General features: G+C 74.7%; 94 protein-coding genes and 5 tRNA genes (1 of these 99 cut by a window edge). 48 read left to right on the top strand and 51 right to left on the bottom strand.

The window, feature by feature from the left end; genetic code table 11:
• Positions 1-264: 264 nt before the first annotated feature.
• The 5 genes from ACGF5G_RS21215 to ACGF5G_RS21235 all read left to right on the top strand — a co-directional run bounded on the left by ACGF5G_RS21215 (position 265) and on the right by ACGF5G_RS21235 (position 7346).
• Positions 265-1092: a universal stress protein gene (locus ACGF5G_RS21215; RefSeq protein ID WP_393265144.1), complete on the top strand. Its 828-nt coding sequence runs from the start codon at positions 265-267 to the stop codon at positions 1090-1092.
• A 127-nt stretch (positions 1093-1219) separates the two neighbouring features.
• The gene (locus ACGF5G_RS21220; protein WP_393265145.1) at positions 1220-3622 is read left to right on the top strand and encodes a phosphoketolase; all 2403 of its coding nucleotides are present in this window, start codon (positions 1220-1222) and stop codon (positions 3620-3622) included.
• Positions 3619-4491 (top strand): universal stress protein, encoded by an 873-nt coding sequence (locus tag ACGF5G_RS21225; protein ID WP_393265147.1) that lies wholly within the window; start codon positions 3619-3621, stop codon positions 4489-4491. Before ACGF5G_RS21220 ends, ACGF5G_RS21225 begins: the two co-directional genes overlap by 4 nt.
• A 68-nt stretch (positions 4492-4559) precedes the next feature.
• Positions 4560-5570: an Acg family FMN-binding oxidoreductase gene (locus ACGF5G_RS21230; RefSeq protein WP_393265150.1), complete on the top strand. Its 1011-nt coding sequence runs from the start codon at positions 4560-4562 to the stop codon at positions 5568-5570.
• Between the two features lie 99 nt (positions 5571-5669).
• On the top strand, positions 5670-7346 hold the full coding sequence (locus ACGF5G_RS21235) for a GAF domain-containing protein (RefSeq protein ID WP_393265594.1): 1677 nt from the start codon (positions 5670-5672) through the stop codon (positions 7344-7346).
• 99 nt (positions 7347-7445) lie between these two features.
• Here ACGF5G_RS21235 and ACGF5G_RS21240 read toward each other — a convergent pair whose 3' ends face one another.
• Positions 7446-8084: a response regulator transcription factor gene (locus ACGF5G_RS21240; protein ID WP_357464030.1), complete on the bottom strand. Its 639-nt coding sequence runs from the start codon at positions 8082-8084 to the stop codon at positions 7446-7448.
• Positions 8085-8387: 303 nt separating this feature from the next.
• Here ACGF5G_RS21240 and ACGF5G_RS21245 point away from each other — a divergent pair, with 303 nt between their 5' ends.
• From ACGF5G_RS21245 to ACGF5G_RS21255, 3 genes are all read left to right on the top strand, one after another.
• Positions 8388-9362 carry an Acg family FMN-binding oxidoreductase gene (locus tag ACGF5G_RS21245; RefSeq protein ID WP_393265153.1) on the top strand — a complete coding sequence of 325 codons (975 nt, stop codon included), beginning with the start codon at positions 8388-8390 and terminating at the stop codon, positions 9360-9362.
• 304 nt (positions 9363-9666) lie between these two features.
• Positions 9667-10683 carry a pentapeptide repeat-containing protein gene (locus tag ACGF5G_RS21250; RefSeq protein WP_393265154.1) on the top strand — a complete coding sequence of 339 codons (1017 nt, stop codon included), beginning with the start codon at positions 9667-9669 and terminating at the stop codon, positions 10681-10683.
• Positions 10628-11929, top strand: coding sequence for a hypothetical protein (locus ACGF5G_RS21255; protein ID WP_393265157.1), 1302 nt, complete (start codon positions 10628-10630; stop codon positions 11927-11929). The genes ACGF5G_RS21250 and ACGF5G_RS21255 overlap by 56 nt, the downstream gene beginning before the upstream one ends.
• Positions 11930-12345: 416 nt before the next feature.
• Here ACGF5G_RS21255 and ACGF5G_RS21260 read toward each other — a convergent pair whose 3' ends face one another.
• From ACGF5G_RS21260 to ACGF5G_RS21275, 4 genes are all read right to left on the bottom strand, one after another.
• Positions 12346-12492, bottom strand: coding sequence for a hypothetical protein (locus tag ACGF5G_RS21260; RefSeq protein ID WP_393265160.1), 147 nt, complete (start codon positions 12490-12492; stop codon positions 12346-12348).
• A gap of 183 nt (positions 12493-12675) precedes the next feature.
• Positions 12676-13500 carry a hypothetical protein gene (locus tag ACGF5G_RS21265; RefSeq protein ID WP_393265161.1) on the bottom strand — a complete coding sequence of 275 codons (825 nt, stop codon included), beginning with the start codon at positions 13498-13500 and terminating at the stop codon, positions 12676-12678.
• Positions 13501-13607: 107 nt separating this feature from the next.
• Entirely contained in the window at positions 13608-20186 is a 6579-nt protein-coding gene (locus ACGF5G_RS21270; protein ID WP_393265163.1) for a putative adhesin, read from the bottom strand.
• Between the two features lie 59 nt (positions 20187-20245).
• On the bottom strand, positions 20246-23461 hold the full coding sequence (locus ACGF5G_RS21275) for a LamG-like jellyroll fold domain-containing protein (protein ID WP_393265165.1): 3216 nt from the start codon (positions 23459-23461) through the stop codon (positions 20246-20248).
• On the opposite strand from ACGF5G_RS21275, the gene ACGF5G_RS21280 reads away from it, so the two are divergent.
• A complete protein-coding gene (locus tag ACGF5G_RS21280; RefSeq protein ID WP_393265167.1) occupies positions 23433-24041 on the top strand; it encodes a hypothetical protein in 609 nt (202 codons plus the stop codon). The genes ACGF5G_RS21275 and ACGF5G_RS21280 overlap by 29 nt on opposite strands.
• Positions 24042-24076: 35 nt before the next feature.
• Here ACGF5G_RS21280 and ACGF5G_RS21285 read toward each other — a convergent pair whose 3' ends face one another.
• The 4 genes from ACGF5G_RS21285 to ACGF5G_RS21300 all read right to left on the bottom strand — a co-directional run bounded on the left by ACGF5G_RS21285 (position 24077) and on the right by ACGF5G_RS21300 (position 25928).
• Positions 24077-24394, bottom strand: coding sequence for a hypothetical protein (locus ACGF5G_RS21285; protein ID WP_393265169.1), 318 nt, complete (start codon positions 24392-24394; stop codon positions 24077-24079).
• Between the two features lie 141 nt (positions 24395-24535).
• Entirely contained in the window at positions 24536-25546 is a 1011-nt protein-coding gene (locus ACGF5G_RS21290) for an NAD-dependent epimerase/dehydratase family protein (RefSeq protein WP_393265171.1), read from the bottom strand.
• Between the two features lie 185 nt (positions 25547-25731).
• Positions 25732-25806 (bottom strand) — tRNA-Val (locus tag ACGF5G_RS21295).
• A gap of 49 nt (positions 25807-25855) precedes the next feature.
• Positions 25856-25928, bottom strand: a tRNA-Gly gene (locus ACGF5G_RS21300).
• 176 nt (positions 25929-26104) lie between these two features.
• Between ACGF5G_RS21300 and ACGF5G_RS21305 the strand changes: the two genes are divergently transcribed.
• Together ACGF5G_RS21305 and ACGF5G_RS21310 are read left to right on the top strand one after the other, a co-directional pair.
• Positions 26105-26344, top strand: coding sequence for a DUF6458 family protein (locus ACGF5G_RS21305; protein WP_350711694.1), 240 nt, complete (start codon positions 26105-26107; stop codon positions 26342-26344).
• A 197-nt stretch (positions 26345-26541) separates the two neighbouring features.
• Positions 26542-28212 carry a helix-turn-helix domain-containing protein gene (locus tag ACGF5G_RS21310; protein WP_393265173.1) on the top strand — a complete coding sequence of 557 codons (1671 nt, stop codon included), beginning with the start codon at positions 26542-26544 and terminating at the stop codon, positions 28210-28212.
• Between the two features lie 445 nt (positions 28213-28657).
• On the opposite strand, the gene ACGF5G_RS21315 is transcribed toward ACGF5G_RS21310, so the two are convergent.
• The 3 genes from ACGF5G_RS21315 to ACGF5G_RS21325 form a co-directional block, all read right to left on the bottom strand.
• Positions 28658-28732, bottom strand: a tRNA-Val gene (locus tag ACGF5G_RS21315).
• Positions 28733-28745: 13 nt separating this feature from the next.
• Positions 28746-28816 (bottom strand) — tRNA-Cys (locus ACGF5G_RS21320).
• 34 nt (positions 28817-28850) lie between these two features.
• Positions 28851-28923: transfer RNA gene (locus ACGF5G_RS21325), tRNA-Gly, on the bottom strand.
• Between the two features lie 280 nt (positions 28924-29203).
• Here ACGF5G_RS21325 and ACGF5G_RS21330 point away from each other — a divergent pair.
• The 5 genes from ACGF5G_RS21330 to ACGF5G_RS21350 all read left to right on the top strand — a co-directional run bounded on the left by ACGF5G_RS21330 (position 29204) and on the right by ACGF5G_RS21350 (position 35769).
• A complete protein-coding gene (locus tag ACGF5G_RS21330; protein ID WP_350711691.1) occupies positions 29204-29806 on the top strand; it encodes a TetR/AcrR family transcriptional regulator in 603 nt (200 codons plus the stop codon).
• A 152-nt stretch (positions 29807-29958) separates the two neighbouring features.
• Positions 29959-30534 carry a TIGR03086 family metal-binding protein gene (locus ACGF5G_RS21335; RefSeq protein WP_393265175.1) on the top strand — a complete coding sequence of 192 codons (576 nt, stop codon included), beginning with the start codon at positions 29959-29961 and terminating at the stop codon, positions 30532-30534.
• Positions 30535-30820: 286 nt separating this feature from the next.
• Entirely contained in the window at positions 30821-33748 is a 2928-nt protein-coding gene (locus tag ACGF5G_RS21340; RefSeq protein WP_393265178.1) for a M36 family metallopeptidase, read from the top strand.
• 179 nt (positions 33749-33927) lie between these two features.
• Positions 33928-34596, top strand: a complete 669-nt coding sequence (locus ACGF5G_RS21345) for a 50S ribosomal protein L11 methyltransferase (RefSeq protein ID WP_350684270.1) — start codon at positions 33928-33930, stop codon at positions 34594-34596.
• Between the two features lie 9 nt (positions 34597-34605).
• Positions 34606-35769, top strand: a complete 1164-nt coding sequence (locus ACGF5G_RS21350; protein WP_393265181.1) for a cytochrome P450 — start codon at positions 34606-34608, stop codon at positions 35767-35769.
• 72 nt (positions 35770-35841) lie between these two features.
• On the opposite strand, the gene ACGF5G_RS21355 is transcribed toward ACGF5G_RS21350, so the two are convergent.
• The 4 genes from ACGF5G_RS21355 to ACGF5G_RS21370 form a co-directional block, all read right to left on the bottom strand.
• Positions 35842-36519 carry a response regulator transcription factor gene (locus ACGF5G_RS21355; RefSeq protein WP_350711683.1) on the bottom strand — a complete coding sequence of 226 codons (678 nt, stop codon included), beginning with the start codon at positions 36517-36519 and terminating at the stop codon, positions 35842-35844.
• A complete protein-coding gene (locus ACGF5G_RS21360) occupies positions 36509-38176 on the bottom strand; it encodes a sensor histidine kinase (protein ID WP_393265183.1) in 1668 nt (555 codons plus the stop codon). Before ACGF5G_RS21360 ends, ACGF5G_RS21355 begins: the two co-directional genes overlap by 11 nt.
• Positions 38177-38230: 54 nt before the next feature.
• On the bottom strand, positions 38231-38932 hold the full coding sequence (bioD, locus tag ACGF5G_RS21365) for a dethiobiotin synthase (protein WP_393265597.1): 702 nt from the start codon (positions 38930-38932) through the stop codon (positions 38231-38233).
• 199 nt (positions 38933-39131) lie between these two features.
• Positions 39132-40268 carry an 8-amino-7-oxononanoate synthase gene (locus ACGF5G_RS21370; protein ID WP_393265186.1) on the bottom strand — a complete coding sequence of 379 codons (1137 nt, stop codon included), beginning with the start codon at positions 40266-40268 and terminating at the stop codon, positions 39132-39134.
• A gap of 155 nt (positions 40269-40423) precedes the next feature.
• On the opposite strand from ACGF5G_RS21370, the gene bioB reads away from it, so the two are divergent.
• The 3 genes from bioB to ACGF5G_RS21385 all read left to right on the top strand — a co-directional run bounded on the left by bioB (position 40424) and on the right by ACGF5G_RS21385 (position 42279).
• Positions 40424-41419: a biotin synthase BioB gene (gene bioB / locus ACGF5G_RS21375; RefSeq protein WP_350711677.1), complete on the top strand. Its 996-nt coding sequence runs from the start codon at positions 40424-40426 to the stop codon at positions 41417-41419.
• Positions 41420-41537: 118 nt separating this feature from the next.
• The gene (locus tag ACGF5G_RS21380) at positions 41538-41768 is read left to right on the top strand and encodes a hypothetical protein (RefSeq protein WP_393265599.1); all 231 of its coding nucleotides are present in this window, start codon (positions 41538-41540) and stop codon (positions 41766-41768) included.
• A 4-nt stretch (positions 41769-41772) separates the two neighbouring features.
• Positions 41773-42279: a GNAT family N-acetyltransferase gene (locus ACGF5G_RS21385; protein ID WP_393265189.1), complete on the top strand. Its 507-nt coding sequence runs from the start codon at positions 41773-41775 to the stop codon at positions 42277-42279.
• On the opposite strand, the gene ACGF5G_RS21390 is transcribed toward ACGF5G_RS21385, so the two are convergent.
• From ACGF5G_RS21390 to ACGF5G_RS21400, 3 genes are all read right to left on the bottom strand, one after another.
• Complete coding sequence (locus ACGF5G_RS21390) at positions 42269-43684, bottom strand: WD40 repeat domain-containing protein (RefSeq protein WP_393265192.1); 1416 nt, start codon at positions 43682-43684, stop codon at positions 42269-42271. The genes ACGF5G_RS21385 and ACGF5G_RS21390 overlap by 11 nt on opposite strands.
• A complete protein-coding gene (locus tag ACGF5G_RS21395; protein ID WP_393265194.1) occupies positions 43684-44208 on the bottom strand; it encodes a SigE family RNA polymerase sigma factor in 525 nt (174 codons plus the stop codon). The genes ACGF5G_RS21390 and ACGF5G_RS21395 overlap by 1 nt, the downstream gene beginning before the upstream one ends.
• Before the next feature lie 66 nt (positions 44209-44274).
• Positions 44275-44799, bottom strand: a complete 525-nt coding sequence (locus tag ACGF5G_RS21400; RefSeq protein WP_393265197.1) for a DUF488 family protein — start codon at positions 44797-44799, stop codon at positions 44275-44277.
• Between the two features lie 126 nt (positions 44800-44925).
• Here ACGF5G_RS21400 and ACGF5G_RS21405 point away from each other — a divergent pair, with 126 nt between their 5' ends.
• From ACGF5G_RS21405 to ACGF5G_RS21415, 3 genes are all read left to right on the top strand, one after another.
• A complete protein-coding gene (locus ACGF5G_RS21405) occupies positions 44926-45885 on the top strand; it encodes a hypothetical protein (protein WP_393265200.1) in 960 nt (319 codons plus the stop codon).
• A 372-nt stretch (positions 45886-46257) separates the two neighbouring features.
• A complete protein-coding gene (locus ACGF5G_RS21410; RefSeq protein WP_393265202.1) occupies positions 46258-47028 on the top strand; it encodes an LPXTG cell wall anchor domain-containing protein in 771 nt (256 codons plus the stop codon).
• Between the two features lie 549 nt (positions 47029-47577).
• On the top strand, positions 47578-49143 hold the full coding sequence (locus ACGF5G_RS21415; RefSeq protein ID WP_393265205.1) for an aldehyde dehydrogenase family protein: 1566 nt from the start codon (positions 47578-47580) through the stop codon (positions 49141-49143).
• A 127-nt stretch (positions 49144-49270) separates the two neighbouring features.
• On the opposite strand, the gene ACGF5G_RS21420 is transcribed toward ACGF5G_RS21415, so the two are convergent.
• Both ACGF5G_RS21420 and ACGF5G_RS21425 read right to left on the bottom strand, forming a co-directional pair.
• A complete protein-coding gene (locus tag ACGF5G_RS21420) occupies positions 49271-50317 on the bottom strand; it encodes a GNAT family N-acetyltransferase (RefSeq protein ID WP_393265207.1) in 1047 nt (348 codons plus the stop codon).
• Positions 50318-50435: 118 nt separating this feature from the next.
• The gene (locus tag ACGF5G_RS21425) at positions 50436-51140 is read right to left on the bottom strand and encodes an amino acid-binding protein (protein WP_393265209.1); all 705 of its coding nucleotides are present in this window, start codon (positions 51138-51140) and stop codon (positions 50436-50438) included.
• Positions 51141-51290: 150 nt separating this feature from the next.
• Here ACGF5G_RS21425 and ACGF5G_RS21430 point away from each other — a divergent pair, with 150 nt between their 5' ends.
• On the top strand, positions 51291-52373 hold the full coding sequence (locus tag ACGF5G_RS21430) for a phosphotransferase family protein (RefSeq protein ID WP_393265211.1): 1083 nt from the start codon (positions 51291-51293) through the stop codon (positions 52371-52373).
• Entirely contained in the window at positions 52373-53596 is a 1224-nt protein-coding gene (locus tag ACGF5G_RS21435) for an acyl-CoA dehydrogenase family protein (protein ID WP_393265214.1), read from the top strand. Before ACGF5G_RS21430 ends, ACGF5G_RS21435 begins: the two co-directional genes overlap by 1 nt.
• A gap of 129 nt (positions 53597-53725) precedes the next feature.
• Here the strand turns inward: ACGF5G_RS21435 and ACGF5G_RS21440 are convergent, their stop codons facing one another.
• From ACGF5G_RS21440 to ACGF5G_RS21450, 3 genes are all read right to left on the bottom strand, one after another.
• The gene (locus ACGF5G_RS21440) at positions 53726-54772 is read right to left on the bottom strand and encodes a LacI family DNA-binding transcriptional regulator (protein WP_393265216.1); all 1047 of its coding nucleotides are present in this window, start codon (positions 54770-54772) and stop codon (positions 53726-53728) included.
• Between the two features lie 85 nt (positions 54773-54857).
• On the bottom strand, positions 54858-56291 hold the full coding sequence (locus tag ACGF5G_RS21445) for a GH1 family beta-glucosidase (RefSeq protein ID WP_393265219.1): 1434 nt from the start codon (positions 56289-56291) through the stop codon (positions 54858-54860).
• A 182-nt stretch (positions 56292-56473) separates the two neighbouring features.
• Positions 56474-57019, bottom strand: coding sequence for a plasmid pRiA4b ORF-3 family protein (locus ACGF5G_RS21450; protein WP_393265221.1), 546 nt, complete (start codon positions 57017-57019; stop codon positions 56474-56476).
• A gap of 150 nt (positions 57020-57169) precedes the next feature.
• On the opposite strand from ACGF5G_RS21450, the gene ACGF5G_RS21455 reads away from it, so the two are divergent.
• From ACGF5G_RS21455 to ACGF5G_RS21485, 7 genes are all read left to right on the top strand, one after another.
• Complete coding sequence (locus ACGF5G_RS21455) at positions 57170-57916, top strand: pyrimidine reductase family protein (protein ID WP_393265224.1); 747 nt, start codon at positions 57170-57172, stop codon at positions 57914-57916.
• A gap of 143 nt (positions 57917-58059) precedes the next feature.
• Positions 58060-59814: an ATP-binding protein gene (locus tag ACGF5G_RS21460; protein WP_393265226.1), complete on the top strand. Its 1755-nt coding sequence runs from the start codon at positions 58060-58062 to the stop codon at positions 59812-59814.
• Between the two features lie 12 nt (positions 59815-59826).
• The gene (locus tag ACGF5G_RS21465; RefSeq protein ID WP_393265228.1) at positions 59827-60975 is read left to right on the top strand and encodes an exonuclease SbcCD subunit D; all 1149 of its coding nucleotides are present in this window, start codon (positions 59827-59829) and stop codon (positions 60973-60975) included.
• The gene (locus tag ACGF5G_RS21470) at positions 60975-63449 is read left to right on the top strand and encodes an AAA family ATPase (protein WP_393265230.1); all 2475 of its coding nucleotides are present in this window, start codon (positions 60975-60977) and stop codon (positions 63447-63449) included. Before ACGF5G_RS21465 ends, ACGF5G_RS21470 begins: the two co-directional genes overlap by 1 nt.
• Before the next feature lie 49 nt (positions 63450-63498).
• Complete coding sequence (locus tag ACGF5G_RS21475; RefSeq protein ID WP_393265231.1) at positions 63499-64458, top strand: hypothetical protein; 960 nt, start codon at positions 63499-63501, stop codon at positions 64456-64458.
• Positions 64458-65315, top strand: coding sequence for a spermidine synthase (locus tag ACGF5G_RS21480; protein WP_393265234.1), 858 nt, complete (start codon positions 64458-64460; stop codon positions 65313-65315). Before ACGF5G_RS21475 ends, ACGF5G_RS21480 begins: the two co-directional genes overlap by 1 nt.
• A gap of 109 nt (positions 65316-65424) precedes the next feature.
• Complete coding sequence (locus tag ACGF5G_RS21485) at positions 65425-66345, top strand: DNA-3-methyladenine glycosylase family protein (RefSeq protein ID WP_393265237.1); 921 nt, start codon at positions 65425-65427, stop codon at positions 66343-66345.
• A 51-nt stretch (positions 66346-66396) separates the two neighbouring features.
• Here ACGF5G_RS21485 and ACGF5G_RS21490 read toward each other — a convergent pair whose 3' ends face one another.
• Complete coding sequence (locus ACGF5G_RS21490; RefSeq protein WP_393265239.1) at positions 66397-66930, bottom strand: DUF1990 family protein; 534 nt, start codon at positions 66928-66930, stop codon at positions 66397-66399.
• Positions 66931-66977: 47 nt separating this feature from the next.
• Here ACGF5G_RS21490 and ACGF5G_RS21495 point away from each other — a divergent pair, with 47 nt between their 5' ends.
• On the top strand, positions 66978-67469 hold the full coding sequence (locus ACGF5G_RS21495) for a GNAT family N-acetyltransferase (protein ID WP_393265241.1): 492 nt from the start codon (positions 66978-66980) through the stop codon (positions 67467-67469).
• On the opposite strand, the gene ACGF5G_RS21500 is transcribed toward ACGF5G_RS21495, so the two are convergent.
• Both ACGF5G_RS21500 and ACGF5G_RS21505 read right to left on the bottom strand, forming a co-directional pair.
• Positions 67444-67866, bottom strand: a complete 423-nt coding sequence (locus ACGF5G_RS21500) for an SRPBCC family protein (RefSeq protein ID WP_357696483.1) — start codon at positions 67864-67866, stop codon at positions 67444-67446. The genes ACGF5G_RS21495 and ACGF5G_RS21500 overlap by 26 nt on opposite strands.
• Positions 67867-68001: 135 nt before the next feature.
• A complete protein-coding gene (locus tag ACGF5G_RS21505; RefSeq protein ID WP_393265245.1) occupies positions 68002-68214 on the bottom strand; it encodes a hypothetical protein in 213 nt (70 codons plus the stop codon).
• A 135-nt stretch (positions 68215-68349) separates the two neighbouring features.
• On the opposite strand from ACGF5G_RS21505, the gene ACGF5G_RS21510 reads away from it, so the two are divergent.
• On the top strand, positions 68350-69465 hold the full coding sequence (locus ACGF5G_RS21510; RefSeq protein WP_393265247.1) for an ATP-dependent DNA ligase: 1116 nt from the start codon (positions 68350-68352) through the stop codon (positions 69463-69465).
• A gap of 34 nt (positions 69466-69499) precedes the next feature.
• Complete coding sequence (locus tag ACGF5G_RS21515) at positions 69500-71083, top strand: alpha/beta hydrolase (RefSeq protein WP_393265250.1); 1584 nt, start codon at positions 69500-69502, stop codon at positions 71081-71083.
• On the opposite strand, the gene ACGF5G_RS21520 is transcribed toward ACGF5G_RS21515, so the two are convergent.
• Positions 71010-71522 (bottom strand): potassium channel family protein, encoded by a 513-nt coding sequence (locus tag ACGF5G_RS21520; protein WP_393265252.1) that lies wholly within the window; start codon positions 71520-71522, stop codon positions 71010-71012. The two genes, ACGF5G_RS21515 and ACGF5G_RS21520, sit on opposite strands and share 74 nt — an antisense overlap.
• Before the next feature lie 73 nt (positions 71523-71595).
• Here ACGF5G_RS21520 and ACGF5G_RS21525 point away from each other — a divergent pair, with 73 nt between their 5' ends.
• Positions 71596-72048, top strand: coding sequence for a GNAT family N-acetyltransferase (locus tag ACGF5G_RS21525; protein ID WP_393265254.1), 453 nt, complete (start codon positions 71596-71598; stop codon positions 72046-72048).
• A 155-nt stretch (positions 72049-72203) separates the two neighbouring features.
• Positions 72204-72740 (top strand): hypothetical protein, encoded by a 537-nt coding sequence (locus ACGF5G_RS21530; RefSeq protein ID WP_393265257.1) that lies wholly within the window; start codon positions 72204-72206, stop codon positions 72738-72740.
• 170 nt (positions 72741-72910) lie between these two features.
• On the opposite strand, the gene ACGF5G_RS21535 is transcribed toward ACGF5G_RS21530, so the two are convergent.
• The 5 genes from ACGF5G_RS21535 to ligD form a co-directional block, all read right to left on the bottom strand.
• Positions 72911-73753, bottom strand: coding sequence for an ABC transporter ATP-binding protein (locus ACGF5G_RS21535; RefSeq protein WP_393265260.1), 843 nt, complete (start codon positions 73751-73753; stop codon positions 72911-72913).
• A gap of 70 nt (positions 73754-73823) precedes the next feature.
• Complete coding sequence (locus tag ACGF5G_RS21540) at positions 73824-74822, bottom strand: ABC transporter ATP-binding protein (protein WP_393265262.1); 999 nt, start codon at positions 74820-74822, stop codon at positions 73824-73826.
• Position 74823: 1 nt separating this feature from the next.
• Positions 74824-77574, bottom strand: a complete 2751-nt coding sequence (locus ACGF5G_RS21545; protein ID WP_393265265.1) for an FtsX-like permease family protein — start codon at positions 77572-77574, stop codon at positions 74824-74826.
• A gap of 4 nt (positions 77575-77578) precedes the next feature.
• A complete protein-coding gene (locus ACGF5G_RS21550) occupies positions 77579-80773 on the bottom strand; it encodes an FtsX-like permease family protein (protein ID WP_393265268.1) in 3195 nt (1064 codons plus the stop codon).
• 305 nt (positions 80774-81078) lie between these two features.
• Positions 81079-82104 carry a non-homologous end-joining DNA ligase gene (gene ligD / locus ACGF5G_RS21555; RefSeq protein WP_393265271.1) on the bottom strand — a complete coding sequence of 342 codons (1026 nt, stop codon included), beginning with the start codon at positions 82102-82104 and terminating at the stop codon, positions 81079-81081.
• Positions 82105-82151: 47 nt separating this feature from the next.
• On the opposite strand from ligD, the gene msrB reads away from it, so the two are divergent.
• Positions 82152-82565 (top strand): peptide-methionine (R)-S-oxide reductase MsrB, encoded by a 414-nt coding sequence (msrB, locus tag ACGF5G_RS21560; RefSeq protein ID WP_393265274.1) that lies wholly within the window; start codon positions 82152-82154, stop codon positions 82563-82565.
• 53 nt (positions 82566-82618) lie between these two features.
• Here msrB and ACGF5G_RS21565 read toward each other — a convergent pair whose 3' ends face one another.
• The 3 genes from ACGF5G_RS21565 to ACGF5G_RS21575 all read right to left on the bottom strand — a co-directional run bounded on the left by ACGF5G_RS21565 (position 82619) and on the right by ACGF5G_RS21575 (position 84396).
• The gene (locus tag ACGF5G_RS21565) at positions 82619-83191 is read right to left on the bottom strand and encodes a DUF305 domain-containing protein (RefSeq protein WP_393265275.1); all 573 of its coding nucleotides are present in this window, start codon (positions 83189-83191) and stop codon (positions 82619-82621) included.
• Positions 83192-83257: 66 nt separating this feature from the next.
• Positions 83258-84004 carry a lytic polysaccharide monooxygenase gene (locus tag ACGF5G_RS21570; RefSeq protein ID WP_393265278.1) on the bottom strand — a complete coding sequence of 249 codons (747 nt, stop codon included), beginning with the start codon at positions 84002-84004 and terminating at the stop codon, positions 83258-83260.
• A gap of 116 nt (positions 84005-84120) precedes the next feature.
• Positions 84121-84396 (bottom strand): isoamylase early set domain-containing protein, encoded by a 276-nt coding sequence (locus tag ACGF5G_RS21575; protein ID WP_393265281.1) that lies wholly within the window; start codon positions 84394-84396, stop codon positions 84121-84123.
• Positions 84397-84554: 158 nt separating this feature from the next.
• Between ACGF5G_RS21575 and ACGF5G_RS21580 the strand changes: the two genes are divergently transcribed.
• Complete coding sequence (locus ACGF5G_RS21580; RefSeq protein ID WP_393265283.1) at positions 84555-84815, top strand: Prokaryotic metallothionein; 261 nt, start codon at positions 84555-84557, stop codon at positions 84813-84815.
• An 8-nt stretch (positions 84816-84823) separates the two neighbouring features.
• Here ACGF5G_RS21580 and ACGF5G_RS21585 read toward each other — a convergent pair whose 3' ends face one another.
• The gene (locus ACGF5G_RS21585; protein ID WP_393265285.1) at positions 84824-85729 is read right to left on the bottom strand and encodes an EamA family transporter; all 906 of its coding nucleotides are present in this window, start codon (positions 85727-85729) and stop codon (positions 84824-84826) included.
• Positions 85730-85818: 89 nt separating this feature from the next.
• Between ACGF5G_RS21585 and ACGF5G_RS21590 the strand changes: the two genes are divergently transcribed.
• Together ACGF5G_RS21590 and ACGF5G_RS21595 are read left to right on the top strand one after the other, a co-directional pair.
• Positions 85819-86319: a MarR family winged helix-turn-helix transcriptional regulator gene (locus tag ACGF5G_RS21590; protein ID WP_393265288.1), complete on the top strand. Its 501-nt coding sequence runs from the start codon at positions 85819-85821 to the stop codon at positions 86317-86319.
• Between the two features lie 19 nt (positions 86320-86338).
• Positions 86339-86800, top strand: coding sequence for a GNAT family N-acetyltransferase (locus ACGF5G_RS21595; RefSeq protein WP_393265291.1), 462 nt, complete (start codon positions 86339-86341; stop codon positions 86798-86800).
• Between the two features lie 163 nt (positions 86801-86963).
• On the opposite strand, the gene hemQ is transcribed toward ACGF5G_RS21595, so the two are convergent.
• Genes hemQ through hemE form a run of 3 tightly spaced genes read right to left on the bottom strand, consistent with a single transcriptional unit; the run spans position 86964 to position 90174 of the window.
• On the bottom strand, positions 86964-87665 hold the full coding sequence (hemQ, locus tag ACGF5G_RS21600) for a hydrogen peroxide-dependent heme synthase (protein WP_357696520.1): 702 nt from the start codon (positions 87663-87665) through the stop codon (positions 86964-86966).
• Positions 87662-89071 carry a protoporphyrinogen oxidase gene (hemG, locus tag ACGF5G_RS21605; RefSeq protein WP_393265294.1) on the bottom strand — a complete coding sequence of 470 codons (1410 nt, stop codon included), beginning with the start codon at positions 89069-89071 and terminating at the stop codon, positions 87662-87664. Before hemG ends, hemQ begins: the two co-directional genes overlap by 4 nt.
• 5 nt (positions 89072-89076) lie before the next feature.
• On the bottom strand, positions 89077-90174 hold the full coding sequence (hemE, locus tag ACGF5G_RS21610; RefSeq protein WP_393265297.1) for a uroporphyrinogen decarboxylase: 1098 nt from the start codon (positions 90172-90174) through the stop codon (positions 89077-89079).
• 197 nt (positions 90175-90371) lie between these two features.
• On the opposite strand from hemE, the gene ACGF5G_RS21615 reads away from it, so the two are divergent.
• Positions 90372-90944 (top strand): DUF3000 domain-containing protein, encoded by a 573-nt coding sequence (locus ACGF5G_RS21615; RefSeq protein ID WP_357696526.1) that lies wholly within the window; start codon positions 90372-90374, stop codon positions 90942-90944.
• Between the two features lie 17 nt (positions 90945-90961).
• Here the strand turns inward: ACGF5G_RS21615 and ACGF5G_RS21620 are convergent, their stop codons facing one another.
• Together ACGF5G_RS21620 and ACGF5G_RS21625 are read right to left on the bottom strand one after the other, a co-directional pair.
• Complete coding sequence (locus ACGF5G_RS21620; protein WP_393265300.1) at positions 90962-91762, bottom strand: hypothetical protein; 801 nt, start codon at positions 91760-91762, stop codon at positions 90962-90964.
• Between the two features lie 79 nt (positions 91763-91841).
• Positions 91842-93044, bottom strand: coding sequence for a trypsin-like peptidase domain-containing protein (locus ACGF5G_RS21625; RefSeq protein ID WP_393265302.1), 1203 nt, complete (start codon positions 93042-93044; stop codon positions 91842-91844).
• A gap of 208 nt (positions 93045-93252) precedes the next feature.
• Between ACGF5G_RS21625 and ACGF5G_RS21630 the strand changes: the two genes are divergently transcribed.
• From ACGF5G_RS21630 to ACGF5G_RS21645, 4 genes are all read left to right on the top strand, one after another.
• Entirely contained in the window at positions 93253-94581 is a 1329-nt protein-coding gene (locus tag ACGF5G_RS21630; protein ID WP_393265305.1) for a ribonuclease D, read from the top strand.
• Positions 94582-94915: 334 nt separating this feature from the next.
• Positions 94916-96112: a thiolase family protein gene (locus ACGF5G_RS21635; RefSeq protein WP_393265307.1), complete on the top strand. Its 1197-nt coding sequence runs from the start codon at positions 94916-94918 to the stop codon at positions 96110-96112.
• Positions 96113-96167: 55 nt separating this feature from the next.
• On the top strand, positions 96168-98234 hold the full coding sequence (locus ACGF5G_RS21640) for a 3-hydroxyacyl-CoA dehydrogenase NAD-binding domain-containing protein (protein ID WP_393265309.1): 2067 nt from the start codon (positions 96168-96170) through the stop codon (positions 98232-98234).
• Between the two features lie 161 nt (positions 98235-98395).
• Positions 98396-99361, top strand: coding sequence for a hypothetical protein (locus ACGF5G_RS21645; RefSeq protein WP_393265311.1), 966 nt, complete (start codon positions 98396-98398; stop codon positions 99359-99361).
• Positions 99362-99409: 48 nt separating this feature from the next.
• Here ACGF5G_RS21645 and ACGF5G_RS21650 read toward each other — a convergent pair whose 3' ends face one another.
• From ACGF5G_RS21650 to ACGF5G_RS21665, 4 genes are all read right to left on the bottom strand, one after another.
• Positions 99410-99796: a VOC family protein gene (locus ACGF5G_RS21650; RefSeq protein WP_393265314.1), complete on the bottom strand. Its 387-nt coding sequence runs from the start codon at positions 99794-99796 to the stop codon at positions 99410-99412.
• A complete protein-coding gene (locus tag ACGF5G_RS21655) occupies positions 99793-100203 on the bottom strand; it encodes a VOC family protein (RefSeq protein ID WP_393265317.1) in 411 nt (136 codons plus the stop codon). Before ACGF5G_RS21655 ends, ACGF5G_RS21650 begins: the two co-directional genes overlap by 4 nt.
• Positions 100204-100370: 167 nt before the next feature.
• Positions 100371-101552 carry a HAMP domain-containing sensor histidine kinase gene (locus tag ACGF5G_RS21660; RefSeq protein ID WP_350711021.1) on the bottom strand — a complete coding sequence of 394 codons (1182 nt, stop codon included), beginning with the start codon at positions 101550-101552 and terminating at the stop codon, positions 100371-100373.
• 115 nt (positions 101553-101667) lie between these two features.
• Entirely contained in the window at positions 101668-102336 is a 669-nt protein-coding gene (locus tag ACGF5G_RS21665; RefSeq protein WP_350711019.1) for a response regulator transcription factor, read from the bottom strand.
• Positions 102337-102485: 149 nt separating this feature from the next.
• On the opposite strand from ACGF5G_RS21665, the gene ACGF5G_RS21670 reads away from it, so the two are divergent.
• Positions 102486-103781: a peptidase C39 family protein gene (locus ACGF5G_RS21670; RefSeq protein WP_393265320.1), complete on the top strand. Its 1296-nt coding sequence runs from the start codon at positions 102486-102488 to the stop codon at positions 103779-103781.
• A gap of 70 nt (positions 103782-103851) precedes the next feature.
• Here the strand turns inward: ACGF5G_RS21670 and ACGF5G_RS21675 are convergent, their stop codons facing one another.
• Positions 103852-105129, bottom strand: coding sequence for a PQQ-binding-like beta-propeller repeat protein (locus ACGF5G_RS21675; protein ID WP_393265322.1), 1278 nt, complete (start codon positions 105127-105129; stop codon positions 103852-103854).
• A 19-nt stretch (positions 105130-105148) separates the two neighbouring features.
• Positions 105149-106432, bottom strand: a complete 1284-nt coding sequence (locus tag ACGF5G_RS21680) for a PQQ-binding-like beta-propeller repeat protein (protein WP_393265324.1) — start codon at positions 106430-106432, stop codon at positions 105149-105151.
• Between the two features lie 107 nt (positions 106433-106539).
• On the opposite strand from ACGF5G_RS21680, the gene ACGF5G_RS21685 reads away from it, so the two are divergent.
• A complete protein-coding gene (locus ACGF5G_RS21685; protein WP_393265602.1) occupies positions 106540-108387 on the top strand; it encodes a hypothetical protein in 1848 nt (615 codons plus the stop codon).
• Between the two features lie 25 nt (positions 108388-108412).
• On the opposite strand, the gene ACGF5G_RS21690 is transcribed toward ACGF5G_RS21685, so the two are convergent.
• Both ACGF5G_RS21690 and ACGF5G_RS21695 read right to left on the bottom strand, forming a co-directional pair.
• Positions 108413-110203, bottom strand: a complete 1791-nt coding sequence (locus ACGF5G_RS21690) for a hypothetical protein (protein ID WP_393265326.1) — start codon at positions 110201-110203, stop codon at positions 108413-108415.
• Positions 110203-112218 carry a hypothetical protein gene (locus tag ACGF5G_RS21695; protein ID WP_393265328.1) on the bottom strand — a complete coding sequence of 672 codons (2016 nt, stop codon included), beginning with the start codon at positions 112216-112218 and terminating at the stop codon, positions 110203-110205. Before ACGF5G_RS21695 ends, ACGF5G_RS21690 begins: the two co-directional genes overlap by 1 nt.
• A 198-nt stretch (positions 112219-112416) precedes the next feature.
• Here ACGF5G_RS21695 and ACGF5G_RS21700 point away from each other — a divergent pair, with 198 nt between their 5' ends.
• Positions 112417-113610: a hypothetical protein gene (locus ACGF5G_RS21700; protein WP_393265330.1), complete on the top strand. Its 1194-nt coding sequence runs from the start codon at positions 112417-112419 to the stop codon at positions 113608-113610.
• A gap of 228 nt (positions 113611-113838) precedes the next feature.
• Here ACGF5G_RS21700 and dxs read toward each other — a convergent pair whose 3' ends face one another.
• Positions 113839-115343: the 3' portion of a 1-deoxy-D-xylulose-5-phosphate synthase gene (gene dxs / locus ACGF5G_RS21705; protein WP_393265332.1), read on the bottom strand. The gene runs 448 nt beyond the window's last position; only the last 1505 of its 1953 coding nucleotides appear in the window; its start codon lies off the right edge, out of view — the gene reads right to left on this strand; the stop codon is at positions 113839-113841.

Genomic DNA, 115343 nt, shown 5'->3' on the forward strand with positions numbered 1-115343 from the left:
GGGGGGGCCCCCCGTGGCCGGGCGCCGGTATCACGCGCCCCCCCGGCGCCCCGGGCACGGCGGGCCACACCCCCACCACCACGCACCACAACCCACCACCACGCACCGCAACCCACACCCCCACCAAGACCGCACAGCAAGCCACAACGCCACCAAGCCGGCGAGCCACGACGCAGAGCAACCGCCGATCACACCCCGCGGCCCCACCGCCGGTACTAGCCTCGACAACAGGGCCGGGCGCGACGCCTGCGGAGGTGATGCCGGATGGCCGCAGCCACCGAGGCGGCCGTGCTGGTCGGGCTCGGCTCCGAGCGCAACCTGCCGGTGGTCAGGCTGGCCGCGCAGGAGGCCGCCGCGCACGGCCACCCGCTGTGCCTGCTGCACGCGTTCAACTGGACGGCCGCGCTGGAGGCCCCGTCGATCGCGGGGCCGCGCGCCGAGGCCGAGAATCTGATCTCCAGGGCCGCCGAGATCGCCGCCCAGGTCGACCCGGCGCTGCCGGTCAGCGGCGAGATCGTCGAGGGTGCCGTCGTCGCCACCCTGGTCCGCCGGTCGGAGTCGGCGTTCCTGCTCGCCATCGGAGACGCCGGCATGGCGGCCTGCGGCGACTGCGTGCCGGCCGACGTGCCGGCGGTGCAGCTCGCCGCCCGGGCCGGATGCCCGGTGCTGGTGGCCCGCCGGGATCCGCCGCCGCAGGGCCCGGTGCTGGTCGGGGTGGACGGCTCCGCCAGTTCCCGGGGAGCGCTGGAGTGGGCGTTCGAGTGCGCGGCCCGGCGGGAGGCGCGACTGCTGGCCGTCCGGGTCGTCGAGCCGGAGGACGGCACGGAGGACCCCGGCCTGCTCGTCGAGTTGGTGGCGCGGTACGCGCGCCGGTTTTCGTCGGTGCCGGCGGAGTGCCACACGATCCGCGGCGACCCTGGCACTGTCCTGGTCGAGCAGTCCCGCTCGGCGCAGGTGGCACTGGTCGCCGCCCGGGGCGACGAGCCGTGGCGGGGCATGCTCGGCGCGGTGAGCCAGGCGCTGCTCTACCACTCCCCCGCGCCGGTGATCGTGGTGCGCGGGCTGACGGGGGTGCCGGTGGACGGGGCGTAACGCCCGCCCGGCGCGGGACCAACGGCCCTGATCCACATCGGCGCCGACCGGCGAAGCTGGAACCGGCCCGGACGAATCCGCGCTCCGAGGATGCAGGATTCCCCTATCCGCGAGAGGCTCATGCAGTATGGACACCGCTCTCGACCTGCACAGCCCCCTGACCGAAGACGAGCTGCGCCGGCTGGACGCCTACTGGCGGGCGGCGAACTACCTGACCGTCGGGCAGATCTACCTGCTGGACAATCCGCTGCTCCGCGAGCCGCTGGCGCCCGAGCACGTCAAGCCGCGGCTGCTCGGCCACTGGGGCACCAGCCCCGGGCTGAACCTGCTCTATGCCCACCTCAACCGGGTGATCGTCGCCCGTGACCTGCGGGCCATGTTCGTGACCGGTCCCGGCCACGGCGGCCCGGCGATCGTCGCGAACACCTGGCTGGAGGGCACCTGGAGCGAGCGGTACCACCACATCGGCCGCGACGAGGCCGGCATGGCCGGGCTGTTCCGCCAGTTCTCCTTCCCCGGCGGCGTCCCGAGCCACGTGGCGGCGGAGGTGCCGGGTTCGATCCACGAGGGCGGCGAGCTGGGGTACGCGCTGAGCCACGCCTACGGCGCGGCGTTCGACAACCCCGACCTGCTGGTCGCCTGCGTCATCGGGGACGGGGAGGCGGAGACCGGCCCGCTCGCGGGGAGCTGGCTCTCCAACGTGTTCCTCAACCCGGCCCGCGACGGGGTGGTGCTGCCCGTCCTGCACCTCAACGGCTACAAGATCGCCGGTCCGACCGTGCTGGACCGGATTCCCGAGGACGACCTGCTGGACATGATGCGCGGCTTCGGCTACCAGCCGTACGTGGTGGCCGGTGACGACCCGGCGACCGTGCACCAGACGCTCGCCGCCACGCTGGACCGGGCGCTCGACGAGATCGCCGACATCCAGCGGCGGGCCCGCTCCGGCGGCACCGTCGAGCGGCCCCGCTGGCCGATGATCGTCCTGCGTACGCCGAAGGGCTGGACCGGGCCGCGAGACGTCGACGGCAAGCAGGTGGAGGGCACCTACCGCGCGCACCAGGTGCCCCTGGCGGAGGTACGGAAGAACCCGAAGCACCTGGCCGAGTTGGAGCGCTGGCTACGCAGCTACCGTCCGGAGGAACTCTTCGACGCGACCGGCGCGCCGGTGGCCGAGCTGGCCGAGCTGCCCCCGACGGGCGAGCGGCGGATGAGCGCCAACCCGGTCACCAACGGCGGGCTGGTGCTGCGCGACCTGAGGCTGCCGGACTTCCGCGGCTACGCCGTCGACGTGCAGCGGCCCGGCGAGACCGTGGCCGGGGCGACGGGCGCGCTGGGCCCGTGGATACGCGACGTGATCACCGCCAACCCGGAGACGTTCCGCCTCTTCGGCCCGGACGAGGTCGCCTCGAACCGGCTGGGCGCGGCGTTCGAGGTCACCGACCGGGCGTGGATGGCCGGGACGGTGCCCGGCGACGAGCACCTCTCGCCGGACGGGCGGGTGATGGAGGTCCTCTCCGAGCACCTGTGCCAGGGTTGGCTGGAGGGCTACCTGCTCACCGGCAGGCACGGCATCTTCACCAGCTACGAGGCGTTCATCCACATCGTCGACTCGATGGTCAACCAGCACGCCAAGTGGCTGAAGGTCACCCGGGACATCCCGTGGCGCACGCCGGTGGCGTCGCTGAACTACCTGCTGTCGAGCCACGTGTGGCGGCAGGACCACAACGGCTTCTCCCACCAGGACCCGGGCTTCATCGACCACGTGATGAACAAGAAGGCCGAGGTGGTACGGGTCTACCTGCCGCCGGACGCGAACACCCTGCTCTCGACGATGGACCACTGCCTGCGCAGCCGGCACTACATCAACGTGGTGGTGGCCGGCAAGCAGCCCGCACCGAACTGGCTGTCGATGGACGAGGCGGTCATGCACTGCCGGCGGGGCATCGGCATCTGGGACTGGGCCAGCACCGACGGCGGCGAGGAGCCGGACGTCGTGCTCGCCTGCGCCGGCGACGTGCCGACGCTGGAGACGCTGGCCGCCGCCGACCTGTTGCACAAGCACCTGCCGGAGCTGAAGGTGCGGGTGGTCAACGTGGTCGACCTGATGCGCCTGCAACCCCCGACGGAGCACCCGCACGGGCTGTCGGACAAGGAGTTCGACACGATCTTCACGCGGGACAGGCAGGTCATCTTCGCCTACCACGGCTACCCGTGGCTGATCCACCGGCTGACCTACCGTCGGACAAACCACGACAACCTGCACGTGCGCGGCTACAAGGAGGAAGGCACCACCACCACGCCGTTCGACATGGTGATGCTCAACGACCTGGACCGCTTCCACCTGGTCATCGACGTGATCGACCGGGTGCCGGGGCTGGCGGCCCGGGCCGCCCACCTGCGGCAGGACATGGTCGACGCGCGCCAGTCCTGCCGGGACCACACCCGCCGGTACGGCGAGGACGACCCTCGGGTGGCGGAATGGCGCTGGGTCCGCGAGACGGAAGCCGGTCTGAGAGGTGAGGCATGAGCGGCAACGAGATCCTGGTCGGCTACGACGGCTCCCCCGACGCCTCGGTCGCGCTGGAGTGGGCGCTGGAGGAGGCCGGCCGCAGCGGACGCCCCGTCCGGCTGGCGTACGTCTTCGAGTGGGTCACCGTGGCCGGCTGGGTCGGCCCCGGCATCGCCCCGGGCATCTGGCCGGACGAGGCGGCCCGCCGGCAGGTCGAGGAGCTGGTACGCAAGGCGGCGGCGGACGCGGTCGCCGCGCACCCGGAACTGACCGTCACCGGTGAGGTGTTCGACGGGCCGCCCACGGTGGTGCTCCAGGAGCGTTCGGCCCGGGCCGGCCTGCTGGTGCTGGGCACGCGGGGGCACGGCGGTTTCGGCGGGCTGCTCATCGGTTCGACGGCGGTGGCGGTCACGGCCCACGCGCACTGCCCGGTCGTGGTGGTCCGCCAGGAGGCAGCCGCGGGCGGGCGGACGGGGCCCGTGGTGGTCGGCGTGGACGGCTCGGAGTGCTCGCTGGTGGCGCTCGGCTTCGCGTACGAGCAGGCGGCCGCCCGGGGGCTGCCGCTGCACGTGCTGCGGGCCTGGCATCCGGGGGCCGGCCAGCGCCCGCCGTCGGGCCCCGAGGCGCGGGAGGCGGCGGCCGCCGACCGGGCCGAGCTGGACGAGCCGCTGGCCCGCTGGAGCCGGACCTTCCCGGACGTGGAGGTCGAGGTGCAGGTGGCGGCGGGCGGCCCGGCGTCCCTGCTGGTCGACGCCAGCCGCAACGCGTCCCTGGTCGTGGTCGGCACCCGCGGCCGCGGCGGCCTGAAGGGGATGCTGCTCGGCTCGGTCAGCCAGCAGCTCATCCAGCACGCCCACTGCCCGGTGGCGGTCGTCCGCGAGCGGTGAGAGGAGGGGACCTGGTCCGGGCAGCGTCGGGCTGGGGCACGATGGGGAGAAACGGAAGGGTCGAGACGATGAGCCACGAAACGCCGGCCAGGGACCGCCCCCTGACCACCGCCCTCGCGGAGGCCGCCGCGACGGCCGGGCACGCGCCGTCGGTGCACAACAGCCAGCCGTGGCGGTGGCGGGTGCTGCCGGACGCGCTGGAGCTGCGCGTGGTCCGGGATCCCCGGCTGACCGCCACGGACCCGGAGGGCCGGCTGGTGGCGTACAGCTGCGGGGCGGCGCTGCACCACGCGCGGGTGGCGCTGACCGCGGAGGGCTGGACGGCCGTGGTGGAGCGGATGCCTGACCCGGACGCCCCTGATCTGCTCGCCCGGCTGACCGGGCTGGGCCGCGTGGAGGCCGACCCGGAGGCCATGCGCCTGGTGCAGTGCATGCAGGTCCGGCACACGGACCGGCGCCCGGTCAGCGACGAGCCGGTGCCGACCGACGCCCTGGGGCGGATCGCGGCGGCGGTCGCCGCCGAGGGGTGCCAGCTCCAGTTCCTCGACCGCGACAACATCCTGGAGCTGGCCGCCGTCGCCAGCCACGCCGCGACGGTCGAGGCGGAGGACTCGCAGCTGCGCGAGGAGTTGGAGTACTGGACCAGCCGGGGCGGCTCCGGCACCGGCCTGCCGCCGGAGGTGCTGCCCGAGGAGGCGCCGCAGACCACCGTGCCGGCCCGGGACTTCGGCCGCCCCGGCACCCTGCCGGTCGGTCCGGGGCACGACCGGGCCGCCGTGTACGGGCTCCTCTACGGCGACGAGGACGAGCCGGACAGCTGGCTGCGCGCCGGCGAGGCGCTCTCGGCCGCCTGGCTGACCGCCACCCGGCTCGGGGTGTCGGTGGTGCCGCTGAGCGGCGTGGTGGAGGTGGCGGGCACCCGGCAGACGCTGCGTGGGCTGCTGGCCGGCCTCGGCTACCCGTACCTCGTGCTGCGGCTGGGGATCGCGGACCCGGCGCACGCCGGACCGCCGCACACCCCGCGGCTCGAGGTGCGGCAGGTGGTGGACACGTCGGCGGTCCGCGCCGGGGGCGCGTAGCGCGCGCCTTGGGCCACGGCCACCGGGAGATACCATCGCCCGGTGGCCGCCAGCGCACCGAACCCGCCGTACGAACCGCACGTGACCCCCTCCCTGGGGCTGAGCCCGCTGTCCCGGATCCGGCTCGACGAGCTGCTCCAGGAGATGCTGGACCGGGTCGGCGAGGTGGTGACCAGCCGGGAGCGGCTGCGGGCCCTGCTCGACGCGGTGGTCGGCATCAGCACCGACCTGGATCTGCGCAGCACCCTGCAACGCATCGTGGAGGCGGCCTGCGAGCTGGTTGGCGCCCGCTACGGCGCGCTCGGCGTGATCGGCCAGGACCGGATGCTGCACGACTTCATCACCTACGGCATCGACGCGGAGCTGCACGCGAAGATCGGCGACCTGCCCCACGGGCGGGGCGTGCTCGGCCTGCTCATCGACGATCCGCGCCCGCTGCGGATGCCCGACATCACCCAGCACCCGAAGTCCTACGGGTTCCCGCCGCACCACCCGCCGATGCACAGCTTCCTCGGCGTGCCCGTGCGCATCCGCGACCACGTCTTCGGCAACCTCTACCTGGCCGAGAAGCAGGGCGGCGCGGAGTTCACCGAGGATGACGAGGAGATCGTGGTCGCGCTCGCCGCGGCGGCCGGCGTGGCGATCGAGAACGCCCGCCTCTACGCGCTGGCCCACCGGCGGGAGCGCTGGCTCGCCGCGACCGCCGAGATCACCGGCGTGCTGCTGGGCGAGGTGCGCCGCACCGACGCGCTGGAGCTGGTGGCGCGGCGCGCCCGCGAGGTCGCCGAGGCGGAGGTGGCGCTGGTCCTGCTCTACGACCCCGACGCCGAGGAGTTCACCGTCGAGGTGGTGGACGGGGCGGACGAGCAGGCCGGCGCGCTGGTCGGCACGGTGCTGCCCGCGGCCGAGACGAGCTTCGCCGCCGCCGTCGCCGAGGGCCGGCACGACCAGGTGGCGGACCTGGCCCACGCCGCGCCCTGGCCGGCGTTGCTGAGCACCGGGCCGGCGGTGGTCTCCCCGCTGGCCACCGCCGACACCCTGCACGGCGTGCTGGTGATCGCGCACCGCCCCGACCGGTTGCCCGTGGCCACCGACGACGACATGGCCCTGTTGGGCAGCTTCGCGGGGCAGGCCGCGCTGGCCATGGAACGGGCCCGCGGGCAGGAGGAACGGGAGCTGCTGGTGGTCCTGGAGGACCGCGAGCGGATCGCCCGGGACCTGCACGACGTGGTCATCCAGCGGCTCTTCGCCACGGGCCTGCAGTTGCAGAGCGCCGCCCCGATGGCCACCCGGCCGGAGCTGGCCAAGCGGATCAACGCGGCGGTCGACGACCTGGACGCCACCATCAAGGACATCCGCCGCACCATCTTCGAGCTGCGTACCCCGATGAGCGCGGCGCTGCGCACCGAGATCCGCGAGGCGGTCGAGGTGGCCGCCGAGTCACTCGGCTACCGGCCCCACCTGGAGCTGACCGGGCCGATCGACAGCGCCGTCCCCGACGAGGTCCGTCCCGACGTCACCGCCGTGCTGCGGGAGGCGCTCTCCAACGCCGTACGCCACGCCCAGGCCACCCGGATGACCGTGGCGGTGCGCGTCGACGCCGGCAGGGTGACGCTGACCGTCACCGACGACGGGGTGGGCTGCGACCCGGCCGCCGCGCGCGGCGGGCTGGTCAACCTGCGCGAGCGCGCCGAACGGCACGGTGGCGAGTTCGAGGTACGCCGGGCCGAGCCCCGCGGCACCGAACTCCACTGGTCCGTCCCCCTGCCCGCCTGACGCCGCGACCCGGCGCCCGCTCGTGCGGGCTTCCTCGCGCACGCTGTCGAGCTGCCCCACGGGACGGGGCAGGACGACGGACGCGACGGTCGGTGGCGGTCAGCGGGCCTTGCCGAGGAGCCGGGTGGCGAGGACGGCGGCCTGGGTGCGGCGCTCCAGGCCGAGCTTGGCCAGCACGCTGGAGACGTAGTTCTTCACCGTCTTCTCGGCCAGGAACATCTTCCCGGCGATCTCCCGGTTGGTGAGGCCCTCGGCCACGTACTCCAGGATCCGCCGCTCCTGCTCGGTGAGCGACTTCAGCTCGCGGGGCTGCTCGACGCCGCTGCGGATGCGCTCCAGCACGCGGGTGGTGATCGCCGGGTCGAGCAGCGACTGGCCGGCCGCCACCCGACGCACGGCGTCGACCAGGTCGGTGCCGCGGATCTGCTTGAGCACGTAGCCGGCGGCGCCGGCCATGATCGCCGCGAAGAGCGCCTCGTCGTCCTCGTACGAGGTGAGGATCAGGCCCTTGATCGACGAGTCCACGGCCCGGACGTCCCGACACACGTCGATGCCGTTGCCGTCGGGCAGCCGCGCGTCGAGAATCGCCACGTCCGGCCGCAGGGCCGGGATGCGGCGGGCCGCCTCCTGGGCCAGGCCGGACTCGCCCACCACCTCGATGTCACCGCTGCTCTGCAGCAGGTCGGCCAGGCCACGACGGACGACCTCGTGGTCGTCGAGCAGGAACACGCGGATCATCCCTCGTTTCTACCCCGTTCCCACCGGTTTTCGCACGGGCCGAAGGTCCCGAACCGGCCCGTCCGGGCCGTCGTCCGGCCCCACCCCGCCGGGATGCCCGTCGGCAGGTGGGCGGAGCCAGCCGGGCCGAAGGCCCCTGACCTGCGACGGAGCCAGCCCGGCCGAACGTCCCTGACCTGGGGCGGGGCCGGTCGGGCCCAGCGGGACGGGACGTCCGGCCCTGCCCGCGCCCCGCCCCGCTGACGCACCGTGGAGGTGTACCGGACGGGGACGGCACGACCTGCCACGGGAAGGAGCACAATCATGGACACCGGCTTCACCGTCGAGCAGCTACGGGCCGCCGCGACCGACGCCGTACGGGCACCGTCGCTGCACAACACCCAGCCGTGGCGGTTCCGGCTGCGCGACGGCGGCATCGAGGTGCTGGTCGACCCGGCCCGGCGCCTGCCGGCCACCGACCCGAACGGCTGGGGCGTCCGGATCGCCTGCGGCGCGGCGCTGTTCAACCTGCGGCTCTCCCTCGCCGCGGCCGGCGCCCCGGCGACCGTACGGCTGCGTCCCTACCCGGCGGAGCCGGACGTGGTGGCCCGGCTGGTCCCGGACGTGCCGCGCCACCCCACCCCCGCCGAGCAGGCCCTGCACGCGGCGATCCCCCGCCGGTTCAGCAACCGGACGCCGTTCTGGCCCGACCCGGTGCCCGCCGACGCCCGCTGGCGGCTGGCCGAGGCGGCCCGCGCCGAGCACTGCTGGCTGGAGTTGCTGATCGGGGTCAGCGCCGTCAACGCGTTCGCCGAGATCGCCCGCAGCGCCCACCGGGTCCTCGAACGCGACCCGGCGTACGTGGCCGAACGCCAGGAGTGGGTGCGCTCGGCCCCCGCCCCCGACGGGGTGCCGGTCGCGTCCGGCGGCCCGCTCGGCGAGCCGCAGGACCTGCTGCCCTCCCGGGGCTTCGGCGGCCTGGACCGGGCACCGGGGCGGGACTTCGAGCCGGAGCCGCTGGTCGTCGTGCTCGGTTCGCCCGGCAACACCGCCGTCGACCAGGTCGTCGCCGGGCAGGCGTTGCAGCGGGTGCTGCTGACCGCGACCGATTCGGGGCTGGCGGTGTCGATGCTGTCCCAGCCGATCGAGGTGCCGAGCGCGCGGGAGCGGTTGCGGCTGTCGCTGGGGCGGTTCGGCACGCCGCAGATGGTGATGCGCATCGGGTACGGCCAGCCGGGCTGGCCCACCCCGCGCCGGGCTGTGGACGAGGTGCTGGACGTGCCGGTCAGGCGGTCATGACCAGCCCCCACCCGCCCTACGGCTGTGGCGGGGGCAGGACCTGCGGCCACGGTCGAACTGGAGAGGTGTCCGGCCGCCTCGTCGACGAGCAGGGTCCGTCTGGTCGGTGATGCCTGGGTGTGACTGTGGGTTCTTCTCATTGGTCGCGGTCGGCTGCAATGGACGTATGTCGTTTCGTGGTCAGCCGGGTACTGGAAACCGTCAACGTGTGTCCGCTTCGAGGCGGCGTTTAAGAGCTGCAGGCCAATACACGGACGGGCTGCGGGTGCCACGTTCCCCGCGGCCCGCGGCGGCTCGGCTGGAGGTGGGGCCGATCGACGTCAAGCCTGACCCGTGGCAGCGTTTGGTGGCCATCGGCAGCATCCTGTCGGTGTTGTTCGTGGCCATCGGCCTGTACATCACCAATGAGGCCAACCGTGAGACCAGCGAGGCCAACCGCGAGCAGCATCGTCTCGCCGCTCAGGGGCAGATCACTGATCGGTTCACCAAGGCGGTGGAGCAGCTCGGCCAGCCCGGCGCGGAGAAGGTGGACGTGCGTCTGGGTGCGATCTACGCCTTGGAGCGCATCATGCGCGACTCAGCCGTGGACCAGCCTGCCGTCGTCGACATCCTCGCCGCGTTCATCCGGGTTCACGCCCCCGCACTCAAGCGGACCAGCACTCCGGCTTCTTCAGCTCCTCGCCCACCGGTCGATATCCAGGCCGCCGTGACCGTGCTGGGCCGCCGCGATATCACCCGCGACGGCACCATCGGAAACGAGGCACTGCCTATCCGCCGTCTCGACCTCTCCAACATCAACCTGGCCCGCGCGAACCTGGCCTACGCGAACCTGAACGGCGCGAGCCTGGGCGGCACGGACCTGGCCGGCGCGACCCTGATCGAAGCGAGCCTGACCGGCACGAACCTGAACGACGCGAACCTGACCCGCACGGTTCTGCACAACACGAAGCTGGCCGGCGCGATCCTGACCGACGCGGACCTGACCCAGGCGTTCCTGTATGGCGCGGACCTAACCCGCGCGAACCTGACCCGCGCAAACCTGAACCAAGCGTTCCTGAACGGCACGAACCTGAAGGGCCGGGTCAGCGCGAGAACCGCGAATGTGGTCGCGAACTTGACCGCGAACCTGGCCTACGCGGACTTGACCGACGCGATCCTGACCGGCGCGGACCTGACCGGCGCGAACTTGACCGGGGCGAACTTGACCGGCGCGGACCTGACCGGCGCGGACCTGACCGACGCGAACCTGGCGTGCGCCAAGACCGATGACCGCACGCGATGGCCTGCGGGGGTGCCGCGGCCGGCGCCGTGTGATGAGTGACCTCCACAGGGGATACACCCCGCTACATCCAAAGGATCATCATGGTGCGTCGCGAAAGCCACAATCCGGGCGCGGATTCGTTCGGCAACCGGGCCTGCGGTCGGGTGCGGTCATGCTCGACCGTTCACGTCATGCTGACAGCGTGACCACCAACGGCGAACCCGACGCGCCACGCACCCGATTGGACTGGCGGAGCCGACTGTCCGTGGTGCTGCTCAGCGCGGCCGGCGGCATGGGCATCAACGTCCTGAGCAACGACGTCGGCTACCGAGGCGTGGCCGCCGCGACCGCCGCCGGCGCGGTCCTGTCCGCCGCCGCCTCACTACGCCGGCTTCCCCCACGGGCGCCCCTGGTCCGCCACACCGCCCGAACCCTGCTCGCCCTGGCCCTGCTCGCCGCGATCGCCGCCGCCGTCGGTCCGGCATCCTGGGCCGCCTACACCACCCTGATCGCAGCCGCCCTGACGATCGCCGCCGTCCTCACCACCAACACCACCGACACCGCCGTCACCCTGCTGCTCAACGCAGCGGTCATCGGCGGCGGGGTGGCGCTCATCGGCGCCGGCATCGCGATCCTGACCGACAGCAACATCCTGCTCGGCGTAGCGGTCATTGGCGGCGGGGTGGCGGGCATCGGCCTCGGCATCGCGATCCTGACCGACAGCAACATCCTGCTCGGCGTAGCGGTCATTGGCGGCGGGGTGGCGCTCATCGGCGCCGGCATCGCGGCCCTGACCGACAGCAACATCCTGCTCGGCGTAGCGGTCATCGGCACCGGGGTGGCGCTCATCGGCATCGGCATCGCGCGCCTGACCGACAGCAACATCCTGCTCGACTCAGCGGTCATCGGCGTCGGGGTGGCGCTCATCGGCGGCGGCATCGCGGCCCTGACCGACGGCGACACCCTGCTCGGCGTAGCGGGCATCGGCGTTGGGGTGGCGCTCATCGGCATCGGCATCGCGTTCCTGACCGACAGCCGCATCCTGCTCGGCGTAGCGGTCATCGGCACCGGGGTGGCGCTCATCGGCGGCGGCATCGCGATCCTGACCGGCAGCAACATCCTGTTCGGCGTAGCGGTCATCGGCTTCGGGGCAGCGGGAATCGGTCTCGGCATCGCGGTCCTGGTTCGGGATACCGGTCTCACGACACAGTTACGGGAACGGGTCGCGGCCCTAACGCGGGATCCGGCGGGTGAAAAGTCCACAGCAGAGAACCCGGGCCGGGTTGGGAAGTCGTCCGGCACCTAACCCCGTGCCGTGCCGTGCCAGCCGATGACGGCCGTAGGCCGCCAGCAGGCCGGACGCGGCAACGCCCGGACATGTTCCCGCGATGTTTCGGCAACTGCGGCGCATCCTCTACCGGCCCGCCGCCTGGGTGGGCGCTGCCGGCGTAGCGAATCTCGCCGCACCGTGCTGTGCCGGCCTGGCTGCCGCTGAGATGGTCGGCGGGGTAGCGACAACGACGGACTTGGTCGACGTCGGAAACGCACGCGCCGCGATCTGAGCGGCGCGTGCGTCATGCTCGGCCTCTCCCGCAACGGCATGATCGACTACGGCATGCTCGCCCTGGGCTCGAACCTCCGCCACCCCAGGAGTGGCGGTGGTCCCCTGGACCTCTCGCCACTCACCTTCGATGGTGGCCGTGCCGCGTTCATCGGCGAGGTCTACATCAGCGTCAGCTCGTTCCCCGGCAGCCTGACGGCGTAGTCGTCGACCACCCGGAACGCGTACGCGGCGGGGGTGTGGGCCCGGTCGACGAAGCCGGGCACCTGCCGTAGGAGTTCGCGGACGTCGTGCCCGGCGCGCTGCAACTGGTCGAGCTCGTACGCCAGCGCTGGCCACGCCTCCGACCCGATGACCCGCTCCGCCCGGTCGGCGGTCCAGACCCCCGCACATGCGCCGCCATCGCCTCCTGGCGCTCCTGGGCGGTGCGGCGTCGCTCGCCGACGTCATCGGGCCGGGCATCCGCCGTCCGGTCGCCGTCCTTCGACGATCTAGCGGGACAGAATACGCCTGATCGCGGGGCCGAGGGCGACCACGCTGGCCGCGTCGTCGGGCTGATGCGTCGCCCATACCACGCCCCCCATCACCTCCGAAGGATCGGAAAGTCCGGGAAGAACGCGCTCCACCGTCGAGGAGCCCAGTTCCGCCAGAAGCCGGCGGGCGAGCTCTCCGTCACCCGCGATGGCTTCGGCTGGCCAGGTGGCAGTGCCCAACCAGGCGAGCAACGGGCGCACCACCGCGGCCGGATCGGCCTCCGACTGCGTCATCTTGGCGATCATCCGCGGGATCGACGACTGATCGATATTCGCCGCTTGGTCGCCCGACAGATCGCGCAGCTCATCGTGCAGGGCCTCGGGCACACGATGTCGCACCAACGCCGCATCGTCGCCGGCCGGCCTGAACTGGACGTCCCCCTCATCCAATTCCAGGGCGGTGATCATCTCACTCAACAGGCTCCTCGATCCGCCTTGAACACCCAACTCCGAAAGAAAGAGTTCCAGGTCGATCGAATTCGAGGTGGCGAGATCGACACCAAACCGGTCGCGTTGCCAGGCGATGGCACCCGGGTGCACCGACGCGGAGCCGATGAGAACGTCGTCGGCGTCGTACAGGGCCAGCGTGAGATCACCAGGACATCTGCAGATGTCTTCCAGCACCTCACCTGACGTGGTCAATGTCCGCAGCTTCTCCAACGCCGTGGAATCCGCGACTTCGGCGAGCACATCGCGATCCGGCAAAGGAGGGCCGCCCTCCCCTTCGGACAAAATTCGAGCAACGCGGACATGAGCCCATGCGTCTTCGAGCCATTGCCGCATCCGCTTAGCGTTCTTGCGTGAATTCAAGGGACGAACACCATCCTGGTCGTTCGGAACTACCGGAAACGGCTCGGCCGGCACCGAAAGGTGCCGGCCGAGCTGCCAAACTACCGCCTCACCACACTACAGGCCGCCCAGTGGCAGGTACCCATACCAGGTTTGACCAAATCGCTGAGCAGGGTGGGCTCGTCCACCCGCTTTGAGGCCTCACGAACTCTGAGACCACTCGCGGGCAGCAGAGTGAAGTTCGGCATGGATTCGCCGGATCGATAGATCTTCACCGCAGTAGGCGTCGACCGTCCGCTCTCCACCCGGAAGGCGTCCGTATCCAACAGCTTCTTGGAGTACGGCACGTAGACAGCAATCTCCGTTCCCTCCGGGACAGTGAAGTTGCCGTTCGCGACGTCGTGCTTTCCGTGCCCAGCGAACACCACTTCACCGTCCGGACGACCGCCTGGCATGATCGCCTTGGGCGGCGCGGGGGCGGCGCGGGTACGGGCTGCTTGCTCCGCGCGCGTGAGGATGTCATCGGCCCATTTCCTGTTCTCGGCCCAGGTCATCAGGGCAGAACCGGCCCGGCGGAGAGTGTCGACGATCGGGTCGATCTTCTTGATCAGCTTGAGGGCCTTGCCCCATGGCACCATGTCGATGAGCGCCCAGGCACACGCCTTCAGGTCACCACCGATGCAGCCCATGATGTCGTTGATGCCAAAGAACTCGAGCAGAAGCTGGCCGCCCGCCTTGACGATGATGTCGATGGCGTTCTGCTTCTTGACTTCCTTGGCGCGTTTGATCTGCTCGTCGGTGGGGCCGCCACCCTTGCCGCCGCCCTTGCCGCCGCCATTGCCGCCACCGGCCTCGTGGGCGGCGCGGGCCGCAGCCCAGTCGTCATCCCCACAACTGCCGCCGCAGCCGTCGTTGTCGCCCTTCGTCTCGACGACCTCACCGTTGGGCAACTCGTAGTCGGCCCCGCCGCTGCATGCGTCGTCCGAGCAGTGCTTCTGGCCGCTCGGGTCAGAGAACGTGATCGGGTTGTTGTTGCTGTAGGCGTAGGCGTTCCACTGCTGTGGGTCTTTCAGATCCTGGACCGGGTCCACCGAGATGAAACGTCCCAACCCGGGGTCGTACTGTCTGGCCCCGATGTTGGTCAGACCGGTCGGGTCCTTGTCGCCGCCGACGAAGCCCTTGTTGTTGGTCCACTGCGGCTGGCTGCCGCGCGGATCGCCGTACGGGGTCTGCCGTCGGACGCTGACCGCCTGGGTACCCGCGTCGATCGCGGTCTGCTGGGTGCCCTGGTGGTCGGTGTAGAGCCAGGTCAGCCCGTTGGACGTGCGGTTACCGACGGTCCTTCCGGCGAAGCTGTAGTAGCGGGTTCCGGTGACGACCGAGCTGTTCTCCCGCCGGATCTCCTGGCCGGGCAGGTAGAGGGTGGTGCCGGTGGCGTCGCGGCGGATGAGCCGAACACCGTTGGCGTCGTAGATGTTGGTTTCGACGGTCTGCCCACCCGCGCTCACCGAGGCGAGCTTGCCCTCGGAGTTCCAGTTCAGCGTCTGGGAGTTCGTTGGGCTGTCGCAGCTGTTCGCGGTGGTGCCGACCGGCCGACAGGTCATGTTGCCGGCGTCGTCGTAGGCGTACTTGGTGGTGACCGCCGACTGGCCCGGCGCCTGGGTGACGACCTGGGTGACGGCGTGCGGGCGGACGACGTCCTTGCCGCTGGTGGGCGTCGTGTAGGAGCGGTTGGTGTCGCCCGCGGCGGTGTGCACCTTCTCGGTGCTGCGGTTGCCGACGTCGTCGACGGTCCACTCGTGCCAGTACGGCGCCGGGCCGCCCAGGTTCGGAACGCTCGGGTCCGCGGCGCAGTCGATGCCCGACTTCGGCGTCCACGCGTTGGTCATCCGCCGCAACTCGTCGTAGCGGAAGCACTGGGTGTCGGCCGCGCCGACCTCCGGGGTGTCCGCGATCGACAGGATGTTGCCCGCCGCGTCGTGCGTGTAGCGGGTGTCGACCACAGTGCCGGCGGCGGTCTCCGGCTTGATCTTCATCCGGTCGACGCGCCGGGTGGTCAGGTCGTAGTAGCTGGTGTCCTGGACGTAGACCCCACCATCGGTCTTGCGGGTGGTCAGCGTCGGCTCACCGTACTGGGTGTAGTCCTGGCCGATGACGTAGCGGCCGACATTGATCAGGTTGGTGGCCAGCTCCGTCGGCAGGCCCGTGACGGAGTCGTACTTCGTCTCGACCTTCTCTGTGGTCAGGCCGCCGCCGGCCGGGTAGGTGATGGCGGTCGGGCTGCCGTCGTATGGCGAGTAGCCGTAGGCGTAGATCCACGTGCCGGCCAGGCTGGTGCCCTCGTTGGCCGGGATGACGTAGTTCGCGCCGGTCGGCTGGTAGCGGGTGTTGAAGCCGCGCGCCTGCCACTTGTAGGCGTTGGCAGAGCCCGCCGACTCGTACCGGATGCTCTGGGTGAGCTGACCGCGGACGGTCTCGCCGCTGTAGAGCTTGTCGTACTTCCACTCGGCGAGCTTGTTCGTCGCCGCGATGCTGCCCTGGTAGAGACCGGTCCGCCGGCCCAGCGAGTCGTACTGGTTGACCAGCACGTTCTCGTTGGCGTCGGTGGTCGTCTCCACCTGGTCGTACTCGGTGTACGTCGTGCTGACGGTGCCCTTGTCCGGGTCCTTGCCGCTGACCTGCCGGCCCTTGACGTCGTAGGTGTTCACCCACTCGTTGCCGCCGGTGTCCTTGACCAGCGTGAGCTGACCCTTGCGGTTGTACGTGTACGTGGTGACGTGGTCCGGCTTGGTGCCGGTCCGGTCGGCCTGCTGCCGCAGCTCAAGGGTCCGGCCCTCGATGTCGGTCTTCGTCGTGGTGACGGTGCCGCCCTGCGGCGGGGTCACGGTGGTGGTGTCACCCAGGTACCGGGTGGTGGTGCGCCACTTCTCGATCAGGTTGGTGATGCCGTCGGTGCCGAAGAAGACCGCGTCGGTGGGCCGGGAGGCGTTGTCGTAGACCATCTTCGTCAGCGCCGGCACCGACCACTCCGGCTCCCACCAGAGCGCCCCGCTCGGCGCGCCCGGCTCGGCGTGCGCCTGGTAGGTCGTCACGGCGCGCCCGGTCGCGTCGTACAGCGTGTCGGTGACCACCCGGTCGCCGCCCACGCCGGCCTTCTGCGTCTGGCGCGGCCTAAGGAAAGCGTCCTTGATGTCGTACGACGTCAGGTAGCCGCCGCCGGCGTGGAGCACCCGGCTCTTGGTGTACGGGTAGGCGTCCTTGTTCGGCGCGTAGTGGTAGGTGTACTCGACCGACGGGCTGGTCGGGTGGTCGGCCTTGGCCCAGCCGTTCTTCCAGCCCCGGGCGAGCCGGCCCATCGGGTCGTACTCCATGTCGGCGACCCGGCCGTTGTAGTCGGTGGTCCGGATCGGCTGGCCCCAGTAGGGCCGGGTCTCGATGGTGGTGGTCCAGTCGGTGGTGCTGCCGTTCGGGTCGGGCGTCTTCGTGACCACCTTGGTGACCGGCCCACCCGTGGCCGGGGTGTACTCCGTGGTCGCCGTCCGGCCGCGCACATCAGTGGCGGTCTTCGGCCGCCCGTACGCGTCGAAGGTGGCCTGGCTGACCGTCTGCCACACGGTGCCCCCGGCGAGCGACCAGTCCTTGAGCTTGTCGACCCGGGTCACCGCGCCGGTGGTCGGCGCGGTGTCGATGCTGGTGGCGCCGTCGTAGAACTTCCGCTCGTCGGCGACGATGTCGTCCTCGCTGGCCGGCGCGGTCGCGCAGGGCAGCACCTTGACGGTGAGCCGCTTGACCGTCTGCGTGATGTTCGCACCGGTGTTACGCGTGTACTCGTACGTGGTGCACTTCTCGTCGCCGGTCTTGGCGACGTCACCGTCGGCTTGGACGGTCTCGATGGTGCCGTACGTGTCGTGGAAGGTCGACACGTTGCGCGAGGTCCGCCACCCGGCGACACCGTCCACGCCGAGCGCGACGGCGCTGTAGGTGATCCGGGTGTTGGTCCAGCGGGCGGTGACCTCGTCGCCGTTGATGGTGCGGGTGGCGAGCGCCGGCGAGCGCCAGGGTACGTTGACGGTCTTGCTGACCGGCTTGGTGTCGACGCCGTTGTAGAGCACCTGCTCGCGCACCATGCCGGCGAACTGGTCCTCGTCGTACACCGTCTCGGTGCCCAGGGACGCGGCGACGGTGACCTCGCGGGTGCCGCCGGACTTGTTCAGCCGGTCGCCGTGCATGCCCCGCAGGAAGGTGGTGCGGGTCAGGGTCTGCGTCGGGGCGTCGCCCTTGCGGACCTCGACCTGGGCGTAGCCGCGGAACTGGTTCCACGTCTTGCGCTTCGGCTTGACCAGGCCGTTGTCGTCGGCGTAGTGCCACGCCGGCGTGCCCAGGTACTTGTAGTAGGTGTTCTGCACCGGCTGGCCGCGGTCGGAGCCGCTGGCCATGACCATGATGTCCGACTCGGACACCTGCTTCACGACGTACTTGTGCCAGTACTCGGTGAGTTCCTTGTCTGAGTCGTACGGGTCCGGGCCGACCACCGGGTAGCAAAGCCGGGTGTTGGTCTCCGGCGCCGACGGCAGGCTGCCGGAGGTGCAGTCGGGCAGGCTGTACGTAACCTGGATCTTGCCGCCGGTCTCGGTGACGATGTTGCCGATCCGCATCCGGTTGTTGCTGGTGTTGTTCTTGCTGAGGACCCGGTTCGGCATCGACACCGGCTCGAACGTCACCGGCGGCATCGCCTCCGTGCCGCCGACGAGGCCCTTGTACTGCAACGAGCTGAGCCACAGGCCGGCGTGGTCGCTGCCGTCACCGACCGAGGGGTAGGTGTGGCCGAGCGTCCACGAGTCGACGGGCTGCCAGGCCGGGGTGGTCTTGGTGGTGTCCCAGACCTGGGTGGTGACGGTCGACAGCCGCTTGGTGGTCCAGAACGTCGGACCGTAGTTCTCCTTGCAGTCCGCCGCCCCGGCCGTGCACTCCTGGTCCCACGGCACGTCCTTCCAGTGCGCCGCGTCCTTGATGTGGCAGTCCGACGCGCACCGGTCGACGCTGTTCAGGACGACCTGCGCGAGCGGGGTCACGGACCGGTCGGTGGCGCCGCGGTCCCAGGTGCCGTAGTCGATCCGCTTGAGCACGCCGCCCCGGGTGTACAGGGCCTTGTTGGTCGACGTGGCGTTCTTGCCGTAGTAGTTGGTCTCCTTGTCGTACCAGTACGACAGCGTGTTGCCCCGGGGATCGACGACGTAGTCGAGGTTCCACCGCCACGTCTGGTTGCAGAACGACGAGGCGAACGACGAGACGTTGCACGGCTCGTTGGTGTGGTTGCCGGCGACGGGGACGGTCCACGCCGAGTTCGTCGCGCTGCCCTGCCCCGGCAGGTTGTTCAGGCCGAAGAAGTACTGCACGCCGTCGGACGTGGTGACCTTCCAGTGCTCACCGTTGTCGTCGCCGTTGCCGGCGCCGGTCAGCTTCTCGATCTTCGAGCCGTCCTCGCTGCGGGTGTGCCAACCCTTGCCGGCCTCGTAGATCAGCTCGCCGCCGCGCCCGTTGAGCGACAGCGTGGCGTTGTCGGACCGCCAGCACTGGTCACCGGTGCGGTTGGTGCTGTTGTTGCCGCCGGTCATGTCGTCGGCGCACGGCACGTAGCTGCGCTCGATGTAGCCGGACCACAGGTCGAATCCCTCACCGACCCAGGACGGCTGGCTGTTCGACGCGTCCGACTGACCGTCGACCTTGTCCGAGGTGTAGGACAGGCCCAGGGTCGGCGCCGGGCCGCCGATGCCCGGCGGCATCCGCATCGGGTACGACCAGGTGAAGCCGCCCGTCGACGTGCCCGCCGACCAGGTCGCGCTGGCCGACATCGGGGTGGCGGAGAAGTCGCCCTCCGGCCCGGAGGAGCCGGCCGCCAACGCCAGCAGCGTTGCGGTTCCGGCGCTCCGCGCGTCCGCGCCGCTCGCCGTGACCGGCACCTCGGCGCTGACGGAGCTGCCGTCGTTGCGGGATTTCAGCGGCGTGGCCGCGCACTCGGCCTTCCCGGGGGTGCGCAGCCCGCACTCCGGCACCTGCCAGAGCGTGAGCCGCGACGACCAGTTGCCACCGAAGGCGTGCTTGAAGCCGCGGTAGTCCACCGAGACGGTGGCGGCGGCCGGCTGGGGCGCGGCCCCGTCCGGCGCGCTGGCCACGCCCGCCCTGGTCGCCGGCTGGTCGGCGGTGCCGCCGCCGACGCGCAGCAGCAGGCCGTCGCGCCAGCGCGCCGGCACCGCCGACCGGTCCAGCACCTCCACGGACACCGCTGACGCGCGGTCGCCCGCCGCGCCGGGGGCTCGGCTCACCGTCACCGGCAGTGCTCCCGCCTTGACCGGAGCAGCGGCGGCCCGCCGCGCGCCGGCCGGGGCGTCGGGCAGGGTCACGGACGCCTTGCCCGGCTTGGGCCACACGGGGGCGGCGAGCTTCGCGCTCTCGGCCCCCTTGACGGGGTACGCCCGCCCCTGCGCCGTGCCGCCGTGCTTGTCGAGCTTCTCCCGCTGGCCGGTGAGCTTCGTCGGGTCGGGCGCCGCCTGCGCGGGCACCGACAGGCCGGAGAGGGCGAGGGTGCCGGTGAGCGCCGCCGCGACGGCGACATGGATCCGGTTGGGCCGCTTTCGCGGCCTTTGCGGTGGTTCGAGGAGTGGTTTCGGGACGCGTTTCACTGTGCCTCCACAGGCTCGGTCGCAAGGATCGATGGAGAGGAAGAGGGGTGAGCGGGGGGTCAGTCGACCGGTTCGACGGTCTCGGCGGACTCGGAGTTGAAGAGGATCTTGACGGCGGTGTCCGTCAACGCGCCCTGGTAGAGACCGAGGTCGTCGATCTCACCGCGCCACCGGTCGGTCATGCCCGGCGCTCCCCCGGCCGGGGTCCACTGTGCGCCGCCCACGGCCAGCGGGCCGGTGGAGTCGAACGCTCCGGTGAAGGTGCCCGTACCGAAGGGGATGTTGGCCTCGAGGACGCCGTTCACGTAGAGGCGGATCTCCCGTCGGGAGGCGTCGTGGACCCCCACCAGGTGGGTCCACCGGGAGAGGTCGTCCTCCTCGTTCATCAACCGGGACATCATCTGCGCTTCCTTGCTGTTGCCGTTCAGGTCGCTGTCCGCTCCGAAGACGCTGAAACACCACCGGTTCTCCGTCACGCCGTTCACCACCTTCGCGCGCTGCCCGAGGTAGAAGGCGGACTGCTTCGCGCCCATCTGGGAGACGGCGGTCTGCGTACCGCCGAGCGCCGACGGGCGTACCCAGACCGCGACGGAGAAGGACTGGTCGGTGCGGAGGACCCGGCCGTTCTGCCAGACGGGGTTCTGGGGCTCGCCGAGGTTGTCCTGGGAGAGGCCGTACTCGCGGGTGGCCAGGCCGTAGTAGGGGTCGGTCGTGTCCTCCGTGAAGTGCACCGCGTCGAGCAGCAGCCCGTCGTCACGGTGACCGGCCCCGACGTTGCTGCCCTGGGTCAGGGCCAGCTGGCGACCGAACTGGCCGGCCTCGGGAGCGCTGCACAGCGTCGGGTCGAGGAACTCCTCGTAGCAGGGCTGGGCGCCGGAGAAGGTCCAGTCGCCGACCTTGACCGCGCTGAGCATGCCGGGCTCGTCGAAGCCGCCCGACTCCGGGTCCTCGGCGGACTGGCCGATGAAGTCGTGGTTGACGAGGATCCGGTCGTAGACCTGGACATCGGCCAGGTTGCCCTTGAACCAGTTCCCCGGCGTCCCGAAGCTGAAGCCGCGTCCGAGCACGAACTTGCCGTTCGCGCTCCAGGGCGTCCCGGTCCGATCGACCTCCGCGGCGATGGCACCGTTGACGTAGAGCCGCACCTTGCCGGCGGTCTTGTCGTACACGCCCGCGATGTGCGTCCACCGGCCCACGTCCGCCGAGGTCAACACGGTGCTGCTGTACGCCGCCCGGCTCGCGCTGGACTGCAGGTCGCTGTCCTTCATCAGGAACGACCAGCGCGGCGTCAGCGGGGAACCGACCAGCCGCGTGCCCAGGTGGAATCCGGCCGCGCTGGTGGCCTCCTGGGAGGCGACGACAGTGTCGTCCGTCGTGGGCAGTGCGTTCAGCCGCACCCAGCCGGCGACGCTGAACGACCTGGTGGTGTCGACGACCTTCGTCGTGGTGGTCAACGCCGAGGAGGTGCCGTTGAAGGACGCCGTCTCGCCCCGGATCAACCTGAGGTCACCGGTCCAGGAGACGCTGCCTTCGGTGAAGGAGTTGTCGCCGGCCAGCGTCGGCTGGCTGTCCGCCATTGGTCCCGGGTCGACGCCCGGGTAGTTCTCCAGCCCCCAGCGGGCGATCGCGGGCGTCGGTCGGGCGGCGGTGAACTCGTGCGAGCCGTAGCCGATGTTGCCGGCGCCGTCGACGGCGGAGACGGAGATGGTGTTCTGGCCGTACTTCGGCACCATGAGCGACACGGTGGCCTGCTTGCCCGTGACGGTGGCACCCGTCGACGGGTCGGTCCAGGTGCCGGTCGTAGCGGCGATCTCCGTGGTGGGCGGGTTGACCCAGCCGTACCGGAACTTCGTCACGGTGGTGTCGGTGGAGCGGACCGCGAAGGTGGCCACGGTGCCCGGCACCGGGTTCGCCGAGGTGAGCGTCGCGGTCACCGGGGGCACCTTCGTGTCGGCCATGAACCTGCACCAGTCGGACCAGACGCTGGTGCGGCTGTAGGGGGCGGGGTCGGTGGCCTTGGCGCGGAACGCGTACGTGACGGCCTCGGAGACGGTCACCGCCGCCGTGGTGGAGCGACCGCCGGCGGGCACGGACGCTCCGGCGGGTGGCGTCCGGCGCGGCGTCGACGCGTCGATGACCCCGTTGGCGGGCACCTGCACCCACTCGTACGCCGTGGTCAGCGCCTGGGTGCTGTCGGCGTCCGGGAAGATCGCCGAGAAGGTCGGCTTCAGGGTGCCGATGACCAGCGTGGTGTTGGTGGGGCAGGCCACGCCGGCTGCCTGGAGGCTGCTGGGCTTGCCCGGGATGTTGTCGTAGTCGACGATCAGCTTGGCGTTGTTGGGGAAGAACTTCTTCCACCGGTCGGTGGTCGACTCGCCCGAGCCGTCGGTGGCGCTGCACGCGCAGAAACCGAAGGTGATGTTCGTGGCGTTGCTGGTCGCGTGCGACTGGATGACGCTGGTCACCGCCGAGCCGGTGAAGTTGACCGTCATGTCCGGCTGCGGCGAGTCCGAGCAGCCCGAGCCCTCGTTGGCGTGCGAGCTGGCCGACGACTTGAGGCTGTTCAGCTTGGGGGACCAGCCGGTGCGCGGCGTCGAGGCGATGCCACCCGAGTGGTACATGTACGTGGGCGTGTTTCCGCAGGACCAGGAGTGGTCCAGCTTCATCTGCACGTACGCCGACTCGATGTGCTTGCCCTTCATGGCGGTGAGGGGGAAGTCGAAGAAGGAGCGGTACAGCCTGCCGCTCTCGGGGTCCTTGCCCACCCGGGCGACGGTCGTGTCGGTGTTGTTGCTGTTGTTGCTCGTCGCGTACGCCCACCGGGACTTGCCGGTCGACCACGCCGGGTCGATGTAGACGGGGAACGTCGCGTTCGCCGGGACGAGCAGCTTCGCGTCCGGCCGCAGCACCAGGTCACGGCCGGCCACCTCGACACCCACCGGCGCGGTCTTCGCCGCGTCACCCGGCACCGCCGCCGACGACCGCGACGGCAGCCCGCCACCGGTCGGGGCGTCGGCCGCCGACGCGCGGTCCGCTCCGGCCGACCGGGCCGTGGCGGCCGCCGAGGTGTCGTTCGAGTCCCACATGACGGCGGGTTCGGCGGAGGCGATCTGCTCCGCACCCGCCATGGCCGTCAGCCGCCCGTCGGCGCCGCGCACCACCCGGGCGTCCCCGCCCAGCTCGAACCGCAACTCCCGCAGCCTCGGGTTGGCCGCCGCCTGCGCCGACTTCACCACGAACACATGCGTGAACCCGGTGCGGGTCGCCCGCAACACCAGGTCAACGCCCGGCAACACCTCCCCGTACGTCGCCGCATCACCACTGACCGACGGCTTCGGCAACCCACCCGGCCACGACAGGCTCAACGACTTCCCCCGCCGCACCAACGTCACCGCCGCACCCGCACCACCATCCGAGAACCGCACATCCGCCACCGACGCCACCGGACGCCAACCATCCGACCCACGCCGCAACGACAGATCCACATCCACCCACGACCCGTCCGACCGCTTCACCCGCTGCGGCACCACCGCCGACTCCACCGTGAACCCACCCGACGGATTCGCGAACACCTGCGTCAACTCCGTCCGAGCCGACGCCACCTCCACCCGCCGACCCGACCGCACCGCCGCCACCGCCGCCGACCCCGTATCCGGCGCCACCGACGGATCAGTCCGCGGCGCCGCCGGAGCGGCCTGGGCCGCCGACGGCACCCCCAGGACCGAGGCGACGAGCGTTCCGGCCACGAGCGCGGCGACGGCCGCACGAGTACGGTTCATGGGCTTTGGTGGTTGTTTGCGTGCTGTATTCGGGACGCGTGTCACCGTGTGCCTCCAAGGCGTGATCGAAAAATAGCGGAACTTGGTGAGGTGGAAGGGAACCGGTGGTGCTCAGCCCACGGTGTCGGTGGAGGATCCCGTGCCGTACGCGACGGTCGGCTCCAGCCTGTTCATCATTCGGGGCGTCGTCATCGCGTCGGCCACCCGGCCGTTGAGCCCGCCGACGCCGACGCCGACGACGCTGAAGGACCGCCGGTGCTCGACCGTCCCGTTGACCGTCCTCTGCCGCTGCCCGAGGTGGAACGGGCACCTCTCGACCTGCGCGCAGGCAGCAGCCAGCGGCCAGTAGTCATCGCAATCCCCCGTGGAAGATGAGAACCAGTCGGCCGAACTGTAGGGGCGCCCCCGACCCTTGTCTATATCGATCACGGTCCGTGACCTCGGACCAGATTTCGCCGCTCACCGGGCACCGGGAAACCACCCACGGTGAACGCTTTCCCGCAGCACGAAGGCGGCCGTCCACTCAGGACAGTGGACGGCCGCCGTCGTGCCGGTGGTGTCGAAGCGGGATCAGGCCCAGGCCGGGCCCGTCGCGGACAACAGCGCCGCCTCCCGCTCCGGGGCCAGACCGACCGGGGCGCGCTGTGGCCGGCCCGCCCGCGGCGGCACCGTGCCCACCTGCCGCAGCCACGCCCAGGTGTCCGCGACCGTCTCCGCCACCGGGCGGCAGGTCAGCCCGGCCGCGTACGCCTTCTCGACGCCGCGCTCCTGCAACCAGCGGTACTCGTGCCCGGCCGGAATCCAGGCCGGCAGGTCGTTCCACGGCACCACCCCGGCGGCCAGGATCGGCTCCGGGTCGGTCCACCGCAGCCGGGCGTCGGCACCGGTGACGGCGACGCAGGCGTCGAGCAGCTCGCCCATGGTCGCGTGCCCGGTGCGGCTCACCACGTTGAACGCCCCGCCCAGCCCCTCCGCGCCCCGGTCCAACATCCAGCCCGCCAGGTCCCGCACGTCGACGTACTGCAACGGCAGGTCGACCGGGCCCGGCGCCAGCACCTCCCCGCCCCGGGCGATCCGCTCCAGCCACCAGGGCAGCCGGCCGATGTCCTCCCCCGGCCCGAGGATCAGCCCGGCCCGGGCGAGCAGCGCCCGGTCGCCGAACACCTCCCGCACGGCCCGCTCGCCGCCGGCCTTGTTGTGCGCGTAGTCGCCGTCGTCGGCGTCCGACTCGGCGTCCACCACGGGGGCCTCCTCGCCCACCCCGTCGACGACCGGCTGCGCGTAGACCGAGCCGCTGGAGACGTAGACGTAGCCGCCGACGCGGTCGACCAGCGCGCGGGCGGCGTCCCGCGCCGCCCGGGGCGCGCCGTCCCAGGTGTCGACCACCAGGTCCCACTCGCCGTCCGCCAGCGCCGCCAGGCCGCCGGGCGCGGTCCGGTCACCCCGCAACCGGCGTACGCCCTCCGGCGCCGCGCCGTGCAGGCCCCGGTTGAACACCGTCACCGACCAGCCCCGACGCACCCCCTCGGCGACCGTGGCGCCGCCCACGAAACCCGTCCCACCCAACACCAGCAGTCTCATGGGCTCCACTGTGCCGGCTCGGACCGGTCGTCCGGCCCCCTGTTCACGGTGAGCGGATCTGCCCAGGGCAGAAGATCCGGCGGGCGAGGGCGACGCGGGTGGAGGGAGACACGGGTGACGGAGCACCGCCCCTGGAGAGCACGAAGGCCCGCCACCGACGACGGTGACGGGCCTCGCGGATCATCTGGTGGGCGATACTGGGTTTGAACCAGTGACCTCTTCCGTGTCAAGGAAGCGCGCTCCCACTGCGCCAATCGCCCGTGGTGGCCACCCGGGCCCGGCAGACCGGGCCGGTAGTGGCGGGATGCGAGCGGACGACGGGATTCGAACCCGCGACCCTCACCTTGGCAAGGTGATGCGCTACCAGCTGCGCTACGTCCGCGTGTCGCCGGCGTTCCCCGGCGACGGGATGAACTCTACCCGACGGCAAGATCGCCCGGCACGCCGCCCCGCCGGCCACCGCGGGCGATTCCCGCGCAGCCGATGGTTGCGCTGGTCAGCCACCGGGTACTGACCTCCTTCGACAGCACACCACATCCCCTGACCAAGGAGGCTGTCGTGGGTATCGGCACCAGCATCTTCCTGATCGCGCTCGGCGCGATCCTCACCTTCGCGCTCGACGCGAGCCTCGGCGGCATCGACCTCGACATCGTCGGCTGGATCCTGATGGCGGCCGGCGTGCTCGGCCTGATCATGACCACGCTCATCTGGGGACGCCGCCGCCAGGTGGTCAGCACGACCGAGCCGGTGGAGTACCGGCGGGTCGAGGAACGCCGGGACGTCGCCCCGCCGCTCTGACCCGACCGCCCCGCGCGGCCGACGGAGTCGGACGGTCGCCGGACGCACCGCGACGCACGTGCCGGGCACCCCGCGAGGGTGGCCGGCACGTCGACGTCACCGGCCCCACCCGCCCGGGGCCTGCCGGCGTGCCGGGCGTCACCCCTCCGCCGCCTCTCCTCGTGACCCTCGCCACCCGGGTACTACCGTCTGCTGTCGTGCGGACGGAGCAGGACGGGTCGCGAACGCCCGGGCGACAGCCGTCGCGAGTCCGCTTCGAGCACGCCGAGGCCGTCGTCGCGATGACCCGCCTCGCCGCCGGCCCCGATCCCGTCCGGGCCGTCCTCGACACGCTCGCCCGTCGATCCACCGCGGCCGCCCTGATCGGCGTGGACGGCGCCCTGCTGGCGGTCCACCCGGGGCGGGACCCGCTGGACCGGGCCGTGCTGGGCGCCGCCGCCCGCGCCGTACCTGAGCTGCACGGACGCGGCACGCCGGCGGCCGTGCGGGGCGGCTCGGGCGCGCCCACCGTCCACCTGGTCGCCCTCGGCGCCGGGGAGCGCGACGACGGCGCGGATTGCGACCCCGACGGCGGGATCGAGCCCGCCCCCTGGCTCGCGGTGGTGGACCCGGTGGACCCACTCCCCGGCGACCTGCTCGCCGACGCGGCGCGCGTCCTCGGTCTCTGCTGGCGGCTGGAACGCTCGGAGCGGGCCCGGCGGCGGGTCGCCGCCGGCGACGTGCGCAGCCGGGAGGCGGTGCTGCACCTGCTCATGGTCGGCGACGTGGCACCGGCCCGGCGCATCGCCGCGGCACTGCGTCCCCACCTGCCCGACCTTGTCCGGGTGTGCGTCGTCGAGTGCGCGCCCCGGCGACGCGGCGAGGCGGCCGGGCAGGTGACCCGCGCGCTGGGCGGGCGGGCCTGGGTGGTGCCCTGCCCGGTCCGCTCCCGGCACCTCATCGCGCTGGTACCGGCCCCGGACCGCGCCGGGCCGCGAGGGGCCGGCGACGCGGACGCGCTGGGGAGACTCGTCACCGGACGGGTGCCCGGGACGCGGATCGGGGTGAGCGAGCCGGTCCCGCTGCGCCGCACCGCCGCCGGCTACGAGCAGGCGTTCCACGCCCTCGCGGTGGCCCGGAACGGACCGGACGGGCACTGCCGCTTCGACCGGGCGACGGAGCTGCGCGCCCTGCTCGGCGCCGCGGGGCAGGACTGGGCGCGGACGCTGCTGACGCCGTGCCTGTCGTACCGGCCGGCCCGACGGATCGATCCCGACGGGCAGGAACTGCTCGCCACCCTCGGCTCCTGGCTCGCCTTCGACGGCGCGGCCCACCGGCACCTGCGGATCCACCGCAACACCCTGGCGGCCCGGCTGGCGCTGCTGCGCGACCGCCTCGGGCTCGACCTGTCCCGGATCTCCGACCAGTCGGTCGCGTGGTTGGCCCTGCACCTGCTCGGTTCCGCCGCGACCCCGGAAGACGTGCCGGAGGCACCGCCCGTCGTCGGTGGTGGCGCGGACGGCGCGTTCGGGCAGGGGGCGGCGGCCGACAACCGGTGGATGGGCCTCGACCGGCTGCTGGCGACCCCCGCCCTGTGCCTCTGGGCGCGAGGCCAGCTCGCATCCCTGGAGGCCGGCGGGACGCCCGTCGGCCTGGTCACCGTACGCGCGTGGCTGCGCGCCGAGGCGCGACTGCCCGACACCGCCGCCGCGCTCGGCGTCTCGGTGTCCGCCGTACGCAAACGCCTCGGCCGGGCCGAGCAGGCGCTGGGGCGTTCCCTGCTGCGCGGGCCGAGCGCCCGGCACGAGCTCTGGCTCGCCCTGCGGACCCTCGACGCGACCGCCGACGCGGGCCTGGTCGACGACCCGGCCGGGTGGCCGCCCGCCTGACCGCCGGTGGCTTCCCGCCGTGCGCCCCCGAGCGGCGGCGCCGGTCGCGGTCGTTGTGCAGCCCGACACCGCCGGCGCCGTCGCTGTGCGGATCGGTCCTCGCGCCCGGCCGGCGCTGCTCCCTACCGTTGCTGGGAGACGGCGGCGAGGACGCCACCATGTGAGCCCGACCGGCGATCCGGTGAGCTGACGGCCGACGTCCGGACGCGCCGCAACGGGGGACGCGTCCGGCCGGCTCCGGGGGGTGCGGCCGCCCCGCCCGCGACGACACCGCGGGCGGGCGGCCGTGGTCGCCCATGACTCCGGGTCCAACCGGGGCGATCCGGGCGCGGCCTTCGAAACGGTGACGGTCCGAACGGCAGTGCCCTGTGCGCGGCGGAGGCTCGGCGCAGCGGCGTCCGGGAACGGCGAAGGCCCGTCACCGGATGGTGACGGGCCTTCGTTCTGGTGGGCGATACTGGGTTTGAACCAGTGACCTCTTCCGTGTCAAGGAAGCGCGCTCCCACTGCGCCAATCGCCCTCGCCTATTGCCGAGGTGGGGACGGGATTTGAACCCGCGTACACGGCTTTGCAGGCCGTTGCCTCGCCTCTCGGCCACCCCACCGAGGTTGCCCCCGTCATGCGTGGCGGCATCTCCGAGCGGACGACGGGATTCGAACCCGCGACCCTCACCTTGGCAAGGTGATGCGCTACCAGCTGCGCTACGTCCGCGTGCCCCCGGCGTTAACCGGTGACGGATGAGAACTTTAGCCGAGCCGGCGAGCGGTTGCCAAATCGGGGTGGTTCTCGGCGCGTCCGATGGTGACGGGTTGCCTCACCTCCAAGCTTCCTAGGAGCCTGCCCAGCTACTCCTCCCTCGGTCCGGGCGAAGCGGGTCGGCCGCGGCGCCGGTCGTGGCGTGGCCGAACTGTCCGGCTTCCGACTCTCGGGAGGGCGGACGGGCCGTTATCGGTGACGCCTCGTGTTCAAGCTGATGCGCTACGGTAACGGCGTGACGAGACGTGCGGCCGAGATCCGCCTGGATGCCCTGCTGCGCACGGCCTGTGACGTGATCGTGGAGCGGGGTCTGGCCAACACCCGCACGGCCGACGTGGCGCAGGCGGCCGGGGTGAGCCAGGCGTTGGTCTTCTACCACTTCGCCACGAAGGACCGGCTGCTCGCGCAGGCGTTCGCGTACGCGGTGGAGCAGGACCTGGCCCGGCTGGACGCGGTGATGCGGTCCAGCGCCCCGCCGCTGACCAAGCTGCGCCGGATCGTGAAGCTCTACACGCCGGCCGGCCGGGCGACGTCGTGGGCCATGTGGATCGACGGCTGGGCGGAGTCGCTGCGCACCCCGGAGCTGGAGAAGGTCTCCCGCCGGCTCGACCTGCGCTGGCGGGAGGACCTCGCGGCGGTGATCTCGGAAGGCGTTCGCGACGGCACCTTCGAGTGCGCCGACCCGGCCGGCGCCGCGTGGCGGATCAGCGCCGTGATGGACGGCCTGGCGGTGCAGCTCGCGGTGCACGACCGGGTCATCTCCCGCCGCCAGCTCGCCGAGTGGGTCCGCCTGGTCACCGCCCGCGAACTCGGGCTCGACCCGGACCAGCTCGACTGATCCCGACCGCCCGAGGCCGGCGGACCGGACCAGCTCGACCGATGCCCGTCACCGGAGGGCGGCGGAGCGGACGGGCTCGACCGATCCGGCCATCCCCGCCCGAAGCCGGCAAAACGGCTCGGCCCCCGAGGCCACCCGGAACAATCGTCGGCATGGACCCGCTGGAGACGTACCGCCGCAGCCTGGCCGAGTTCACCGACCGGGTGGAGCTGGTCGGCTCCGGGCAGTGGTCGGACCCGACCCCCTGCCCGGACTGGGACGTCCGGGCGCTGGTCAACCACGTCGTCGGCGAGGACCGGTGGTGCGTGCCGCTGCTCGCCGGCCGGACGATCGAGGAGGTCGGCGACCGCTACGACGGCGATGTGCTCGGCCCGGACCCGGTCGAGGCGGCCCGGGAGGCGGCGGCGCAGGCTGAGCTGGCCTTCACCCACCCCGGGGCGCTGGCACGCACCGTCGCGCTCTCCGCCGGCGAGACCCCGGCGGAGGAGTACCTGCACCAGCTCATCGCGGAACACCTGATCCACGGCTGGGACCTGGCCGTGGCGATCGGCGCGGACCCCCGGCTGGACGCCGATGCGGTCGCCGAGTGCGCCCGCTGGTTCGGCCGACGGATCGGCGACTACCAGCGGGACAGGCTGATCCGGTCGGGGGCCGACGTGCCGGCGGAGGCCGACCAGCAGGACCGCCTCGTCGCCGCCTTCGGCCGCGACCCCGACTGGGCGCCGTAGCCCCCTGCGTCGCGCCCGCCGCCACCGGGCGGCAGCAGCGCGGCGACCACCATCCTCTCCTGGCGGCGGCGGGCCGAGGCGCGTCGCCGACGAGCCCGTGGCGCTCCAGGTAGTCGACCGCCACCGGTCTCCACCCTCCGTGAAGCCGCCATCGCGGCCGGGCCCGCCTTGAGTAGGCGTGGCCCTTGTTCCCGCCGACCCGGGCTGATATCCACAGATGTGCATGTGTCACCGCACTGCGCGGCCGGCGTAGGGCCGGCCACCCCCGCTCCCACGAGGAGGTCCCGTGGCACAACCGGAGTGGACACCCTGGATGAGCCGGCGTCGACGCCGGCTCGTTCCCGTCCTGGCGGCGACCGCGGTGGTGGCCGCGCTGCTCCCCGCCGGCCCCACCGCCGCCGTCCCCACCGGTGGTGCCGCCACCGAACGGCGCTCCGGCCCGTTCGCCGAGGGGCACGAGCACGCCGACGTCGACAACCGCCCCGGCACCGCCGCTCCCGACGCCCGGCAGCGGGGCCTGGCCCGCAAGGCCGACCCGGACGTCCGCTGGAACCGGCTCGGCACCCCGCACGCGCTCGGCCCCGCCCGCGCCCCGCTCGCCACCGGCCTCCCCGGCGACCCGGAGGCGGCCGCCCGCGCGTACCTGACCGGCAACCAGGACCTCTTCGGCCTGGACGCCGCCGCGGTCGAGGCGATGGACCGGCTGCTGGTCCGGCCGATCGGCGACGGCGCGGTGGTCACCCTCCGGCAGCGCTTCGGCGCCCTGCCGGCCGGGCACGACGGCCTGGTCACCGTCGCGGTCGCCGCCGGCACGGTCCTCGCGGTCAGCTCCTCGCTCTCCCGGGACACCGCCGCGCCGGCGCCCGCCACCCTCACCGACGAGCAGGCGTACGACGCGGCGCTCGCCGACGCCGGCCTGGCCGCCGACGCGGTCCGCAGCCACAGCGTGCGGGCCGTCGCCGTGCCCACCCCGCTCGACGGGCCCCGGGCCGCGTACGAGGTGACCCTGATCGGCGCCGACGACGACCACCCGGAGTCGTTCACCACCTACGTCGACGGGATCACCGGGAAGGTGCTGGTCCGCGAGGACCTCGTGGACTTCGACTCCGACAACCCGAGCTGGGCCGTCTTCCCGGCCACCCCGCCGCGCGACCTCGGCCCCGGGCAGGACCCCCGGGTGCGCTGGTGCGGCGACCCCGCACCGGAGTGCCGGGAGGCGTTCCGCGACCCGGCCACCGGGCAGCCGTGGGACGTCGACACGGCCACCGGCACGCCGACCGGCACCGCGCGTGGCAACTCCGCCAACACCGTACGGTCCTGGGGCGGCGGCACGCCGGCCGTGCCGGTCGCGCCCAGCCCGCAGCGGCGCTACGAGTACCCGTTCACCGACCAGTGGCACCAGGCCCGCTGCAACCCCGCGGTGTTCACCTCGGCGCAGCGCAACGACGGCGACGCCGCCATCGCCAACCTCTTCGCCATGCACAACCGGATGCACGACTGGGCCTGGCACCTCGGCTTCACCGAGGCCACCTGGAACCTCCAGGCGGTGAACCTGACCCCGCAGGGCCGGGGCGGCGACGCCGAGCAGGGCCGCGCGCAGCAGGGCGCGCTCAGCGGCAACCGGAACAACGCCAACCAGGGCACGCCGCGCGACGGGCTGCCGCCGACCACCAACATGTACCTGTGGCAGCCGCAGGCCGGCGGGCCGTACCCGCCCTGCGTCGACGGCGACTACGACATGACGGTGATCGGGCACGAGTACACCCACGCCATCACCAACCGGATGATCGCCGGCCCGGACAGCGGCATCGGCGGGCACCAGGGCGGTTCGATGGGCGAGTCGTGGAGCGACCTGCTGGCCGCCGAGTACCTCTTCGAGCACGGGCTGCGCGCCCCCGGCGAGACGCCCTACGTCACCGGCGGGTACGTCACCGGCAACCTGGTCAGCGGCATCCGCAACCACGACTTCAGCCGCAGCCCGCTGAACTATTCCGACGTCGGCTACAACACCGGCGGGCCGGCGGTGCACGCCGACGGCGAGATCTGGAGCGCCACCAACTTCCGGGTCCGCGCCGCGCTGATGAAGCGGTACGGCGTCGGCACCCCGCAGCGCCAGCTCGAGTGCGCGCAGGGCAGGGTGGCGGTGGAGCAGTGCCCGGGCAACCGGCGCTGGGCGCAGCTCGTCTTCGACTCGTTCCTGCTCCAGGCCGCCAGCCAGGTCAGCATGCTCGACATGCGGGACAACATGCTCACCGCCGACCTGCTCCGTTTCGGCGGCGCCAACCAGGACCTGCTCTGGGCCGAGTTCGCCCGCTCCGGGATGGGCCAGGACGCCGCCAGCAACGGCGCCTCCGACACCGACCCGACGCCGAGCTTCGCCGCCCCCGACGCCGACAACGCCGTGCTCACCCTCCGCCCGAAGGGCGACAGCGCCGACGCGCCGATCCGGGTGTACGTCGGGGCGTACGAGGCGCGGGCGGTCCCGGTGGCCGACACCGACCCGGCGACGGCGCTGCCGGACCGGATCGAGCTGGTGCCCGGCACGTACCAACTGCTCGCCGTCGCGCCGGGCTTCGGCCACCAGCGGCTCACCGTGGTCGCCAAAGCCGGCAAGGAGGGGTACGTCGACCTGCGGATGAGCCGCAACCTCGCGTCCACCGCCTCCGGCGCGACGATCACCGGCGACGGGGTCAACCTGGACCGGATCGCCGACGACACCGAGGCGACCAACTGGGCCTCCCTCGACGGGGTGGCCGGCAAGCAGGTCACCGTGGCGCTGCCCGGCGACGCGCCGCAGGTCGTGAAGCGGGTCAACGTCAGCGCGATGCTGCGCCCGTCGATCACCGGCGACGCCGACCCGGGCAGCCAGAACTCGCTCAGCGCGCTGCGGTCGTTCGCGGTGTCGGCCTGCAACGCGAAGACCACCGACTGCGCGGATCCGGCGAACTGGCAGCGGATCCACACCAGCGCGGCGGACGCGTTCCCGGGCGGGGCGTACCGGGCGTACGTGCGGGACATCAACCTGCGCGAGTTCCCGGTGCCGACCACGCTGGCCACGCACCTGCGGCTGGAGGTCCTGGCCAGCCAGTGCACCGGCGGGCCGGACTACGCGGGCGAGCAGGACGACGACCCGGCGACCACCACCGACTGCGCGACCGCCAGCCCGGCGCGTACGCAGGTGCGGATCGCGGAGTTCCAGGCGTTCTCGAAGTGACCGTCCGTCGGGGCCGGCCGGCGCGCCGGCCGGCCCCGACGGAAGCGGGGCGGCCCGGCCGGTAGCCGGGAGTGTTCGCTCCGGTCGCCAAGCGCGGGAGCGGATTCCACCGACCGTGGTGGACCGGTCACCGCCGCCCCGCGACACACCGGACGGGGCGGCGGGAGAGAATCGGCGGCGTGTCCGACCTTTCCACCGCCTTCGTCCGGCTGCACGCCCGCCTCGCCCCGGTCGCCTTCGTCCCCGAGGTGCGGCTGCACCAGGCCGACGACGCCATCGGGCTGTGGGAGCTGACCGAGGGCGAGTTCCGCAGCGCCCAGCCGCCGCCGTTCTGGGCCTTCGCCTGGGCCGGCGGGCAGGCGCTGGCCAGGTACGTCAGCGACCATCCCGAGCTGGTCGCCGGCCGCCGGGTGCTCGACCTCGCCGCCGGCTCCGGCCTGGTCGCCATCGCCGCCGCGCGGGCCGGCGCCGCCGCCGTCCGTGCCGTGGAGATCGACGAGCTGGCCGTCGCGGCCGTGGCGGTCAACGCCGAGGCCAACGGGGTACGCGTCGACGCGGAGCTCGGCGACATCCTCGACGGCGACGCCGGCGGGGCCGAGGTGGTGTTCGCCGGGGACGTGTTCTACAGCGAGGCGATGGCCAACCGGGTGCTGCGCTTCCTGCTCCGGGCCGCCCGCGCCGGGGCGGACGTGCTGGTCGGCGATCCCGGCCGGGCGTTCCTGCCCCGCGACCGCTTCGACGAGCTGGCCGCCTACGACGTGCCGGTGCCCGAGACGCTGGAGAGCGTCCGGGTGAAGCGCACCACGGTGTGGCAGTTGCGGGCCGGGCTGCCGGGAGCCGCCCGATAGCGTGTCGACGTGCTGTTCCGGAGCTGGGCGCAGACCACCGACGCGCACTGGCCGGACGTGGCCCGGGTGGCCGACCACGTGGGTGTCGAACACCTGGTGGTGACCCGGCACGTGCTGGTGCGGGAGGTGCTGACCGACCCGGTCACGTACCGGCCGGACAACGCGCTGGACGCGGTGACCCCGATCCCGGTGGCCGCCCTGCGGGTGCTGGCCGGGCACCGGTTCCGGCTGCCGCCGACCCTGGCGAACAACGGCGGCGCCAGCCACCCGCAGATCCGGGCGATCGTCGCCGAGGCCCTGCACCCGACCCGGGTCGCCGCGCAGCGGCCCTGGCTGACCGGACTGGTCCGGGAGCGCCTCACCGCGATCGGCGCCGCCCTGGACGCGGGCGCGCCGGTCGACCTCTACGCCGAACTCGCCGCCGACCTGCCGCTGCTGGTGCTGGCCCGGCTGGTCGAGCTGCCCGACACGCCGGTCGGGGCCGTGAAGGCGTTCGCCCGCACGGCGCTGGAACTGTTCTGGGCGCCGCTGGACGCCGACCGCCAGGCGGCGCTCGCGGCCGAGGTGGGCCGGTTCCACCGGGTGCTGCGGGAGTTCGCCGAGACCGGGGGCGGGCTGGCGGGGTCGCTGCGGGCCGCCGGGCACCCGCCCGACGTGGTGGTCGGCGCGCTGTTCTTCCTGCTCGTCGCCGGCCAGGAGACCACGTCGCAGTTCCTCACCCTGCTGCTGCACCGGCTGGCCGGCGAGCCGGCCGTGCTGGCCGGCCTGCGGGCCGGCACCGTCGCGGTCGCCGACGTGGTCGAGGAGGGGCTCCGGCTGGAGCCGCCGATCGTCACCTGGCGACGGGTGGCCGCCGTGGACGCCACGCTGGGCGGGACGGCGGTGCCGGCGGGCACCAGCATCGTGCTCTGGCTGGCCCGCGCCGGCCGGGACCCGGCCACCGTGGAGGCGCCCGACGAGTTCCGGCCCGGGCAGCGCGGATCCCGCCGGCACCTGGCCTTCGGGGCAGGCGCGCACCGCTGCGTCGGCGACCAGCTCGCCCGGATGGAGGCGGCGGTGGTGGTCGGCGAGACGGCGCCGCTGCTGGACGGGGTCGCCGTCGTCCGCGAGCCGTGGTGCCCCGACAACCTCACGTTCCGGATGCCCGACGCCTTCGTCGTCCGACGCCACTGAGCCGCCGACGTGGCCGCCCGGTGGCGCCGCGCTGGGCGCGCGCGGGCCCGGGGCGGGTCAGCCCGGGGCGGGTCAGCCGCTGGGCTCGACCAGCCCCGCCTCGTACGCGAGGATCGCCGCCTGCACCCGGTTGCGCACCTCCAGCCGGGTGAAGATGCTGGTCAGGTAGCTCTTCACGGTGCCCTCGACCAGGTAGAGCCGGCGGGCGATCTCGGCGTTGGACAGTCCCGCCCCGACCAGTGCGAGCACCTCCCGCTCCCGCTCGGTCAGCCCGGCGAGCCGGTCCCGCGCCACCGGCCGGCGGGCCACCCGGTCCCCGCCCAGCTCGATCACCCGGCGGGCCACCCGCGGCGACAGGTACGCGCCGCCGTCGGCGACGGCGTGCACCCCGGCGATCAGCTCGCGCGGGTCGCCGGCCTTGAGCAGGAACCCGCTGGCCCCGTGCCCGAGCGCCCGGGCCACGTGGTCGTCCTCGCCGAAGGTGGTCAGCATGACCGTCGCCGTCTCCGGCACGAGGCGGCGGATCTCGGCGGCCGCGCTGAGCCCGTCCAGCCTCGGCATCCGGATGTCCAACAGCGCCACCCGGGGCCGGTGCGCCCGGACGAGGTCCACGGCGGCCCGGCCGTCGGCAGCCTCACCGATCACCTCGATCCCCGGATCGGTGGCCAGGATGGCCCGGACACCGGCCCGGATCATCGCCTCGTCGTCGGCGAGCACGACCCGCACCGGGCCGCCCGTGTCAGCGTTCATCCGTGATCCGCTCCTTGCTGACCAGCCGGCCGTCGGCGAAGCAGAGCCGCCAGGTCGGCTCGGCCAGGGGGAAGTTCCCGTCGGTGTAGTACTCGCAGCCGGGCCGCGCCGGCTCGGCGGGCGGGTCGAGCTGGCGCCGGGGCAGCCCGGTCAGCGCGGCGCGCTCCGCGCCGAGGGGCATCCGCGCGAAGGCGTCCGCGTGAAGCACCGTACCGGCGGTGGCGACCGGGTAGTAGACCAGCGACAGGACGAGGGCGAGGCCCACCGGGGCGCCGAGCGCCGTCAGCAGGCTACGCCGGACCCGTCGGCGGGCGGCGCGCAGCCGCCGCTCGGCCTCGGCCGGCCGAGGGCCGCCGGCGGAGCCTGGGGCGTCGGCGGGGCCTGAGCCGTCGGCGGGACCTGGGCCGCCGGCGGAGCCTGGGGCGCCGGCGGAGCCTGGGGCGCCGGCGGAGCCTGGGGCGCCGGCGGGCGGGAGGACGGCGTCGGCGCCGGGAAGGCCGTCCAGCGGCAGCCGGGCGCGGACGGCGAAGCCGCCACCGCCCAGGGGGCCGGCCGTCAGGGCACCGCCGGCGAGGCGGACCCGCTCGGCGAGGGCGAGCAGGCCGGATCCGCTGGACGGCGGGCCGGGCAGCGGCCCGGCCGGCGGCGGCGCGTTGACGACCGACACCTCGACCTGGTCGCCGTCGCCGGCCAGGGCGACGGTGACCGCCGCGCCGGGCGCGTACCGGGCGGCGTTGGTGAGCGCCTCCCGGACCACCCGGTGCAGGGTGCGCGCGGTGGCCGCCGGCAGGTCCGGCAGCCCGCCCGGCGGGTCCACGTCGACCGCCATGCCGGCCTCCCGGGCCCCGTCGACCAGGTCCGCGACGGTCTCGTCGGCCGGCCGGGTGGTGGCCGTTCCACCCTCGTCCCGGAGCACCCCGATGATCCCGTGCAACCGCTCGGTGGCGGCCGCGACGCTGGCCCGCAGTTCGCCGGCGGCGGCCCGGTGCGCCGGGGCGAGGTCGTCGGTGACCTCCAGGGTGGCCGCGCGCAGGGCGATCAGGCTCAGGTCGTGCCCGAGCGAGTCGTGCATCTCCTGCGCGATGCGGGCCCGTTCCCGCAGCCGGATCCGCTCCGCGGCGCCCCGCTGCTCGCGGTCCCGGGCCTCGGCGTGCCACCGGCCGGCGTCGGCCAGGGCGGCCTGCTGGCGCCGGTACCGCCCGACGAGCCACGGAAACACCCCGGCGAAGAGCAGCACCGAGGCGAGCAGGAACCAGGTGGCCACGCCGGTGCCGAGCAGCCCCAGGTTGAGCGCGGTGCCGCCGGCCGCGATCGCGGCGAAGGCGAGAGCAGCCGGCACGGCGGTGGCGCTGCGGCGGCCCGTCAGGTAGCTGAACACCGGGATCGCGAAGAGGAAGTTGCCGTCCAGCAACGAGCCGAGCACCGCCGCCACCAGGGCGGCCACCGGCCACCGCCGGCTCACCGCGACCGCCACGGCGAGCAGCAGCAGCGCGCCGACCGTCAGGGCGACGGCCCGCCCGGAGTGCGGCGGCGTGACGCCCGCGTACCCGATCGGGGCGGCGGTCACCAGCCACAGGAGCAGGTCACCGGTCCACCGCCGGACGCCCGCCCGGGCCACCCGTCCACCGCCCGCGAGCGCGGCCCACCAGCTCTCCACGGCGGCCAGGCTACCCACGCCCGACCCGGGCGGGCACCGACGAAAGTCAGGTGCTCATATCTCGTCGGCCCAGGCCCGCCAGTCGTCGAGCACCCCGTAGAGCGCCGGGGTGAGCCAGCCGGGCGCGGACCGCCGGAACACCCCCGGGTCCATCGCGCCGGCACCGGCCGGCAGGGCGCCCAGCAGGTGCGGCACCAGCTCGGTGAGGTTGGCCCAGTGCACCAGCTCCGGGTCGGCCGGCCACGCGCCGATCACCACGCCGGCCGGCACCGCCCGGCGTTCCAGTGCCTCCAGGGTGAGCGCCGTGTGGTTCAGGGTGCCCAGCCCGGCCCGGGCCACCACCACGGCCGGGGACCCCAGCGAGACCGCCAGGTCGGCCACCGTCCAGGGCTCGCCCGACGGCCGCAGCCCCATCGGTACGAGCAGCCCGCCGGCGCCCTCCACCAGCACCAGGTCGTGCTTCTCGGCCTCCTCGCGGACCGCGTCGACGGCGGTGTAGAGCTCCAGCGGCTCCAGCTCGGCGACCCGGGCCGCGGCCAGCGGGGCGAGCGGGTCCGGGAAGCTGGCCAGGGTGCGGCCGGTCAGCGGGGCGGCCAGCCGGGTGACGGAGTCGATGTCGCCGGGCTCGCCGGTGGCCGTACCCGTCTGGCCGGGCTTGACCACCGCGACGCGCAGGCCGGCGGCCTGCGCCGCGGCCGCGATCGCGGCGGTCACCACGGTCTTGCCGACCTCGGTGTCGGTGCCGGTCACCAGCACCGGCCCCCGCCACGGCTTGGTCACCGTGCCACCTCAGTTCGCGACTGCGGGGCTCGCAACACCGCCTCACTCCTCGCGCTCACGGGTGCCACCTCAGTTCGCGACTGCGGGGCTCGCAACACCGGCTCACTCCTCGCGCTCACGGGTGCCACCTCAGTTCGCGACTGCGGGGCTCGCAACACCGGCTCACTCCTCGCGCTCACGGTGCACACTCCACGATGACCTCCAGGGCCCGCTCGAAGTCCCGCCGGGGCACCCCCGCGCTGATGGTGAGCCGCAGCCGGGACCGGCTGTCCGGGGTGGACGGGGGGCGGAAGCAGCCGACGGCCACCCCCCGGTCGCGGCAGTCGGCCGCCCACGCGGTCGCCGCTTCGGGCCCCGGCGCGGTGACCGAGACGACCGCGCCGTCGGGGTCGGAGACGGCCAGGCCGGCGGCGGTCAGCCGGCGCACCGCGAGGGCGGCCCGCTCGGCCAACTCCGCGCGCAGGTCGTCGCCGGCGCGGGCCAGCCCGACGGCGGCGTGGACACCGGCGGCGACCGCCGGGGGCAGCGCGGTGTCGAAGATGAACGTCCGCCCGGTCTCGACCAGGTGCCGGACGAGCGCGGCCGGCCCGGCGACCACGCCGCCCGCGCCGCCGAGCGCCTTGGACAGGGTCGCGGTGACCACCACGTCGGGCTGGCCGGCGAGACCGGCGGCGGCGACGCCCCCGGCGCCCGCCGGGCCGGTCACCCCGAGGGCGTGCGCGTCGTCGACGAGCAGTATCGCGCCGTGCTCCCGGGCGACGGCGTGCAGCCGGGCCAGCGGGGCGAGGTCGCCGTCGACGGAGAAGACCGACTCGGTGACGACCACCGCCGGCCGGCCCGGCGCGGCGGCGAGCGCGGCGGCCACCGCCGCCACGTCGGCGTGCGGCGTCACCACGGTCTCCGCGCCGGAGATCCGGCAGCCGTCGATCAGCGACGCGTGGTTGTGGGCATCGGAGACCAGGAGCGTACGCGGCCGCACGAGCGCCCGGACCGCCCCGAGGTTGGCCAGGTAGCCGGACGAGAAGACCAGCGCCCGGTCGGTGCCGAGCCAGTCGGCGAGGGCGCCCTCGAGCGCGTGGTGGGCGTCGGTGGAGCCACGCACCAGCCGCGACCCGGTGGCCCCCAGCCCGTACGCGGACAGCGCCCGCGCCGCCGCGGCGGTGACGTCGGGGTGGGTGGCCAGGCCGAGGTAGTCGTTGCCGGCCAGGTCGACCACGGCGTCGCCGGCGTCCCGGGGCACCAGCGTGCGGGTCAGCCCCGCCTTCGCGCGCAGCTCGGCGCGGCGGTCGAGCGCCGCCAGCCAGTCCGCCACCGTCACCCCCACGCCGCCCGTGCCGCTCGTCGTCGGCTGCTTCCGCCGGGCGAAATTACCACCCGCCGGACCTGGCCCGGCGCGTCCACCCCGGCGCCGCCGGCCCGACACGCTGGCCGTTCTTCCCGGCCGGGCGGCCTTGTAGGGTACGAGCCATGCCAGAGATCCTCGACCAGGCCCGAACCCAGGTGCTGGAGAACGGCGTCGGTCTCGACGAGGCCGGCGTCCTCGCCGTGCTGAACCTGCCCGACGAACACCTGCCCGCCGCGCTCCAGCTCGCCCACGAGGTGCGGATGCGCTGGTGCGGCCCCGAGGTGGAGGTCGAGGGGATCGTCTCGCTGAAGACCGGCGGCTGCCCGGAGGACTGCCACTTCTGCTCGCAGTCCGGCCTGTTCACCTCGCCGGTGCGCTCGGTCTGGCTGGACATCCCGTCGCTGGTCGAGGCGGCCAGGCAGACGGCCGCGACCGGGGCGACGGAGTTCTGCATCGTGGCCGCCGTGCGCGGCCCGGACGCCCGGCTGATGAAGCAGATGCGCGAGGGCGTCGCCGCGATCAAGGCCGAGGTCGACATCCAGGTGGCCGCGTCCCTGGGCATGCTCAGCCAGGAGCAGGTCGACGAGCTGGTCGACATGGGCGTGCACCGCTACAACCACAACCTGGAGACCTGCCGCTCCTACTTCCCGAACGTGGTCACCACGCACTCGTGGGAGGAGCGCTGGGAGACGCTGCGGATGGTCCGCGAGTCCGGCATGGAGGTCTGCTGCGGCGGCATCCTCGGCCTCGGCGAGACGGTGGAGCAGCGGGCCGAGTTCGCCGCGCAGCTCGCCGAGCTGGACCCGCACGAGGTCCCGCTGAACTTCCTCAACCCCCGGCCCGGCACCCCGCTCGGCGACCGGCCGGTAGTGGAGGGCAAGGACGCGCTGCGCGCCATCGCCGCCTTCCGGCTCGCGATGCCGCGCACCATCCTGCGGTACGCGGGCGGCCGCGAGATCACCCTCGGTGACCTGGGCACGCGCGACGGCCTGCTGGGCGGCATCAACGCGGTGATCGTCGGCAACTACCTGACCACCCTGGGTCGGCCGGCGACGGCGGATCTCGAGCTGCTCGACGACCTGAAGATGCCGGTCAAGGCGCTCTCCGCGACGCTGTGAGCGCCCGGTGACGACGAGCGACACGGTGAGCGCCCCGGTGACGACGAGCGACGCGGTGCCGGCGTCGGGCGACGCGGTGCCGGCGGCGGGCGACGCGGTGCCGGCGGCGGGCGACGCGGTGCCGACTGCGGGCGGCGCGGTGCCGGCGGCGGGCGGCGGGGTGGCCGCCGACTCGTGGTGCGACCGGTGCGGCGAGCCGGCCGGCGCCGGTGCCCACGCGGCCTGCCGGGCGGCGCGCGAGCTGGAGCCCCCGCGGTACTGCGGGCGCTGCCGCCGCCGGATGAAGGTGCAGGTGCTGCCGGTCGGCTGGGCGGCGGTCTGCGTCGAGCACGGCGAGATCCGGGGCTGAGGGGATGCTGCGGGGCAAGGCGGTCACGCTGCGTCCGGCCACCGCGGCCGACGTGCCGGCGCTCGCCGCGATCCGCGCCACCCCGCAGGTCCGACGCTGGTGGCGCGGCGGCGACGACCTTGCCGCGGCCGTGCGGGCCGACCTGGCCGACGACGACCTGTCGGTGTACGCGATCGAGCACGACGGCCGGGTGGTCGGCGCCATCCAGTGGTACGCCGAGGACGACCCGGACTACCGGCACGCCAGCCTGGACGTCTTCCTCGACCCGTCGGTGCACGGCCGGGGGCTCGGGCCGGACGCGATCCGCACCCTGGTCCGGCACCTGGTCGAGGCGCACGGGCACCACCGGTTCACCATCGACCCGGCGGCGGCGAACACCCCGGCCGTGCGCAGCTACGCCAAGGTCGGCTTCCGTCCCGTGGGCGTGCTGCGCCGCTACGAGCGCGGCGAGGACGGCCGCTGGCACGACGGGCTGCTGATGGACCTGCTCGCCGACGAGCTCACCGACTGACCGCCCGGCGCCGGCGCCAGCGCCACCACAGCACCGACCCGGCGACCCCGCCGACCATCAGCAGCACCGGCACAGCCGGCAGCAGCAGGAGCGGCCGGGCCGGGAACGGACGCGGGTCGGGGGCCCTGCCGCCGAACCGGCCGGCCTCCATCAGGACGCGCGCCACGTCCATCGCCCGCACACCGTCGGGCGGGTCGAGCAGCACCTGGACGCGCCCCTCGGGGCGCAGCGACACCAGCTGGACGTGGCCGGTCTCCCGGTAGCCGGTGTCGTCCCACTCGTTGCCCTCCCCCATGGTCATGCCGGGCTCCGGGACGTACCGGAGCGCGACCATGGCACGGCCGTTGCTCCAGCCCAGCGCCCGCAGGGCCTGCCCCTGGACCGGGGGCACGGCGGGGCCGGTGCCGTCCCCGCCGGTCGCCGCGTCGACGTAGCCGGTCCGCCAGGTGCGGGCGGCCCGCTGGTCGGCGTCGCACCAGCTCCGGCAGCCGTCGAGACGGAAGACGGCGACCGCCGAGCCGTCGGGGGTGAACGCGCCGACCCCGGCGAGCCGCTCGTCCGGCCCCAGCTCGCGGGACCAGGCGACCGTGCCGGCGCGGTCCAGCATGGTCAGCTCGCCGCCGGCGGCGACGGCGATCCGAGTGCCGTCCGGAGAGAACGCGGCCAGCGACCCGGTGCGCAGGCTCCACCGGTCGCCGAGGTCGCCCCCCACCCGGCGGCTGGCACCGGTGGCCAGGTCCAGCAGGAGCAGCCGGCTGGGGCGTACCCCGTCGCCGTCCGGGTCGCCGTCGTGGTGGTGCAGCACGAGCAGGGCGTCGCCGCCCGGGGCCCAGGCGACCGGCGTGGTGCAGCAGGTGCTCTCCGCCCCGCCGGCGAAGGACCGCCGGTCGCCGGTGGTGAGGTCGGTGACGTGGACCCACCCGTCGGCGGAACCATCCGCGACGTACCGGCTGTCCGGAGAGAGCAGCACGTCGACCCCGGCGCTGCGCTCTGCGTCGCCGTAGAGCAGCATGCGGTACTTCCCACCCATGCCGAGCACCGCCACCTTGCCCTCGTGGTCGATCGGGTCGATGCCCCGCAGGCCGAGGTGGTCGCCGCCGCTGAACAGCAGCGACGCCCGGCCGGGCGGATCCTGCTCGACGGTCGCCTGCCACATGTACGGCAGCCCGATCCGGTGCGGCACGGCGTCGGGCACGGCGCCCGTCATCGACCGCTGCTCGACGGTGCCGAGCGTCACCGGCACGCCGAGGGCGCAGGCCAGCACCACCACCAGCGACGCCACGGCGGCCCGCCGCCGCGCCCGCCGCCGCAGCCGCCGTCCCGCCGTCCACGGGTCGTCGCCCAGCCGGACCGGTGGCATCCGCTCGCCCAGATCCCGCAGCACGTTCCGCAGCTCCTCGCCCATCACGCCTCCCCCGCCGTCGCGCCGACCAGCTCGGCCAGTTCGGCCAGTTCGGGAGCGTGCGTACGCAGCCGCGCCAGCGCGTCCCGGGTCTGGCTCTTGACGGTGGAGACCGAGCAGCCGAGCGTCTGGGCCGTCTCCACCTCGGTGAGGTCCTCGTAGAAGCGCAGCACCAGCACGGCCCGCTGCCGGGGCGCCAGCCGGGCCAGCGCGGCCCGCACCACCAGGGCGCGGGCGACGTCGGCGCTGCCGTCCGGCAGGGCCCGCTCCGGCGGCTCGGCCCGCAGGTCCACGCCCCGCCACCGGCGCCGCCACAGCGACACGTGCTGGCTGTACATGGTGCGCCGCACGTACGGGTCGGGGTCGCCGGCCGCGCTGATCCGCTCCCAGTGCCGGGCGACCCGCACCAGGGTGAGCTGGACGAGGTCCTCGGCCTGGTGGCGGTCTCCGGTCAGCAGCCACGCCGCGCGGGACAGCGCCGCGATGCGCCCCGACACGTACGCGCGGAACGACTCCTCAGGGTCCACACCCCACCTCCCGACCAGGACCACGCGCGGCGACGCCCCGACGGGTGGGTCCGGTGGGAGATTTTCTCAGCCGTCCCAGACGAGGTCGCCGCCGTCGAGCCGGCGGGCGCCGGCAGCGGGCCGGTGCGGGGCACGCCGCCCGTCAGGCATCAGGTGGACCACCGGCACGCCGCGCCCCAGCGCGGCCACGTCGGCGACCAGCCGCCGGTGGCAGCGCCACCAGACGCTCTCGCTGCACATCACCGCCGTGGTCCGGGCCGCCGCGTCGGCGAGCACCGCGTCCAGCGCCGCCCGGAAGTCGGCGGTACGGGTGTACGCCGCGTACGCCCGGAAGGCGGCAACGGTCCACCAGCTGTCCGGCTCGGCGGTGCCGGCCGGGGTGTGCCGCCGCCCGCCGAGGCGCTGCTCCCAGCGGTAGTCGATCCCGGCCGCCGGCAGCCAGCGTGCCAGCTCCTCCCGGCGGACATCGGGGTTGGTGCGGCTCGCGGGGAACCGCCGCACGTCCACGACGAGGGCGATCCCGGCGCCGGCGAGCAGTTCGCCCAGCCGCGTCCGGTCCGCCGCCCCGTGCCCCACCGTCAGCAACTCCACGTGGAGGGGATGCCCCGAATCCTGGACAGTTACCGTCCTCGGAAAACGGAAGCTGTCCAAGATCCGCGGGCCGGACGGTCGGGGATCCGGCGGCGCGGGGCCGGGCGGGCGGCGATGGTGGGACGGATGTGGCCCATCCTTCCCGCCGACGAGGCCGACGCGCTCGACTGGCTGGCGTTCGACCAGGCCGGCGTCGTCACCACCGCCCAGGCGACCCGGCTGCTGACCGAGGGCACCGTACGCGGACACGTCCGCTCCGGGCGCTGGCGCTCGATCTGCCGGGGCGTCCTGCTCACCGGCAACGGCCGGCTGACCCGGGACCAGCAGTTGTGGGTGGCCGTGCTCGCCACCGGTCCCGGGGCCGTGCTGGCCGGCGCGACGGCTGCCGCCGAGGCGGGCGTACGCGGGCTGCGGCCCAAGCCGCTGCACGTGCTCGTGCCGGCGCACCGGCGGGCGGGCCGCACGGTGTTGGGCCGGCTGCCGATCGACATGCCGGCGGTCGTCGTGCACCGCACGTCGGTGCTGCCGGCGGCGCATCTCCAGCGCGCCCGGCCGCCGCGGACCTGCACCGCCCGGGCATTGGTGGACGCCGCCGGCTGGGCCCGTACGGTCGACCAGGCGCAGGCGACGCTGGCGGCGGGCTGTCAGCAGCGACGGGTCACGCCGGAAGAGTTGTCGGCCGTGGTGGCGGCGCTGCCCCGAGCCCGTCGGCGGGCGTTGATCCGGCAGACCGTGGCCGACATCTCCGGCGGTGCGGAGGCGCTCTCGGAGCTCGACTTCGTCCGGCTCTGCCGCCGCCACGGCCTGCCCGCGCCCGGTCTCCAGCAGCGGCGCGCCGACGCCTCCGGGCGCACCCGGTGGCTCGACGCGTACTGGCGGGAGTGGGGGCTGCACGTGGAGATCGACGGGGCGCACCACATGGACGTCCGGCACTGGGCGGCCGACATGAAGCGCCAGAACGACGTCTGGACCTCCGGGGACCGCATCCTCCGCTTCCCGGCGTGGCTGGTCCGCGCCCGCCCCGACGAGGTCGCCGACTCCGTCCGCCGTGCCCTCATCGCCGCTGGCTGGCGACCCGCGAAGTAATCTTGGACACTTCCCGCACTCGGCGAACGGCAACTGTCCAAGATCCGCGCGACCGGCGAGCGTCAGGGGACGGTGAAGGGGTGGCGTGAGAGAGGCCGGCGGGCTGGGGCCCGGGGCGGTGTGGGTGCCGTGACGACCGGCCAGGATGAACCGGTCCCGACGCGGGCGCCCGAACGGGGCGTCCGCGGGGCCGATCGCGTTACGTCGACACGCCTGCCGACGGTGAGGAATTCCGACACCGAGCCGCTCGATCTCGCCGCGTCGCCGCTGCTCAGGCCGATCGACCGATGTCCACGACCGTCACGCATTGTGCGATCATGTGCTGTCCCCTCGATCAACTCCGGAGGAGTCCTCATGGCACACCGTCGGCGCGTGGCGCGCGCTGCCGTTTCCACAGCCGCCGCCACGGCCCTTCTCGCGCTCGCCACCCCGGCCTGGGCGTCGAGCACCACCCAGATCAACCCCGACCACAAGGGCAAGACCGCCGCCGGCTTCCCCACGCAGAAGTGCGAAGACGAGCGCTTCGACGACCTCGCGGCCGGTCAGGACGGTTGGCACTTCGTGCTTCCCGGCGGCGAGAAGGCCGGGAGCTTCGAGAGCATCACCCTGACCTTCGACAACGGCACCGGCCCGGTGACCGTGAAGGTGCCGGACGCCTCCGACGCCTACCCCGACTACCTCTACTCCGCGGGCGGCCGGGTCATGCACGCCTACGTGTTCACGCCGGCCGGATGGGAGCTGGTCGACGGCACCGCCACGATCAGCGGCAAGGCCAGCAAGTTCAACCTGAGCCACACCTGCGCCGGCACCGCCCCGACGCAGTCGCCGACCCCCAGCCCGTCGACGTCGACCTCCCCGTCGCCGTCCACCTCGGTGTCGCCCTCGACGTCGGTGTCCCCATCGGAGTCCACCTCCCCGAGCGGGTCCGTCTCGCCGTCGGAGTCGGTCTCGCCGTCGACGTCGGTCACGCCGTCGGAGAGCACGGGCGGCAGCGGCGGTGGCGACGACGACGAGAACGAGGGCGGCCTGCCGCTGACCGGCGTGGCGACGACCAGCATCGCGCTGGGCGGCCTCGCCCTGATCGGCGGCGGCGCGCTGCTGATGCTGCGCCGCCGGCGCGACAACGTCACCTTCACCAGCTGATCCGACCCAGCGCCCGACCGGCCGCCGGACACCTCGTCCGGCGGCCGGTCGCCGTTTCGGTCCGGCCAGCCGCCGTTGCGCCCGTCGGCCAGCGCCACTTCCGGCCCGACGACCAGCGCCACTTCCCGCCCGACGACCAGCGCCACTTCCCGCCCGACGACCAGCGCCACTTCCGGCCCGACGGCCAGCGCCACTTCCCGCCCGACGGCCAGCGCCACTTCCGGCTCGACGGCCGGCGCGTCGAGCCGCCGGAGCTGCTCGCGCCCGGTCTGGCGCCGGTCGGCTCCGACGAGCACTGACGGCAGGCCCGGTGGGCGCCGCCGGACGCTCATCACATCATCCAAGTCTATGGATACCTTGTCCGCGTACACCCTGCTCAGGGACGTGGTCGGCGGCCGGGAGGTCGCGCCACGGCCGGCCGGGCGCGGGCCGGGCGTTCCGGCATACGAACGTACGGTTGCCGCGCCGCTTTCCGGCGCGCGACAGTACCCGACACCAGCGGTGCCATCGACGCCGCCGCTCCCCCGGCCACACCCTGAGGAGATCGCGATGGCTCTACGACTTGCCGACGGCACCGCCTGGTCCGACACCCTCGCCCGCGCGGTGGCCGCCGCGCCGGAGGCGTTCGGCACCCCGGTCGACGGCGTCACCACGCTGCACAACCTCGTGCGCGGCGACTGGCACGCGGTGGGCACGCCCAGCCCGGTCCGCACCCCGGTCGACAACACGATCCTGGTCAACCTGCCCCGCCTCGACGCGGAGACCGCCCGCGCCGCGGTCGCGCACGCCGCCGCCGCGCACCGCGCCTGGGCCGACACCCCGCTCGCCGAACGCAAGGCCCGGGTCACCGACGCGCTGGACGCCCTCACCGCCCACCGCGACCTGCTCGCCCTGCTGCTGGTCTGGGAGATCGGCAAGCCGTGGCGGCTGGCCTGCGCCGACGTGGACCGGGCGCTGGACGGCGTCCGCTGGTACGTCGGCGAGATCGACCGGATGCTCGCCGACGGCCGGGAGCCGCTGCCCGGGCCGGTCAGCAACATCGCGTCGTGGAACTACCCGATGAGCGTGCTCGTGCACGCAGAGCTGGTGCAGCTGCTCGCCGGCAACGCGGTGATCGCCAAGACCCCGTCGCAGGGCGGCGCGGTCTGCCTCACCGTCGCGCACGCCCTGATGCGCCGGGCCGGGCTGCCCGCCACGCTGGTCTCCGGCGGCGGCGAGGAACTCTCCGAGGTGCTCGTCCGGGCCCCGGAGGTCGGCGCGGTGGCGTTCGTCGGCGGTCGTTCCAACGGCGGCAAGGTGGCCGCCGCGCTGCTCGACTCCGACAAGCGGCACTTCATCGAGCAGGAGGGCCTCAACGCCTGGGGCATCTGGGACTTCTCGCAGTGGGACCTACTCGCCGGGCACCTCAAGAAGGGCTTCGAGTACGGCAAGCAGCGCTGCACCGCGTACCCGCGCTTCGTGGTCCAGCGGGACCTCGTCGACGAGTTCCTCGACATGTACCTGCCGGTGGTGCGCTCGGTCCGGTTCGGACACCCGCTCGCCGTCGGCGACGACTGGACCGCCGGAGACCCGCTGCCCGAGCTGGACTTCGGCCCGCTGATCAGCGCCGCCAAGGCCGACGAGCTGCGCCGCAAGGTCGACGAGGCGGTACGCGGCGGCGCGGTGCCGCTGCACCGGGGCAAGCTCGCCGGCGCGCCGTTCCTGGACGGGCAGGACACGTCCGCGTACGTGGCGCCGTCGGTGCTGCTGGCCCCGCCCGGCCGGTCCCGGCTGATGCACGCCGAGCCGTTCGGCCCGGTCGACACCATCGTGGTGGTGGACACCACCGACGAGCTGCTGGCCGCGATGAACGCCTCCAACGGCGCGCTGGTCGCCTCGCTGGCCTGCGACGACGAGGAGCTGGCCGGGAAGCTGGCGGTCGACCTCCAGGCGTTCAAGGTGGGCATCAACAAGCCGCGTTCCCGGGGCGACCGGGAGGAGCCGTTCGGGGGCCGGGGCGCCTCCTGGAAGGGCGCCTTCGTGGGCGGCGACCTGCTGGTGCAGGCGGTCACCCAGGGCGGCGACGGTCGCCTCTACGGCAACTTCCCCGACTACAGCAGCTACCCGACCACCTGAGCGGCGCACCGGTGGCCGGACCCGTTGCTGCGGGCCCGGCCACCGGCGCGAGCCGCCCCCGGTGCGGGGCCGGCCCCCGGCGCGGAGCCGGTCGAGGCGTCCTGATCGGTGCCGGGTCGAGGCGTCCTCAGTGGACGGGCGCTGCCGTGGTCAGGGGGACGGTGAGGGTGAGCAGGGCCCCGTCGCGCTCGACCGGGGTCGGCCGGCCCAGCCGCCGCAGGGCGCGCAGCATCGGGGCGTTCTCCGCCTGGACGTGCAGCACCAGGGCCCCGTACCCGGCGTGCTCGGCGTACCGGACCAGCCGGCGCAGCAGGGCCGAGCCGAGTCCTCGCCGCTGCCAGTCGTCGCGGACCAGCAGCGCCGCCTCCGCCTCGTCGCCCTCGGCGAGCAGGTTCGCCATCGCCACCACCGACTCCCCCGACCCGGCGTCGCCGCCGGCCGTGGCGAGCAGGGTGAGGCCCCGGGCCGGCTCCAGCATCCGGCGCAACCGGGTGGGCGAGGGCAGCGCCGCCCCGCCCAGGTAGCGGCGGTGCCGGCTGCGCGCCGAGCAGCGCCGGTGCAGCTCGACCACGCCCGGCAGGTCGTCCGCGCCCGCCGGGCGTACGGCCGCCTCGGCACCGTCGGGCAGAACCAGGGTGACCTGCTCGGCGGCCCGGCGGGCGACGGTGGCCGACAGCTCCAGCAGCGCCTGGGCCCGGGCGTACTCGGCCGGGGTGAAGTCGGGGGCGGCGCGGCGCAGGGTGAACGCGCCGCCGCCCGGGTCGGCCAGCAGCATGGTGGTGCCGGTGATCCCGGCGCCCGCCCCGGCCGACGCGGGGCGCCAGGTGACGGTGTCCGCGCCGAGCAGGGCACGCAGCGCCTCCCCGGCCGCGTCCGGGTCCCGCACGAGGCGGTTGGCCAGGCCGAGCACCCGGGTGGGCTGGTCGGCCAGCCCGCGCGCCTCGCTGCGCGCGACCCAGCAGTCCCGGCCCCGCCCCCGCTCCACGGCGGCGACGAGGTCGGCCTCGTCGAGCGCGTCCGGCGCGTCGACCAGGAAGTCGTCGACCGCGCCCCGCTCGGTGGTGTGCACCTGCACGGCGAGGATGTTGACCCCGCGCAACGCCAGGCTGGCCGTGAGCACCGACAGGTAGCCCGGCCGGTCGTCCACGGTCGCCCGGATCCGCCACAACGTCATGGTTGCCTCCCTTCCCCGTACGACCCTCGCCGCTGGCTGTTGCGGGCCGGTTGCCCGGCGGTGACGGCTCCGGTCCGGCCGCCGCGACGTGCGCCACACCGCCCGCCGCGCGGCGGGCTCAGGGCTTCGCGACCACCGGCGGCGCGCCGACCAGGTCGAGCCGGTCGCCGAGGATCACCGCGCCGGCCCGGACGAGCTGCGCCAGCCGGTCCACCTCGGTGGCGTGGAACGCCGCCGGGGCCGGCGTCCCGGTACGCTCGCGGGCCACCACCAGCACCAGGCCGGCCCGGCCGAACGGCGCGACCGCGAAGTGTCCACCGTCGGGCGCGGTCATCGCCCGGGCGCGCAGCGGGGTCACCTCGGGCAGCCGCGTCGGTACGGGCGCGCGCCAGCTCGCGAAGCCGACGGTCGCCTCCCCCGTGGTGCCGGTCCGCGCGGCCCAGTCCACGGGCACCGCCGCGGCCACGGCCCAGTCGGCGGCGAGCAGCCCGGGCACGGCGTCGACCAGGGTGGCCACCCCCTCGGCGGGGTTCGCCGCGACCTGGGCCAGCAGTTCGGCGTCCTGCCCGGTGGTGGTGGGCGCGCCGATCGCCCGCCACACCCCGTCCACCCGGACCCCGGGGATGGCCGCCAGCCCGGCCAGCAACCGCTCCACCCGCGCCGCGCCCGGCCAGACCACGGTGAAGTCGTCCACCGCCCGCCCGCCGAGCCGCTCCAGGACGACCACCTGGACGATGTCCGCACCGGACACGCCCATGGTGCGCGCCACCTGACCGAGCGTGCCCGGACGGTCCGGCAGGGTGACCCGAACTCGCAGCAACATGTCTGAACCCTCCGCTCGGCGGGCCGGCACCGCTGGCCGGCAGGCTGGGCACCAGCCTGACCCGTGGTCGTTTCGCCCCTGTTGCCGCGGCATGTCCCGAGGGTCACATCCGACCTTGACAACCTGGCGGAGCTGCCATCAACTAGTCGGATGACCGAGCCGGCCGTCGAGGCGCACGGGCCGGGGAACGGCTCCGCCGCCTCGCCCCGCGGGTTGGACCTCGACCGACTCGCCGGCTACCTGGCGCGGCACCGGCCCGAGCTGGCCGACGGTCCGCTGCGGGCCCGGCTGATCGCCGGCGGCAAGTCCAACCTGACCTACCTGCTGCACGCCGGCGGGCAGGAGGTCGTGCTGCGCCGCCCGCCGCTCGGGCACGTGCTGGCCACCGCGCACGACATGGCCCGGGAGCACCGGGTGATCTCCGCGCTGGCGCCGACCGACGTGCCGGTGCCACGGGCGCTGCTGCTGTGCGGGGACCCCGAGGTGATCGGCGCGCCCTTCTACCTGATGGAGCGGGTGCGCGGCGAGGTGTTCCGCACCCGCGCCCAGACGGACCCGCTCACCGCCGGCCAGCGGCGGGAGCTGGCGATGGCGATGATGGACACCCTCGCCGCCCTGCACGCCGTCGAGCCGGCGTCGGTGGGGCTGGGCGACTTCGGTCGGCCGGAGGGCTACCTCGCCCGGCAGGTCCGCCGCTGGTCCGGCCAGCTCGACCGCTCCCGCAGCCGGCCACTGCCCGGCATCGAGGAGCTGCGCGACCGGCTCGCCGCCACCGCGCCGGAGGGCGCCAACGCGGGCCGGATCGTGCACGGCGACTACCGGCTGGACAACCTCCTCGCCACCGTCGACCCGGTGGCCGTCCGGGCGGTGCTCGACTGGGAGATGGCCACTCTCGGCGACCCGCTGGCCGACCTCGGGCTGCTGCTGACCTACTGGGACGTGCTCGGCGGCAGCGACTCGGCCGCCGGCAACCCGGTCGCCGACGGGCTCGGCCCGCGCGCCGGCTTCCCCACCGGCTCGGAGCTGATCGAGCGGTACGCCGGGCGCGGCGACGTCGACGTCGGGCCGCTGCACTGGCACGTCGCGCTCGGCTGCTTCAAGCTCGCGGTGATCTGCGAGGGCATCCACTACCGGCACACGCTCGGGCAGACGCTCGGCGAGGGCTTCGACCGGATCGGCGACATGGTGGCACCGCTGGTCGAGCACGGGCTGACCGCCGCCGGGGAGCGGTGATGGACTTCGCGTACGACGCCCGCACGGAGACGCTGCGGGCCGAGCTGACCGACTTCCTGGAGCAGCACGTCCATCCCGCCGAGCCGGTGCACGCCGCGCAGGTCGCCGCCGCCGGTGACCCGTGGGCACGGCCGCCGGTGCTGGCGGAGCTGAAGGCCGAGGCGCGCAGGCGCGGCCTGTGGAACCTCTTCCTCCCCGACCCGCGCCACGGCGCCGGGCTGACCAACCTCCAGTACGCCCCGCTGGCCGAGCTGACCGGGCGCAGCCCGCACCTCGCGCCCGAGGCGGTCAACTGCGCCGCGCCGGACACGGGCAACATGGAGCTGCTCGCCGAGTTCGGCTCGCCGGAGCAGCAGGAGCGCTGGCTGCGGCCGCTGCTGGAGGGCGAGATCCGTTCGGCGTTCTGCATGACCGAGCCGGAGGTCGCCTCCTCGGACGCGACCAACATCGCCACCCGGATCAGCCGCGACGGCGACCACTACGTGGTCAACGGGCGCAAGTGGTGGTCGTCGGGGGCGATGGATCCGCGCTGCGAGATCTTCGTCGTGATGGGCAAGACCGACCCGGGGGCCGACCGGCACCGGCAGCAGAGCATGGTCCTGGTGCCGCGGGACACGCCCGGCGTCACGGTGCGCCGGGGCATGACGGTGTTCGGCTACAGCGACGCCCCGCACGGCGGGCACGCCGAGATCGACTTCGTCGACGTCCGGGTGCCGGCGGAGAACCTGGTCGGGGCGGAGGGCGGCGGCTTCGCGATCGCCCAGGCCCGGCTCGGCCCCGGCCGGATCCACCACTGCATGCGGCTGGTCGGCATGGCGGAGCGGGCCCTGGAGCTGCTCTGCCGGCGGGTCACCGAACGGGTGGCGTTCGGCCGTCCCCTCGCCGAGCAGGGCGTCGTCCGCGAGTGGATCGCCGAGTCGCGGGTGCGCATCGAGCAGGCCCGCCTGCTGGTGCTCAAGACCGCCTGGCTGATGGACACCGTGGGAAACAAGGGCGCGCACACCGAGATCCAGGCCATCAAGATCGCCACGCCGGCGATGGCCGAGTGGGTGATCGACAAGGCCATCCAGGCGTACGGCGGTGCCGGCGTCAGCCAGGACACCCCGCTGGCCGCCCTCTGGGCCCAGGCCCGCACCCTGCGCCTGGCCGACGGCCCGGACGAGGTGCACCGAGCCAGCCTCGCCAAGCGCGAACTCCGCCGCCACCCCCCTCCCCAGCCCTAACCCCATCCACCCACCCCCACCCCTGCCCACCTCGTTGATCATGAAGTTGTTGCGCGACACGCCGATGTCGGCGCCAACAACTTCATGATCAACGGCATGGGCGGGGGGTGGGGGGTGGGGGTGGGGGGGTTAGGAGGTGGCGCGGTTGATGAGGGTGGGGTTTAGGAGGAGGTGGGGGGACGGGAGGTTCTCGCCGCGGATGCGGGAGACCAGCAGGCGGGCCATCTGCCGGCCCATCTCCTCCACCGGCTGGAAGACCGTGGTCAGCGGCGGGTCGCACTGCCGGGCGATCGGGGCGTCGTCGAAGCCGACCACCGCCACGTCCTCCGGCACCCGCCGGCCCGCCTCGCGCAGCGCCCGCAGCGCGCCGAACGCCATCAGGTCGGAGGCGACGAAGACGGCGTCGAGGTCGGGGCAGACCTCCAGCAGCCGGCGCATCCCGGCCGCCCCGCTGCCCTCGCTGAAGTCCCCGTACGCGATCAGGTCGGGGTCGACCCCGCCCCCGGCGGCCTGGACCGCCTCCCTGTAGCCGGTCAGGCGGCCCAGGCCGGCGCCCATGTCCTGCGGGCCGGCGATGGTGGCGATGCGCCGCCGCCCCCGGCCGGCCAGGTGTTCCACCGCCTGGCGGGCACCGCCGACGTTGTCCACGTCGACGTAGTACGCGGGCTGCGTGCCGGGCTGGAGCATCCGGGCCGGCCGCCCGCCCAGCACGGTGGGCAGGCCGCGCTCCTCCAGCAGGGTGGGCAGCGGGTCGGAGTCGTGCAGCGACAGCAGCAGGACCCCGTCGACGTGCTGGTTGGTCAGGTGGTGCTCGACCCGTTCCCGCTCGATCGGCGACTGCACCATGGCGAGCCAGAGCTGCAACGGGGTCTCCAGCAGCCCCGAGCTGACGCCCCGGACGATGCCGGCGAAGAACGGCTCGGCGAAGACCCGGTCGCCCGACTCGGAGACGACCAGGGCGATGGAGTCGGTGCGCTGGGTGACCAGGGCGCGGGCGGCGCGGTTCGGCACGTACCCCAGCTCGGCGATGGCCTGCTGCACCGCGGCGCGCGCCTCGGGGCTCACCTGCGGTGAGCCGTTGACCACCCGGGAGACCGTCCCGCGGCCGACGCCGGCTCGGGCGGCGACGGCGTCGAGGGTCGGGCGCCCGAGCGACCGGGTGCGCTGCGTTGTCATCGTCTGCTCCTCCGACGGCGGGCCGGCCCGGCCCCGGCCCCGGGCGGGTGGTTGCCGGGGCCACCCGTTGCTGGCTGGCCCTCGCCTATTGTGCGGCCAGGCCGTTGCGTCGGATCACCTCGGCGTACCACCTGGCGCTGGACTTGGGGATCCGGGCCTGGCTGTCGTAGTCGACGTAGACCATCCCGAACCGCTTGGTGTAGCCCCAGGCCCACTCGAAATTATCCATCAGCGACCAGGCGAAGTAGCCGCGCAGGGGAACGCCGGCCCCGATCGCCTCGTGCGCGGCGCGCAGGTGGGCGTCGAAGTACGCCACCCGGTCGACGTCGTCGACCCGCCCGTCGACCACCGCGTCGACGAAGGCGGAGCCGTTCTCGGTGACGTAGAGCGGGAGGTCCGGGTACTCCTCGTGGACCCGGCGCAGCGTCTCCACCAGGCCCGGGGCGTCGATCTCCCAGTCCATGTCGGTGACCGGGACGCCCCGCGTGACGAACCGGACGTCCTCGCTGCCCGGCCAGCAGGACGGCGCCCGCCAGTACGGCTCCGGCTCGGCGCCCGCCACCGGGGCGGCGACGACGTGCCGGCTGTAGTAGTTGACGCCGACCAGGTCCAGCGGGGTGGCGATGGTCGCCAGGTCGCCCTCGCGTACGTGCCCGAAGTCGGTGACCCGGGCGAGGTCGGCCATCAGGTCCACCGGGTACGACCCGCGCAGCAGCGGGTCGAGGAAGAACCGGTTGGCCAGACCGTCGATGCGCCGCGCGGCGTCGACGTCGGCGGGCGCGTCGCTGGCCGGGGTGACCGGGTAGAGGTTGACCGTCACCCCGACCTCGGCGGCCGGCCGGGCCGCGCGCAGCGCCCGCACGGCGAGGCCGTGGCCGAGCATCAGGTGGTGCCCGGCCCGGACGGCGTCCGCCCCGTCGGAGCGGCCCGGCGCGTGCGCCCCGGAGCCGTAGCCGAGGAACGCCGAGCACCACGGCTCGTTCAGCGTCGTCCAGTAGCGCACCCGGTCGCCGAGCGCGTCGGCGACCAGCGTGGCGTAGTCGGCGAACCGCGCGGCCGTGTCCCGGGCCGGCCAGCCGCCCGCGTCCTCCAGCGGCTGCGGCAGGTCCCAGTGGTAGAGGGTGAGCCAGGGCTCGATCCCGTGCGCCAGCAGCTCGTCGACGAGCCGCCGGTAGAAGTCCAGCCCCTCCGCGTTGGCCGGGCCGGAGCCGCCCGGCTGGACGCGGGGCCAGGAGACCGAGAACCGGTACGACCTCAGCCCCAGCTCGGCCATCAGCGCGACGTCCGGCTCCAGGCGGTGGTAGTGGTCGCAGGCCACGTCGCCGGTGTGCCCGGCGACCACCCGGCCGGGGGTGTGGCTGAAGGTGTCCCAGATCGACGGGGTCCGGCCGCCCTCGGCCGCCGCGCCCTCGATCTGGTACGCGGCGGTCGCCGCGCCCCAGAGGAAGCCGGGCGGGAAGGTCAGCGGCCGGCGGTCGGCGAGGACGCCGACGGCGGGTGGGGTGGCGGGGTTGCTCACGACGTGACGGCACCTTCCATGATCCCGCGCGGTCGGCGGGAGGACGACGGAAGCCAGGGGGCCTGCAGCGCTGCCACGAGCATGTCGGGGGCCGTCAGGGGTGTCAACGAACGCATGGGAGCGTTCCCAGATCGTTACCGCGGCCGTCGCCACACGATTCGGAGCCGGCCGGCGGTGGGCGTTCAGCAGAAGCGGCGCAGCAGGGTGGCGACCCGGCCGGCGTCGAAGGCGGCCGGGTCGAAGCGCTCGCCCACCCAGTCCCGCATCGACCGGTGCTCGGGGTGGCCCGGGTCGGCCACCGCCGCCAGCAGGGCCTGGTAGCCGACCGGCCCGCCCACGTCCTCCGGCGGGCACGCCCGCTCCCCGTCCAGACAGGACGGGTAGCGCTCGTCGGGATCGGCGGTGAAGGCGTCCTCCACCACCAGGTCGTGCTCCCACCAGTCGCCGAAGTCGTAGGTGTAGTGGAACCGGCTGCCCTTGCCGACCACCGCGTCGAGCCGGACGTCCAGCTCGTCGCGCAGGGCCAGCTCGCCGTCGGCGTCGGGCTCGCCGTACTGCCGGCCCTCGATCTCGAACGAGTGCAGGTGGCAGTCCCGCCAGCCCATGCCGTGCTGCACCACCCGGTGCACCCGGTCCAGCGTGTAGCCGCCCGGGACGAGCACCCGGCGCCAGACGGACGGCCGGACCCCGGCCAGGGAAATCTTCAGCTGGAAGATCTGACGCGGCATGCTGTCCCATCCTTCCTCGGCATAGGCTGCGAGCATGATCTGCCGAGCGTGCCGGGCGAGGCGGCACGACGACTGTCCGGGGCGGAACTGGTGCGACTGCCAGCACCGTACCCCCCGACCCACCCCTCCGGTCACCGGTCCGGCCGGCGAATGAGCGTCGGAATCCCGATTTCGGCGCTCTGGCCCGACCCGTCGGCGCAGCCGCTGGACGACGCCGCGCTCACGGCCCGCTACGGGCGCGCGGACCGCCCCCACCTGCGGGTGAACTTCGTGGCGAGCGTCGACGGCGCGGTCGCCGTCGACGGGTACTCCGCCGGGCTCTCCGGCGAGCCGGACAAGCGCGTCTTCGGCCTGCTGCGAATGCTCTGCGACGCCCTCGTCGTGGCCGCCGGCACGCTGCGGCACGAGGGCTACCGGGCGGTCCGGCTCGACGAGCGGCGCCGGGCGTGGCGCCGGGAGCACGGCCTGCCCGAGTACCCGACCCTGGTCGTCGTCTCCGGCTCGCTCGACCTCGACCCGGCGCAGGCCGCGTTCGCCGACGCGCCGGCGCGGCCCGTCGTGCTCACCCGGTCCGACGCGGCGGCGCCGCCCGGCCTGACCGACGTCGCCGACGTGGTGCGCTGCGGCGACGACCGGGTGGACCTCGCCGCGGGCCTGGCCGAGCTGCGCCGCCGCAGCTTCGACCAGGTGCTCTGCGAGGGCGGGCCGCGGCTGTTCGGCGCGCTCACCGCCGCCGACCTGGTGGACGAGGTCTGCCTCACCGTCGCCCCGCTGCTCGCCGGGGCGGGCCCGGGGCGGATCACCGCCGGGGACGCCAGCGAGGTGCGCCACCTGCCGCTGCGGCACGTGCTGGCCGCCGCCGACGGCGTCCTCATGCTCCGCTACGCCCGCGACTGAGCGTGGCCGGGCGGGCACCCTGCGGCGGGGCGGTCGGCCGGGTGCGTGGCGTCCGCCGCGTCGCGTGGCAACCTGTCGTACTCCTGCGGCAGGATGCACCACGTGTGCCCCGACCGCGACGACCAGCCGACCGGAGTTGCCCGATGACTGACGACGGGTTCGACGGCCCGGGCGAGGAGGTCGGCCGGGTGCTGGGCACGGCCGACGCCACCCCGCTGCAGTTCTGGACGGCGGTCTCCCCCGCCAGCTACCTCCAGCTCGACGACGTCGTGGTGACCCGCCGGGAGCTGCCCGACCGCGAGCCGGTGACGATCGCCGGGGTGGTCACCCAGGTGCGCGCCCGGCACGAGGGCGCCCAGTTCGACTCCGACGTCTTCGCCATCGCCGACGGCACGCTGCCGGCGCAGGTGCAGGAGGCCGCCGAGATCACCACCACCCGCGTCGACCCGGAGCTCTACGTGCCGCCGTCGCCCGGCGCCGTGGTGCACCGCGCCGAGGGCGACGCCCGGGCGCGGGCCCTGCACTTCGACCGGATGGAGCGGCGGATCCCGATGGGGATGGGCCGCGACGGGGTGCCGGTCTACCTCAACGCCGACTTCCTCGACGGCAGCCGGGGCGCGCACGTGTCGATCTCCGGCATCTCCGGCGTCGCCACGAAGACGAGCTTCGCCACCTTCCTGCTCTACTCGGTCTTCCGCTCCGGGGTGCTCGGCGGCGACGCCGTCAACGCCAAGGCGCTCATCTTCAACGTCAAGGGCGAGGACCTGCTCTTCCTCGACCATCCCAACACCCGGCTCGACGACGCCACCCGCGCCGCCTACGCGAAGCTCGGCCTGACCGCCGGCGCGTTCCCCGACGTGCGGGTCTACGCCCCGCCCCGGGTCGGCGACTCCTCCGGCACGCCCGACGTGAGCAGCCGGCTCACCGGGGTGGACAGCTTCTACTGGACGCTCGCCGAGTTCTGCGCCGACCGCCTGCTGCCCTACGTCTTCGCCGACGCCGACGACGAGCGCCAGCAGTACACGATGGTCGTCCACTCGGTCGCCGCCCACCTGGCCCGGCACGCCCAGCCCGCCGACGGCGGGGTGAGCATCGACGGGGTGCGGCTCGGCTCGTACGCCGACCTGGTCGACCACGTCGTCGAGCAGCTCAACGACGACGAGACCCGCTCCGACTGGGCCGGCAGCGCGGTCGGGCTGGGCACGGTCAACGCGTTCGCCCGCCGGCTGATCGGCAGCAAGAAGGACCTGTCCCGGCTGATCCGCGGCGACCTGGCCACCCGCCGCCCGCACTCGATCAACACCGCCGAGAGCGCCCAGGTCACCGTGGTCGACCTGCACAACCTGCCGGACCGCGCGCAGCGGTTCGTGGTCGGCGTGACGCTCAAGAGCGAGTTCGAGCGCAAGGAGAAGGCCGGCACCGCCAAGCCGCTGCTCTTCGTGGTGCTCGACGAGCTCAACAAGTACGCCCCCCGCGAGGGCTCCTCCCCCATCAAGGAGGTGCTGCTCGACATCGCCGAGCGGGGCCGCTCGCTCGGGGTGATCCTGGTCGGCGCCCAGCAGACGGCGAGCGAGGTGGAGCGGAGGATCGTCACCAACTCGGCGATCCGGGTGGTCGGCCGGCTCGACCCGGCCGAGGCGTCCCGCCCGGAATACGGCTTCCTGCCCCCCGCCCAGCGGCAGCGCGCGCTGCTGGCCAAGCCCGGCACGATGTTCGTCAACCAGCCCGACATCCCGGTGCCGCTCTGCCTGGAGTTCCCGTTCCCGGCCTGGGCCACCCGGGTCTCCGAGGCCGGCCGGGCGCCGTCGGAGACGCTCCGGTCGATCACCCAGTCCGCCGACCCGTTCGCGGTGGTGGGCTCCGGCGGCGGCGCCAGCGACGACGACATCCCGTTCTAGGGGGAGAGACCCGTGAAGATCCTGCACACCTCCGACTGGCACGTCGGCAAGGTCCTCAAGGGCCAGTCGCGGGCCGAGGAGCACAAGCAGGTCCTCGCCGGGGTGATCGACGTCGCCCGGGCCGAGCGGCCCGACCTGGTCATCGTCGCTGGTGACCTCTACGACACCGCCGCGCCGACGCCCGAGGCCACCCGCCTGGTCACCCGGGCCCTGACCGCGCTGCGCCGCACCGGCGCCGACGTGGTGGCGATCGGCGGCAACCACGACAACGGCCAGGCCCTCGACGCGCTGCGCCCCTGGGCCGAGGCGGCCGGGATCACGCTGCGCGGCGGCGTCCGGGAGAACCCGGACGAGCACGTCGTCGACGGCACCACGGCCGGCGGCGAGCGCTGGCGGCTCGCCGCGCTGCCGTTCCTCTCCCAGCGCTACGCCATCCGGGCCGTGGAGATGTACGAGCTGACCGCCGCCGAGGCCACCCAGACGTACGCCGACCACCTGGGCCGGGTGCTGGGCCGGCTGACCGAGAGCTTCACCGAGCCGGACCGGGTGCACCTGGTCACCGCCCACCTGACCGTGGTCGGCGCGGCGACCGGCGGCGGCGAGCGGGACGCCCACACCGTGCTCGGCTACGCGGTGCCGGCGACCGTCTTCCCGGGCACCGCGCACTACGTGGCGCTCGGCCACCTGCACCGCTCGCAGCGGGTCCAGGGCCCCTGCCCGATCCGCTACAGCGGCAGCCCGCTCGCCGTCGACTTCGGCGAGCAGGAGAACGTGCCGTCGGTGACGCTCGTCGAGGTCACCGCGACCACGGCGGCGCAGGTCCGCGAGGTGCCGGTCGTCGCGGCGGCCACGCTGCGCACGGTCCGGGGCACCCTGGCCCAGCTCGCCGAGATGGACGTGCCGGACGCCTGGCTGCGGGTGTACGTGCGGGAGCAGCCCCGTGCCGGGCTGCGCGAGGAGGTGCAGGAGCTGCTGCCCCGCGCCCTGGAGATCCGCATCGACCCCGAGCTGGTGCCCGCCCCGGGCGGCGGCGCCCGGGTGGCGCAGCGGGCCGGCCGCTCGCCCCGGCAGCTCTTCGCCGACTACCTGGACAGCCGGGGGCACACCGACGACGGGGTGCGGGAGCTCTTCGACGAGCTCTTCGAGGAGGTCGACCACTGATGCGGCCGATGCGGCTGGACATGGCGGGCTTCACCGTCTTCCGGGACGAGACGACGATCGACTTCACCGACGCCGACTTCTTCGCCCTGGTGGGGCCGACCGGCTCGGGCAAGTCGACGGTGCTGGACGCGATCTGCTTCGCCCTCTACGGCACGGTGCCCCGCTGGGGCGGCACCCGGGGGCTGGCCAACGCCCTCGCGCCGTCGGCCACCGAGGCGCGGGTGCGGCTGGTCTTCGAGTCCGGCGGGTCCCGCTACGTGGCGACCCGGGTGGTGCGCCGGGACGGGCGGGGCAACGTCAAGACGGCCAACGCCGGGTTGCAGCTCATGCCGGCCGGCTTCGACGTGACCAAGCTCGACACCGGGCTGAGCCCCGACGACCTCGGCGAGGTGGTCGCCGGCACCCCCGGCGAGATGGAGCAGGCGGTGCTGGAGGCGGTCGGGCTGCCGTACGAGCAGTTCACCAGCTGCGTGGTGCTGCCGCAGGGGCAGTTCGCGGACTTCCTGCACGCCAAGCCGGCCACCCGGCAGCAGATTCTGGTGAACCTGCTCGGTCTCGGGGTCTACGAGGAGGTGCAGAAGAAGGCGACCGCGCGGGCCGCGCAGGCCGAGGCGAAGCTGGAGGCGGTCGACCAGGCGCTGGCTGGGCTCGCCGACGTCGACGACGCCGCGCTGGCGGCGGCGACCGGGCAGGTCGACCGGATGCGGGAGCTGGTCGGGGCGGTGGCGGCGGCCGTGCCGGAGCTGGCGGCGGCCCGGGAGGCGGCGCGCGAGGCGGGCGCGGCGCTGGCCGCGCTCGACGCCGACCTGGCGGTGTTGTCCGCCGTGCGCGCGCCGGACGGGGTGGCCGAGGTGGCCCGGGCGGTGGCGTCGGCGCGGGCGGGCGCGGACGAGGCGGCGACGGCGGTGTCGCTGGCCGAGGAGCGGGAGGAGAAGCTCCGCGGCGAGCTGGCCGCGGCCGGCGACGAGAGCGCGCTGCGGCTGCTGCTGCGGGCGTACACCGACCGGGAGAAGCTGGCCGGCGAGGCGGAGACGGTCCGGGCGGCGGTGGGCACGGCGCGGGGCGAGCACGCGGCGGCGGCGACCGCGCTGACGCAGGCGCGGGCGGCGGCCGAGCGGGCCGAGGCCGAGTTGGAGGCCGCCTTCCGGGCCCACGAGGAGGCCAAGGCGACCGACCAGGCGGTGGCGCTGCGGGCGCACCTGCGCGACGGGGCGACCTGCCCGGTCTGCGAGCAGACGGTGGCGCGGGTGCCGGCGGTGCCGGCGGACTCGGCGGTGGCCGCCGCAACGGCGGCGGGCCGGGCGGCGCGGGCCGCCACGAAGGCCGCACAGGCGGTGGTGGCGGAGCGCGACGCCGCCGCCCGCGAGCTGGAGCGGGTGCTGGTGCGGGCGCGGGCCCGGCAGGACCAGCTGGACGCCCGGCTGGCCGAGCTGGACGGGCAGTTGGCCGGGGCGGCGGAGCCGGCGGTGCTGCGCCGCGAGCTGGACGACCACGCGCGGCTGCGCCGGGCGCTGGAGGAGTCGGCGGCGGCGGTGCGGGCCGGCCGGGAGGCGGCGCGGCGGGCCCGGGCGGCCGTGGACGCCGCCGAGGAGCGGCTGCGCGCGACCTGGCGGGCGTTCGACGCCGCCCGCGACGGACTGGCCCGGTTCGGGCCGCCGGCGGCCGACCGCGACGACCTCGGCGCGGCGTGGGCGGCTCTCACCGGGTGGGCGGGCGCGGAGGCGGAGCGCCGCCGCGCCGAGCGGGCGGGGCGGGCCGCCGCGGTGGCGGAGGCCGAGGCCGTGGCGGCCGGCGTCGGCGAGCGCATCGCGGGCATCTTCGCCGCCGCCGGGCTGCCGGCTACCGACGATCCGGTACGCGCCGCCGACCGCGCCCTGGAGCGGGCCGAGGGCGACCTGCGCGAGCTGGAGCGCCGCCGCGAGCAGGCCGGCGGGCTGCGCGAGCAGCGGGCCGGGTACGAGCACGAGGCGCAGGTGGCCCGGGCCCTCGCGGGGCACCTGCGGGCCAACAACTTCGAGCGGTGGCTGCTGGCCGAGGCGTTGGACCTGCTGGTCGACGGCGCGTCGGGCATCCTGCGGGAGCTGTCCGGCGGGCAGTACGACCTGGTGCACGACAAGGGCGAGTTCTTCGTCGTCGACCACCACGACGCCGGGCTGCGCCGGGGCGTGCGCACCCTGTCCGGCGGCGAGACCTTCCAGGCGTCGCTGGCGCTGGCGCTCGCGTTGTCCGAGCAGCTCGCCGGCATGTCCACCACCGCGGCGAGCCTGGAGTCGATCGTGCTCGACGAGGGCTTCGGCACGCTCGACGCGGCCACCCTGGACACGGTGGCCGCCACCCTGGAGAGCCTGGCCGCCCGGGGCGACCGGATGGTCGGGGTGGTCACCCACGTGCCGGCGCTGGCCGAGCGCATCCCGGTCCGCTACGAGGTCAGCAAGGACGCCCGGTCGGCCCGCGTCGAGCGGACCGGCCGGTGAGCGGGGGCCGCCGCCGCGTCCCCCGGGCCACGACGGGAGGCTCGCCCCGGTGACCGATCCCCGGTTCTTCGTCGACGCCTGGGACCCGGCGTACGGGGCCTCGTTCGAGGCGTCCGGCGGCGGTCCCGCCGCGCCGAGCAGCGCCCAGGTCGACGCGGACGCCGAACTGCCCGCGGTGGACTGGCGGGCCATCGGGCCCCGCCCCGGGGTGCGCGCCCCCGACGTGGTGCTGCTGGTCGACGGGGTGCGCCGGATCGACGCGAGCGTGTGGACGGCGGAGGACGACGGCGCCTCCTTTCCCGGCCTGGCCGCCTCGTACGCCGCCGGGGTGGTCCGGTGCGACCTGGAGCGCGGCGCGGCGCGGCTCGCCGGCGCGAGGGTCGGCCGGGGCCTGTTCACCGCCAGCCCGTCGGCGGTGGACGTGGTCGCCGGCAGCGTCCGCTACCCGGTGCACCGGGTCAGCGGCACGGGCGAGCTGAACAAGCTCCCCGCCGCCGTGCAGGGGCCGCTGACCGCGCTGGAGGTGGAGGTCTCCGGGGCGGCCCGCACCGACGGCGACCTGCTGGTGGTGGACGGCCCGCTGCGCAACCGGCGGCAGCTGCCGCGCACGCTGGGCTACATCAAGACACAGCACAGCCAATACCTGGACGCCCGGCTGACGGCGGTGGTCACCGGGCTGGCGGCCGGCGAGCGGTCCCCGGTGTTCCGGCTCGGCACGGCATGGGGCGGCTGGTCGTGGTATCTGCGGCTGCCGGTGGCCCTCGGGGCGCCGTGGGCGGGCATCGTCCGGATGGAGTGCTCCGCCGAGTTGGACATCGACGAGGCGGTGGAGCTGGCCGACCTGTCGCTGGTGACGCTGCCCCGGTTCGCCTCCACCCCGTACAAGGACCCCCGGGCACCGCAGAACCTCATCCCGATCGCGGGCCTGGAGCGCCGGCTGCGGGCGCTGCTCGGCGACGCGCGGCTGCTGCACCGGGTGCTCACCGCCGCCGCCCGGGCCCGCCGCTGATGGGGCGCAGGCGGGGCGCCGAGACGGTGGCCGCAGGGGTGGACACCGGGCTGGCCGAGCTGGTGCCGGATCCGGACCGGCCGGGGTCGTGGACCCTGCTGCTGGACGGCGCGCCGCAGTCGCACGTGGACCTGGCCGACCCCACGCACCTGGAGTTCGAGTACGTCCGGCGGCTGGCCGCCGCGATCGACCTGGTGGCCCCGGCCGGTGCGCCGCTGCGGGTGCTGCACCTCGGCGGCGGGGCGCTGACGCTGCCCCGCTACGTGGCCGCCACCCGGCCCGGCTCCGGCCAGCGGGTGGTCGAGGTGGACGGTGCGCTGGTGGAGCTGGTCCGCCGCGCCCTGCCGTGGCCGGCGGAGTTCCGGCTCAAGGTGCGGGTGGCCGACGCCCGCGCGGTGCTCGCCGCCAGCCGGGACGCCGGCTACGACGTGGTGGTCGCCGACGTCTTCGCCGGCGCGCGCACCCCGGCCCACCTCACCTCCGTGGAGTACGCCGCCGAGGTGGCCCGGGTGCTGCGCCCCGACGGCTGCTACCTGGCCAACGTCGCCGACGGCCCGCCGCTGCGCCACGCGCGGGCGCAGGTCGCCACGGTCCGGTCGGTGCTGCCCCGGGCCTGCCTGGTCGGGGACGCGGCGGTGCTGCGCGGGCGCCGCTACGGCAACCTGGTGCTCGTGGCGAGCCGGGTCGAGCCGCCGGTGCCGGAGCTGACCCGACGCGCCGCCGGGGACTGGTTCCCCGGCCGGGTGCTGGCCGGCGCGGAGCTGGACCGGTTCGCCAGCGGGGCCCCGGTGGTCCGCGACGCCGACGCCACCGACTCGACCCCGCCGCCGCCCGGAATCTTCTCCGTGCGTCGTTGATCCCGTTCGCGGGGGCCATGCGTACCCACCGGCGGCCGTGCCGAGCGGGGACGACCGGCGCGCCGGCGGTGCCGCCGGTCGAGGGACCGGGACGTGACAGCATGGGCGGGTGACCGGGACCGAACCCTCCGCCCGCCGGGAGCTGCGCCCGCCGGCCGGCTACCGGCTGGCCGCGTCGGTCCGGGCGCTGACCTTCAGCGCGTACGACCCCTGCGCGCGTGTCGCGGCGGGCACCTTCTGGTGGGCCACCCGCACCCCCGACGGGCCGGCCACCCTCGCCCTGCGGCCGGCCGGCGGCGACCTGCTCGCCGAGGGCTACGGCCCGGGCGCCGACTGGGTGGTGGAGCGGGCGGACGCGGTCGCGGGGCTGCGCGACGACCTCAGCGGGTTCGCGGAACTCGCCGCCGGCCACCCCGTGGTGGCGCGGCTGGCGGCCCAGCACCGGGGGCTGCGGATGCCGGCCACCGGTCAGGTCTTCCCCCGGCTGCTCCGGGCGGTCTTCGAGCAGAAGGTGACCGGCAAGGAGGCGTACCGCGCGTACGCCGCGACGGTGCGGCACTTCGCGGAGGCGGCGCCCGGGCCGATGCAGCCGCTGCTGCTGCCGCCGGAGCCGGCGGCGGTGGCCGCCACCCCGTACTGGGTGTTCCACCCGTTCGGGGTGGAACAGCGCCGGGCCGACACGCTGCGCCGCGCCGCCGCCGTCGCCGACCGGTTGGAGCGCTGCGCGGACTCCGCCGAAGCCACCCGCCGGCTCACCGCCATCGCCGGCATCGGGCCGTGGACCGCCGCCGAGGTGGTGCGGATCGCGTACGGGGACCCGGACGCGGTCAGCGTCGGCGACTTCCACGTGCCGAACACGGTGGCCTGGGCGCTCGCGGGCGAGCCGCGCGGCGACGACGCCCGGATGCTGGCGCTGCTGGAGCCGTTCCGGGGGCACCGGGGCCGGGTCTGCGTGCTGCTGGAGGCCGGGGGCGTCCAGGCCCCGAAGTACGGCCCCCGGATGCCGATCCGCTCCTTCGCCCGGTACTGACGGGCCGCCCCGCCCGCCGGCCGTGGCACGGTGCCGTGGACGGACGCGCGGTCAGGACCGGGCGCAGAGGCGGCGCAGGGTGCGGCCGAGCCACCAGGCGTACGCGTGCTGGAAGGCCCGGCCGGCCGGCCCGGCGGCGCGCATGACCCAGCGGTCGGGGCGGCTGAACGCGACCACCTCGAACCAGACGCGGCCGGCGGCGTCGCGGCTGACCACGAACGCCTCCTCGCCGCTGGCCGGGTGCCCGGGCAGCGTGCCGTACCCGAAGCCGGCCCGCCGGTCGTCGTCGACGGCCCAGACCACCTCGCAGGGCGCGGCCAGCCGCAGCGGGCCGACGCCCAGCCGGGAGACCACCCGCACCCCGGGCGCGGCGCGGTCGGCCGCCGCGTCCATCCGGATGCCGGCCGCCCGGTGCAGGCGCCAGCCGAGCACCGCCGCGCCGGCGGCGGCGAAGCAGGAGTCGGGCAGCCGCACCCGGTGCCGCACGTGCCGCCAGCCGGGCGGCAGGTCCCCGACGCGGGTGGCGCCGACGTGCGGATAGGTCAGTGCCGGCACGGCGCGCACCCCCGGGGCTCGACGGATCACCGCCAGCGTACGGGCGGCGCGGCGGGGCCGTGTGGTTGGCTGTCGGCGTGATCGAGCCGCGCATCGCCCCCGCCGCCGTGCCGGACGCCGGCGAGATCCTCACGGTGCAGCGCGCCGCGTACCTCGTGGAGGCCCAGCGCTACGCCGACCCGTTCCTGCCGCCGCTGACCGAGACCCTGGAGGAGGTGCGGGCCGCGCTGGCGGGGCCGGCGACGGTGCTCACTGCCCGGCTCGGCCACCGGCTGGTCGGCTCGGTGCGGGCGCACGTCGACGGCGACACCGCGCACGTCGGCCGCCTCGCCGTCGCCCCCGACCAGCAGGGCCGGGGCGTCGGCGGGCGGCTGCTACGGGCGGTCGAGGCGGCCTGTGCCGCCCGCGTGCGCCGCCTCGCGCTCTTCACCGGGGCCGACAGCGAGCAGAACCTGCGGCTGTACCACCGGCACGGCTACCGCGTGGTCGGGCACCGGCCGGACCCGAACGGCCACCGGCTGGCCCTGCTGGAGAAGGCCGTGGTCAGTCCCGCTCGCAACGACGCCTGAGCCCGTCGGCCTCCATCCGCAGGTAGCGGCGCGTCAGGTCGCCGTAGAGCCAGCCGACCGGACCGGCCAGCGGCCCGGACTGCGCGAGCACCAGCTCGACCCGGCTGCGCCCGTCGGCCAGCGGCAGCACCCGGTGTTCGGCCAGGGTGCGCACGCCGGGGCTGCGCGACACCCAGGCGAAGGAGTGCCCCTCGGTCAGCTCGGTGACCCGCCAGACGGCCGGCCGCAGCTTCGGCTGCTCCAGCCTGACGGTGGCGCCCACCGCGAGCGGCCCCGGCTCCCCCCGCCAGGCCCGGCGCACCGAGGGCGTCCACTCCGGCCACCGCTCGACGTCGACCAGCACCGCCCAGACCCGTCCGGGCTCGGCGGCCACCTCCGTACCGGCCTCGAACCGCATCGCGCTCCCTCCCGGGCGGCGCCCCGCGCGCCGCGCCCACCGGTGACGACGCTGCCCGACGGATCGTGACCGCGGCATCCGCCGGTCGGTCGCCGCCGGTCCGCCCGCCTCCGCCGGGCCCCGGGCGCCGTCGGGTCAGGCGGCCTCGTGCAGGTCGGCCAGCCCCAGGGGGGTACGGCGGCGCAGCAGCTCCTCCAGCTCCGCCACCGAGCCGACCTCGCCGAGCACGTCCTTGCCCCCGCCGAACCGGGCCGGGTAGCGGCGCACGAGCCGGTACCGGTGGCGGCCCCGGATCAGCTCGACGCTCACCCGCCACCGACCGCAGCACCCGCAGACCCACTCCGACACCCCGCGAAAGTAGCTCTGACCTGCGGTTTTCCGATTCGCCCTGGCGGGGACGAGGGGCGCGCGGGAGGACACGCCGCCCGCCGCCCGGCCGTGATCTGCCTCACGGCTGTCGGTGCGGTCTGGTTGACTGTCGCCGTGAAGCTGCCGATCAGTCCACCGGTCGAGCCGATGCTGGCCAAGAGCGTCCCGCGGATCCCCACCGCGTCCGGGATGACGTACGAGCCGAAGTGGGACGGCTTCCGGTGCATCGTGTTCCGCGACGGCGACGAGGTGGAGCTGTCCAGCCGGGGCGGCAAGTCGATGACCCGCTACTTCCCCGAGGTGGTCGAGCAGGCCCGCCGCCAGCTGCCCGAGCGGTGCGCGGTCGACGGCGAGCTGATCGTGATCCGGCGGGACGGCCCGGGCGGGCAGCCCCGGCTCGACTTCGAGCTGCTGGCCCAGCGCGTCCATCCGGCCGCCTCCCGGGTGAAGCTGCTGGCCGAGACGACGCCGGCCGACTTCGTCGCCTTCGACCTGCTTCTCCTCGACGACGAGACCCTGCTCGACCAGCCCTATCCGCAGCGGCGGGCCCGGCTGGAGGCGGCCCTGGCCGGGGTCCGCCCGCCGGTGCACGTCACCCAGGTCACCACCGACGTCGACACCGCCCACCGCTGGTTCGACGTCTTCGAGGGTGCCGGCCTGGACGGCCTGATCGCCAAGCCGGCCGACCTGCCCTACGAGCCGGGCAAGCGGCTCATGTTCAAGGTCAAGCACGCCCGCACCGCCGACGTGGTGGTGGCCGGGTTCCGGTGGCACAAGTCGGGCCCGGTGGTCGGCTCGCTCCTGCTCGGGCTCTACGACGACGCGGGCGTGCTGCACCACGTCGGGGTGAGCGCCTCGTTCACCATGGCGCGCCGCGCCGAGCTGCTGGAGGAGCTGGAGCCCTACCGGGACGCCGGCGCCGACCACCCGTGGGTGCACGGCGACCACGAGCGCGGCCAGCGCCTGCCCGGCGGGGTCAGCCGCTGGACCGGCACCCGCAACCTCGAGTGGGAGCCGCTGCGCCCCGAGCTGGTGGTCGAGGTCGGCTACGACGCGATGGAGGGCGATCGGTTCCGGCACACCGCCCGGTTCGTCCGGTGGCGGCCCGACCGCGAGCCCGGCTCCTGCCGCTACGACCAGCTCGACCGGCCGGTCCGGTTCGATGTGGACCAGGTGCTCCGCGGCGACCCGACGGTGACCGTGGGCTCCGCCGCCGCGGGCCCGGCGTAGCCTGGCCGTCGAAATCGATCACGGAGGCCCGCTCGTGACCCGCAATTCCGCCCGGATCCGCCGGTTCCGGCTCACCCTGGCCGGCCTGGCCGCCGCCGCGCTGCTCGCCGCCGGCTGCACCCTGCCGGCGTTCGCCCCCCGGACGGACGTCGAGGGCGAGGCCGCCGCGCCGGGTGCCGCGCCGACCTGGCGGTCCTGCCCGGAGGTGGCCGAGGAGTTGGTCGGGCGGAGCGCGCCGAACATGCGCTACGAGTGCGCGCGGATCAAGGTGCCGCGTGACTGGGGCATGGGCGGCGCGGCCGGCACCGGCCCGGGCGCCGGGCAGACCTTCGAGATCGCGCTGCTGCGCGCCCGGTCGACGAAGCAGCGCGAGCGGATCGGCTCGCTGGTCGTCAACCCGGGCGGGCCGGGCGGCTCCGGGGTGGACACGGCGGTCTACCTCTCCTACGGGCCGGCGTTCGGCGGCCTGCCCGCCTCGATCACCGACCGGTTCGACATCGTCGGCTTCGACCCTCGCGGGGTGTCCCGCTCCAGCCCGGTGAAGTGCATTCCGGACGCCGACCTGGACGCGAGCTTCGGCTACGACCCCGACCCGCGCAGCCAGGAGTCCTTCGACGGGTTCGTGGCGCTCAACCAGCGGATCGGGCGCGGCTGCGGCGACCGCTACGGCGACCAGTTGGCGCTCTACGGCACCGAGCAGGCCGCCCGCGACATGGACATGGTCCGCGCGGCCGTCGGCGACGACAAGCTGACCTACCTCGGCTACTCCTACGGCACCCTGCTCGGCGCCACCTACGCGCAGCTCTACCCACAGCACGTCCGGGCGATGGTGCTCGACGGCGCGATCGACCCGAAGCAGGGTCTGGTCGCCGGCTCGGAGAGTCAGGCCAGGGGCTTCGAGCGGGCCTTCGACAACTTCACCCGGTGGTGCGCCGCCAACGCCGGCCGCTGCCCGATCGCCCCGGACGCCCGCGCCGCGGTCACCTCGGCGATCGACAAGGCCCGGGTGTCCCCGGTGCGCGGCGACGACGGCCGGGAGGCCACCCCGGGCTGGGTCTTCTACGCGATCATCTCCTCGCTCTACACGGAGCAGGGGTGGCAGGAGCTGGCCCGCGCCATCGACGAGCTGGAGGGCGGCGACCCGACGGACGTGTTCCGCCTCGCCGACGCGTACGCCGACCGGGACTCCGACGGGCACTACTCGAACCTGTTCGACGCCAACCTGGCCGTCAACTGCGCCGACGAGGAGGAGAAGCCGACCCGGGAGCGGATCCGCCAGTTCCAGTCGCAGTGGCGGGCGAAGTACCCGCTGTTCGGCCCGTCTTTGGCCGTCGGCATGCTCTCCTGCACGGAGTGGCCGGGCGGCCGCGACCCGTACCCGACCGGCCGGGCCGACGGGGCACCGCCGATCCTGGTGGTGGGCACCACCGGCGACCCGGCGACGCCCTACGAGCAGACCGGCAAGCTGGCCGAGATGCTCGGCGTCGGCCGGGTGCTCACCTGGGAGGGTGAGGGGCACACCGCCTACCCGCAGACCTCCTGCATCACGGAGGCGGTCGACGCCTACTTGATCGACCTGACCGTGCCCAGAGAGGGGCTGCGCTGCCCGGCCCGCTGACCGGCCGTTCCGGCGGCAGGTCGGGCAACTCGATGCCCTGCCGGGCGGCGATCTCCTCCAGCAGCGCCCGCATGCGCCGGACGTCGGCCTTGAGTTCCTCCTGCTCGTCGTGCTCGAAGGCGTCGTCGTCGACGATCAGCTGGCTGGCGAAGTGCGCGGTGATCAACGGGATGACCAGCAGCACCATGGTCGAGATGAGCAGCGCGGCGAGGGCCCGGCCCTGCCAGCTGGCCGGTGAGATGTCGCCGTACCCGACGGTGGACGCGGTCACCACCGCCCACCAGACCGCGTCCGCCGCCGTGCGGTTCTCCACCTGGCCGTAGATGACGCCGGCCACCACGATCATCAGCAGGTAGGAGATGATCAACGTCCGGGGTGAGTTGGCGAACCAGACCAGCGCCCGGTAGATCCACCGGAACGGCAGCAGCAGGACGTCCATGAGCCATCATGCTGCCTGGTGCCGGCAAGCGCCGCCTCCGCATCGCCCCACATCGTTGTGTCACGCTGACGGCATGAGCGACGTGATCTTCCGGGAGGCGGTCCGGGCCGACCTGCCCGCCGTGCTGGCCCTGCTCGCCGACGACGTGCTCGGGAAGTCCCGGGACTTCACGGAGGTCGACGACGCGTACGAGAGGGCGTTCGCGGACATTGCCGCCGATCCGCGCAACCAGCTCATCGTGGCCGACGCGGACGGTGAGGTGGTCGGCTGCATGCAGCTCACCTACATTCCCGGGCTCGGCCGGCACGGCGCGGAGCGGCAGCTCGTCGAGGCCGTCCGCGTCCACTCGGACCGGCGCGGGCGGGGCCTCGGCCGGCAGATGATGACCTGGGCCGTCGACCAGGCGAAGCAGCGCGGCTGCGCCCTGGTGCAGCTCACCACCGACAAGACCCGCCACGACGCCCACCGCTTCTACCTCAGCCTCGGCTTCGTGGCCAGCCACGAGGGCATGAAGCTTCCGCTCTGACCTCGGGCCCGACCCGCCGGCCCGCCTTCCGCACGGTGACCCGGGACTGCGGGACGCTCCCCCGCGTCGGGGAGTCGGTTCACCCACCGGCGGGGTGGCGGGCCGTCCTCGGCCGGCGAGGCTGGAGCAGCAGCCGCCGAGGAACGGAGTCCGTCATGAGCACCGCAACCGCGATCGCCCCGTCGGGTCACGCCCGGGACGGACGATCGGCGCCGCGGTGGGCGGTGCGGACCGCCCACCTGATTCCCCTGCTCACCCTCCCGTCGGGGCTGTGGCGCATCGCACTGGTGGCCGGCGTCCCGATCGGCGCGTTCGCGCACGGCGAGCCGGTCCGGGTCGGCGGTTGGGAGGCCGTCTACATCCTGTCGCTGAGCGTGGTCCAGGAGGCGCTGGCGCTGCTCTCGATCGGACTGGTCCGGCAGTGGGGCGAGGTCTTCCCACGCTGGCTGCCGCTGGTCGGCGGCCGGCGGGTGCCGCCGCCGTTCGCCGAGACCGCGGCCACCGCGGGCGGCGTCGCGCTCATCCTGATCTGGGGGTACGCCGCGTTTGGCGGGCTCCCGCGCGGCGACGGGTTCGGCTTCTCCCCTGGCGGGACGGCGCTGCTGTTGGCCTGCTACACCCCGCTGCTGCTCTGGGGTCCGCTGCTGCTCGCGCTCACCGCGGCCTACCACCGGCGGCGCTGCCGGGACTGAGTGCGAGCCGCGCTCGACGAGCCGGCCACCGGCGGCGCTGCCGGGACTGAGTGCGCAACGCGCACGACGAGCCGACCACCCGCCTCGACCCGCGCAGCCCGGGCGCCTCGTTCGCCCTGGTCGCCGGCACCCGGGGGTCCGCACCGCACGTCGGTGCGGACCCGCCCCGGTCAGCCGTCGACCAGGCGGCCGTCGCGGAGGGTGAGGACGCGGTCGGCGAGGTCGATCAGGGCCGGGTCGTGGGTGGCGACCAGCGCGGTCATGCCCCGGGCGTGCACGACCGCCCGGATCAGGTCCATGATCGAGCGGCCGGTCTCCGAGTCGAGCTGGCCGGTGGGCTCGTCGGCGATCAGCAGGTCGGGCTCGTTGGCCAGGGCCCGGGCCACCGCCACCCGCTGCTGCTGCCCGCCCGACAGCTCGTACGGCCGCTGCGCGGCGTGCCCGCCCAGGCCGACCAGCTCCAGCAGCACCGCCACCCGCTCCTCCCGCTCGGCCGCCGGCACCCGCGCCAGCCGCAGCGGCACGCCGACGTTCTCGGCGGCGGAGAGGATCGGCACCAGCCCGAAGGTCTGGAACACGAAGCCGACGATGCCCCGGCGCAGCTCCAGCAGCTCCCGCTCGCCGACCCCGGTCACGTCGTGCCCCGCCACCACCACCCGACCCGAGTCGGGCCGGTCCAGCCCGCCGACCAGGTTCAGCAGGGTGGTCTTGCCCGCCCCGGAACGGCCCCGTACGGCGACCAGCTCGCCCCGCCCGGCGGAGAACGACACCTCCCGCACGGCGTGCACCGCGTGCTCACCGCGGCCGAACGTGCGGCTGACCTCCGCCACCCGGACCACCTCGTCGGTGACCGCGACGCCCGCCACGCTTGCGCCGGGCCGCCCGTCCGCGACGGCCCCGGAGCGCCCGTGCGCGGTGCCCCCGAGCCGCCCGTCCGGCACCGTCCCGCCGGGGCGCCCGTCGACCGTCGCCCCGTCGTACCGGCCGTCCGCCACCACGTCCCGCTCGCTCATGATCCCGCCCCGCTGCGCTCGGCGCGGCCGATTGGCTCGGCCACGCGGTACCGACTGATTCCTGGCCCGCTCACTGCGTCGCCTCCCGCTCGTCCCGCGCCCGGTCGCCCGGCCGCACCTCCACGTGGTCCGGCTCCAGGTTGAGCCGCACCCGGTCCCGCAGCGACAGGGCGTCGACGAAGGACGCCGGCAGCTGCATCCGGCCGGTGCGGTCGAGCACGGCGTACTCCTCGCTGACCAGCTCGGTGCTGCCGTCCGCGCCGATCCGCGCGGTCCGGCGTACCTCGGAGGCGGTCCGGCCGTCGCGGATCGCGACGGTCCGGCGGACCTGGGTGGCCACGGCGTGGTCGTGGGTGACCACCACGATGGTGACGCCGAGTTCGGCGTTGATGGTGCGCAGCGCCCCGAACACCTCGGCGCCGGTCGCCTCGTCCAGCTCACCGGTCGGCTCGTCGGCGAAGAGCACCTCGGGGTCGTTGGCCACCGCCACCGCCACCGCGCAGCGCTGCTGCTCGCCGCCGCTGAGCTGCCCCGGCCGCCGGTCGGCGCAGTGGCCCACGCCGACCAGGTCGAGCAGTTCCCGGGCCCGCTCGCGGTGGGCCCGCCGGCCGCCCCGCCGACCGGCCAGCCGCATCGGCAGCTCGACGTTCTCCAGCGCGGTCAGGTACGGCAGCAGGTTGCGGCCGGTCTGCTGCCAGACGAACCCCACCATGTCACGCCGGTAGCTCAGTCTCCGCCGTGCGGAGAGGTTGAGCAGGTCGTAGTCGCCCACGCGGGCGATGCCGGCGGTGGGGGTGTCCAGCCCGGAGAGGATGTTCAGCAGGGTCGACTTGCCGGAACCGGAGGCACCCACGATCGCCACCAGCTCGCCCCGGTCGATGACCAGGTCGAGCCCCTGTAGCGCGACCACCTCCACCCCCTCGGTCTTGAAGATCCGGACCAGCCCGTCGCAGACGATGTGCCCGCGCAACAGGTCCCGGCCACCGGCCCGCTCCGCCGCGCGCTCGGCGGCCCGCTGTTGCAGGGCGGCCAGGTCCGGCACGGCGGTGGTCTCCGCGGTAGCGGTCATGTCAGCTCTCCTCTCCGAGCCGGAGCACCTCGCCGAGGCGCATCCGGCGGTTGTTCAGGGCCTCGACGGCGACCGCGAAGCCGAGGGCGATCGCCCCCAACGCGACGACCCCCGCCGCCAGGCCGGGCTCGAACGCCACCCGGACCTCCACGCCGTCGGTGAAGGCGGACAGGCCGAGCACCGGGGTGAGCAGCAGCGGCAACACCGTGCCGACCAGCGCGCCCGTCACCACCGAGACGCCCACCAGCGGGGCCAGTTCCACCACCAGCAGCCCGCGCCACTGGCGCCGGGACAGGCCGAGGGTGCGCAGCCGGGACAGCACCTGGCCGCGCTCCCGGGCGCCGGCGAGCACCGTGAAGGCGATCGCGAGCAGGCCGAGCGCCGTCCCGCCGGCCGCGCCGGCGACGAAGCCGAAGGCGAGCACCCCGTTCGCGCCGCCCTCGCCCACCTGCCGGCGGGTGTCCGCGAAGGTCAGCACCTCCACGCTGCGCGAGCGCTCCCGGCCGGTGACGGTCCCGCCCTTCTGGAAACGCGACTGCCCGGCGTCGCCGACCCGGCGCAGCGCCTCGACGTCCAGCCCGTCGCCGACGACCAGGAAGCCGGTCGGCACGGCGGCGTAGTCCCGGCGGGGCAACGACTGCCAGGGCAGGATGACGAACCGGCTGCTGCCCGCACGCAGCAGCGGGAAGCTCTCCGTCCGCTCGGCGACCCGGAACTCGTACCGCTGGCCCTGGGCGCTGACGAAGGCGGAGCCGTCCAGTCCGGCGGTGGCCAGCTCGGCGGCGACCGCCGGGGAGACCACCGCGGGCAGCGGGCCGGTTCCCCCGGCGGGGGTGCGCAGCGCCGCGGGCACCGTCACGTCGACGTCGGCCTGGCTGACCATCCGGGCCAGGGCGGGGCCGTCGACCATGAGCACGGTGACGCTGCCGAGCCTGGTGTCGGTGCCGACCGCGTCCTTCGTCAGGCGCTGGCCCGCCTCCTGCAGCACGGGGCTAGCGGCGCGTACCCCCGGCAGCCGCTCCAACTCGGTGCCCGTGTCCGGGGCGATCCGCTCCCCGAGGATCAGGGCGTCGGCGGGGACCGCCCGGCTGGCGGCCCGGTCCCGGCTCGCCTCGATCCCGGCGGCCGTCACCGCGCAGAACGCCGCCGTCGCGATGGCCAGCACGACGACCACCAGCGGTACGGCGACGACCGACCGGCCGGCCCGGGCGGTACCGAGGAAGGCGACGCTGCCCCGGGCGCGGGCGGCGAGCCGGCTGACCAGTCGCAGGGGCCACGGGTACAACCGCATCGCGACCACCGCCGCGGCGACGGCCAGCAGCACCGGGACCGAGACCAGCAGCGGATCGACCTCGCCGGGAGTGAGGCCACGGCGGCGCAGCAGCACGACCGCGAGACCCGCGAGGACCAGCAGCGCCGCCTCCGCCGTGAGCCGACGCGCGGAGGGGCGCGCGCGGACCAGGTCACGCCGCCCGGTGCCGCCGGTGGAGACGGCGAGGGTGGCCACCGGCAGCGCCGACGCCACCAGGACGGTCGCGGCGACGGCGAGCCACCGGGTCTCCCCGGGCGCCCCGGGAGCGAGGCCGCCGAGCAGCCAGCCGAGCGCGGCGGCGGGCGGCACCACCAGCAGCGCCTCGGCCAGGCTGCGGCCCGCGTTCGTGGTGGCCGCCCCGCCCCGGGCGCGCAGCAGGATGAACTCCGCCCGGCGCCGGCGCACCAGCAGCCCGGCGGCCAGCGCGACGAGGCCGGCCAGCGTGGCCAACACGCCCGCGGCGATCACCCCGAGCACCGTCCGGGCGCTGTCCACCTCGGCGGCGAACTCCCGCAGCGGGATGTCCAGCCCCTGGATGATGTCCCGGCCGGCCGCCTCCCGGGTCGTCTGCTGGAGGCCGTCGATCACCTGGTCCAGCTCGCGGACGTCAATGCCGTCGGCGCCCAACCGGTAGCGCCAGCTGAACGACATCGGCCAGCCGGCGACGGCCTGGCGGTCCAGCGCCGCGCCGTCGACGACGCCGACGATGATGAAGGGTTCGCCGTCCCCCTCCGGCTCGACGATCCGCAACAGCGGCGGCAGGCCGTCCCAGAGCCCGTCGGTACCGGCACGCGGCTGGAAGAGACCGACCACGGCGACCTGGACGGGAGGCATGGACTCGAAGGGTGAGCCGGCAGTCGGCGCGGCGAGGGTGAGCCGGCTGCCGAGCCGCAGGTTCAACTTGCGGGCGACGTCCTCGGCCAGCGCCACCTGCACCGGCTGACCCTTCGGCGCGTCGGCCGGCCAGCGCCCCTCGACCAGGGTGCCGGCCTCCTCGACCCCGGGCACGGCCCGCAGGCCGAGGTCGACCAGGAGGTTCTTCGCCGCCAGGTCCGGGCCTCGCACCCGGCTGGCCGCCGTCTCCGCGGTGAACCACCGCTGTTCGACCATCCGGCGTACGACCGGCGGCAGTCCGGCCTCCAGCTTCGCCAGGTCGCCCTGGTGCGCGGCCACCAGGGAGGTGTCGGTGTCCGTGTCGACGAGCGGCCCGGTCGAGTACGTCACGTCGCGCTGCTGCGGCGGCACGGCGCCCAGGTGGGACCGCAGACCCTGCTGGGCGTGGTCGTTGACGATCCTCGGCACGCCGCTGATCACCAGCACGGCGACCAGCGTCAGCGCCGCGAGCAGCAGGAACTGCCCGCCGTACGCCCGTACCCGGCGGGCGACCGCCCCGATGCTCACCACGCCCCGTCTCCGCTCCTGGTCGTCCCTACGCTCCACCCGGTCACCGGTCTCCCCCGATCCGCAGCTGCGCCACGGCCACCCGCTGCCGGATGCCGAGGGCGATGAACGCGCTGAAGGCGAGTGCCGCCAGCAGCAGGCCGAGCGCGGTCAGGCCGATGGGCAGCCAGGGCACCACGAAGGCGGCCTCCGGCACCGGCCGACCTGCGGACGGCGTGAGGATGACCAGCGGGGCCATGGTCGCGCCGACCGCGGCGCCCAGCAGCAGGCCGACACCGACGCCGATGCCGGCTAGGAAGGTCTGCTCGGCCAGCAGCGCCCGGGCCAGCAGCCGGGGGCTGGCGCCGAGCGTGTGCAGCACGGCGAACTCCCCCAGCCGGTGCCGGGCGGTCGCCCAGACGTCGACGACCAGGCCGACCAGCGCCAGCAGCACCGAGCCGAGCGCGGCGGCGAGCAGCCCGGTGCGGGCCCCCTGCCAGTACGGGTCGCCGGCGGCCCGCTCGGCCACCTCCCGCCGGTCGAGCAGCGTGGTGCCGGCCAGTTCGGCCGCCCCGCGGGCCGCCTCGGCGTGGCCGTCGCCGTCGGTGCCCAGCCACCACTCCGCGACCGGCCGGATGGCGCCCCGATCCCGGATCAGCCAGTCCGTCGCCGCCGGCAGGTCCAGCAGCACACCCGCGCCGGCCGTGGACGGCACCTCGTCCAGCTCGCCCACCAGCGTGACCGGCAGCGTCGCGCCGGACAGCACGAGGTCGACCGTGTCGCCGGTGCGCAGACTCAGCGCGTCGCGCACCGCCGGGGTCATCAGCGCGGGTACCGGCCGGTTCTCGGCGGCCGGCACCAGGGCGAAGCGGCTCGGCGGCTGGAACGCGAAGCGGCCCCCCGCCAGGTACTCGATCTCCCGCTCGGCGCTCAGGCCGGTGGCCGTGACGTTCGCGCGGACCGGCTTCCCCTGGCCGTCGGCGGCCACCCACCCGCCGGCCAGCGACGTCGGCCGGGCCGCGCCGTCCGCGCCGACCACCCGCAGGTCCGACACCTCCAGGCGGTACGCCCGCCCGCGCGCGTCCCCGCCGTCGACCTCGAAGCCGGACAGCCGCACGGTGCCCGCCCCGTCGGGGACGGCGACGGTGAACGGCACCGGCCGGCCGTCGCTGCCGCTGCTGCCCGCCGGAATCCGGAAGGCCAGCCCGTCCGCCCGGGTCAGCAGCACCCAGAGACCGATCTGGTGCGGCGTGACGGCGTCCCGCACGGGCGTACGCACCGTGCCGGTGAGGGAGCGGGTGCCCGGGGGCAGGTCCATGCCGGCCGGCGCGCCGCGCGCCCGGGTCAGCCGGTCCAGCAGCGCCGGCACCGGCTCGTCGGCCAGTCGCTCGTTGAGCCGCAGCACGCCGGTCGCGCCCGCGGCGTCCAGGCTCACCACCGTCGTCGGCAGGTCGTCGCGGCCGAGGCGGATCTCGTCCCGCCAGGCCGGCAGCACCCCGTCGACGCCGGGCAGCACGCCGACCTGACCGGCCCGGTCGTCGGGCGCCGCGCCGGTGCGCTCGACGACCCGCAGGTCGGCGCCGACGGTGTGCTCGGCCTGGTCGGCCTGCGACCGCTCCCCCGTCGTCACCAGCGACCAGGCCAGGGTGCTGCCGCCGACGGCGAGGGCAAGCAGCAGCACCGGGCCGGCGTGCGGGCGCCGGCCGGCCTGCCACATGCCGAACATCGTCGCCGTCCACGGCCGGCGGTCGACGAACCGCTCGGCGAACCGGGTCGCGGGCGGCAGCAGCCGCAGCGCCACGACCGCGCCGGCGAGCACGCCCAGCGTCGGCGCGGCGACCAGCAGCGGGTCGACCCCGAGCCGCCCGCCGGCCCCGGTGACCGGCGAGGAGTACTGGCGCAGCTGCGTCCAGGCCAGCACCGCGAAGCCGACCAGCACCAGGTCGAGGCTGGCCCGTTGGACGGTCGCGGCGCGGGTGGGACGGGACCGGGCCGCCATGTCGGCGACGTACGTGCCGGCTCCCCGCAGCGTCGGGACGACCATCGCGACCAGGCAGCCGGCGGCGGTGGCGGCCGCGGCGGCCCAGACCAGCGTGGTGTTCCCGGGGGAGAGCGCCAGCGGGGCGGCGCCGTCGGTGCCCACGTGCCGCAGCGCCTCGCCGGCGATCAGGGGCCCCAGCACGCCGGCGGGCAGGACGACCAGCGCCGCCTCCCGGGCCGCCAGGCCGGCCAGTTGCCGCCGGGCGGCGCCGCGGGCCCGGAGCAGGGCGGTCTGGCCCCGCCGGTCCTCGTGCAGCAGGGCGGCGACCAGCACCAGCGCGTACCCGCCGAGGACCACGATCAGCAGCAGCGGGGTGGCCAGCGAGGAGCGCCCGACCAGGTCGGCCCGGGCGACGCGGTCGAGCAGCCGGTCGATCGCCGTGACGGTCTGAGCCGAGGAGCCCAGCCCGGCCGCCTCGGGCACCTCGGTGACGGCGGCGCTCAGCGCCGCCCGCACGTCGAGCAGCCGGCCGGCGCGGGCCACGGCCGCGAGGTCCGGCTCGACCACCCAGGACGCCGACACCGCGCCCGGGTAGGTCGCGACGAAGTCGGCCCGGTCCAGCACGAAGGGCCCGTACGAGGTGCCGGAGTCCGCCGCACTGCCGGCGCCCACCCCGGGGGCCAACAGCCAGTACGGGTCGGCCGCGTCGCGCGGGCGCCACGTCCCGACGAGCACCACCTCGCTGGTCCGCTCGGACCTGCGGTCCAGCATCGGTACCCGGTCGCCGGTGGCCATCCCGAGCGCGCCGGCGACCTTCTCCGGCAACGTCACCTGCACGGGGGACGCCCCGGGGGTGGGCCACGCGCCGCTGCTCAGCTCCGCGTGGCGGGGCAGGTCGTCGAGGGTCGCGAGGCTGGCGAAGACCGGGTCGTCGTCCTCCCGGACCACCGGGCCGAGGTCGCCGGTCAGCTCACGGCCACCGCCGTAGCGGGCGGCGTCGACGGTGATCGGCGCACCGCCGAGACCGGCGGCGAAGCCGTCGCGGACCGCCCGGTCGCGGGTGGCGAACTCGGTCGCGTCCCGGCCGGCCGCACCGCTGACCAGGATGCTGCGCTCCTCGAAGGACGCCCCGGTGAGCAGGGCGCGCTGGCCGGCCTCGACGGCTCGGCGGTTGTAGTCGGAGAGGCCGGTGACCAACGCGACCGCCACCAGGGCCGCGACCACCGCCGCGAGCAGCAGCCCGCGCGCCTCGTGGGCCCGCCTCCACACCAGCTTCATCCGATGCCCTCCCCTGGCCCGGTGTCGGGCCGACGATCAGGGAGAGGGGTGACGGTCCGGGAAAGGTTCGCGCCCGTTACTTGATCGTTACCCGATCGGCGGCGGTCCATCGCCGGGGCGCGGGGCGGACGGGATGACGGCGCTGTGCTTCCATCGCCGGATGGAGATCGTTCTCAGGCGATCGCCGCGTACCGAAAGGCGACCGGCGCGGACCTGCGCTCGGCCGTGGAGGCCGTGGAGGCGTACGCCGGCCGGCGGTGACGGCCACGCCGCCGGGCGGCAGCACGAGAGCCGGCGCGCGCCGGTCAGCGGGGGCGGTCGCGGTCCTTGGAGGGCTGCACCCGCTTCGGCTCGCCGGGCATCTTGGGGTGGTCCGGCGGGTACGGCATGTCGCCCTGGCCGGCGGCGTCGTCCCGGTCGGCCCACTCCAGCAGCGGGGTGATGTCCCACGCCGCGTCGTCGATGCCGGCGTGCGGGTCGCCGCGTTCGGCCAGCCGGGCCGGGACGCTGCGCAGGTCGAAGTCGTCCGGGTCGACGTCGGGCAGCTCGTCCCAGGTGACCGGGGTGGAGACGGTGGCCCGGGCGTTGGCCCGCAGCGAGTACGCGCAGGCGATCGTGCGGTCCCGGGCCATCTGGTTGTAGTCGACGAAGACGCGGGTGCCCCGCTGCTCCTTCCACCAGGCGGTGGTGACCAGCTCCGGCCGGCGCCGCTCCAGCTCGCGGGCGAGCGCGATGGTGGCCCGGCGCACCTCGGTGAACGTCCAGCGTGGCGCGATCCGCAGGTAGACGTGCACGCCGCGACCGCCCGAGGTCTTCGGCCAGCCGGGGACGCCCAGCTCGTCGAGGAGCCCCCGCAACTCGACGGCGGCGGCGACCGCGTCGGCGAAGTCGGTGCCCGGCTGCGGGTCGAGGTCGACGCGCAGCTCGTCGGGGCGGTCGACGTCGGCGGCGCGCACCGGCCACGGGTGGAACACGATGGTGCCCATCTGGGCGGCCCAGGCCACGTGGGCCAGGTCGGCCGGGCAGAGCTCGGCGGCGCTGCGACCGCTCGGGAAGCTGATGGTGGCCGTCTCCACCCACGGCGGCACGCCCCGCGCGGGCACCCGCTTCTGGAAGAACGCCTCCCCCTCGACGCCCTCAGGGAAACGCTGCAACGTGGTGGGACGCCCGCGCAGCGCGCGCATGATGCCGTCGCCCACGGCGACGTAGTAGTGGAAGACGTCGGCCTTGGTGAAGCCGCGCTGCGGGAAGATGACCCGCTCCGGACTGGTCAGCCGTACGGTGTGCCCGGCCACCTCGATCTCTTCGGCCGCGGCCTTCGTGCCACCCATTGCGCGACCATATGCCACACCCCCGACGTCCGGCGTACCGTTGGCGGGTGAGTCTTGACGAGAGCGAACTGCCCCGCACCGAGGAAGAGTGGCGGGTCCGGCTCAGCCCCGAGGAGTTCCGGGTGCTGCGGGAGGCCGGCACCGAGCGCCCGTGGACCGGCGAGTACGTCGACACGAAGACGCCGGGGATCTACCGCTGCCGGGCCTGCGGCGCGGAGCTCTTCCCGAGCGACACGAAGTTCGACTCGCACTGCGGGTGGCCCAGCTTCGACGCCGCCATCCCCGGCGCGGTCAAGGAGATCGAGGACCGCAGCCTGGGGATGAGCCGCACCGAGATCCGCTGTGCCCGGTGCGACAGTCACCTCGGTCACGTGTTCCGGGGCGAGGGCTTCACCCCCAGGGACACCCGGCACTGCGTCAACTCGGTCTCCATCCGACTGGAGCCGCGCGCCGACGCCTGAGGGCGGGGGCCGCCGGGTCGGGCGACCCGACCACGAGTCGCCGGGTCGCCGGGTCAGCGCCGGGCCGCCGCCAGCCCGGCCAGGAGCGAGACCTCGGCCGTACGCGAGCGCTCGACGCGTCCGGCGAGGTCGCGCACCCTCGGGTCGCTGCCGACCGCCAGGTGCGCCCGGGCCAGGTCGGCCGCCGCGCCCTGGTGGGCGCGGAGCACGTCGAGCAGGACGCGGTCGACCTCGCCGTCCGGGGCGGCCCGCAGGCGTGCCAGGTCCCCGGCGGCGGTCCCGTGGTCGTGGTCGTGCCGGTGGGCTGTCCCGGCGGGCCCGGCGTCCCGCAGCCAGCCGCGCATCGTGGCGAGCTCGTCGGACTCGGTGACCTCGATGGCGGCGACCAGGGTGCGCAGCTTCCGGTCGGTCACCCGGTCCCGGCCGAGCCGCACCATCTCCAGCGTCAGCTCGGTGTGCGCCGTCATGGTGGTCAGGAAGACCACGTCCAGCCCGCTCAGCGCGCTCCCGGTGGCCGCGGTCGTTGCGGGCACGGCGGGCGCGGGCGGCGTCGGGGGTGTCCCCGCGCCGCAGCCGGATGCCAGCAGCAGGGCGGCGAGCAGGGCGACCGTGCGCAGCCGTCGCATGGCGCACTCCGATCCGGGGTGGTGACGGGTGCGGCGGGCGCCGGGGGGCGGGCCGCACCCGTGCGGTCAGACCTGGGTCCAGAGCGCCGGCACGTGGGGCGGTTCCCAGCCGGGGATCGCGGTGTGCGCCTGCCGGCAGCGGTACGTCAGCCCGCCGTAGGTGACCTGGTCGCCGGCCTGGTACGCCCGGCCCGCCGTCCAGCTGCCGCCCGGGGCGGGAGGGGTGGTCGGGGAGGCGGTGGGGGTCGGGGTGGGCGACGGGGCCGGCGGCGTCGGGCTCGGCGTGGGCGACGGGCCGCCGCCCCCGCCGACCTGGAGGTCGACACAGGAGTAGAACGCGTTGGCGGTGTCCGCGATGTTCCACACGGCGAGCACCTTCTGCCGTCCGGACCAGCCGCTCAGGTCGACGGTGTGCGAGACGGTGGCCTCGGGCTGCCGCCCACCGCCGTCGAAGACCGCCACCCGGTTGCCACCGACGAAGTACTCCCAGTTGCTGGTGGCGTGCCGGGCGGTGTTGGTCCAGGTGAAGGTCACCGAGGAGCCGACCGCGGTGGCGGGCCAGCCCCGGCTGTCGTCGTTCAGGACGGCGAAGTGGGCGATCCCGGCGTGGCAGCTGCGCAGCCCCTTCGGGCCCTCCACGCTCTGCGGCTCGTACTTGATCTGTCCGCAGTCCGGGACCCGGCCCTGGGCGCAGAGCGCCTGGCGGCTCGGCGGTCCCGACACGTAGCCGTGGGCCTGGGCGGGCGCCGCGACGGCCAGGGTGGAGACGACGGCGCCCGTCGCCACGAGCGGGATCGTGATTCTTCGGCGCATGGTGGCAGCTCCTTCGGACTTCGGGCTGGTGAGGTGCCACCCAACATAAATTAAACCTTCTTAACAGTAAAGACTCCTGTCGATAACAACATCGATGACCCTCATTTCGCTCCCCCTCAGAGCAGCAGCAGGCCGCCCCGCTCGTCGATCCGGTCGGCGGAGTCGTCGTCCAGCCACACGCCGCCGCTGGCGAGATAGCGGAAGTGGTACTCGCCCGGGCCGAGCCGCACGGTGACCGTACGGGTGCCGTCGCGGCGCGGGACCAGCTCGTGCCGCCCCGGCTCCCAGCCATTGAAGCAGCCGACCACGCTGACGGCGCCGGGCGGGGTGTCGCGGGGCAGGCTGAACGTGACCCGGGTCTGGTTGCCGAAGAGCTTGTTCCGCTTGATCATGTCGTCGTTCCTCCGGTCGTGCGCGGTCACCCCGTACAACGGCCGACACGCCGGGGGCGACACGCCGCCGAACCCGACCAGCTCGGCTGTTTCGACCGCCGGAGCCGCGCCCGTACCGCAGGCTTGGGAAAACGTGTCCTATTTCGGGGGGTTATGTCGTGGCAACCTGCGAGGTCTGCGGTAACGACTACTGGATGGCGTTCGAGGTGCGAACCGTCAGCGGCGACGTGCACACCTTCGACTGCTTCGAGTGCGCCGTGCACAAGATGGCGCCGATCTGCGAGCACTGCCAGATCAAGATCGTCGGGCATGGGGTGGAGGTGTCCGGCCGGTTCTTCTGCTGCGCGCACTGCGCCCGCGCCGAGGTGGGCGCCCAGGGCGCCGAGATCCGCGACGCGGTGGGCGCCCGCCCCGCCTGACGCGAGTCTCACCGGGGGGCCGTCGCCGACGGGGCGATGCGGCGCGGGGATCGGGCCGGGCGGGACGACGCCCGGGACTGCACGACGATGGCGGCGAGGACGACCAGCCCGCCCGACAGCTGCGCCGGGGTGAGCTCCTGGGCGAGCACGAGCCAGCCCAACGCCGTCGCCACCAGCGGGCTGAGCAGGCCGAGGAAGGTGACGGTGGTAGGTGTGAGGGCGCGGATGCCGCGGAACCAGAGGGCGTAGGCGAGAGCGGAGCCGACGAGCGTGAGGTAGCCGTACCCGATCAGGTTCCCGGCCGTCAGCACCGCCGGCGGGGGACCCTCGACCAGCACGGCGACCGGAAGGAGCAGCAGGCCGCCGGCGGCGAGCTGCCAACCCGTGGTGGCCAGCAGCGGCGCGGGCGACGACCACCGCTTGCTGAGCACCACGCCGCCGGCCATCACGACCGCGCCGCCGAGCGCGGCGGCGACGCCGACGCCGTCGAGGCGCGCGTCCGCCCGCAGCACCAGCAGCCCGACCCCGGCCACCCCCGCGGCGCCGGCGAGGACGGTACGCGGGGTCAGCCGGTCGCCGAGCACGCCGGCGGAGAGCGCGGCGACCAGGAGCGGCTGCACCGCGCCGACGGTCGCGGCGACCCCGCCCGGAAGCCGGTACGCGGCGACGAACAACAGCGCGAAGAAGAAGCCGATGTTCAGGGCGCCGAGCACCGCCGCCCGCCACCACCACGCGCCCCTGGGCAGTTGCCGGGTGACCGCGACCAGGAGGAGACCGGCGGGCAGGGCACGCACCACCGCGGCCAGCAGCGGGCGCTGCGGGGGCAGCAGCTCGGTGGTGACGAGATAGGTGGTCCCCCAGATCGCCGGGGCCAGCGCGGTCACGCCGAGGACGAGCGTTCGATTCTTTAGCACTGAGATAATTTATCTGAGCGCTAAGGTAAGTGGCGCGGCGTCCGCCGTGAACTACCTCACCACTAAGGCACCGCTGCTAGGGTGATCGGATGGCCGATCACGTCGACCGGGTGCTGGCGCAGTGGGCCGCCCAACGACCGGATCTGGACGCCTCCCCGATGGGGGTGTTCGGTCGCCTATCCCGGCTCTCCCGGCTCGCCGGGGCGGAACTGCACCGCACGTTCAGCGCACACGGCCTCGACTCCGCGTCCTTCGACGTGCTCGCCACCCTGCGCCGCAGCGACCCGCCCCACCGGCTGACCCCGACCCAGCTGATGCACTCGTCGATGGTCACCTCCGGCGCCGTCACCCAGCGGCTCGACCGGCTCGAGGCGCGCAACCTGGTGACCCGCACCCGCAGCGACACCGACGGCCGCGCGGTGCAGGTCGGCCTCACCGACGAGGGACTGGCGCTCATCGACCGGGTCCTGCCCGACCACGTCGCCACCGAGCACCGGCTGCTCGCCGCGCTCACCCCGGCGCAGCGCGACACCCTCGCGGACACCCTGCGGACCATGCTGGAGTCACTCGGCGACACGCGCAGCCCGTGAGTCGACCTACCATCGCGGCATGCCGCAGCAGAACCTTCCGATCCGGGTCGCCTCGTTCGCCGACCTGGACGCCCGCACCTTCCACGACCTGCTCCGGCTCCGGATCGACGTGTTCGTGGTCGAGCAGGCGTGCCCGTACCCGGAACTCGACGGGCGGGACGTCGAGCCCGGCACCCGGCACCTGTGGCTCGACGACGACGGCGCGCCGGCAGCGTACCTGCGGATCCTCGCCGACCCGGGCGGCGTCGCGCGGATCGGGCGGGTGGTGGTCACTCCGCGGGCGCGCGGCGGCGGGCACGCCGGCCGGCTGATGGCGGCGGCACTGGAGGTGGTCGGCGACCGCCCGTGCGTGCTGGAGGCCCAGTCCCACCTGGTCGACTTCTACGCCCGGCACGGCTTCGCCGTCAGCGGCCCCGGCTACGTCGAGGACGGCATTCCGCACACCCCGATGCGCCGGGAAGGCACTGACCAACGCAAGTAGATGCGGCATCCTCCGGCAGAGCGAGGCGCCGGGCCGTCCGGTGGACCAGCCCCCTCGGGTCACTGTCGAGCTGCCCCACCGGTGAGACCAGCGCCGGAAAGGCCGCCGCCCCACCCGGCGGGGCAGCTCGACAGCGCGGTGCGGGTCGGTCTCGGGCCCTACGTCAGACGAGGCCGTTGACGATGTCGGCGACCGAGCGGCGGCGGCCGGTGTAGAACGGGATCTCCTCCCGCACGTGCCGGCGGGCGCCGGCGGCTCGCAGGTCGCGCATCAGGTCGACGATCCGGTGCAGCTCGTCGGCCTCGAACGCCAGCATCCACTCGTAGTCGCCGAGCGCGAACGAGGCGACCGTGTTGGCCCGCACGTCGGGGTAGCCACGGGCCAACTTGCCGTGCTCCGCGAGCAGCTCGCGCCGCTCGGCATCCGGCAGCAGGTACCACTCGTAGGAGCGGACGAACGGGTAGACGCACACGTACGAGCGGGCCTCCTCGCCGGCGAGGAACGCCGGGATGTGGCTCTTGTTGAACTCCGCGGGCCGGTGCAGGGCCATCTGGGACCAGACCGGGGTGAGCGCCCGCCCCAGGGTGGTGCGACGGAACCGCAGGTACGCGTCCTGGAGGGCGTCGCTGGAGGCGGCGTGCCACCAGATCAGCAGGTCCGCGTCGGCGCGCAGGCCCGAGACGTCGTACGTGCCACGGACGACCACGTCCTTGCCGGCCAGCTCCTCGAAGAGGGTCTCGACCTCGCCGGTGACGTTCTCGCGCAGCGACGGAAGTGGGCTGCTGGCCCGGTACACCGACCACATGGTGTAGCGGATGCTGGCGTTGAGCTCCCGCAGCCGGGCCGCGTTGGTCTGCTCGGTCATGTCCCCGATCCTCCCAGTGCTGTGATGATCTCTTCGGCCGCCGTCTCACCGGAGCGGACGCAGACCGGGATGCCGACGCCGTCGTACCCGGCGCCGGCCAGGACGAGCGTCGGGTGCTGCGCCCGCAGGACCGCCCGCGCGGCGGCCACCCGGTCGGCGTGACCCGGGGTGTACTGCGGCAGCGACCCGCCCCAGCGCTGCACGTGCCCGGCGACCGGGGTGGGCAGCGGCACGCCGAGCACCGCCGACAGCTCCCGGTGCACGGTGGCGACCAGGTCCTCGTCGGTGCGCTGCACCTGCCGCTCCTCGCCGTACCGGCCGACGGAGGCGCGGACCAGCGCCAGCCCGTCCGCCCGGCGCAGGTGCCCCCACTTCGTGGTGAAGAAGGTCGACGCCTTGATCAGCAGCCCCTCGGTGTTGGGCACCAGGAAGCCGGACAGCTCGGGCAGTTCCGGCTCGGGCAGCGCGAGGGTGACCAGCGCGACGCTGGCGTAGTCCAGTTCGCCGACGCGCTCGGCCGCCGCGGGCGCCGGAGCGCCGAGCAGCCGCGCCGCCGGCCGGGCCGGCACGGCCAGCACCACGGCGTCGACGTCGACCAGCTCCGGGTCGCGGGTCGGGCCGACGGTCAGCCGCCACCCCGCCCCGGTCGGGGTCAGCTCGCGCACGGCCGCGTCCCGCCGGATCGTCGCCCCGCTCGCCGCCGCCGCGGCCTGGACCAGCGTGCTGAGCCCACCGGCCAGGGTGCCGAAGACCGGCGTACCCGGCGACCGGGGAGCGGCGGCCTGCGCGGCACGCACCGCCCCCACCAGGGTGTGCTCCACCCGGGCGGCCCGGGCCAGCGCCGGCATGGTGGTCACCAGGGAGAGGTCGTCGGCCCGGCCGGCGTAGACGCCGCCGAGCATCGGGTCGACCAGCCGGTCGGCCACCTCGTCGCCGAACCGGGCCCGGACCAGCGCGCCGACCGAGACGTCGTCGTCCGCGCCGAGCAGCGGCCGGCCGGCGTCGACGTCGGCGTCCGCCGTCGGGCGCGCGACCGTGGTCACCCGCTCCAGATCCCCCGGTACGCCCACCAGCGTGCCGCCCGGGATCGGGCGCAGCGCGCCGTCGACCACCAGCGCGGCCTGCCCGACGGTGGGGTGCACGATCTGTTCGCCCAGGCCGAGCCGGCGGACCAGGGCCACGGCGGCGGACTCGCCCCCGGCCGGGTCGCGCATCAGGAACGACTCCGCCCCGAACTCCACCGCCGAGCCGGCCAGCTCGCCGGTGCGCAGCTTGCCGCCGAGCGCGCCGGACTGCTCGTACACGGTGATCTCGGTGTCGGCGGGGGCGCGGTCGCGCAACCGGACCGCGGCGGCCAGCCCGGCGATCCCGCCGCCGACCACCGCCACCCGCCATGGTGCCCGCATGCCGCTCAGCCCCGGTCCGCCGGCTGGGCGGACAGCTCGTGCACCAGGGCCACCACCCGGGTCAGCACGTCGGGGTCGGTCTCCGGCAGCACGCCGTGCCCCAGGTTGAACACGTGCCCGGGCGCGGCCCTGCCCTGCTCCAGGATCCGCCGCACCTCGCCCTCGACGACCGGCCACGGCGCGAGCAGCACGCACGGGTCGAGGTTGCCCTGCACGGCCTTGTCCGGGCCGATCCGGCGGGTCGCCACGTCCAGCGGCGTACGCCAGTCGACGCCGACCACGTCGGTGCCGGCCTCGCCCATCGCGCCGAGCAGCTCGCCGGTGCCCACCCCGAAGTGGATCCGGGGCACGCCCGCGTCGGCCAGCCCCGCGAGCACCGCGGCCGAGTGCGGCAGCACGAAGCGACGGTAGTCGGCCTCGGACAGCGCGCCGGCCCACGAGTCGAAGAGCTGTACCGCGGAGACCCCGGCGGCCACCTGGACCCGCAGAAACTCCAGCGTCACCTCGGCCAGGCGGCGGCAGAGCGCGTGCCACAGCTCCGGCTGGCCGTACATGAGGGCCTTGGTCTTCGCGTGGGTGCGCGACGGGCCGCCCTCGACCAGGTAGCTGGCCAGGGTGAACGGCGCGCCGGCGAAGCCGATCAGCGGGGTGTCGCCCAGCTCGGCGACGAGCAGCCGGACCGCCTCGTCCACGTAGGAGACGTCGTCGCGGGTGATCGGCCGGATCCGTTCCACGTCGGGCAGGGTGCGCACCGGCTCGGCCACCACGGGGCCGGTGCCGGGCACGATGTCCAGGTCCACCCCGGCGGCGGCGACCGGCACGACGATGTCGCTGAACAGGATCGCGGCGTCCACCCCGTGTCGGCGTACCGGCTGGAGGGTGATCTCGGTGACCAACTCGGGGCGGCGGCAGGACTCCAGCATCGCCACGTTGGCCCGGATCTCGCGGTACTCCGGCAGCGACCGGCCGGCCTGCCGCATGAACCAGACCGGGGTGTGCGGGACGGGCCGACGCCGGCAGGCCCGGACGAAGGGCGAGTCGGCCGGTCCGCCGGAGCGGGTGTCTTCGTCTCGGGCGTCGTCGCCCGTCGTGGTGGTGGTCATCGCGGCCATCGTGCCACGCGGCACGCTCGCGGCAGCGGGCAGCGCCGCCTTTTGTGACCCCCGTCAGCCCGCCCGGACGGAGGCGCCTCCGGCGGGGCTTCCCCGGCCCGCCGGGCCGTCGCACGCAGGCCGCGGGAGGGCCGCCTCCCGGCGTGCCGTTTCCGGCGGCGGCGGGTTGCCGGGCATAGGCTGCCGGCATGGCCCCCCCGATCGCGCTCCCGGAGACCTTCGCCCGCGCGGTCGCCGGGCTGCGGTCCGCGGCACCCCGGTCGGAGATCGTGCTGGAGGAGGTCGGCGCGCCGCAGCGCCTCGCCCCGTACGCCTTCGCGCTCTCCGCCACCGTCGTGCGCGACGGCGACGAGGTGGCCTCCGGGCGGCTCATCCTGCTGCACGACCCGGCCGGGCACGAGGCCTGGCGGGGCACCCTGCGGCTGGTCACCTACGTGACGGCGGAGCTGGAGGTCGACCTGGCCGCCGACCCGCTGCTGCCCGGGGTGGGCTGGACGTGGCTGACCGACGCCCTGGACGCGCAGGACGCCGGCCACACCGCGATCGGCGGCACGATCACCCAGACCATGTCGACCCGGTTCGGCGACCTGGCCGGGCCCCCCGCGGCCGGCGACATCGAGATCCGCGCCTCCTGGACGCCGGTCGACGACGACCTCGCCCCGCATCTGCTCGCCTGGTGCGCGCTGCTGGCCTCGACCGCCGGGCTGCCCCCGCCCGGGGTGACCGCGCTGCCGGAGCGTCGCCCCGCCGGCGCGGCCTGACCCCGCGACGGGTCACCTCACAGATACTTCTCGGCCTCGTTGCAGATCTTGTCCATGCCCTGGACAGCCTTGTCGTAGGCCGCCTTGTTGCCGGCCGCCGCCGCGCCGAGCGCGGTGGTGAGCTTGTCGAGGCAGTTGGCGATGACCTTCTTCTGCCGGGCCTGCTCGTCCCGGTCGTTGCGGGTGCCGGTGAGGTCCTGCTCGGTGTCGTCCAGCTTGTCCTTCACCGTCTGGAGGTCGGCCTTGAGCTTCTCGATCTCCTTGCCGTTGGCCGCGATGGTGCCGTCGCGCTGGCTGACCTCGCTGGCCATCTTCTTCTCGGTGCGGTCCAGCTCGCTGCTCGTGCTGACGAACAGGCCGGTCATCACCCCGCCCAGGACGAAGAGCAGCCCGGCCACCACGGCCAGGACCAGCACCTTACGGCTCTTGCCGGCACCCGGCGCGGGGGCGCCGAAGGGCGGGGCGGCCCCGGGCGGGACCGACATCGGCTGCCCGTACGCCGGCCCGGACGCCGGGGGCACGGACATCGGCTGCCCGAAGGCGGGCGGGACGGAGACCTGGCCGGCCTGGGGCGCGGCAGCCGGCGTGCCGGCCGGGGCGTAGCCGGACCCGGCCGGCGGCGCGGACTGCGGGTAACCGGAGGACCCGGCGGGCTGGGTGCCGTACTGCTGCGGCACGGCCTGCTCGGGGGTGTGCTGGCGGGGGGTGCCGTAGGTGGTGCCGTGCGGGACGCCGCCCGACGGCGGCTGACCGGGCGCGGCCGGCGGCTGCGGCGGGTACGGCGGGTAGCCGCCCGGCCCGGTCGGTGGCTGGGACATGTCGTTCTTCCTCCACGTGAGCTGGTCCGGGGAGCATGGTCCGCCGGGCCGGGTGGGTACGGGTCGGGTGCTGACCGGGTCAGCAGATCTTGAAACCGTCGCAGGCGACCTTGATCGGCACGGCGAGGCCGATCCCCTCGGCGTCGCGGGCCTTGGCGGTGGCGATGCCGACCACCTGCTTGCTGCCGTTGATCACCGGGCCGCCGGAGTTGCCGGGGTTGATCGGGGCGTCGAACTGGATGACGGGACCCTGGCCGCCGCCCGCCTCGCGGAAGGCGCTCACCACGCCGGTGGTGACGCTGTCCTCCAGGCCGAGCGGCGCGCCGACGACGACGATCTGCTGCCCGGACTTCACCGCGGCCGGCGCGGCGACCAGGCCGGTGAACTTGCCGGTGGTCCGCAGGTGGGCGACGTCGTTCGCCTCGTCGACCCTGACGATGGTCGCCGGGAAACGCTGGTCGGTGCGCTCCAGGAAGACCTCCCGCTCGCCGGCCTCCCAGACCGACTCCACCACGTGGTAGTTCGTGAACAGGTTGGTGCCCCCGCCGGCAGCCGGCTTGCCGATGGCGAACGCCGTGCCGGTGGAGTTGCCGGCCCGGACCCGGAACACGCTGGGCAGCACCGCGCTGGCGACGGCCTCCGGGTTGAACGCGGCGCCCGCCTGCTTCTCCAGCGCCTCGGCCCGGCCCTCCAGCCCGTCGAGCCGGGTCCCGTCGCCCGCCTGCGCCGCGTCCAGCCGGCGGTCGGTGTCGCCGAGCCGGTCCGAGAGCCGGTGGATCTGGTACGCCTGCACGCCCGTCACCACGGCCAGCAGGCCGGCGAGCACGAGCGCGGTGACGGTCAGCCAGCGGCCCCGGGAGGCCGGCGCGGCGCCCGCCTGGACGGGACCGGCGGGGTACGGCTGGGCCGGCCCGGCGGCCGGCGGCTGGCCGGGCACGGGCGGCTGCCCGGGGGCACCCGGGGATGCCTGGCCGGCGGCGGGAGGCCAGCCGGTGCCCGGGGCTGCCCCGGCGGACGTCGGGCCGCCGGGGGCTGTCGGGGTGGCGGACGGCGCGCCCCCCTGCCCCCAGCCGGCGGGGGCGACCGGGGCGGCGCCCCACTGGCCCTGTTGCTGCGGCGGTGACCAGGTCGTCCGCGGCGGCGCGGCGGGGGCCTGTCCCGGGACGTTCTGCGGGTACGCCGGCGCGGGCGGCTCGATCCGGGGCGGCAGCGGCCCCGGCCGGTAGCTCCCGTCGCCCGGCCCCGCCGGACCCGTGTCCGCCGACCCGTAGCCAGCAGTCATGATCGCCTTGCCCTCCCCGTAGCCGCCCCGCGGTGTCCCGGGGCCTGATGATGCCGTACCGGCGCAAACGGCTCGATGGACCGTACCTGCGCGAAAGGGGTTTGTCTTCCCCGATGTCCGGCCGGGGGGAGGCTCCGTCCGACCGTCCGATCGACACGCACCGGACCGGCTGCACCCGTCGGATCGCGTCGCGCACTAGGGTTGTCAGGTGACCGACGAACCACCCCTGCGCCGTCGGGCCGCCGAAAGCCGTACGGGAAACGAAGCGCACCACCCGCCGTCGGCCCGGCCGGAGCCGGAGGACGCGGGTACCGAACCGAACGCCGACGGGCCCGTTCCGCTGACCGCCCCGCGCGAGGGCACACCCCAGCCGGCGGCCACGCCGGACGAGCTCGCCGAGGTCGTGGCCCGCTTCGCCGCCGGCACCGGCCCGGTCGCCCTGGACGCCGAGCGGGCCTCGGGCTACCGCTACAGCCAGCGGGCATACCTGGTGCAGCTGCGCCGGGCCGGCTCCGGCACGGCGTTGATCGACCCGCTGCCGCTGCCCGACCTGACCGCCCTCGACGAGGTGATCGGCGAGGCCGAGTGGGTCCTCCACGCGGCCAGCCAGGACCTGCCCTGCCTGGCCGAGGTGGGGCTGCGCCCGCGCCGGCTCTTCGACACCGAACTGGCCGCCCGGCTGGCCGGGTTCGAGCGGGTCGGCCTGGCCGCGCTGACCGAGCAGCTACTCGGCTACAGCCTGGAGAAGCACCACTCGGCAGCCGACTGGTCGAGCCGCCCCCTCCCGGAGTCCTGGCTCACCTACGCGGCGCTGGACGTGGAGATGCTGGTCGACCTGCGCGACGCTCTCGACGAGGAGCTGACCCGGCAGGGCAAGTCCGCCTGGGCGGCGGAGGAGTTCGCCGCGCTGGTGCGCACCGGCGCCCGGCCGCCCCGGGTCCGCGCCGAGCCGTGGCGCCGCACCTCCGGCATCCACCGGGTGCGCGGGGCGCGCGCGCAGGCGCGCGTGCGCTCCCTCTGGTACGCCCGGGACCAGATCGCGGCCCGACGGGACGCCGCCCCGGGGCGGGTGCTGCCGGACTCGGCCATCGTCGCGGCGGCCGAGCTGGACCCGAAGGACGAGAAGACCCTGCTCACCCTGCCCGGATTCGGCGGCCGCTCGGTGCGGCGGCTGGCCCGCACCTGGCTGGCGGCGCTGGACGACGCCCGGCAACTGCCGGAGGACGCGCTGCCGGTCGCCCCGACGGTCGAGGGTCCCCCGCCGCCGCACCGCTGGGCCGAGCGGGACCCGGTGGCGGCGGCCCGACTGGCCCGGTGCCGGGAGGTGGTGGTCCGGATCGCCGGGGCCCACCGCCTGCCCCCGGAGAACCTGATCGCCCCCGACTCGATCCGCCGCCTGGCCTGGGTCCCTCCCGAGGAGGTCACCGAGGAGACCGTGGCGGAGACGCTGCGCGGCTTCAACGCCCGCGAGTGGCAGATCAACCTCCTCCTCCCCGACCTCACCGAGGCCCTAACCGACCCACCCCCACGCACCTGACCCCCACCCCCCTCCTCCCCCTCCCCCTCCCTCCCCCCGTCCCTCCCCCCGTCCCTCCCCCGTCACCCTCGCCGTTGATCATGAAGTTGTTGTCGCCGCCCCCGGCGTGTCGAACAACAACTTCATGATCAACGCGGCGCACCGGGTGGGGGTGGGGTGGGGGGTGGGGACCGGGGGTGGGGGTGGTGTGGGGTTGGCCACATGGGGGTGGGTGCCGGCGGTGGTTACTGGCGAGTAGCATCCGGGGGAACACGCCCGTGCCGGCGACCTTCATTCGGTCCGCCGTGCCGCCTGTCGGCGCGGAGGCCGAATCATGGTCGAAAAGGAGGCTCCAGTGCCCCGTGAAGTCCGGGATGTCGTCTTCGTCGACGGCGTCCGCACCCCCTTCGGCAAGGCGGGTGGCATGTACGCCAACACCCGCGCCGACGACCTGGTGATCCGCTGCATCCGCGAACTGCTGCGCCGCAACCCGCAGCTGCCGCCGGAGCGGGTCGAAGAGGTCGCCATCGCCGCCACCACCCAGATCGGCGACCAGGGCCTGACCATCGGCCGCACGGCCGCCCTGCTGGCCGGCCTACCCAAGACCGTCCCCGGTTTCGCGATCGACCGGATGTGTGCCGGCGCGATGACCGCGGTGACCACCGTCGCCAGCGGCATCGCCATGGGCGCGTACGACGTCGCCATCGCCGGGGGCGTCGAGCACATGGGCCGTCACCCGATGGGCGAGGGTGTCGACCCCAACCCGCGCATCGTCGCGGAGAAGCTGGTCGACCCGTCCGCCCTGGTCATGGGCGCGACCGCGGAGAACCTGCACGACCGCGTCCCGCACGTCACCAAGGAGCGCGCCGACGCCTTCGCGCTCGCCTCGCAGCAGAAGACCGCGAAGGCGTACGCCAACGGCAAGCTCCAGGACGACCTGGTGCCGATGGCGATCCGCGACGCCGACGGCGGCTGGGGCCTGGCCACGGTGGACGAGGCGCCCCGGGACACCTCGCTGGAGAAGCTCGCCACCCTGAAGACCCCGTTCCGCCCGCACGGCAAGGTCACCGCGGGCAACGCGGCCGGCCTGAACGACGGCGCCACCGCCAGCCTGCTCGCCTCCGAGGACGTCGCCCGCGAGCTGGGCCTGCCGGTCGCCATGCGGCTGGTCTCGTTCGGCTTCGTCGGCGTCGAGCCCGAGGTGATGGGCGTCGGCCCGATCCCGTCGACCGAGAAGGCGCTGCGCCTCGCCGGCCTGACCATCGACGACATCGGCCTGTTCGAGCTGAACGAGGCGTTCGCCGTGCAGGTGCTCGCCTTCCTCGACCACTTCGGCATCGCCGACGACGACCCCCGGGTCAACCCGTGGGGCGGCGCGATCGCCATCGGTCACCCGCTCGCCTCCTCGGGCGTACGGCTGATGACGCAGCTCGCCCGGCAGTTCGCCGAGCACCCGGAGGTCCGCTACGGCCTCACCGCCATGTGCATCGGCATCGGCATGGGCGGCACCGTGATCTGGGAGAACCCGCACTGGGAGGGTGGAGACAAGTGAGCGCGAGGAACGAGCCGGGCCTGCGAGTCCCGCAGTCGCGAACGAAGGAGACGCAGTGAGCCTCGCCGCACCGAACGAGGTCGTCACCAAGGCGCTGCTGCGCCAGGTGAACGTACCGGGGCTGGACCGGCCGGCCGCCCTGATCACCCTGGACAACGGCTTCGACCACACCAAGCCGAACAGCTTCGGCCCGGGTGGCCTGACCAGCCTGGACGAGGCGATCACCGCCGCCGTGGCGGCGAACCCGGCGTTCATCGCGGTCACCGGCAAGCCGTACGTCTTCTGCGTGGGCGCGGACCTCACCAGCCTCCCGCAGCTCGCCGACCGCGAGCAGGCCCTGGAGATCGGCCGGCTCGGCCACCGGGTCTTCGCCCGGCTCCGGGACAGCGAGATCCCGACCTTCGCCTTCGTCAACGGCGCGGCGATGGGCGGCGGCCTGGAGCTGGCCCTGCACTGCCACTACCGGACGCTCTCCGGCGGCGCCGCGGCGCTGGCCCTGCCCGAGGTCTCCCTCGGCCTGGTCCCCGGCTGGGGCGGCACCCAGCTGCTGCCGAACCTGATCGGCATCCCGGCGGCGACCCAGGTGGTCATCCAGAACCCGCTGATGCAGAACAAGATGCTCAAGCCGAAGCAGGCCGCCGAGATGGGCATCGCGGACGTGCTGCTGGAGCCGGCGGACTTCCTGGAGCGGTCCCTGGAGTGGGCCGCCGGCGTGGTCCGCGGCGAGGTCACCGTGACCCGTCCCGAGGTCGACAAGGACATGTGGGCGGGCGTGCTCTACTTCGCCCGGTCGACCCTGGACCAGCGGCTGCACGGCGCGGTCCCGGCCGCGTACAAGGCGCTGGACCTGCTGGAGACGGCGAAGGACGCCGACTTCGCGACGGGCACCGCCGCCGAGGACGAGGCCCTGGCGGACCTGGTCTTCTCGGAGGAACTGCGCAGCGGCCTGTACGCCTTCGACCTGGTGCAGCGGCGGGCCAAGCGGCCGGCCGGCGCGCCCGACAAGGGCCTGGCCCGCCCGGTCACCAAGGTGGGCATCGTCGGCGCCGGCCTGATGGCCAGCCAGCTCGCCCTGCTCTTCGCCCGCCGCCTCCAGGTGCCGGTCGTGCTGACCGACCTGGACCAGGCCCGGGTCGACAAGGGCGTCGGCTACGTGCACACCCAGATCGAGAAGGCCGTCAGCAAGGGCCGGATGGACAAGGGCACCGCCGCCAAGCTGTACGGCCTGGTCAGCGGCTCGGTCGACAAGGGCGTCTTCGCGGACGCCGACTTCGTCATCGAGGCGGTCTTCGAGGACCTGAACGTCAAGAAGCAGGTCTGGGCCGAGCTGGAGAAGATCGTCAAGCCGGAGGCCGTGCTGGCGACGAACACCTCGTCGCTGTCGGTCACCGCGATGGCGGCCGAGCTGGAGCACCCGGAGCGGGTGGTCGGCTTCCACTTCTTCAACCCGGTCGCCATGATGCCGCTGCTGGAGATCGTCCGGGGCGAGCGGACGGACGACGCCACCCTCGCCACCGCCTTCGCGGTCGGCAAGCAGCTCAAGAAGTCCTCGGTGCTGGTGAAGGACGCGCCGGCGTTCGTGGTCAACCGGCTGCTCACCCGCTTCCTGGGCACCGTCTTCGCGGCCGTCGACGCCGGCACCCCGCTGGACGTGGCGAACAGCGCGCTGGACCCGCTGGGCCTGCCGATGCGCCCGCTCGCCCTGCTCCAGCTCGTCGGGCCGGCCGTCGCGTACCACGTGGGCGGTACCCTGCACGCCGCGTTCCCGGACCGGTTCGGGGTCAGCGAGAACCTCAAGCGGATCGCCGACTCCGGTCAGCCGATCGTCGTCGACGACCAGGTCAACGACGAGGTGGCGAAGCTGCTGGTGGTCGGCGACCAGCCGCTCACCGCCGAGCAGGTGCGCCAGAACGCGCTCGACGCGCTGGCCCAGGAGATCCGGCTCATGCTCGACGAGGGCGTCGTCGCCGAGGCGCAGGACATCGACCTGTGCATGATCCTCGGTGCCGGCTGGCCGTTCCACCTGGGCGGCGTCACGCCGTACCTGGACCGGACCGGCACCTCGGAGCAGGTGACGGGCCAGCGGTTCCTGCCGCGCGGGGTCGCCAGCCTGCCCGCCTGAGTCCACCCCGCTCCCCGCGTTCGCGGTGGTCGCCCCGTCCGGCTTGGATGGTGGCGGCCACCGCGATCGTCGTTGCGGCCCGCCCGGTCGGGAAGGGGATAGCGGGACGCAGTTGTGGCTGGCTACCATCACGCGTTCGCAACGTCGCCTGGAGCTGATCCATGTCCTCACCGCCGGTCGATCCCTGGTCCGGGCAGCACGAGCACGACACCCACTACGACTTCCACCCGCCGCAGCCGGACAGCTACCCCGTGCCACCGGCGGAGGGCTGGCCGCCGTCGGGCGGGCAGCCGCCGCACCACGGCGGCTGGTCCGCCGCGCCGGCCTCCGGCTCCCCCGCGGCCCCGTACCCCACCCAGCCGTACGGCGGATATCCCGTCACGCCGCAGGAGGGCTTCCCACCCGCCCCGTACGCCGGCTACCCGCCGCAGTACGCCGGCGCGCCCCAGCCGGTTGGCGGGCCCGCGCGGTCGCACCTCAACCTGGTCCTGACCCTGGGCATCGTCGGGCTGCTGGTGCTCTGCCTCGGCGGGGGCGCCGTGGGCTACGTCGCCCTCTCCGACGACGACGACCCGGTCGTGAGCCCGACGCCGACGGCGACGGCGACCCCGGCGTCGAGCGCCACGCCGTCGTCGGAGGCCACCCCGTCCCCGGAGACCAGTTCCACCCCCCGGATCCGGGTCGTCACGCCGGAGACCCTCGCGGGCCGCCCGCAGAGCACCGAGCCGACGCTGAAGAAGTTGGCCGACGACATGGTGCGGGAACTGAAGTCCTCGGTGCCCCAGGCGACGGGCGTGGCCGGCGCCTTCTACGGCAGCGCCGACGAGCGCGACATGGTCATGGTGGTCGCGGCCTCCACCTTCGTGCTCAACCCCGAGCGTGAACTCGACGACGCGGTCAAGGGGATCTCCAAGGAGCTGGCGGTCAAGAGGCTGACCAGCATCGCCCCGGGCCCGAACGGCGGCGAGGCCAGGTGCGGCGACGGCGAGTCCGCCGACGTGCCGCTGGGCGTCTGCGCGTGGGCCGACCACGGCAGCGTCGGGATCATCGTGATGTTCTTCTCGTCCTCGGCCGCCGCGGCGGCGGAGTTCGTCGAGATCCGCGGCCAGATCGAGCAGAAGTACTGACCCGAGCAGGCAGGGGCCCGTCACCACCGGTGACGGGCCCCTGTCGCGTCAGCCCGCCGTGGCCGCCCGCTCGGCGGCGCTGCGCAGCACGCAGAACTCGTTGCCCTCCGGGTCGGCGAGCACCACCCAGCCCGAACCGTCCGGGCGGATGTTGTCGGAGACGTGGGTGGCGCCGATGGCCAACAGCCGCGCGACCTCCTCGTCCCGGGTCCGGTCCGCGGGCTCCAGGTCGAGGTGCAGGCGGTTCTTCACCGTCTTGCCCTCGGGCACGGCCAGGAAGAGCACCTCCGGGCCCCCCGGGGGCAGCAGCATGGCCTCCGGGTCACCGGGGAAGTCGTCCGGCTGCCGGGGGCAGTCGAAGACCTGCGCCCAGAAGCCGGCCAGGGCGTACGTGTCGCGGCAGTCGATGCCGATGTTGTGGATGGTCGCGCTCACTGGTGTTCCTCCTCTGTCGACGCGCCCGCCCGCTCCGCCGCCCCGCGCAGGACGCAGAACTCGTTGCCCTCCGGGTCGGCGAGCACCACCCAGCCCGTACCGTCGGCGCGCCGCTGGTCGTCCACCAGGACCGCGCCGAGCCCGAGCACCCGCTCGACCTCCTGGTCGCGGGTCCGACCGGCCGGTTGCAGGCAGACGTGCACCCGGTTCTTGACCGTCTTGGCCTCGGGCACCTGCTGGAAGAACACGCTCGGGGTGGTGTCGCCGCCCGGTGGCAGCAGGACCGCCTCCGGGTCGCCCGGTGCGTCGTCGGCGTGCCGGGCGTAGCCGAGCACCGCCGACCAGAAGCCGGACAGGGCGTAGGTGTCGTGACAATCGAAACTGATGTTGTGGATCCGTGGATGCACGGGTTCCTCCGCTACGGATGGAGGCGCCCCGCGTGCGTGAGGGTCAGCCGGCGAGACGGGGCGCGGAGATCATGACGGTGAACATTCGACGCACCCCCCTCCGGATGTCGGGCTGACGCCATGATCCTTCCATCGGGCCGGCCCGACCCGCAACCCCCGGTGCCGCGTCACCGCCCGGCGGCCGGTTCCTCGGCGGTCACCGCCGGGGCGGCCTCCGCCGCCGGCAGGGTCACCGTGACCTCCAGCCCGCCGCCGGGCTGGGCGATCACCCTGACCGTGCCGCCGTGCGCGTCGCAGACCGCCCGGACGATGGAGAGCCCGAGGCCCGAGCCGCGCGCGCCGGTGCGCTCCCGGCCGCCGCGCCGGAACGGCTCGAACAGGCCCGGCACGTCGGCCTGGTCCACCTCGAAGCCAGTGTTGCCCACCACCAGCCAGGACCGGCACCCGTCCGAGCCCGTACGCACCCAGAGCCGGCCGTGCAGGTGGTTGTAACGCACCGCATTCTCGATCAGGTTGCCGGCCAACCGGTCCAGCAGCCCCGGATCGCCGACCACCGGCGCGGACTCCAGCGACGTCTGCACCCGCAACCCGATCCGCTCCACCTCCCGGCGTACGGCCGACAGGGCGTTGGCGGTGCCGGCGGCGAGGTCGCACTCGGTGCGGCGGCCGAGCCGGCGGCCCGCCTGGGCCTCGCTGCGGGCCAGCACCAGCAGGGCGTCGACCAGCCCGTTGGCCCGCTCGGAGGCGTCCCGCACGACCGTGGCCATCCGGCGGTACTCGGCGGCGTCCGCCTCGTCGTCGCTGAGCGTCACGTCGATCTCGGTACGCATCACGGCGAGGGGGGTGCGCAGCTCGTGCGAGGCGTTGGCGACGAAGCGCTTCTGCGCCTCGAACGCGGCGGCGATCCGGTCCAGCATCGCGTCGAACGTCTTCGCCAGCTCGGCCACCTCGTCGTCGGCGCCGGAGTAGCCGATCCGCTGGTCCAGGGTGGTCTCGCCGAGCCGCCGGGCGGTGGCGGTGACCTGGTGCAGCGGGCGCAGCGCCCGCCCGGCCACCGCGTACGCCCCGGCCACCCCGACGACGCTGATCGCCAGCAGCGCCACCAGGCCCTTGACCAGCAGCTCCGTGCTGGCAGCGTCGACCAGTTGCCGCTGCCACTGCGCGGCGTCCAGCGACCGCCCGTCGGCCAGCACCACGGTCGTGCCGGGGAGCAACTCGTCGGTCGGGCGCAGCGCGTCGCGGACCAGCAGCCAGGCCAGCAGCACCAGGATCGCCCCGGCGCCGACCAGCAGCACGCCGTTGAGCAGGGTCAGCCGCAGCCGCAGGGTGGGCCGCAGGCGCCTCCGCACGGCCGGGTCCTTCGGTTTGGACCGCGGGGCTCGCAGAACCGGCTCACTCCTCGCGCTCACCGTGCCACCTTCGTTCGCGACTGCGGGGCTCGCAACACCGGCTCACTCCTCGCGCTCACCGTGCCACCTCCGCCGTGCGGTAGCCGGCGCCGACCACCGTCTCGATCAGCGGGGGGTCGCCCAGCTTCTTGCGCAGCGTCATCACGGTGACCCGGACGATGGTGGTGAACGGGTCGGTGTTGGCGTCCCACACCCGCTCCAGCAGCTCCTCGCTGGAGACCACCGCGCCGCGCGCCTTGAGCAGCTCGCAGAGCACGCCGAACTCCTTGTTGGTCAGGTCGACCGGCTGCCCGCCCCGGGTGGCGACCCGGCGGGCCGGGTCGAGCACCAGATCGGCGAGTTCCAGCACCGGCGGCGCGGCCGGGGTGGCCCGCCGGCCGAGCGCCTGCACCCGGGCGACCAACTCGTCGAAGGCGAACGGCTTCGGCAGGTAGTCGTCGGCGCCGAGCTGCAACCCCTCGACGCGGTCGGCGACGGTGCCGCTGGCGGTCAGCATCAACACGCGGGTGAGCGCGCCGGAGGCCGCCAGGTCCGCGCAGATCTGGTCGCCGTGCACGCCGGGCAGGTCCCGGTCCAGCACCACCACGTCGTAGCGGGTGACGAACGCCATCTCGTGGCCGCTGTCACCGTCGTAGGCGACGTCCACCGCCATGCCCCGCTTGCGCAGCCCCCGCACGATCGCGTCGGCGAGGTTGCGCTCGTCCTCGACCACCAGTACCCGCATCCCGGCCTCCTCGCGCCCTGACCACCCGACAACCTAGTGCGGGCCGCCAACCCGCGCCGCACCCGCCGTCCGGGCCGGCCACCGTTGCAGAAAACCTTCGTCGTACGCGATGCTTCCGGCATCAACCTTCGCGACGGACGGGGAGACGCATGACCGACGCGGCGCCGACGGCCGGGCGGGACGTCGCCTACCGGAGCTTCCGTCTGCCGGACGACGCGGACCGGGGCGTCCTGGCCGGGCTGCGCGCCGTCCCCTGGGGGCTCGAACTGGCCGACCCGGTCGACCGGCTCGACCACACCGACGCCGACGGCCGCACCCGCCGGTACGCCGCGGGCAGCTGGACCTCGCCGCCCGTGCCGGCCGGCTTCGCCGTCCGCGACGTGGTTCCCTCGTGGACCGGGCAGACCCCGGGCGGCTGCTGGCTGCGGGTGGAGCTGCGCGGCTGGCACGACGACGCCCCGTCCACCGGCTGGTACGTCCTCGCCGACTGGGCCGCCGACGACGAGGCGTTCCGCCGCACCTCCGTGCCCGGGCAGCGCGACGCCGACGCCCGGGTTGACACGGACACCCTGCTCGTCACGGGCGCGACGGTCACCGGCTGGCAGGCCCGGGTGACCCTGCTCCGGCCGGCGGACGCCGACGCCGGCACCACGCCGGTGCTGCGTACGGTCGGGGCCGTCGCCTCCGCACCGCGCGCGGAGGCCGCGGCGACCCGGCCGGCGGCCGAGGGGCCACCATCCGTGGCGGCCCCGCCCGGCGCGGAAGCCCGGCCCGCCGGAGTCGCCCCGGCCCCGGCCGCCGCACCCGGTGCCGCCCGGACGACGCCGGCCGCCTGGGGCACAGTGCTGGACGTGCCGCGCTACTCGCAGCGGCTGCACGCCGGCGCGCACCCGCAGTGGGGCGGCGGCGGGGACTCCTGGTGCAGCCCCACCTGCACGTCGATGGTGCTCGCCTTCTGGGACGCCGCCCCCGCCCCGGACCGGTACGCCTGGGTGGCCCCGGCCGGCCCCCGCCCGGTGGTGGTGCACGCCGCCCGGCACTGCTACGACCACGCCTACGCCGGGGCCGGCAACTGGCCCTTCAACACCGCGTACGCCGGGCTGCACGGGGTGGACGCCTTCGTCACCCGGCTGCGCTCGCTGGCCGAGGCGGAGGCGTTCGTGGCGGCCGGCATCCCGCTGATCGTCTCCGCCGCGTTCACCGCCGGCCAGGTGCCCGGCCTGGACTACGACACCGCCGGGCACCTGTTGGTGCTGGTGGGCTTCACCGACACCGGCGCGCCGGTGCTCAACGACCCGTACGCCCCGGACGACGACGCGGTGCGCCGGACCGTCGACCGGGACCGGTTCGAGGCCGCCTGGCAGGCCGGCAGCGGCGGGGTGGCGTACGTGCTCCGGCCGCCCGGCGTGCCGCTGCCCCCGGCGCCGGAGCAGCCCAACTGGTGACCCGGCACCCGGAGCAGCCCGACGGGTAACCCGGCGGCGCGGGCCGGACGACCATCCGGCGTGCCCGGGCTCAGCCCTCGAACCGCCAGACGCCGTACTCGCCGGTGCGCAGCCGGCACAACACGGCCTCCGTGCCGCCCCGGCAGTCCCCGGAGGCGTCCCTGAGCAGGTCGACCACCCGGGACCGGCCGGCCACGACGTCCAACTCGCCGACCACCAGTCCGCCGCCGGATGCGGCCGGCCGCACGGCGAGAAGCCGGCCGCCGTCCTGCCACGGCATCAGCTGCCACGTGCCCAGGTCGGCGACCTGCCGACCGGTCGCCGCGTCGAGCACGCTGAACCGCTCCCCGGTCGACCCCGGCGCGAGCGCCAGGAGCCGCCCGTCCCGCCCGGACAGCACCCCCAGCCACCCCTCCGCGGTCCAGCGGAGCGCGCCGGTGGTCGGGTCGAGCGCACGGAAGCCCCCGGTCTGCCCGGCGGCGCAGAGCAACTCGCCGCAGTCGACGACGTGCTCGACCAGCGGCACGCGCGCCGCCCACCGCGGTCGCAGCCCGTCCAGCCCGTACGCGGTCACCACGCCGGCCCGAGCGACCAGCAACAGGTCGTCGATGACCGTCGGCTGACCGAACGAGGGCTGCCCGTCGAGGCGCAGGTCCGCCGCGTGCAGCAGGTCGCCCGAGCGGGGGTCGCGCACCTCCGCCCGCCCGTCGGCCGTGACCAGCACGAACCGCTCGACCAGCCCGTCGCGGACGCCGAAGCGCACCCCCTCGGGCGGCGTCGGCACCGACCAGAGCGCCCGCCCGGAGGCCGGGTCCACGGACCGCAGGGCGGCGGCGTCCTGCATCAGCAGCGTCCCGGCGACGTCCGCCCAGTGGTAGCCGGCCTGCCGCCAGCGCTCCCGGCCGGTGGCGGGGTCGAGGGCGATCGTCTGGCCGAGGCTCTGGTCCCCGGTGACCGAGAACAGCACCACCCCGGGCCCGGTCTGCACCTGCCAGAACCGGCCAGGCGCGAGGAGGCGGGCGCGCCACAGGGGAGCCGGTGCCCGCCCGTCGGCGGGGGTCCGGGCGGGCAGGGCGTAGGCGCGCACCTCGACGGTCCCCCCGGGCTCCCCCTCGGCCGGTTCGACCACGTAGAACCGGCCGCCGTCGAGGAACGCCTCGGACCCGACGCGGGCCGGCACGACGACCGAGACCCGCTCCGGTGTCGGCGCGGCGCCGGCCAGGGTGGCCACGAGCAGCGCGAGCACCAGTGCCACCCGCAGCGGCCGGCCGACGGCGCGGGGCGAGCGGGGCAGCGGCGCCTCGCCGTCCGGCCCGTCGCGCAGCTCGCCGAGGTCGATCAGGGTCATGCCCGCCCCTCCCCGCCGGTCATCCGGGCAGCTCCCAGACCCCGTACGCGCCGCCCTCCCGGCGGCAGAGGACGAGCGACCCGTACGCGCCGCACGCCCCGACCACACCGTGCAGGGCCGCCAGCACCCGGATGCCGTCCCCCCGCTCGTCGAGCCGGGCGACCAGGACCCGCCCGTCCCGCTGCCGACGGTGCAGGACCGCGGGGTCCTCCCACGGCGCCAGGTCACCCAACTGCCAGCGGCCCAGCTCCCGCACCGGGCGACCGGTCGCCGCGTCGAGCAGCACGTGTTCCGCCGCACCGCCGCGCGGATAGCCAGCCGCCAGCAGCCGATCGCCCACGGGAGTCAGCAGCGGCCAGTCGTCGGCGCGCCAGCGGGCGCTGCCGGTGGCGGGGTCGAGCAGCCGCAAGCGCCCGCCGTCCCCGACGCAGATCACCACGCCGCAACCGAAGGCGTACGGCCGGGCGGACGGGCCGCGCGGCACGCTCCACCGTCGGCGCAGGGCGGCGGTGTCGTAGGCGGACAGCACAGCGGGCCCCTCGGACACCAGGACCACGTCGTCGGTGACCCCGAGCACCTCGGGCGGCCCGGCCGCGGCGGGCAGGGCCGCCGCGTGCAGGACGTCGCCCGAGTCCGGGTCGCGCAGCTCCAGCCGCCCGCCGTCGAGCACCGTCAGCAGCGTCACCCGGCCGTCCCGGGTCGACCAGCGCAGGGCCCCCGGGGGCAGCCGCCGCGTCCAGCGGACCGCACCGCTGGCGGCGTCGACCGACCGCAGCACCGGCGCCCCCGGCCGGGTGCCGGCGGTCCCCCACACGAGCAGGTTTCCGGCCGGCGTGGCGCCGTCCAACCGCCCGTCGACGCGCCAGCGCACCGCGCCGTCGGCGGCGGCGAGCCCGACGACCTGCGGCCCCGCCGGCTCCTCCGGCATGCCGAGCACCACCACGTCGCCGACGCGCACGACGGGGAAGGGACTCACCGGCCCGGTCAGCGGAAGGTGCCACAGTGGACGGCCCGAGGGCAGCTGATGAGCGGCCACCCGGGGCGCCGGGCCGGGGCCGGGCGCCACGCCGGGCCCGGTGCGGTCCACCACCAACAGCAGGTCGCCCGCGACGACGACGTCGGCGTCCGGGCGGGCCGGGACGACGGCACCGGGCGGGTGCGCGGCCTGGGGCGCGGCGGCGGTCAACACGGCCAGACAGAGCAGGGCGACGAGGGCGGGTGCCCAGCGGCGGACCGCCCGACCCGGCCCGGGGCCGGCCGGCGGCGGGACCTCCCGCCGCTCACCGAGGTCGATGACCGTCACGCGCCGTCCTCCCCGTCACACCCCCGCGCCGGCCGGCAAACCGGCCGGGGAGGCACCGGCCCGGCAAAAGCGACGCATCCGCGCCTGTACGATGGCGCGTCGTGGCTGTGCCGGTGGTAGACCCCTCGCTGAACTCCGTCTCCGCGCCCGTCGCGGCCGAGCCGTCGCGGCGGCCCCGGCGGAGGCCGGCCCGCGCCGACGTACTGGCCATCGGAGCCTATGTCCTGCTCGGCGTTCTCGTGTGCCTGAACTACTGGGTGGACGTGCAGAACCGGGTGTCGTCGCACCTGCCCACCGACCACAGTTGGTTCGAGTGGCTCTTCTCGCACGGCGCGTACTCGTTGCGGCACCTGGAGAACCCGCTGTTCACCGCCCGCCAGAACGCCCCGGACGGGGTGAACATGATGGCGAACACCTCGCTGCTCGGGGTGACGCTGCCGCTGGCGCCGCTGACCATGCTCCTCGGCCCGCAGGTCATGTACGCGCTCTACCTGGGCGCCGCGCTGGCCGCGACGGCCGGCACGTCGTACTGGGTGCTGTCGCGGCACCTGGTGCGCTCCCGGGCGGCGGCCTTCGTCGGCGGCGCGTTCCTCGGTTTCGCGCCCGGCATCGTGCACCACGCCAACGGTCAGCCCAACTTCGTCTCGAACTTCCTGCTGCCGCTCATCGTGCTGCGGGTGTTCCGGCTGGGCGAGCCCGGCCGGTGGCGGCGCAACGGCGTCGTGCTCGGGCTGCTGGTGGCGTACCAGATCTTCATCAACGAGGAGATGCTGCTGCTGACCGCGCTGGCCTGCCTGGTCGCCGTGGTCGCGTACGCCGTGCTGCGGCCGGCGCGGACGCGGGCGGTGGCCGGCACCTTCGCCGCCGCGCTCGGCGTGGGCGGCGGGTTGGCCCTGCTGCTGACGGCCTACCCGATCTGGTTCCAGTTCAACGGCCCGCAGTCCTACCGGGGCCTGCAGGGTGGGGTGTTCCACAACTGGGGCGAGGACCTGGCGGCCTTCGTCACCTTCGCCCGGGACACCGTCGCCGGGGACGAGGCGGTGGAGAAGACCATCGGTCTGACGGAGCAGAACACCTGGTTCGGCTGGCCGCTGGTGTTGCTGTCGCTGGTGGCGCTGGTGCTGCTGGTCCGCCGGTCGCTCGCGGCCCGGATCGTGGCGGTGCTGGTGGTGGTCTTCACCGTGGCCTCGATCGGCCCGAAGGTGCGCCTGAACGGGGTGGAGACCGAGACGGACGGCCCGTGGTCGTACATCCCCGACGACCTGCCGCTGGTCGAGATGATGATGCCGACCCGGCTGGCCCTGGTGGTGGGGGCGGCGGTCGGCGTGCTGCTCGCCCTGGCCTGGGACGCGGTGGCCGGGGCCGGCCGTTCGTCGGTCCCCGCGCCGCGCTCCGGCGACGACACCGCCGGTGGCGCCGGGCCGCGCCGCCGCTGGCTCCGGCCGGTCGGGTACGCGGCCGTCGCGCTCGCCGTGCTGCCGCTCGTCCCCCGCCCGCTGCCGGCACAGCCCGTCGAGCCCCCGCCGCACTTCATCACCGCCGGCGGCTGGCGCCCGTACGTGCCGGCGGGCCGGACCCTGGTGCCGGTGCCGATCCCGAGCAACGTGCACGGCCTGCCCACGCTGCGCTGGAGCGCCCTGACGCAGCACGCGTTCCCCATCCCCGGCGGCTACTTCATCGGGCCGAACGAGCTGGGCGAGGGCGTCTTCGGCGCGCCGAACCGGCCGACCAGCACCCTGGTCTACGCCACGATGGACTCCGGCGAGGTGCCGCCGCTCACCGACGAGAACCGCCGCCAGGTGGTCGAGGACCTGCGCTTCTGGAAGGCGTCCGTGGTCGTCCTCGGCGCGCACCCGCGCGAGGCGGTCCTCCGGGAGCTGATGACCGCGCTGATCGGCCCGCCGCAGCGCGTCGACGACGTCTGGCTGTGGGACGTCCGTCCCCTGGTCGGCTGACCCGTCGCCCCACCAGGCTGACCAGTCACCCCACCAGCGGGCGCACGTCCCAGACGTAGGCGCCCGCGACCTCGCGGCCGGGGCCGAGGAGCGCCTCGACCGTACGCCGGACCGGGTCGCCGTGGTGCAGTCCACCCTGGACCACCACGGCGGCACGCCAGTGGCGCAGGTCCTCCACCGCGCGCCGGCGGTCGGCGTCGGTGACCGCCGGCACCTCGCCGGTCTCCGCCGCCCGGCGCAGCAGCACGGCCGTGGGACGATCCGGCGCGCCCCAGCGGGCGGCCGGGTCGTCGGCGGCCCGGGGGCCGATGAAGTAGCCGCCCGGCGTCGGGAAGGCCAGCCCGGTGCGGGCCGACCAGAGCATCGCCGGGCTGACCCCGGCGCCGGTCACCGGCGGCACCGGCACCACGGTCCGGCCCGGCGGGACGTACGCGCGCCAGCCGCCCTCGGCCACGAAGGCCGGCACCGGCCAGGCCGGCACGGTCCGGATCGGGGTGGGGAACAGCGGCAGCAGCGCGGCGGCCACCGCCCCGCCCCAGAGCAGCCGCACCGGCACCCCGCCCGCCCGTGGTTCGGCCCCCGCCGCGGCGCGGAGGCGGTCCAGGGAGAGGGCGAGCAGGATGCCCAGCACTGGGATGCAGACCAGCGGGAAGCGCGCCGGCACCGCGAGGTCGAGCAGCGGCAGCTCCGCGACCAGCCGGTACGGGCCCGGGATGCCGGTGGCCGTGCCGCCCAGGCGCACCTGCGCGCCGAGGGAGAGCAGCGCGAACAGCACCCCGCAGACGGCCAACGCGCGGACCGACGGCCGGCGCCACAGCCAGATCACGATCACCACGGCGAGCACCAGCAGCCCCGGCCCGAAGAAGGAGTTCTCCTCGGTCGGGTTCGGCGCGAGCAGGCCCGGCAGATGGTCGTCGCCGAACACGGTCTGCCGGGCGGAGGCGGTGAACGACGCGGCGTCGAGCTGGTAGCCGTACGCGTGGAAGGGCATTCCCCGGTAGTGGCCCGGGCCGAAGAACTGGAACCACAGCGGGTACGCCAGCAGCGGCAGCGAGACCGCCACGCCGATCCCCAGCCGCACGAGCAGCGCGGGCGCCAGCCGGCGGGCGGCCGACCGGTCGGCCGCCGCGTACGCGAGCGCGAACGTCCCGGCCGCCAGCACCAGGAAGACCAGCACCTCCTCGCCGAGGAAGACCTGGTACGCCACCAGCAGCCCCAGCAGCGCCCCGTGCCGCACCGACCGGCGCGGGTCGGGGTGGAACACCAGCGCCAGGATCGCCGGCACCAGGAACTGCGCGGCCATGTGCAGGTGCGCCCCGGCCTGCGCGACCATGCCCGGGGCGAAGCCGCAGAACAGGCCGCCGACGGCCGCGGCCACCCGGGAGTCGACCAGCCGGCGGCACAGCAGGACGTACCAGGCGGTCGCGGTGCCGGCGAGGCAGCCGACCACCGCCACCAGGAACGCCGCCTGCGAGCCGAACAGCAGGGTGACCGGGGTCAGCGGCACGCCCAGGCCGAGCACCGAGGTGTTGGCCATCAGGTTCACGCCGTCCGGCGCGTTCAGCGCCGAGCTGTACAGCGGATTCTCCAGGCCGGTCACGGCCCGGGCCGCGCGGGCCAGCATCCACTCGAAGAGGATCTGGTCCCCCGCCTGGTGGAACAGCCGCCCCGGCCGCCCCCACTGGCCGACGGTCAGCAGCACCGCCAGGGCCAGGTAGCCGGCCACGACCAGCGCGTCGGCGGCGCGGGCCGGCAGCCGGCGCGGGCGCCGGGCTGGTGCCGCGTCGACGGTGCCGGTCGCCGTCGGGGCGGCCATCAGGCCGGCTGGTCGGTCAGCGCCCGGACGTCCCACACCCAGACGTCCAGCTCCCGGCGGCCGGGGCCGACCAGTTGCTCGACGGTGCGCCGCAGCGGCTCGGCGTGGTGCTGGTCGACCGGGAGCACCAGGATGGCCGCCCGCCAGTGCCGCAGCTCGTCGAGGGACCGGCGGCGCTGCCGGTCGTCCAGTTCGGGCGTACGGCCGGTCGACGCGACCTCCTCCAGCAACTGCCCCACACCGCTGGGCCGGCCACCGAAGCGGCCGGGGTCGCCGGTGTTGCCGTTGCGCGGGGCCAGGAAGTAGCCGCCGGGGATCTTGAAGTCGAGGTTGGTGGACGCGGCCCAGCGCATCCCGTGGGTGTAGCCCATGTTCGGCACCGGGATCGGCACCAGGGTCTGGTCCGGACCGACGTAGCCGCGCCACCGGTCGGCGGTGATGAAGTCCGGCACCGGCGGGCGCGAGGTGACCTTCAGCGGCATCGGCGCGATCGGCAGCAGCGCGAGGACGAGCCCGGCGACGGTGAGCGTACGCAGCGTCCGTGGCTCGACCGGCAGCGTCCGGGAGCGCTCGACGGCCAGCGCCAGCAGGATGCCGATCACCACGCCGGTGATGAGGCCGAACCGGGTCGGCACCACCGCGTCGAGCAGCGGCAGCCGGACCAGCCACTCCCACGGCCCGGTGACCAGCTCGCGGTCCCACCAGGACACCCGCTCGCCGAGGGAGAGCACGGCGAAGAAGACCCCGGTCACGGCGAGCGCCCGGACCAGCAGCTCCCGCCGCAGCCAGGCCACGATGCCGACGGCGATCAGGGAGAGGCTCCAGCCGAAGAAGGCGTTCTCCTCGGAGTAGTTCGGGGCGAGGTTGATGTTCGCGCGCTCGTTGCCGCCGAGCGTCGGCGAGCCGGGGGCGAAGAAGGCGGCGATGTCGTTGCCGTAGTCGCGGACCGCGTCGCTCAGCCCGTGGTACGCCATCGGCCCCGCGAACTGGATGTAGAGCGGGTACGCCAGCAGCGCCCCGGCGACGACGGCGCAGGTCGCCAGGGCCTTCGCCAGCGGCCGCCAGGCCGCCGACCAGAGCGCCGGACGCTGGGCGAGCACGGCGAGCAGGAACACCCCGCAGGCCAACGCCGTGAAGAGCAGGATCTCCTCGTTGATGAACGCCTGGACGGTGACCAGCAGGGCGAGCAGCAGACCGTCGCGCCACGGCCGCCGGGACCGGGTGATGACCAGCACCCGCCAGACGATGAACGGCAGCAGGAACTGGGAGATGATGTTCGGGTGCCAGTTGGCGTGCGACAGCATCGCCGGCGAGAACCCGCAGAACCAGCCGCCGACCGCCGCCGCCAGCGGGCTGCGCACGACGTGCCGGGAGAGCACGAAGTACCAGGCCGAGGCGGTACCGGCGAGGGCGAGGGTGACCAGCACCACGAACGTCACGGCCGGGCCGAAGAGCAGGGTCACCGGCACCATCGGGATGCCCAGCGCGAGGATGGCCGTGTTGGCCATCAGGTTGACGCCGTCGGGATAGTTGAACTGCTCGGTGAAGAACGGGAACTCGCCGTGCAGCACCACGCGTACCGAGTGGGCGAGGAAGAACTGCACCTGGGCCGGGTCGCTGCTGTAGAGCGAGGCCACCCGGCCGGCCGGGTCCACCCAGATCTGACTGGTCACCCAGACCGCGGCGAGCAGGAACAGGCCGAAGACCACGAGGTCCTGCCGGCGTCGGGCCCAGCGCCGCGGCCGGGCGGGGGCCGCCCCGCCGTCCGCCGCCGGCGCCCCGGTCCCACCGTCCGCCGCGGGCGAGGTGCCGGCGACGGGCTTCGACGGCGTTCCGGCGGCGTCGACCTCGGCAGCGGCGCCCGACGGCCCGCTGGCCTCGGCCGGGGCCCGGGTGGCGGGGACGGATGCGCCGCCGTTCGACGTACGGTCACCGGCGTCTTCGGGGTCGGACGCGGAGGCCGCGGCGGCGTCGGATTCCGGCGAGGATTCGGCGCGGGTCTCGGCAGGCGTCACAGTCGGCGGAGTCTACCCGAGCGGGACATTCGCCCTGAAACCACGTCAGCGTCCTCTGTGGCGCGTGTCGGCCGGCCGTGCGATCCGCGCGCGACCTGCGGCCGGTCGGCGGACGAGGTGCCGCGTCCGGGTGATCGGACATCTCGTACTATGGCGCTTTCCGTAGACCACGGCTGAGGCGATCGAGGGGGCGTACAGGTGGCTCCAGTCCGCCGGCGCGGCATCACGGCCACCGCACTGCTGACCCTGCTGCTCACCGCGGCGGCCTGCGGTCCGGTCGCCGACCGGCAGCCGGGCGACCTGCGGGTCGGGTACGACAGCCTCGACGGCGACCTGGCGGTGTGGCCGCCGCGCGGCGCGCTCGCGGGCGACGCCACCGTGACCGCGGCGGTGACCGGCGCGGTCCGCGACTGGCGGTCGCCGGCCGAGGACCGGGTGCACCTGCCCACGTCCGGGATCCTCTGGTCCGGTGAGGTGGACGGCGCGCCGCTGGTGCTGGTGGCCGCCGACGTGCCCGGCGAGAGCGCGTCCTGGCTGCTCCAGGTCACCGTCGACAGCGGCCGGTACGCGGTCACCCGCGCCGCCGAGTACACCGACCCCGGCTACCTCGTCTACTCCGACGTGCTTCCCGTGCACACCGTCGCCGGCCGGCGCTACCTGACGTCGAGCCGGGTCGAGCGGCTGCTCGGGCCGGACGGCCGCGCGCTGCGCAACGTCGACGGCCTCACCGAGCCGGTGGACGTGCCGGCCTGCCGGGCCGTCGGGGTGACCGCCACGCTGAAGGCGACCGAGTCGCTGCCCCGGGGCCGGTCCGCCGACCGGCTGCTCGACCTGGGCACCGGCACCACCGACCCGCGCTATCCGCTCGTGCGGGACGAGAGCGGCTCCGGCAAGCGGGCCCTCAAGGGCCTCGACACCTGCGTGCTCGCCGGCGAGGAGGGCCCGTTCGGCAGCGTCCCCCGCCGCATCGGCGACCGGGACGCGCCGCGCTCCACGCCGTCGTCCTGGCCGATGTCCAAGCTGGCGGTCCGCACCCTGGGCGAGGTCGCCCTCGGCGGCGGCGAGCCGGCGGAGCTGGAGCAGCTCAGTTGGGAAACCGCGGACGGGACGATGACCGCGGTGGTCTACCGCCCGTCCGACGGGGGCCCGCCGGTGCTCTCCCCCGCCGACCGGTCCAGCCCGCTGCAGGCGTACGCGCTGCCGGTGCCGGGGCAGCCGCTGGCGGTGCTGAGCTGGCGGGCCACCCGGGACAGTTCCCTGTCGACGCCGCCGGAGACCCCGCGCCTGGTGGACCGGCCGGGCCTGGTCGTCGTGCCGATGCCGACCCGCTCGGAGACGTTCAGCCTGGCCGAGACGGAGAAGACCCACTACCGCTCCCTCGGCGGCCGCTGACCCACCCCGCCCCGCCCCGCCCCGCCCCGCCCCGCCCCGCCCCGCCCCGGCGATCTTGCACTTCCTGCCCAGGCAAAAAGGCATTCGCGGCACAAGGGTGGCCGAAAGTACAAGATCGGCGCGGCGGCGGGACGAGCGCCCGGGGAGGTCCGGCCCCCCCGGGGGGGGGTGGCGGCACGCAGGCGGCGGGTGGCCCGGGAGGGCCGCCCGCCGCCTGCGTTCGGTGCGTCAGTTCTGCGCGGTCGCGTCGTCGGCGGTGATGACCGGCTCGACCGGCTCGACGTCCAGCCGGGAGATCCAGCCGGTGACGTCGCGGGCCACGTCCTGGGCGGTCAGGCCGAGGTCGGCGAGGATCTGCGCGCGGGTGCCGTGCGGGTGCCAGTCCGCCGGCACGCCGAGGTCGCGCAGCGGCACCCGGACGTCGGCGTCCCGCATCGCCTGGGCGAGGGCGTCGCCGACGCCGCCGACCCGCACGCCGTCCTCGACGGTGACCACGAGGCGGTGCCCGGCGGCCAGCTCGACCAGCTCGGCCGGGACCGGCCGGACCCAGCGCGGGTCGACCACGGTGACGCCGTAGCCCTGCCCGGCGACGCGGGCGGCCACCTCCATGCCGAGGTGCCCGAAGGAGCCGACCGCGACCAGCAGCACGTCCGTACGCGCCGACTCGGCCAGCACGTCGACGGTGCCGACCCGGCGCACGGCTGGCAGGTCGGCGGCGACGGTGCCGGTCGGGAACCGGACGATGGTCGGGCCGTCGTCGACGGCCACCGCCTCGCGCAGCTCCTCGCGCAGGGTGGCGGCGTCGCGGGGCGCGGCGATCCGCAGGCCCGGCACGACCCCGAAGACAGACATGTCCCACATGCCGTAGTGGCTCGGCCCGTCGGGGCCGGTGATCCCGGCCCGGTCCAGCACGAAGGTCACCGGCAGCTTGTGCATCGCCACGTCCAGCAGGACCTGGTCGAAGGCGCGGTTGAGGAAGGTCGCGTAGACCGCCACCACCGGGTGCAGCCCGCCGAGCGCCAGGCCGGCGGCCGAGGTGGCCGCGTGCTGCTCGGCGATGCCCACGTCGTACACCCGGTTCGGGTGCTTGCGGGCCAGCTTGGCGATGCCGGTCGGCTCGGCCATCGCGGCGGTGATGCCCACCACGTCGGGCCGCTCGTCGGCGATCGCGACCAGCTCGTCGGCGAAGACGTGGGTCCACTTCACCGAGGGGGCGGCCACCAGCTTGCCGGTCTCGATGTCGAAGGCGCTACCCGGGCCGTGCAGGCAGTCCGCCTCGTCCTCCTCGGCCGGGCGGTAGCCGTAGCCCTTGCGGGTGACGGCGTGCACGATCACCGGGCCGCCGAAGTGCTTCGCCGCGCGCAGCGCCGACTCGACCGCCACCACGTCGTGGCCGTCGACCGGGCCGACGTACTTGATGCCGAGGTCCTCGAACATCGCCTGCGGGGCGACCGCGTCCTTGATGCCCTTCTTGACCGCGTGCAGCACCTCGTACATCGGCCTGCCGACCAGCGGCGTCGAGCCGAGCGCGTCCTTGACGGTATCGAGGACCTTCTCGTAGCCGGGGTTGAGCCGCAGCGAGGAGAGGTGGTCGGCGAGCCCGCCGATGGTCGGCGCGTACGACCGGCCGTTGTCGTTGACCACGATGACGAGCGGGTTGCCGGCGGTCGCGATGTTGTTCAGCGCCTCCCAGCACATGCCGCCGGTGAGCGCGCCGTCGCCGACCACCGCGA

It is taken from the genome of Micromonospora sp. NPDC047730 (genome assembly GCF_043204765.1).
GTDB lineage: Bacteria > Actinomycetota > Actinomycetes > Mycobacteriales > Micromonosporaceae > Micromonospora.

What these genes read in the sequence shown, in the direction of transcription:
- ACGF5G_RS21215 (WP_393265144.1), top strand. Translation starts at nt 265, where the DNA reads ATGGCCGCAGCCACCGAGGCGGCCGTGCTGGTCGGGCTCGGCTCCGAG.
- ACGF5G_RS21220 (WP_393265145.1), top strand. Translation starts at nt 1,220, where the DNA reads ATGGACACCGCTCTCGACCTGCACAGCCCCCTGACCGAAGACGAGCTG.
- ACGF5G_RS21225 (WP_393265147.1), top strand. Translation starts at nt 3,619, where the DNA reads ATGAGCGGCAACGAGATCCTGGTCGGCTACGACGGCTCCCCCGACGCC.
- ACGF5G_RS21230 (WP_393265150.1), top strand. Translation starts at nt 4,560, where the DNA reads ATGAGCCACGAAACGCCGGCCAGGGACCGCCCCCTGACCACCGCCCTC.
- ACGF5G_RS21240 (WP_357464030.1), bottom strand. Translation starts at nt 8,084, where the DNA reads ATGATCCGCGTGTTCCTGCTCGACGACCACGAGGTCGTCCGTCGTGGC.
- ACGF5G_RS21245 (WP_393265153.1), top strand. Translation starts at nt 8,388, where the DNA reads ATGGACACCGGCTTCACCGTCGAGCAGCTACGGGCCGCCGCGACCGAC.
- ACGF5G_RS21255 (WP_393265157.1), top strand. Translation starts at nt 10,628, where the DNA reads ATGACCGCACGCGATGGCCTGCGGGGGTGCCGCGGCCGGCGCCGTGTG.
- ACGF5G_RS21265 (WP_393265161.1), bottom strand. Translation starts at nt 13,500, where the DNA reads ATGCGGCAATGGCTCGAAGACGCATGGGCTCATGTCCGCGTTGCTCGA.
- ACGF5G_RS21290 (WP_393265171.1), bottom strand. Translation starts at nt 25,546, where the DNA reads ATGAGACTGCTGGTGTTGGGTGGGACGGGTTTCGTGGGCGGCGCCACG.
- ACGF5G_RS21335 (WP_393265175.1), top strand. Translation starts at nt 29,959, where the DNA reads ATGGACCCGCTGGAGACGTACCGCCGCAGCCTGGCCGAGTTCACCGAC.
- ACGF5G_RS21355 (WP_350711683.1), bottom strand. Translation starts at nt 36,519, where the DNA reads ATGAACGCTGACACGGGCGGCCCGGTGCGGGTCGTGCTCGCCGACGAC.
- bioB (WP_350711677.1), top strand. Translation starts at nt 40,424, where the DNA reads ATGCCAGAGATCCTCGACCAGGCCCGAACCCAGGTGCTGGAGAACGGC.
- ACGF5G_RS21385 (WP_393265189.1), top strand. Translation starts at nt 41,773, where the DNA reads ATGCTGCGGGGCAAGGCGGTCACGCTGCGTCCGGCCACCGCGGCCGAC.
- ACGF5G_RS21390 (WP_393265192.1), bottom strand. Translation starts at nt 43,684, where the DNA reads ATGGGCGAGGAGCTGCGGAACGTGCTGCGGGATCTGGGCGAGCGGATG.
- ACGF5G_RS21405 (WP_393265200.1), top strand. Translation starts at nt 44,926, where the DNA reads ATGTGGCCCATCCTTCCCGCCGACGAGGCCGACGCGCTCGACTGGCTG.
- ACGF5G_RS21415 (WP_393265205.1), top strand. Translation starts at nt 47,578, where the DNA reads ATGGCTCTACGACTTGCCGACGGCACCGCCTGGTCCGACACCCTCGCC.
- ACGF5G_RS21420 (WP_393265207.1), bottom strand. Translation starts at nt 50,317, where the DNA reads ATGACGTTGTGGCGGATCCGGGCGACCGTGGACGACCGGCCGGGCTAC.
- ACGF5G_RS21425 (WP_393265209.1), bottom strand. Translation starts at nt 51,140, where the DNA reads ATGTTGCTGCGAGTTCGGGTCACCCTGCCGGACCGTCCGGGCACGCTC.
- ACGF5G_RS21430 (WP_393265211.1), top strand. Translation starts at nt 51,291, where the DNA reads ATGACCGAGCCGGCCGTCGAGGCGCACGGGCCGGGGAACGGCTCCGCC.
- ACGF5G_RS21435 (WP_393265214.1), top strand. Translation starts at nt 52,373, where the DNA reads ATGGACTTCGCGTACGACGCCCGCACGGAGACGCTGCGGGCCGAGCTG.
- ACGF5G_RS21440 (WP_393265216.1), bottom strand. Translation starts at nt 54,772, where the DNA reads ATGACAACGCAGCGCACCCGGTCGCTCGGGCGCCCGACCCTCGACGCC.
- ACGF5G_RS21450 (WP_393265221.1), bottom strand. Translation starts at nt 57,019, where the DNA reads ATGCCGCGTCAGATCTTCCAGCTGAAGATTTCCCTGGCCGGGGTCCGG.
- ACGF5G_RS21455 (WP_393265224.1), top strand. Translation starts at nt 57,170, where the DNA reads ATGAGCGTCGGAATCCCGATTTCGGCGCTCTGGCCCGACCCGTCGGCG.
- ACGF5G_RS21460 (WP_393265226.1), top strand. Translation starts at nt 58,060, where the DNA reads ATGACTGACGACGGGTTCGACGGCCCGGGCGAGGAGGTCGGCCGGGTG.
- ACGF5G_RS21470 (WP_393265230.1), top strand. Translation starts at nt 60,975, where the DNA reads ATGCGGCCGATGCGGCTGGACATGGCGGGCTTCACCGTCTTCCGGGAC.
- ACGF5G_RS21480 (WP_393265234.1), top strand. Translation starts at nt 64,458, where the DNA reads ATGGGGCGCAGGCGGGGCGCCGAGACGGTGGCCGCAGGGGTGGACACC.
- ACGF5G_RS21500 (WP_357696483.1), bottom strand. Translation starts at nt 67,866, where the DNA reads ATGCGGTTCGAGGCCGGTACGGAGGTGGCCGCCGAGCCCGGACGGGTC.
- ACGF5G_RS21520 (WP_393265252.1), bottom strand. Translation starts at nt 71,522, where the DNA reads ATGGACGTCCTGCTGCTGCCGTTCCGGTGGATCTACCGGGCGCTGGTC.
- ACGF5G_RS21525 (WP_393265254.1), top strand. Translation starts at nt 71,596, where the DNA reads ATGAGCGACGTGATCTTCCGGGAGGCGGTCCGGGCCGACCTGCCCGCC.
- ACGF5G_RS21530 (WP_393265257.1), top strand. Translation starts at nt 72,204, where the DNA reads ATGAGCACCGCAACCGCGATCGCCCCGTCGGGTCACGCCCGGGACGGA.
- ACGF5G_RS21535 (WP_393265260.1), bottom strand. Translation starts at nt 73,753, where the DNA reads ATGAGCGAGCGGGACGTGGTGGCGGACGGCCGGTACGACGGGGCGACG.
- ACGF5G_RS21540 (WP_393265262.1), bottom strand. Translation starts at nt 74,822, where the DNA reads ATGACCGCTACCGCGGAGACCACCGCCGTGCCGGACCTGGCCGCCCTG.
- ACGF5G_RS21550 (WP_393265268.1), bottom strand. Translation starts at nt 80,773, where the DNA reads ATGAAGCTGGTGTGGAGGCGGGCCCACGAGGCGCGCGGGCTGCTGCTC.
- ligD (WP_393265271.1), bottom strand. Translation starts at nt 82,104, where the DNA reads ATGGGTGGCACGAAGGCCGCGGCCGAAGAGATCGAGGTGGCCGGGCAC.
- ACGF5G_RS21565 (WP_393265275.1), bottom strand. Translation starts at nt 83,191, where the DNA reads ATGCGACGGCTGCGCACGGTCGCCCTGCTCGCCGCCCTGCTGCTGGCA.
- ACGF5G_RS21570 (WP_393265278.1), bottom strand. Translation starts at nt 84,004, where the DNA reads ATGCGCCGAAGAATCACGATCCCGCTCGTGGCGACGGGCGCCGTCGTC.
- ACGF5G_RS21575 (WP_393265281.1), bottom strand. Translation starts at nt 84,396, where the DNA reads ATGATCAAGCGGAACAAGCTCTTCGGCAACCAGACCCGGGTCACGTTC.
- ACGF5G_RS21590 (WP_393265288.1), top strand. Translation starts at nt 85,819, where the DNA reads ATGGCCGATCACGTCGACCGGGTGCTGGCGCAGTGGGCCGCCCAACGA.
- ACGF5G_RS21595 (WP_393265291.1), top strand. Translation starts at nt 86,339, where the DNA reads ATGCCGCAGCAGAACCTTCCGATCCGGGTCGCCTCGTTCGCCGACCTG.
- hemQ (WP_357696520.1), bottom strand. Translation starts at nt 87,665, where the DNA reads ATGACCGAGCAGACCAACGCGGCCCGGCTGCGGGAGCTCAACGCCAGC.
- hemG (WP_393265294.1), bottom strand. Translation starts at nt 89,071, where the DNA reads ATGCGGGCACCATGGCGGGTGGCGGTGGTCGGCGGCGGGATCGCCGGG.
- hemE (WP_393265297.1), bottom strand. Translation starts at nt 90,174, where the DNA reads ATGACCACCACCACGACGGGCGACGACGCCCGAGACGAAGACACCCGC.
- ACGF5G_RS21615 (WP_357696526.1), top strand. Translation starts at nt 90,372, where the DNA reads ATGGCCCCCCCGATCGCGCTCCCGGAGACCTTCGCCCGCGCGGTCGCC.
- ACGF5G_RS21620 (WP_393265300.1), bottom strand. Translation starts at nt 91,762, where the DNA reads ATGTCCCAGCCACCGACCGGGCCGGGCGGCTACCCGCCGTACCCGCCG.
- ACGF5G_RS21625 (WP_393265302.1), bottom strand. Translation starts at nt 93,044, where the DNA reads ATGACTGCTGGCTACGGGTCGGCGGACACGGGTCCGGCGGGGCCGGGC.
- ACGF5G_RS21645 (WP_393265311.1), top strand. Translation starts at nt 98,396, where the DNA reads ATGTCCTCACCGCCGGTCGATCCCTGGTCCGGGCAGCACGAGCACGAC.
- ACGF5G_RS21665 (WP_350711019.1), bottom strand. Translation starts at nt 102,336, where the DNA reads ATGCGGGTACTGGTGGTCGAGGACGAGCGCAACCTCGCCGACGCGATC.
- ACGF5G_RS21670 (WP_393265320.1), top strand. Translation starts at nt 102,486, where the DNA reads ATGACCGACGCGGCGCCGACGGCCGGGCGGGACGTCGCCTACCGGAGC.
- ACGF5G_RS21675 (WP_393265322.1), bottom strand. Translation starts at nt 105,129, where the DNA reads ATGACCCTGATCGACCTCGGCGAGCTGCGCGACGGGCCGGACGGCGAG.
- ACGF5G_RS21690 (WP_393265326.1), bottom strand. Translation starts at nt 110,203, where the DNA reads ATGGCCGCCCCGACGGCGACCGGCACCGTCGACGCGGCACCAGCCCGG.